A 112,293-nucleotide genomic window follows, 5' to 3' on the forward strand; every position below is an offset into this window, starting at 1 on the left:
TGCATGCAACTCGCGAACCGGCTGATTCTTCTTCAACCTGTTGATCGGCAACAACGACAGCCACGCCAAGAACCTTTCCCTCCTGTACACCGAAGCAGGGCCACGGCTGGCACCCTTCTATGACCTGATGAGCACCACGCTCTACCGCGGCTTGTCACGGCATTTCGCTTTCCAGGTCAACAGGGAGAACCGGCCTGGCAACATCGAGGCATCGCACCTCGAATCACTCGCCCGCTCGATGCGCTTCCATCCACGTTATTTCATCAAGCAAGGCACCGGGCTGGCCGAGCGAATGCTGGCCACTCTGGATGACACCCACGCCGACCTCGAGACGATCGCCCTCCCCGGCACAGAACAGACACTACTGGAGCGACTCCATCAACGAATAGCGAGCAACTGTCGCAGACTCCCCGCCCACTGGTCGACCGGCTGAGACCGCTCAACCTCGCAGCACTCACCGGCTCGGCCGGAGCCTCCGGAACCCCAAGGGCGGCTCAAAGGCATCACACCGCCTCTGATTCGACTTTGGCCTTTTGGTGAGTTTCTGCAAAGATGAGTAATGCAGGACTACAAAACAAAACACCACCAACTAATAACGCAGGGTGGCATCATGGAGCTTAGCGAGAAACTTTCTAGCATCGCCCGCCGCGGGGAAGATCAAATTGGCCACATCCAGAACGAGGAATCCACAAAGACGGCCTTGGTTCTCCCTTTCATAAGTGCATTAGGATACGACCCTTTCGACACACGAGAGGTCATCCCAGAATTTACCGCTGATGTCGGCACTAAGAAGGGTGAAAAAGTCGATTACGCCATTCGTGCGGATGGAAATCTTTCCATCCTCATGGAATGCAAACCATTGGAGACCAACTTATCCAACGTTCAGTATAGTCAATTGTATCGATACTTCGCCTGCACGGATGCTAAATTCGCCATCCTGACTAATGGCTTCGAGTACCGTTTCTATTCTGACCTTGACTCACAAAACAAACTCGACACCCAGCCATTTTTCACCTTCGATCTTAGTGATTTCAATGAGCAGGATATCGAAGAAATAAGGAAGTTTACCAAACCAAATTTCGATATTGATGCCATCCTCAGCACTGCCAACCGACTCAAATATACCAACCTGGCCAAACAGGAAATTTCTGGGGTCTTCCAAGACATTCCTGAAGAATTTGTCAAATTCATCGTCAGCAAGATCTATGAGGGTCGCCAGACTCGACAAGTCATCGAAGATTTCACACCCATCATCAAGGAAGCCGGTAAACTTTATATCAAGGAGCAGGTCGCGCAGCGCCTACGAGGTGCACTCGCCAACAACGACATCGACAGTCAGGCCATACCGGATCCAGAACCCGCTTCTGAGGCTTCCCAGCCGGATGACGACGGTATTATCACCACCCAGGAAGAAATCGATGCTTACAACATTGTTCGCTCGATCCTCGCCGAGGACGTTGATATCAGCCGAGTAGTCATGAGAGATGCCAAGTCCTACTGCGCTGTATTGCTAGATGATAACAATCGAAAACCCATCTGCCGATTCCACTTCAATGCAAAATCGATAAAGCGAGTTGGTTTCTTCAATGAAAAGAATGAGAGCCGTATCGAAATCCAGTCTGTCAGTGACTTATTTCAATACAGAGAACAGTTGAAAGCAACCATCGGAGAGTACATGGAATAGACCAAGAGCACTGTCGACCATTAGGCCGACAGTGCTCTTCAATCCGTCATTCGTCGACGACCGGCACCATTAATCGGAAGTAGTTGTGGTGGTATTGATGGACTCTGGCAACTTCTCCTTCACCCAGCGCGACCATTAGGCCGGTAGATCCACCACACCCCGCCCGTGACTTGGGCTTGTCATCACTAGGACGACCTACAGTGCTCCAGACACAGCGCCCCGAGAAGGACAATCCAAAGGCTGCTTGGAAGGGCTTAGAAAAGCCAAGCACTGACTATATGTAGCTCAAAGTGGGAAAGCTTCAAAAGAAAAAGCCGCCTCGACGGGCGGCTTGATCTGCTGTTCTGGCGGAGGGGGAGGGATTCGAACCCTCGAAGCCTTTCGACTTACACACTTTCCAGGCGTGCTCCTTCGACCACTCGGACACCCCTCCGCATTGTCATTCTCGAATTCGGCACTGCGGCGCGACGCCCGAGAATTGCGCCCTCTTTCTCTCAAGGACGGCGCGTATACTAGCGACTTAAGTCCGCGAATGCAAGCCGGTTTTCGGATTGTCGGGCGACGCCGGCGTCAGGCGCGCCGCTCGGGTAGCACGGCGTAGTCGCCCTGGGCCTCGAGGCAGAGAGTATCGCCACACCAGAGCCGCTGGACGAGGGCGATGCGTCCCTTGCCCCGGCGTTCCATGCGCTCGGCAAGGCGTACGCTGGCCTCCTCCGCCTGGGGTGTGCAGATCAGTCGATAGTCACCGGTCACAGGAGCAAGAAAGCGTTGCTGCGATTCGGCCACGACCACGTCACGGTCGTAACCGTGGCGACGCAGCCAGAGCGTGGCCCAGCACCAGCCCAACAGAGTGGTCTGGGCAGCCAGGGCGCCACCGAAGCCGGTGCCCTTGTCGTTCAGGCTGGGCGCCAGTGCCAGCTGCCAGGTCAGGGCATCACCATCGCGCTCCATGCCCTGTATACCCAGCCGGCCCGCCAGCGGTATTGCCTGGAAGAGCCAGTCGAGGAAGACGGCCGGGGCATCCTCCCCGCCCCGCTCAGGCAGCGGCAGACGTGGATGGGCGATACCGATGCTGCGCTCGCTCACGACCAGCGCTCCACGAAGTCCGAGGGATCGTGTTCGGGCAGAGGGCGATGTCGGCCACCCAGTTGGCCGAGGTAGATGAAACCGACCAGTTCGTCCTGCTCGTCGAGCCCGAGCCCCTTGCGCACGGTGGGATCGAAGGCGTATCGCCCGGTGCGCCACATGGCACCGAGCCCCTGGGCGTGGGCCGCCAGCAACAGGCCGTGAGCGGCACAACCGGCGGAGAGCACCTGCTCCACGCGCGGCACCTTGGGCTCGTCCGGCGTGACGCGAGCAATCACGGCGATGATCATCGGCGCGCGCAGCGGTTTCTTGCGCGCAGCATTCAGGGCCGCGTCATCGATATGCGGATTCTCGCGGAACTCGGCCTCGGCAAACAGTTCGCCGAGACGCTCGAGCCCGGCACCGGAGAATTCCACGAAGCGCCAGGGCCGCAGTTCCTTGTGATCCGGGGCGCGCAGCGCGGCCCGATACAAGGCGTCGAGCTGCTCGGCCGAGGGCGCCGGCCCCGTCAGCTTGCCCATGGAGCCACGTTCGTGCAGCAGCGTCATTGCATCCATCGCGCATTCCTTACGTAATCGAAAAAGCAGTCAGCAACGAGAAGAGCTCTCGACACTTTACCAGTTCGACTCGGCCCTTGTGTGCGCTCGATCACTGCCGGGCCAGGCGCAACGGCGATGGCGGCCATTCGCCCGGTGTAGCCCGCCAGGGACTGATATCGAGACCACCGCGGCGCACATAGCGTGCCAGCACCAGCAACCGCTCGGGCCTGGCCCTCGCCATCAGATCGGTGAAGATGTGCTCGACGCAGTGCTCATGGAAGTCCTGGTGCTGGCGATAGCCGACCAGATAACGCAGTAGCCCCTCGCGATCCAGCTTCGGGCCCCGATAGCGAATCATCACGCTGCCCCAGTCGGGCTGACCGGTCACCGGGCAATTCGACTTGAGCAGGTGCGAGTGCAGGGTCTCCTCGACGATCACCTCCCCCACCGTCAGATGCTCGGCGCTGGGGGTATAGTCGGCAATCTCGATATCCTGCTCGTCGATACTCTCTCCAGGCAGGGCGCGTGGTGTCAGCACCGGGTCATCGACACCGAAGACCTCGACCCCGACCGGGGCGCCGGCCGCCTCGGAAAGATCGTGTTCCAGGACCCGAACCACGCGCTCGGTCGAGGCGAAGCGGCTCTGGTTGAAACCATTGAGATAGAGCTTCCATGACTTGGACTCGATCAGTCGCGGCGAGGACGCCGGCAGCCGGAAGCGTGCCACGGCGACGATCGGCTTGCCTCTGGCATTGAGCCACGACAGCTCGAAGGCATGCCATTCATCCTCGCCGACGAACGGCAAGGCGTCCTCCTCGATGCCCAGCGGGGCACGATTGATGGCGCGCTCGATGGGATAGAGCAATCCGGCATCATACTGCTCGGGATAAGCGGACTCACGCCCCAGGGGCGCATCGGCCAGGGAGTCGGGACGGTCGTTCATCAGCTGCGGATCCCCTTGCCATTCTCCAGCATCCACAACGCCACGGCGAACAGCGCCACGATGAAGCCAAGGATGGCGGCCAGCGCCCAGCCCACCGGAATGTCGGAAACGCCAAGAAAGCCATAACGGAAGACGTTGACCATGTAGAGGATGGGGTTGAGCATCGAGGCGCCCTGCCAGAAGGCCGGCAGCAGCGAGATCGAGTAGAACACCCCGCCGAGGTAGGTCAGCGGCGTCAGCACGAAGGTCGGCACGATGGAGATGTCATCGAACTTCTTGCCCAGCAGGGCGTTGATGAAGCCGCCCGTGGCGAACAGCGCCGCGGTGAGCACCACCACGCCGACGGTCAGCAGCGGATGCGCCACCTCGATGCGCGTGAAGAACAACGACACGACGGTGACGATGATGCCGACACCGAGTCCCCGCGCCATGCCGCCCAGAATGAAGCCCGCGAGGATCACCCAGTTGGGCATCGGCGAGACCATCATCTCCTCCACGCTGCGCTGAAACTTGTTGGAGAAGAAGCTGGAGGCCACGTTGGAATAGCTGTTGGTGATCACCGACATCATGATCAAGCCGGGGACGATGAAATCCATGTAGGAGTAACCGTCCATCTCACCGATGCGCGAGCCGATCAGGTTGCCGAAGATGATGAAGTACATCGCCATGGTGATCGACGGCGGCAGCAGCGTCTGCGGCCAGATCCGCGTGAATCGCTTGATCTCCTTGATCACCAGGGTCCATAGCGCGATGGCGGTCTGTGTGGCATTCATCCGCGTACCTCCGTGTCCTGGTCAGTGGCGCCCTGGCCTTCTTCCACCATGGAGACGAACATCTCCTCCAGCCGGTTGGCCCGGTTGCGCATCGACATCACCTCGATGCCCTGCTCCCCCAGCGCCTCGAAGACGTCGTTGAGTCGCTGGCCGCGATGCACCATCACCGAGAGCTGGGCCTCGTCCACCTGACGGACCTCGAAGCCCTCGACATGCGGCGCCTGCTCGACCGGATGGGCCAGGTCGAACAGGAAGGTTTCGGTATTCAGCTCGGCGAGCAGATCACGCACGCTGGTGTCACGGACGATACGCCCATGGTTGATAATGCCGACATGGCGGCACAGGCTCTCGGCTTCTTCCAGATAGTGGGTGGTCAGGATGATGGTCGTCCCCTCCACCTCATTGATATACCGCATGTATTCCCACATGCTGCGCCGCAACTCGATATCCACGCCGGCCGTCGGCTCATCAAGGATCAGCAGCCTGGGGCGGTGCATCAAGGCACGAGCGATCATCAGGCGTCGCTTCATGCCGCCGGACAGCATGCGAGCACTGCCGTTGCGCTTGTCCCACAGGCCCAGGTCACGCAATAGCTGCTCGGCCCGTGGCAATGCCTCGCGTCGCGACATGCCATAATACCCGGCCTGGGCCAGGATGATGTCGATGACCTTCTCGAACTGATTGAAGTTGAATTCCTGGGGCACCACACCGAGGTGGTACTTGGCACGTGCGAAATCGGTATCGATGTCGATACCGAAGATCGACACCTTGCCGTCGGTCTTCTGTACCAGCGAGCAGACCACCCCCAGGGTGGTCGACTTGCCCGCGCCATTGGGGCCCAGCAGGGCATAGAAATCCCCCTGGGCAACGTCGAGGTCGATGCCCTTGAGGGCCTGGAATCCATTGCCGTAGACCTTGGTCAGACCACGGATGGACAGCGCCGGTTCGGCCATGAGCGATCCTTCGAAGCTGGGTGGATGTCACCGAAGCCCGATGACATGGGGGCATGTCATCATCGATTCAAGTAGCCCGCAAACAATACCGGTTGCATGCAACAGGTCGCACCGCGGCGGAATGCGGATGACGACGATGACGCGTCAGGCTTGACGATGGGATACCGAAGAAGAAAACGTGAACGCCGCAGCAGGAACGATTCGATCGAACCAGCCTACCAGATCGCGTCTCGAGCCCTGGCACCGCTTGCTTGATTCACTGAAACTGGGGCAACGAAATAATGGAGCGGGAAACGAGATTCGAACTCGCGACCCTCGCCTTGGCAAGGCGATGCTCTACCACTGAGCTATTCCCGCATATTGTGGTGTGTCGGCATTGCGAGGTGGCGTCCCATAGGGGGTTCGAACCCCTGTTACCGCCGTGAAAGGGCGGTGTCCTGGACCACTAGACGAATGGGACGCATCGGCTTTCATGTCGAAAACCTGGAGCGGGAAACGAGATTCGAACTCGCGACCCTCGCCTTGGCAAGGCGATGCTCTACCACTGAGCTATTCCCGCGCTTCGCACTGTCGAGCACCGGAAGGTGGCGTCCCATAGGGGGTTCGAACCCCTGTTACCGCCGTGAAAGGGCGGTGTCCTGGACCACTAGACGAATGGGACGCATCGGTTTCCATGTCGAAAACCTGGAGCGGGAAACGAGATTCGAACTCGCGACCCTCGCCTTGGCAAGGCGATGCTCTACCACTGAGCTATTCCCGCACTCCGGTACCTTGATGAGTCGAGTGGCGTCCCATAGGGGGTTCGAACCCCTGTTACCGCCGTGAAAGGGCGGTGTCCTAGACCACTAGACGAATGGGACGTGTCGCTCGCCTCGTCGAGGTGGCGCGTATATTACTCAGCGCCTCGAAAAGAGTCAACCCCGACACCCATCCCGTTGATTATCAACCCAACGTTGGCGATGCTGACTGGAAAAAAAGACCGACTTGAATGTCACAATAGACAGGCAGGCACGACGAGGAGACCGCCCATGCGCAAGAAAATCGAGAAGAGCGACGCCGAGTGGCGCGAGCAGCTCACCCCGGAGCAATACCACGTCACTCGCGAAAAGGGCACCGAACGTCCTTTCACGGGTGACTACCAGGTCACCGAGGAACATGGCATCTACCACTGTGTGTGTTGTCACGCTCCCCTGTTCGAGAATGAGCACAAGTTCGAGGCCGGCTGCGGCTGGCCAAGCTTCGACCGGCCACTCTCCTCGGAGTGTGTGGAGGAGCAGCCCGACAACAGCCACGGCATGCAACGCATCGAGGTAACCTGTGCACGCTGCAACGCCCATCTCGGCCACGTCTTTCCCGATGGCCCACCGGAGACCACCGGGCAGCGTTTCTGCATCAACTCAGTGGCCCTGAGCTTCCACTCCGGCGAATGAAGGCGGCCCCTGCGACGGCCGGTCATCTGCTATGATGGTCGGCCGTTTTCGCGTTTTCACCGCTACAAGGCAAGCAGGAGGGGCCGATGCTCGGCTGGTACCCGGGACACATGAACAAGGCGCGCCGCCAGATTCTCGAGGCGCTGCCGGAAATCGACGTCGTGATCGAAGTGCTCGACGCCCGCCTGCCCTACTCCAGCGCCAATCCCATGCTGGCGAGCCTGACCCGCCACAAGCCGGTGCTCAAGGTCCTCTCCCGGGCCGATCTCGCCGACCCCGAGCGCACCCGCGAATGGACGAACCACTTCGATGCCCAGCCCGAGGTTCGCGCGCTGGCCGTAACCACCACCCAGGCCCGGGAGCTCAAGCGCGTTCCCAAGCTGTGCCATGAACTGGCCGGTCAGGTCCGGGCCGACCGCGACGTGCGCGTCATGGTCATGGGCATTCCCAACGTCGGCAAGTCGACACTGATCAATGGCCTGGCCGGGCGTACCATCGCCAAGACCGGCAACGAACCGGCCGTCACCAAGCGCCAGCAGAAGGTCCGCATCGCCGGCCAGGTCGCCCTCATCGACACCCCGGGCGTGCTGTGGCCGAAGATCGAAGATCAGGCCAGCGCCTACCGACTGGCCGCCAGCGGCGCGATCCGCGACACTGCCATCGACTACGTGGATGTCGCGATCGTCACGGCGGCAGAGCTCGCCAGACGCTACCCCAATGCCCTCTCGAGTCGCTTCAAGCTCAAGGAGCTGCCGGTCTACCGGCCGAATCCCGAGGCCGAACGCATCGAGGCCGATGGTGCCCCCGGCCCCGACCTGCTGGCACAGGCCGGCTTCGACGGTCACGCCATCCTGGCGGCCATCGCCGGCAAGCGCGGCGGACTGCGTGCCGGCGGCGAAGTGGATCTTCATCGTGGGGCCGAAGTGCTGCTGCACGAGCTTCGCGACGGCAAGCTGGGGCGCCTGACCCTGGAGACACCCGCCGACATTCCGGCACCCGAAGAAGTAGAAGACGCCGACCCGGACGCGAGCGCCGAATAAGCGGCAAGCCTCGCCCTCAAGAGCCCGACATTCCGGCCATACCTGGACACCCCTGGAAGCACGACATGGATACTGCCCCGCTCAATAAATCGCACAAGCTCGACAGCGTCTGCTACGACATCCGCGGCCCGGTGCTCGAACATGCCAAGCGTCTGGAGGACGAAGGCCAGCGAGTCCTCAAGCTGAACATCGGCAACCCGGCGCCATTCGGCTTCGAAGCGCCCGAAGAAATCCTTCAGGACGTGATGCGCAACCTGCCCACCGCCCAGGGGTATTGCGACTCCAAGGGGCTCTACTCGGCACGCAAGGCGATCATGCAGGAGTGCCAGCGCAAGGAGATCCCCGGCGTCGGCATCGAGGATATCTACATTGGCAACGGCGTCTCCGAGTTGATCGTGATGGCGCTGCAGGCGCTGCTCAACGATGGCGACGAGCTGCTGATCCCGGCTCCCGACTATCCGCTGTGGACGGCGGCAGCCAACCTCTCCGGCGGCCGCGCCGTGCACTACCTGTGCGACGAGCAGTCCGACTGGGCGCCGGACATGGACGATATCCGCGCCAAGGTGACGAGCCATACCCGAGCCATCGTCATCATCAATCCCAACAACCCTACCGGAGCCGTCTATCCCCCGGAGGTCGTCAGCGAGCTGCTCGACATCGCCCGGGAACACGACCTGGTGGTGTTCTCCGACGAGATCTACGACAAGATCCTCTACGATGGGGTCGAGCATGTCGCCACCGGTGCCCTGGCCTCCGAGGACCAGCTGGTGGTGACCATGAACGGGCTCTCCAAGAGCTACCGCTGCGCCGGTTTTCGCAGCGGCTGGATGACGCTCTCGGGCACGCTGGCCAAGAAGCGTGCCGGCGACTTCATCCAGGGGCTGACCATGCTTGCCTCGATGCGTCTGTGTGCCAACGTCCCGGCCCAGCATGCCATCCAGACCGCCCTGGGCGGCTATCAGTCGATCAACGACCTGATCCTGCCTGGCGGCCGGCTGCTCGCCCAGCGCGACATCACCTTTGACAAGCTCAATGCCATTCCCGGGGTCAGCTGCACCAAACCCAAGGGCGCGCTCTACGCCTTCCCGCGCCTGGACCCCAAGGTCTTCAACATCCAGGACGACCAACAGATGGTGCTCGACCTGCTGCTCCAGGAGAAGATCCTGCTCGTCCAGGGCAGCGCCTTCAACTGGCCCGAACCCGATCATGTGCGCATCGTCACCCTGCCCTGGGTCGACCAGCTCGACGATGCCCTGGAGCGCTTCGCGCGCTTCCTGTCACGTTATCGCCAATAGTTGGACCTACGCTTGACGCCAGGCTTGAAACCCTTGGCGAAAGCCCGTATCTAATGCAAGGCTTTACCATCGCCGCGTCCGCCGATTCCCGGCCGGGCGCGACAATCTCGACGGGAGATATCCGGCAATGATGAGAATCCTGCTCTTTCTGGGCACCAACCTGGCCGTCATCCTGGTCGCCAGCATCACCCTGCGACTACTCGGCGTGGACGCCTATCTCTCCGAGAACGGCATGAACATGACCGGGCTGCTGATCTTCTGCTTCATCTTCGGCATGGCAGGGTCGATGGTCTCGCTGTTCATCTCCAAGTGGATGGCCAAGCGCTCCACCGGCACCGTGGTCATCGAGACGCCCTCCAACGCCACCGAGAAGTGGCTGCTCGATACCGTGGCCGAACTCGCGCGCGACGCCGGCATCAAGACCCCGGAGGTCGGTATCTTCCCGGCCCAGCAGTCCAACGCCTTCGCGACCGGCTGGAAGAAGGACGACGCCCTCGTGGCCGTTTCCGCCGGCCTGCTCAACCGCATGAAGCCCGAAGAGATTCGTGCCGTGCTGGCTCACGAGATCGGTCACGTGGCCAACGGCGACATGGTCACCCTGGCGTTGATCCAGGGCGTGCTCAATACCTTCGTGATGTTCTTCGCGCGCGTCGTCGCGCAACTGGTCGACAGCTTCCTGCGCAAGGACGACAACGGCGGGCTGGGCTTCTTCGGCTACTTCGCGGTGGTCATCGTCGCCGAGATCGTCTTCGGCCTGATCGCCTCGGCCATCGTCGCCTGGTTCTCGCGCTTCCGCGAATATCGCGCCGATGCCGCAGGTGCCAGCCTGGCCGGCAGCGGTGCCATGATCAACGCCCTGGCACGCCTCAAGGCCGAGACCCAGATGCCGGACCAGATGCCGGACACCCTGACCGCCTTTGCCATCACCACCGGCCAGTCACGCCGCCTGATGGAAAAACTCTTCGCCAGCCACCCACCGCTGGACGAGCGCATCCGCGCCCTGAAGGAAGCCGCCTATCGGCAGTAAAGACGCGCCGCTGGCAGGAATAGAAACGGCGCCGAGCGCCTTTGAGGAGGGAAGGCATGGACCTGGGGCGCCAGGGATGCCTTCCCTCTTTTCCTTCCGGTTTCATGCTTGGCGCTTCACGTTGTGACCCTGAACCCCGCCGCCGACAGCGGCTCGGCGAGGTGGGAAGCAGCCGCTTCGAGGACCACCTCGAGAGTCGAGAACTCACGACGCAGCGGGTAGTTCGCCCGACAAGCATCGAAACCTTCCTCCAGCCCCAGATGCCGGGCTCGCTGCCGGAGCGCATCGTGGTCACGACGCGGATCGTAGACGGCACGCATGCACACGCGTAGCGCTTCCTCGATCTCGAGCCCGGCATCCAGCACCAGACGTGGCACGGGCGGCGCCGGCATCAGCTCCGCCTCGCCCATCCGGGCAGGAAGCCCGACATGGCGCGCCAAGGCACGATATATCTGATGTGTGCCACGCAGCTTGCCATCCAGGCTGTAACCGGCCACGTGCGGCGTGGCGAGCTCGGCTTGGTCGCGCAGGGCCGCGTCGATGCCGGGTTCGTTCTCCCAGACATCCAGTATCGCCGCGATGTCTCCCCGCCCCGACAACCGGCCGCGCAGAGCCTGGCCATCCACGCAGTCGCCCCGGCCGGCGTTGAGCACCAGCGTGCCGGGCGTCAATTCGGCGATCCGGCAGGCATCGAGCAAGTGACGCGTGGCATGCGCCCCCTCCTGCACCAGCGGCGTATGCAGGCAGAGCACGTCGCAGCGATCCACCAGGGTGTCCAGGTCGGCAAAGTCCGTGCGACCTTCCCTCTCGGCACGCGGCGGATCACAGGCCAGGCAGTCGATGCCCAGTGCCTGCAGCCGCGCCAGCAGTCGTCCCCCGACATTGCCGACACCGATGACACCGATGCGACGCTCGGTGAGCCGAAAATCCTCTCGCTCGGCCAGGGTCGCCAGACTCGCCAGTACGTAATCGACCACGGCCTCGGCATTGCACCCCGGGGCGCTGGCGAACCCGATTCCGTGCCTGGACAATGCCCGCGTATCGACATGATCGGTGCCGATGGTGCAGGTACCGACGAAGCGTAGCCGAGAATCCCTCACCAGATCCTCATCGACCCGAGTGACCGAACGCACCACCAGGGCATCGGCATCGCGTACCGTCGCGGCATTGATCTCGCGTCCGGGCACGCTGACCACCTGGCCCAGCGCACCGAAACAGCGCTGGGCTTCGGGAACGTTGGCATCGACGATGATCCGCATGATGGTATCCTCCCGCGCCGGCCCGTCGGCTTTGAGCCCCGGGCACAAGGCCTTACAATATCGAGCATGTTACACGAGCGGTGCCGCCAGCGCCGCCACCACGCTACCAACACCGGAGCCACCGTGATCGTCCGCTGGGAAACCGACCATGACTATGTACTGATACATGTCCACCAGGACATGTTCGGCGACTGGATATTCAGTCGTGCCTGGGGGCAGATCGGCACCCAGTTCGGCGGCTTGAAGCACCAGCTTGCCGACGACCATGCCCAGGCGATGATGTGGCTCGACGACGAGGCGACCATCCAGGCCTCGCGAGGCTTCCACAAGGTTCTGGAGGCCGACGATCATAGCCCCGAAGGCCAGGATGCCGTGAAGCAACTCTCCTTGCTCGACTCCGCCTAGCTCTACAGTGTCATAAATCAGCTTGTTCCGATATTGGGACATTCTGTCTTAGGGGATGACGGTTGCAGCGGATGTCACGCTCTACGCTTCACGACGGTTTCGAGGCCTTCGAATTGGGGGCCATGCACGTTTTCAACGACAGCCAGGTGGTCACAGTGGACGACCAGTAAACCGGCTGGCGCGGCAAGGATACCTACGATACTGTATGTAAAGGGTCGGGGGTGTGCCTGCAAAATGGCGGGCGGCCAACCGGTGGTCATGCAATGAATCCAGGGAGTCGGGCGGCATGCAGGCAGGATATCGATACGCGGCGCTGGCCGTGATGCTACCGATGCTGGCGGTGGCAATACCCAGCCAGGCACAGGACAGCGGCTGGCAAGGAAGTCTGGGCGCGGGGGCGATTTACGCTCCCGATTATCTGGGAAGCGACGACTACGAGACGTCCATATGGCCATCGGTCAACCTGACCTATGGCGATAGCATATATATCAACCCACGCGATGGCGTGGGCTGGAATGTCATTCATCGGAATGGCTGGCGGGTATCGCCGTTTCTCGGTTACACCTTCGGACGCGACAACGACGACGATCTGCACCGCCTGGATGAGGTCGACGGAGGCGTCACGGCGGGATTGCGAGCCGAATACACCGAGGGACATTGGCAGTACAGCGCGGCCGTGGAAACGCCGCTGAGCGGGGACGTGGATGGCTACCATGCCAGCGCCAAGGCCCATTGGCGCTCGCGCTTGACCCAACGGCTCTCCGTTTCGCTAGGCCCGAACATTGCCTATGGGAGCGATGCTTGGACCGAGGACATGTTCGGCATTTCCGCGCAGGAGAGTCGGCGCTCTGGGCTGGAGGCGTACTCACCGAACGAAGGCTATTTCCGCATCGGTGCCAATGCCAGCGCCAGTTATTATCTCACGCGGACATGGTCCATCACAGGCATGGTCGGCGTGTCACGCCTGACCGGCGACGCCAAGGATAGCCCCATCGTCGACGAGATCGGTGATGCGACCCAGTCCTACGTGGGTGGATTCATCAACTACAACTTCTAGGTGCTCAGATGGGCTGCCTAGTCACCCGTGGCGATGGGTCTCGCCGGATCGCGAATCCACTCGCTCCAGGAGCCGACATAGAGCTTGGGCAGCGGCAAGCCGGCCACGGCGTGGGCCAGAATATTGTGGCAGGCGGTGACCCCGGAGCCACAGTAGCTGATGACATCACTCGCTTCCGGCAATGCCTCGCGCAGCGCGGTCGGCGACTTGAAGCACCCGCTCTCGCCCAGGTTGTCTGCGCTGGGCCGGCAGAACGCGCCGGGAATATGCCCCGCCAGCGCATCCACCGGCTCGTGCTCGCCGCGAAACCGCTCCCGGGAGCGCGCATCGAGCTTCAGCGCCCGGCTGGAGAAGACCTCGTCGGCCTCGACCCAGGTATCGTCATCAAAGGCGGGCGCCCAATCGCTCGCGGCGGCCGGCGCTTTTTCGCCCTCCTCCAGCGAACCGCCTGCCTTCTGCCAGGCCGGCAACCCGCCATCGAGCACCCGCACGTCCGGATGCCCCGCCCACCGAGCCAGCATCCACCAGGCACGCGCCGCGGCAAGCTGCCCGCCCGTGTCGTCATACACCACCACGGGGCGACCCGGTTCGACACCCAGCCGTCGCAGCGTCGCGGCAAAAGCAGCGGGAGCGGGAAGCGGGTGACGGCCTCGCACACCGGGCGACGAGGCCAGGTCTCGATCAAGGTCGAGATGACGGCTGGTGGGGACATGTCCCTCGCGCCACAGACGAGCGCCAGCCTCAGGCTCCCCGAGCCGTGCCCGACAATCCAGCACCACAGGGGTCTGCGGCTCGCTCAGCCAGTGGCGCAGTGCCTCGGCACCGATCAGAACATCGCTCATGCGTGCTCTCCTTCCAGCAGTTCGATAGGGGCTCGACTGGCGATCAGTCGCCGCCGTCCAGCCTGGAGGAAACGTACCTCGATTACCGGGTTGGCCGGGTCGCCCTCCACCACGCTGATCTCTCCTTCGCCGAACACTGCGTGATTCAGCCGCTGGCCGACCCGATAGTCAGCCCCACGCTCGGCGACACCCGAGCGCTCGGCGGCTTCGACCGGCAGGTCGATCGGCGAATCCGGCGACAGGGCCGCCAGGTAGCGGCGTACCAGGTCGGGCCGCGTCACCGCCAGGGGCGTCGTGTCATCCGGAGCCGCCAGGCGCTGCGCTACGCGCAGGCCATCCTCCCAGGCGGTTTCACCAAGGAAGCGGCTGGGCCGATGATCACCGCCGTCGTGCAGCATCACCAGCCGTTCCCGAGCCCGGGTAATGGCTACGTAGAACAGCCGTCGCTCTTCCTCGAGCCGCTGGGGATTCAACGGATTGTCCCGGGTATAGTGCGGAAAATCTTCCTCGTTGGCACCGGCCAGCACCACCAGCGGCCACTCCAACCCCTTGGCACCGTGCACGGTGTTGATCAAAACGCCATCGTCACGGTTCTCCACCGGGCGTCTCAACAGCTCAGTGAAGGCCCCCAGATCGCTCACCTCGCTGGCCTGCTCGATGAGCACATCCAGCAGGCGCACATCCTCCTCCCCCTTGTCACGGCGCGCGGCGGCACGCTTGAGCACCTTTTCCGCCTCCACCGCCTCGATCACATGCCCCAGCAGGCGAGCGGGCGACCACGCCGAGAGCTTGGGCAGCTCGCACAGCAGCGCCCAGCGGCGCTTGAGGGTGCGCCGCTGGTGGGGCTTGATGCCCTCCAGCAAGGGGTCGTGACGCTCGGGCCAGCGCTGGGTCTCGGCCAGACGCGCCGCCAGCGCCGCCAGGCGCTCGCGAGGCACGAAAGGCGTCGGCTGGGACAACAGCGTCAGCAAGTGGCCAGGGTCCTGCAGCAGGGAAGCATCCCGGGCCAGCATCAGATACCCTGCCAGCGCCTCAACCAGCGGCAGGCGGAACACGAAACGGTCCTCCCGAGCCAGCCGGAAAGGCACTCCGGCGCGCAGCAGCGCCAATTGCAGCGGGACCGACAAGGCCCAGCTGCGTACCAGCAGGCAAGCCTCCGAGAGGTCTCGGCCCTGGCGCTGCCAGGCGGCCAGCTCGTTCAGCAACGCCTGGCTGCCCTGGTTCACCGACAGTTGGGTCGCCGGATTGTCGGGCGCGGCCAGGCAGGTCTGGTCGGGGCGCCGCCGATTGGCATCGATGGCATGATTGGCCACCAGCGCTAGGGCATGGCCATGCCGGAAGGTCGTCGAAAGCGGATAGTCATGGGCGGCACCGAAGGTCGCGGTGAAGTTCTCGAGCATGGTGTCGGGATGGGCGCCACGCCATTCGTAGATGCATTGGTTGGCATCCCCTACCGCCATCACCGCCGCCTCGCGGCCCGCCAGGACGGCCAGCAAGCGCTGCTGGGCGACGTTGATGTCCTGATATTCATCGATGATGACGTGATCGAGAAACCCCTGAACGCGCGCGCGCAGGGTCGCGTCGGCTTCCAGTGCCAGCAGCGGACGATAGATCAGATCGGCGTAGGTCATCAGGCCGTGATCGGCGAGCAGGGTTTCGGCCTGCTCGAAGGCGCCCACGAAATGCTCGGTACCGTCGCCGAAATCGAGCCGCGCATACAGCTCGGCGGGGTCGGCCATTTCCGCCTTCACCAATCCGCAGAAGTGTGCCAGGGCTTCCAGCTTGTCGGCGTCAAGGGCGGTCTCGCGCGCGTCTGGCGCTCCTTCCAGGGCATTCAGCGAGGCCTGGCGCAGCAGGCGTTCCAGTTGCCAGTCAGCGGTCAGCAACTGACGCGGTGACAGCACACCCCAGCGGGTCAGGCTCTGACTGAGGCGATGGCCGAGAGAATGAAAGGTGCGCACGTCGGGCAACCGCTGCCCTGCCGGCGCCATGGCCGCCAGCCGTGCCTGAAAGTCCTCGCGGGCGGAACGATTGAACATCAGTACCAGCAGACGCGACGGGGCAATACCGCGCTCGAGCAGTTTCAGCACCCGCGCAACCATGGTGGTGGTCTTGCCGGCACCGGCCACCGCCGCGACCCGGGCATGACCCGCTTCATGGGCGATGACGGCACGCTGTTCCGACGTCAACCTCATGGCGCCGCGCCGTCCAGCCGACCCAACGGGTGCCAGGCGCCACCGCTGGTCAACCCCAGCCAGGGCACACCCTGCTCGTCGGTGCGCTCCTCGGCCTGCTCGATCAGTCGATAGAAGAGATTACGCCCGAGCCGCGCGGCCAGACCGAAGCGCACCGGCACTTCGGGGACCCATTCACCGCGGGGCGTGGCGGTGACGCTCAGGCGATGGGTGGCATCGAGCCGCACTTGGTCGCCCAGGTTGGTGACGACATGCCAGTCGCCCTGGTCGTCGCGCTCGGCATCGACGGCGATGAAGGCCAGGTCCTCGACCTGGACACGCTGCTTCTCGACGGGCGTCACCAGCCAGTGCGAGCCATCGCCTTCTCGCCGCAGGATCGTGGAGAGCAGACGCACCAGGCGTGGCCGGGCGATGACGCCCCCCTCGTGAATCCAGCGACCATCGGCGGCGATCAACAGATCCATCTCGCCGGCATGCTCGGGCGCCCAGCGATCCACCGGCGGAATCCCGCCCGAGGCATCGATGTCGTCCAGCAGTGAGTCCAGAGGCATGCGCGCTCCTTCCAGCAGCAATGGGCAGGCAAGACGCCAACGAGCAGGCTTGCCCGCAAGGCCGATGAACGAAGGCTAGACCAGGCCGGCCTTGGCCAGTGACTGACGCACTTCGCTCGAGGCTTCGGGCGCGGCCGCCTTGAACAGCCGATAGAAGTTGGCGGTAGTCTGCATGGCCACTTCCTCGACGCTGATCCCTCGCTCGGCAGCGATGCATTCGGCCACTTCCACCACCCAGGCCGGCTCGTTGGGCTTGCCGCGATGCGGCACCGGCGCCAGGTAAGGGCTGTCGGTCTCGATCAGCAGGCGATCAAGGGGCAGGCGTCGCGCCAGCTCGCGGACCGAACTGGCATTGCGGAAGGTGACGATGCCCGACAACGAGATATGAAATCCCTGGCCGACGGCCTCGCGGGCCATGTCCAGGTCTTCGGTGAAGCAGTGCAGCACACCGCCCACGTCGGGATCGACGTGCTCGCGTATCAGCGCCAGAGTATCTTCCCGGGCCTCACGGGTATGGATGATGACCGGCAGACCCAACTGGGTAGCCGCGATCAGGTGGCGACGAAAGCGCTCGTACTGCACCTCGCGTGGCACGCCATCGTAGTGATAATCGAGCCCGGTTTCACCGATGGCCACGGCGCCATGACCGTCGGCGGCCTCCATGATCGCTTCGACGCTCGGCTCTTCGGGCACCTCGTGTAGCGGATGCACACCGGCAGAAATCGCTACATCATCGTGCTCACGGGCAAGAGCGGCAAGGCCGGGCATGCCCTCGAGCGTGGTCGCAATCGCCAGGAACTGACGCACGCCACGAGCGCGGGCCGCCGCCAGGGCCGCTCCGACATCACCGTCATGGGTACGCGGGTCGAGACGATCGAGATGACAGTGGGAATCGACAAACATGCGCTAGCTTCACCGGTTTGAATAATGAAAGGAACACCGTCCGGTGTCGTGCCGTGGCTCAGGATCTCAACAAGGCCGCCCAGCGAACCAGCCAGGCTTCCAGCACCAACTGGGGGTTGGGGTTGCTCCCCTCGGCCAGCAGGCGTCGTTGTTCACGAGCATAGTCCAGCAGCCGGAACCAGTCGCGGACCCGGGCGTTCTTGACCGCCTGGCGGTACAACGGCAGCAGGTCGGGGTTGCGCAACTCGTCGCTGACACCGGACAGCCCGAGGCGAATCAGATCTTCGAGCCAGGCGATACCGTACCATAGGATGGCATCGATCGACTGCCGATCCAGTCGCGCGGCCTCGGCTACCGGCTCGGCGCCGCGCACCAGGGCATCGAAGGTTTCATGGAGCTGCTGCCGCAAGGCCCGGGATTGCGGATCGGCCAGTTCCAGGGCACGCAACGGCAGCCCACCCGAGGCGCGCCACCAGAAGCGCGCATCATCCTCACCGCCGAGCCGCTCGGCCAGCCAGGCCAGGCTTTGCATCTCGTCCGCCGCCGTCAGACTCCATTGCTGGCAGCGCGAACGGATGGTCGGCAGCAGGTGCGAGGGAATGTCGGACAGCAGCACGAACAAGGTCCTGCCGCCGGGCTCCTCCAGACTCTTTAGCAGGGCATTGGACGCCGCCACGTTCATGGCTTCCGCCGGCGCGATGACGATCACCCGATAGCCGCCCTGCTGGGCAGTCTGGGCAACGAAGGCATTGATGTCGCGCACCGGGCCGATGCGAATCTGGCGCTTGCCCTCCTCCGGCGACACTCGCATCAGGTCCGGATGATAACCGGCGGCCAGCATCTGGCAGGCGTGGCACTGGCCACAGGCGAATTCACCAGGTGCGGCACACAGGGTCCGGGCGATCAACGCCTCGGCCAGCGACTGCTTGCCGATGCCCTTCGGTCCAGCAAACAGCAGCGCGTGCGGCAGGCGTCCGGTGTCGGCGAGACGGGTGATTTCCTTCCAGCGCTCCGCCAGCCAGGGATAGGGACGCATGCTTTCCGTCATGCCCACGCCTCCAGGCAACCGTCGAGCAGCGCCTTCAATTCGTCCTGCACGGCGTCCAGCGGCTGGTCGGCATTCACCACGTAAACGCGCTCCGGCGCCTCGTCGGCCCGTCCCAGATAGGCTTGGCGCACAGCCTCGAAGAACTCGACACGTTCACGCTCGAAGCGGTCCCGCTCACCTCCATCGCGATCGAGGCGCCCCTCCAGGCGATGCTGGGCCGCTGCCATGGGCATGTCCAGCAGAAGGGTCAGGTCGGGCGTCAAGCCGCGCTGGACGAAAGTTTCCAGCTCGGCGATCCGCGCCGTGTCGATGCCTCGCCCGCCGCCCTGGTAGGCGAAGGTCGCATCGGTGAAGCGATCGCAGACCACCCAGGCGCCCCGTTCGAGCGCCGGCCGCACCACGCGCGCCAGATGCTGGGCGCGGGCCGCGAACACCAGCAACAGCTCGGCATCATCGTCGAGAGGCTCGTCGCCGGCGGGGTCGAGCAACAAGCCACGGATGGCCTCCGCCCGCGGGGTGCCGCCAGGCTCTCGGGTGCGGACCACCTCGAGGCCATGCGCCTCGAGATGATCGGCCACCAGTGCGAGGTTGGTGGACTTGCCCACTCCTTCGCCGCCTTCCAGGGTGATGAAGCGTCCTCGGCGTTGCATGGTGGCGCCTCCTGGCACTCAGCGGTTGCGAATGTAGCGATTGACGGCGTTATTGTGCTCGCGCAATGTGCGCGAGAAATGATGCGTGCCGTCGCCCCGGGACACGAAATACAGCGCCTCGCCCTCAGCAGGGTTCACCGCCGCCTCCAGCGAGGCGCGCCCCGGCAGGGCGATCGGCGTGGGCGGCAGGCCCTCGATCACGTAGGTGTTGTAGGGCGTGGCCTCGCGCAGGTCGGCTCGGGTGATGTTGCCATCGTAGTGCTCACCCATGCCATAGATCACGGTAGGGTCGGTCTGCAGGCGCATGCCCCGTTCCAGGCGGCGGACGAAGACGCCGGCGATGCGCCCCCGCTCTTCCGGCGCGCCGGTCTCGCGCTCCACCAGCGAGGCCAGGATCAGCGCCTCGTAGGGCGTCTCCAGGGGCAGGTCCTCGGCTCGCTCGGCCCAGGTCGCCTCGAGCACTTCATCCATCCGGACCATGGCCTGGCGAAGGATATCCAGGTCACTGACGCCCTTGCGGTAACGATAAGTATCGGGGAAAAAGCGCCCTTCGGGATGCTCGCCTTCGCGGCCCAGCCGCGCCATGACCTCGGCATCGCTCAACGCCTGCGTCTCGTGTTCGAGCTTTTCCGCCGCATTCAGAGCGGCGCGCATCTGCTCGAAGGTCCAGCCTTCCGGGATGGTCAGATCATAGCTGACCAACTCGTGACGACGCAGGCGCTCAAGCAGCGCCTGCCCGTCCATGCCCGGCTCGAGCCGGTATTCCCCCGGTCGGAGCGAAGGCACGGCATCGGGGTCGAGACGCGTCAGCAGGCGGAAGGCCCAGGCATCCTCGAGGATGCCGCGCTCGTCGAGCTCGGCGATGACCCGATGATAGCCGGCCCCTTCCGGCACTTCGTAGATGAGCGGTGCCTCGATCGACAGCGGTGTGTCGAGGCGCGTCTCCCAGTAACGGTATCCCCCACCGACGACCAGCGCGACCAGGATCACCAATGGCGGCAGGAACTTCAGCGCACGTTTCATGCCTCGTCTTCCTCGTCTCGTTCGCCCGCATCGTCGTCATGGCACGGATACCCCAGGAGCGCATGGGCCTCGGCCTGCAGCGCTCGGTGCAGCCTGCCGATACGCCAGTCCGCCAGCTTTTGCCCTTGGTCGTCATCGAGGCGCCGCACCGGCCAGAGTCCTTGCACGGCATTGCCAAGCCAGACCGCCTCGGCACTCTCGAGCGTTTCGGGGCCGGCATCCACTTCCTCGATACCGAGACGCCGGCACAAGGCGTCCCGCAGCGTGCCGGCCACGCCGCAGCGAGCCAGACCGGGCGTTTCCAGGCGCCCTGCCCGTTGCCAGAAGAGGTTCATGCTGGTCGCTTCGACCAGACGCCCCTCGCTGTCGCACAGCAGCCCCTCGGCAATCTCCGGGTCCTGCCACTCGGCACGGGCCATGACATTTTCCAGTCGGTTGAGATGCTTGAGACCGGCAAGGCGCGGCTGAATTCCCAACGCCAATCGGCAATGACGCACGCGAATCCCCTGCCACCAGCGTTCAGGGGACGGAGTGAAGGGGGTGACACGCCAGCGCAGGCGTGGCGCGGGCATGTCGGGAAGCCGATAGCCGCGCCCGCCGCTGCCACGAGTCAGGGTCAGCTTGAGCACCCAGAGGCCTGCGCCGGCTCGGGCCGGCAGAGCATCCAGGGCCGAGCGCGACGGCACCGGGATGCCCAGGCGTTCACCACCGCGCACGAGGCGCGCCATGTGGGCCTCCCACAGCGTCGCCACGCCATCCCGGACCAGAACGGTCTCGAACAGGCCATCACCGTAGGCCAGACCACGGTCATCGAAGGGCACGCCCTCTCCGTCCGCGATGTCCTCGGATGACAAGCTCACACCTTCGAGAAGACCAGGGTGCCGTTGGTGCCGCCGAAGCCGAAGGAGTTCGACAGGCTCACATCGATCTTCATCTCGCGGGCGGTATTGGGCACGTAGTCCAGGTTGCAGCCTTCCTGGAGATTGTCCAGGTTGATGGTCGGCGGCGCCACCTGGTCGCGAATCGCCAGCACGCTGAATACCGCCTCGACGGCACCGGCCGCACCGAGCAGATGGCCGATCATCGACTTGGTGGAGCTGACGGCGACCTCGCGAGACGCCTCGCCCAGCACCTGTTCCACCGCACGGCTCTCGGCGAGGTCGCCGGCCTGGGTCGAGGTGCCGTGGGCATTGATGTAATCGACGGCCGACGGCGCGATACCGGCGTCCTGGATGGCATTGCTCATCGACATCGCCGCGCCGCTGCCGTCTTCAGGGGGCGCGGTCATGTGGTGGGCGTCGTCGCTCATGCCGAATCCGCTCAGCTCGGCATAGATGGTCGCGCCCCGGGCGACGGCATGCTCGTACTCTTCCAGCACCATGACGCCAGCGCCGTCCGACAGCACGAAGCCGTCACGATCCCGATCCCAGGGCCGACTGGCCGCTTCGGGATCGTCATTGCGGGTGGAAAGCGCCCGCGCCGCGGAGAAGCCGCCCAGCCCCAGAGGCGTGGTCGCCATCTCGGCACCGCCGCAGATCATGACATCGGCATCGCCGTAGGCAATGGTCCGGGCGCTGTAGCCGATGTTATGGGTGCCGGTGGTACAGGCGGTGGTGATGGCGATGTTGGGGCCGCGAAAGCCGTGCTGAATCGCCAGGTTGCCGGAGATCATGTTGATGATCGAGCCCGGCACGAAGAACGGAGAAATGCGTCGCGCACCGCCCTTCTGCAAGGCCTTGTGGTTATGCTCGATCATCGGCAAGCCGCCGATGCCGGACCCGATGGCCACGCCGATGCGGTGAGCGTTGTCTTCGGTGCACTCGATGCCGGCATCTTCGATTGCCTGGCCACCAGCCGCCACCCCATACTGGATGAACAGGTCCATCTTCCTGGCATCCTTGGGATTGAGGTAGGGGCTGATATCGAAATTCTTCACTGAGCCACCGAAACGCGTATTGAAGCCGCTGGCATCGAAGTGCTCGATCGGGGCAATACCGCTCTTGCCGGCCACGATGTTCCGCCAGCTCTCGTCGACGGTGTTTCCCACAGGGGTAACCAGGCCCAGCCCGGTCACCACAACCCTTCTGCGAGCCATCAGCTTTCCTCCAGACATCTCAAGATAGTGCAGCCCATCCAGGGGCATTCATTGTTGGCATTATACCCGACTCATCGCTCGCTGTACGCCATGCAATGCCCCGGGAACCGGGGAAAGGCAACGCGCGAGTCCGGTACCGCTTCCATGCTCCCACATAGCATAAGAGCCGCCCTGCATGGCAGGACGGCTCTCTCCGGGCAATTCCCGGACCTTTCAGCAAGCGGGGTCGACCGCGCCCTTACTGGTGGGCGTTAACGTAGTCGATGGCTTCCTGAACGGTGGTGATCTTCTCGGCTTCCTCGTCGGGAATCTCGGTATCGAATTCCTCTTCGAGCGCCATCACCAGCTCGACGGTATCCAGGGAATCGGCACCGAGATCCTCGGTGAAGGAAGATGAGCTCTGGATATCCTCTTCCTTGACGTTCAGGCGCTCGGCCACAACCTTCTTCACGCGCTCTTCGATGGTGCTCATTATGACGTACTCCAGTCGTTCACGTTAGCCGTTCTGATGACCAGCCGGTTCAAATCCGCAAGCATAAGCTGCGGGGTAGTTTATAGACCGCTCTGGGTCGACGCAACCGCCGCATGCCGCGGCATCAACGCATGTTCATGCCGCCATTGACGTGCAGGGTTTCGCCAGTGATATAGCTTGCCGTCTCGCCGGTCAGAAAGCCCACTGCAGCGGCGATTTCTTCCGGCCGGCCAAGCCGCGAAAGCGGAATCTGGCCAAGCAGCGCTTCCTGCTGCGCCTCGGGCAGCGATTCGGTCATGTCGGTGGCGATGAAGCCCGGTGCCACGGCGTTGACCGTGATGTCGCGGGCTGCCACTTCGCGCGCCAGTGCCCGAGTGAAGCCCTCCATGCCGGCCTTGGCCGCCGCATAGTTGGCCTGCCCAAGGTTACCCATGGTGGCGACGACCGAACTGATGGAGACGATGCGGCCGAAGCGTGCCCGGGTCATGCCGCGCAGGCAGGCCTTGCTGACGCGATAGACCGACTTCAGGTTGGCATCCAGGACCGCGTCCCAGTCCTCTTCCTTCATGCGCATCAGCAGATTGTCGCGGGTGATGCCGGCATTGTTGACCAGGATGGTCGGCGCACCGAATTCCTCGCCGATGGACTTGACCAGGGCATCCACGCTCTGCTGGTCGGTGACATCCAGGCGCCGCCCGGCACCCTCGATGCCCTGTTCCTTGAGATCGGCGTTGATACGCTCGGCGCCGGCATCGCTGGTGGCGGTACCGATCACGATGCGTCCCTGGCGTCCCAGCTCGTAGGCGATGGCGCGGCCGATGCCGCGACTGGCCCCGGTGATCAGGGCGACTCTACGCTCGGTTGTCATGCTCTCTTCCATTCTCGTCCGGGAGAGGGAGTCAGCCGTTGGCCGACGGCGACTGGCCCACCGCTTCGCGGGCCAGTTCCAGGGCAGTGGTGAGGCTGTCCGGATCATTGACGGACAAGCCTCGGCTACCCCGGGCAATTCGCTTGTTGAGGCCGGTCAGCACCTTGCCGGGACCGCACTCGATGAACACTTCGGCCCCCAGCCCCGACAAGGCCTCGACGCAGGAGGTCCAGCGCACCGGCTGATAGAGCTGCTCGATCAGGCGAGTGCGCAGCGTCTCGACATCGGCATGTGCCTCGGCATCGACATTCTGGATCACGGTGTAACGCGGTGCACGCAACTCGATCGATGCCATTGCCTCGGCCAGCCGGTCAGCCGCCGGACGCATCAGGTCGCAATGCGAAGGCACCGATACCGGCAGCGGCATGGCACGCTTGGCACCCGCCTCCTGACAGGCCGCGATGGCGCGATCGACGGCCGCCTTGCTGCCGGCGATGACCACTTGTCCCGGCGCATTGTAGTTGACCGCCGCCACGACGTCGCCCTCGGCTGCCTGGGCACAGGCCGCCTCGACCGTATCGTCATCGAGACCGAGCACGGCCGCCATGGCGCCCTCGCCCATGGGAACGGCGTCCTGCATCGCCTCGCCACGCAACTTGACCAGACGCACGCCTTCGGCGAAAGGCAGCGCACCAGCACACACCATGGCACTGTATTCCCCCAGGCTGTGGCCGGCCATGGCGGTGGGCCGCGGCCCCTCCAGCTCCTGCCAGACCCGCCATATCGACACACTGGCGGTCAGCAATGCCGGCTGGGTGCAGGCTGTCGCGTTGAGCGCCTCGGCGGGCCCTTCCTGGACCACCTGCCAGAGATCATAGCCCAGCGCATCGGAGGCTTCCTCGAAAGTGGTGCCCACCACGCTGTAGCGTTCCGCCAGCTCGCGCAGCATGCCGATCTGCTGGGAGCCCTGCCCGGGAAAGATGAGGGCAAGGGGTTGAGTCATGTCGATCACCTTTGCTCTTGTTGACTTGTCTCGCCATCCGCCGCATCCGTGACAGCGGTGGCAAGCGTCCAGGATCCGCTGGCATCTCGACCGTCATCGACGGCCGAGGCGCCAGCAGACCGGCGCTGGCCGAGTTCTGCAGCCAGGCAGGCCGGCAGGTCATGGGCCACTTCCCGTGCCGCGCGCACCACAGCATAGTGGAAGCCGGCGGCATCGGCTCCACCGTGACTCTTGATGACGATGCCATCGAGCCCCAGCAGACTGGCCCCGTTGTAGCGCACCGGATCGAGCTCCCCTCGAAGTCGCGCCAGAGCGGGGCGTGCCAGCCACCCTACCAGCCGACTGGACCAGTGAGCCTCGAAGGTTGCCTGAACCCGACGCACCAGCATGCGCGCCAAGCCCTCGCTGGCCTTGAGCACAGCATTGCCGACGAACCCATCGCACACCACCACATCGACCTCGCCGGAAAAGATGGCATCGCCTTCGACGAATCCCTGGTAGTGCAATCCCGGCTCGCGCTTGAGCAGCTCATCGGCCCGCTGGACACTGGCCGTCCCCTTGGTGCCCTCGACACCGACGTTGAGCAGGCCGACTCGAGGATGCGCCAGGTCGTCGAGGCGTCGCGCCATGACGTCGCCCATCAGGGCGAAGTCCCTGAGTCGCTCGGCCTCGGCATCGACATTGGCCCCCAGGTCGAGCAGGTAGCAACGACCTTCGCGGCGTGTCGGTATCGCGGTGCTGATGGCCGGTCGAGGCATGCCGCCCACCATGCCGAGCGCACGACGCGCCAGTGCCATCAGGGCGCCAGTATTGCCGGCACTGACGCCGGCCTCGGCCTCGCCCCGCGCCAGGCACCCCAACATGCCCGACATGCTGGTGTCGTCATTGCCGCGCAGCACCTGAGCGGGGCGCTGGTCCTGCCTGACGACCCCGGGGGCATCCACGACGCATAAACGCGACGACGCCGCGGCGAGAGGCCGCGGCAGCCGAGAGATCTCGTCTTCCAGATGTCGGGCCGGACCGAACAACCGGATCTCGAGATCGGGGTCGGCCATGACAGCACTGGCGGCACCCGCCACGGCGGCGTGGGGCCCCAGGTCCCCTCCCATGGCGTCAACGGCAATCCGCATCTCAGTGGTCAAGCGTCATGGCGTAAAGATCGCCGTCTTCAGACGTCGACGACCTTGCGACCACGATAGTAGCCATCCGGAGCCACATGGTGGCGCAGATGGGTGGTGCCGGTTTCCTTGTCCTGGGACAGCGCCTTGCCGGTCAGGGCGTCGTGGCTGCGACGCATGCCGCGCTTGGAACGGGTCTTGCGGTTCTGTTGAACTGCCATGAGATATCACTCCAGAGTGAATCGATAAAATATCAGTGTTTGCCCTTGAGATGCTTGAGCACATCGAAGGGGCTCTTGGAGGGCGTGTCCGAACCGACGGTACCCGCCCCGCTGCTCAGCTGGTCGCGCGAGACCTTGCAATCGGCCTCGTCGTGGTAAACCACCTGGGGCAGACTGAGGATCAGTTCATCCTCTACCACCGACAGGAGGTTCAGCTGTTCGTTTTCCACCAGCACCGGCTCGTGGGTGCTCGGCAGATCCGCCGCCAGGGCATCGCTGGTCACCAGCCCCAGCAGGAAGTCGCTCTCGACCTCGCTTGCCATGGGCGACAGGCAACGTCGGCACGGCAACTGCAATTCGGCCTCGAGATGGCCTTCGATCGTCCGACGCCCCTGGGCATCGATGGTGAACGTCAGCCATACCTGAGCATCCCCGAGTTGCTCGCCGATTTCCTCGGCAAGCCGAGGCATATCGGCCAGTGCAGCAAGGCCCTCGAGGTGTTCGCCGTGAGCGGCGAGCTTGTAGGGCTCGACCCGGCTCGGAAGTCGTGAGGTCAACATAGGCGCGCAATGATAGGCACTCCCCCAGCCCCTGTCAAAGCCGCCATCGTCTCGGGTTACAATGTGTTGCGAGAGCTTCGCCATCCCGTCTCATTTCGCCAGGAGATCCCATGTCACGACTGGTCCTCGCCTCCGGATCACGCTTTCGTCGCCAACTGCTCGATCGCCTGGAGATTCCCTATGCCTGGGCGAGCCCGGACATCGACGAGACACCGCGCGATGGCGAGTCGCCACAATCCCTGGTGCACCGCCTGTCGCTATCCAAGGCGGAGCGGCTGGCGGCGGACTGGCCGGACCACCTGATCATCGGCTCCGACCAGGTCGCGGTATTCGATGGCCGCCCGCTCGGCAAGCCCGCCGACGAAGCCGCAGCACGCCAGCAACTGGCCGTTTTCTCCGGAAACCGCGTACGCTTCCTGACCGGCCTGGCCCTGATCGATACCCGCCACGGCAGTCACCGGGTATGCCACGAACACTACGACGTTGTCTTCCGCCGTCTGACGAGCGACGAGATCGCCCGCTACGTCGAGCGGGAACGCCCACTGGACAGCGCCGGCAGCTTCCGCATGGAAGGCCTTGGCATCACGTTGTTCGAACGCCTCGAAGGTGACGACCCCAACACCCTGATTGGCCTGCCGCTCATCCGCCTCTGCGAGATGCTCCGCGACGCCGGACTCGATCCCCTGACGAGCCGTAAGCCGTAAGCCGTAAGCCGTAAGCCGTAAGCCGTAAGCCGGATGCTACTACCAAGCAGGCCAACGGAAAGGGGTTCTTAAAACTTACAGCTTAACGCTTACAACTCTCGCTCCCTTCAGGGAGCGAGCTGATAACGCACCGGCGTCTCGGCGCTCGACAGCCCCAGCACCGACGCCACGACACGCCCGAAACGCCGAGACAGCCGCTCGAAGGGGTCGAGACGCGGCGTGTAATTCTGGAGACGCACGTCTTCCAGATGACGCCGGGCCACACCGTCGAGGCTGTCCAGCCGGTCTACCAGCCCGAGCTCCAGCGCCTGCTCGCCGGACCAGATCAGCCCGCTGAACAGGCGCTCGTCATCGGCCAGACGATCGCCGCGCCCGGCCTTGACGTCATCGATGAACTGCTGGTGCGTGGTGGCCAGCACGTCTTGCCAGAAGCGTCGCTGGGCGGGCTCGACATCCGCGAAGGGATCGAGAAAGTCCTTGTTCTCGCCGGCCGTGAAGACCCGGCGCTCGATGCCCAGCCGCTGGATGGCCTGCTCGAAGCCGAAGCCGGCGTGGATCACCCCGATGGAGCCCACCAGGCTGGCCGGCGCGGCGACGATCTCGTCCGCCGCCGCGGCGATATAGTAGGCGCCACTGGCACCGATGTCCTCGACGACCGCGATGATCGGCTTGTCGCCGCTCTCGCGCAGCCGCATCACGGCGTCGTAAATCCGCTGCGACTGCACCGGACTGCCGCCCGGGCTGTCGATATGCAGCACCACCGCCTTGGCCCCCGGCGCTTCCCAGGCGCGCTCGATACCCTCGATGACACGCGAGGCACTCGCCGGCGACTCGCGATCGATCACGCCCTCCACCTTGACCACGCCAAGATGCGGCCCTTCGGCCTCCATCGTTCCCTGGGCGGCGAAGAGACCGTAGAAGGTCAGCGTCAGGGAGGCCAGAATCAGGAAGGCGAAGACGAAACGGAAGAACAATTTCCAGCGCCGCGTGCGTCGCTGCTCGACGAGCACGCCGTCGATCCAGCGATCGAGCATGGCCTGCTCGGCAAGACGGCGGCGCTCGCGCAGCGTCTCGGCATCCTCACCCTCGGCCCGCTCGGGCTCGCCCTGCCTCCGAGCCTGCCGACGTCGTTGCGCCTCCTCCGCCGAAAGCTCCGGCCCTTCGGTCCAGTCGTCGCTGTTTTCGCTCATCGTGACCTCGTCTCCCAGACGCTTGCGCAAACGTGCTTAACCGTGCAGCCAGTCGATCAGTTCGGGAAAGCTCCCGGCCGTGAAGGTCGGTCGACTGGCGGCGAGGCGATCCGGCTCATGAACCCCGTAAGTCACCGCGATGCGGTCCATGCCCAGGGCCCGGGCCATTTCCATGTCATATTCGGTGTCGCCGATCATCACGGCCTCCTCGGCCGCCACGCCGAGCTCGCCGAGCAGTTCCTCGAGCATCTGCGGATGCGGCTTGGAACGGGTTTCATCGGCCGTGCGGCTGGCATGGAACCAGGCGCCGCTGCCGCTCTCGCGAAAGACGCGGTCCAGTCCCCGCCGGCTCTTGCCGGTGGCCACGGCCAGGCGCGAGCGATCGTCGGCCCTCAGACGCGCCATCCCCTCGGTCACGCCGGGGTAGAACGGCATCGGCGTCGCGTCGCCCTCGACGAAGTAATGCGCATAGCGCTGCTTGAGCGCCTCGGCTCGCTCGGCATCGATGCCCGGGCACAACTTGGCGATGGCCTCGGGCAAGCCCAGCCCAATGATATCCCGCACGCGATCGTCCGGCAGCTCTCCCCAGCCGATGTCCCGGCCGGCGGCCTGCATGCTGGCGACGATCCGAGCCACGGAGTCCATCAAGGTGCCATCCCAGTCGAAGATCATCAGTCGGTAACGCATGGTATCTCCACGTCATCGTGCCTGGCGGGCACGTTCGAGAACGGCATCGAGCGAGGCGCCGAGTGGTGCGCGAATCTGCACCGGCTTGCCGCTGGTCGGCTCGGGAAAGGTCAGCGAGGAAGCATGCAAAAAGAGCCTGGAGAGCTCCCATCGAGCCGCGAGGCGCTGCCCCTCACGGGAACCGTACTTGTCGTCGCCCAGCAGCGGATGCCCGGCATGGGCCGCATGCACGCGAATCTGGTGGGTACGGCCGGTGACCGGCTCCGCTTCCATCAGGGTCGCACCAGCAAAGGTCTCGCGCACGGCAAAGCGCGTGCGTGCCACCTTGCCATTGGCATCGACCCGCACGCGCCGCTCGCCGTTACCGGCATCGAAGCGATCCAGCCGGGCGCTGACGAAATCGCGGCGTGCCGGCCAGCGCCCGGCCACCAACGCCAGATAGCGCTTGGTCATCTCGTGACGCTTGAGCGCGGCATTGAGCGTCAGCAGCGCCGGCCGTGACTTGGCCAGCAGCAGGCAACCCGAGGTGTCGCGATCCAGGCGATGCACCAGCTCGAGAAAGTCCAGATCCTCGCGCACCTGGCGCAACGCCTCGATCAGGCCGATCTTGACCCCGCTGCCACCGTGCACGGCCAGCCCCGAGGGCTTGTTGATCACCAGCCAGTCGCGCCCCTCGAGCAGCACGCTGCCGGCCAGCAGGTTGCGCAGGTTGTCGCTGACCTCGCGGACCGCCTCGCGGGGCGCCAGCTTGAGCGGTGGAATACGCACCACATCGCCTGTCGCCAGGCGCGAGTCAGCCTTGACGCGCTTCTTGTTCACCCGCACCTCGCCTTTGCGCACGATGCGGTAGATCAGCGAGCGCGGCGCGCCCTTGAGGCGCGTCATCAGAAAATTGTCGACTCGCTGACCCGCCTGGCCCTCGGTCACTTCCACCCATTGTACGTCGCGGCCATCGGCCATGCCGGCTCACTCCACTGGCTATCTGCGGAAAGGTGGCATTCTACCGTAGTGAGGCCAATCCTGCGCCAATTGCTGGGCACCCCCTTTACTGTTATATTGCCGACTCGTTCCAATGGGCTGAAATGCCCGTGAAGCGCGCCTGCACGACGCACACGCAGGCCGGAACGAAAAGATCAGGCCGCGACGACTCTCGCCAATCCGAGGTCCCGCCGCCGAAGTGAAAGCGATACAACGCCACGCCCGCCCGATCGCGCCCGAAATGACGCGATAGGAGATCACGGGATACGTACAACATCGTGCCGGAGGCCGGCGTTGGCGAATCGATGAATGCCAGGTGTTGGCGGTGACCGCAGGGCCGGATGGGCGAAGTCCCGCCGAGACATGTCCTGCCTCCGCCCCGTACTCAACATGATCATGCCGTGCCGGCCAGGCCAAGCAATCGCCACCGACACGGCCGGGCGCAGTTCCGCATCCGCGACATGCGCTGAGCACAAGCACGCAGCACCCAGCGGTTCGCCTTCGTCGATGCACGGAAGCCCACGGGCTTGATGGTCGTCGCGAGAGGCACGGGTTTCGAGACATGGTGGGCGGCCCAGCGCGTCATCACAAGTGGCGCCGACACGGGATCGCCCGGCACCTGGCCGAAATACCGAGCTCGACGCCGCCCGACATCAGGTTCATGGAGCTATCCGGGCGCTCCCGGCGCGTCCATTTTGCGAGACGCCATGAAACGGATGCTCATCAATGCGACCCAGCCCGAAGAGCTGCGCGTCGCTCTGGTCGATGGACAACGCCTCTACGACCTGGACATCGAATCCGGTGCCCGGGAACAGAAAAAAGCCAACATCTATCGCGGCAAGATCACCCGCGTCGAACCTTCGCTGGAAGCCGCCTTTGTCGACTTCGGCGCCGAACGCCACGGTTTTCTCCCCCTCAAGGAAGTCTCCCGCGACTACTTCATCAAGGAGCCCTCGGGACGTCCCAGCATCAAGGAAGTCCTCAAGGAGGGCCAGGAAGTCATCGTCCAGGTCGACAAGGAGGAACGCGGCAACAAGGGCGCGGCCCTGACCACCTTCATCAGCCTGGCCGGCCGCTTCCTGGTCCTGATGCCCAACAATCCTCGTGCCGGCGGCATCTCGCGTCGCATCGAGGGTGAGGAACGCGCCCAGCTCAAGGAAGCCATGGGCCAGTTGACCGTGCCCGACAAGATGGGCCTGATCGTGCGCACCGCCGGCATCGGTCGCTCTCCCGAGGAACTGCAGTGGGACCTGGACTATCTGGTGCAGGTATGGGAGTCGATCACCGGCGAGGCCGGCAAGCGCCCCGCGCCCTTCCTCATCTACCGCGAGTCCAACGTCATCATTCGCGCCATGCGCGATTATCTTCGCCAGGACATCGGCGAAGTGCTGATCGACAGCGAGGACGTTCACCAGGAAGCCCTCACCTTCATTCGCCAGGTGATGCCGTCCTACCAGCAGAAGATCAAGCGCTACGCCGACGAGGTGCCGCTGTTCTCCCGCTTCCAGATCGAATCGCAGATCGAGACCGCCTACGAGCGCGAGGTCAAGCTACCCTCCGGTGGCTCCATCGTCATCGACCATACCGAGGCCCTGGTCTCGATCGACATCAATTCGGCGCGCGCCACCCGCGGCAGTGACATCGAGGAAACCGCGCTCCAGACCAACCTCGAGGCCGCCGACGAGATCGCTCGTCAGTTGCGCCTGCGCGATATCGGCGGCCTGGTGGTCATCGACTTCATCGACATGAGTCCGGCGCGCAATCAGCGCGAGGTCGAGAACCGCGTGCGTGACGCCCTCAAGATCGATCGCGCCCGGGTACAGATCGGCCGCATCTCGCGCTTCGGCCTGATGGAAATGTCCCGTCAGCGCCTGCGCCCGTCACTCGGCGAAACCAGCGGCGTGGTCTGCCCGCGCTGCGACGGCCAGGGCACCATCCGCGACGTTCGCTCCATCTCGCTGTCGATCATGCGCCTGATCGAGGAAGAGGCCATGAAGGAGCGCAGCGCCCAGATTCGCGCCATCCTGCCCGTGCCGGTGGCCACCTACCTGCTCAACGAGAAGCGCAGCGTGCTGGCCGACATCGAAAAACGCCAGGATGTGCGTGTGGTGCTACTGCCCCACCCCGACATGGACACGCCGCATTACGACGTGCAGCGCCTGCGCGACGACCACGTCGACGAGGAAGGCGGCATCCAGTCCAGCTTCGAGATCTCCACCGACACCGAGGTCGGTCGCGAACCCGAAGCGGCATTCGGCAAGCCCGTCAAGCGTGACGAAGCCGCCGTGAAGACCGTCGTGCACCACGAGCCTGCCCCGGCTTCCTTGCAGCAGGACACGCCGAGCCAGCAACCCGCAGCCAAGACGCCGTCCGCACCGGTACCGGCTCAACGCGAAGGCGTGCTGGGCCGACTGGTCAAGGGCTTCGCTCGACTGCTCAACGGCGAGGAAGAGGCCAGCAGCGGTCAGGCCGGCGCCCAGGCGAGCCGGTCGGGAAGCGAGCCCCAGAAGTCCAACGCCGACAAGCACCAGACCAAAGGTGATCAAGGCGGAAGTTCCGCGTCCAGTAGCGGAAGCGGCCGCCAACGCAACCGGCGCCAACGCTCGGACCGAGCCGAGGGCTCCCGCCATGACAACCGCAGCTCCAGCAACGCCAAGGGCCAGTCTCAAGGAGACGACAAGTCGACCTCATCCGACAATCAGGGGCGCGGCAACCGTGGCGGACGTAGTCGTCGACAGGACGATGGCCGCAACAATGCTCAGGAGACCCGCGGCGCTTCTTCCTCTCGGGACACGCGCAAGAGTCAGGATGCCCAGAACAAGGGCCAGGACAGCCAGAAGGGCCAGGACAGCCAGAAGGGCCAGGACAATCGCGCCAAGTCTCAGGACAATCGCAAGCCCAGCGACAACGAGCGCCAGAAGGGAAGCGCCGACACCGCCAAGACGGAGCGCAAGAACGACGACGCCAAGTCGACAACTCCTGACAAGCCCAAGCGTACCCGCAACAACCCGCGCCAGCGCAGCCGCCAGCATGCCTTGAACCCCAAGGCGGAAGCCGAGCAGAAGCGCTTGCAGGAAGAAGCGGTAAAGCAGGAGGCAGCAACCGAGGGCAGCGACGAGACGACCGAAGCCTCGGCCCAGCAGGACTCCACGGCCAAGTCTGAGGCGTCCCAGCAGGCACCAAAGTCGACATCGACTGAAGTCCAGGCGAAGTCCCAGGCCAAGGATGAAGCGCCGCAAACCAAGGCACCGAAGACCAAGCCGACTCCGCAGCCGGAAAAGGTTCAGGCGCCAGCCGAGGCCAAGGCCGCTGAGACCACCGAGTCCAAGGACAAGGCGCCGCAAACCAAGGCACCGAAGACCGAGCCGACTCCGCAGTCGGAAAAGGTTCAGGCGTCAGCCGAGGCCAAGGCCGCTGAGACCACCGAGTCCAGGGACGAGGCGTCGCAGGCCCAGGCACCGAAGGCCGAGCCGACTCCGCAGCCGGAGCAGCCCCAGGCACCGGTCGAAGCCAAGGCCGCTGAGACCACCGAGTCCAGGGACGAGGTGTCGCAGGCCCAGGCACCGAAGGCCGAGCCGACACCGCAGTCGGAGCAGCCCCAGGCACCGGTCGAAGCCAAGGCCGATAAGGCCACCGATTCCAAGGACGAAGCGTCGCAGGCCCAGGCACCGAAGGCCGAGCCGACTCCGCAGCCGGAGCAGCCCCAGGCACCGGTCGAAGCCAAGGCCGATAAGGCCACCGAGCCCAAGGACAAGGCGTCGCAGGCCCAGCCACCGAAGGCCGAGCCGGCGTCACAACCGGAACAGGTTCAGGCATCAGCCAAGGCCGATAAGGCCGCCGAGTCCAAGGACGAGGTGTCGCAGGCCCAGGCACCGAAGGCCGAGCCGACTCCGCAGCCGGAGCAGCCCCAGGCACCGGTCGAAGCCAAGGCCGATAAGGCCGCCGAGTCCAAGGACGAGGCGTCGCAGGCCCAGCCACCGAAGGCCGAGCCGGCGCCACAACCGGAACAGGTTCAGGCATCGGCCAAGGCCGATGAGGCCGCCGAGCCTCAGGGTAAGGACGAGTCTTCCAGCACATCGTCGTCCCGGCGTCGCCGCCGTCGGGCACATAACGATCCTCGGGAAATTCGTCGGCGCGAGCAGGAAGCCAAGCGCCAGGAAGGTGGCCAGGGCTGACGCCTGGCCTGCATGACGAAAAGCGCCCGTGACCGCATGGTCACGGGCGTTTTTCATTCAAGGCGCGAACGCATGATGAAAACCTTCGCCATGGCACGCCCCTTGCCATACCGGCGCGCCCTCCCCACCCGAATCGGATGACGGCGGCCGAGCACGGCTCATCGAAACATCCATTTCGCCACGAGGCGCACGACCCGAGGCATGACGACATAGACGACAAGGCCGACGATCGTGGCGGCGAACAGGCCATTGCGGACTCCCCAGATATCGAGCTGGGGAAGCAACGTCAGGATTGGTTGCCAAAGAATGGGCACGATCATGGTGAGCGGCCAGATCACCGCCGTGGTGACCAGCCACTGCTTCCATCGCACGGGCTGCTGGCTCTTCGACTCGGGCGCGGTGAACCAGTAGTCGATACCACTATGAATCTCGAGGGTTTCATTCTGCTGCAAGGCAGGCTGGATGTCGTCGACGAGCCGACGGCGTTCTTCGGAGTGTCTCCAGCGCTCGGCATCGCCTTCCGAAGCAAAGCGCAAGGCGATTTCATAGTCGTGATGGCCGGGCGGGGGCCGCATCACATGCACGCCCTGATGACCGCAATAGCGACCGGCCACCTCGATGATATGGCGTAGCCAGTCTTCATAACGCTCGATGGCATCGGGATTCACCCGATGCTGGATGCGAATGGTGACACTGTTCTGCGAGGGAGCGGAGGTCGAAGATGACATCATGGACATGGTCGTCACTCGATGATGAGGAGAAATGGCGTAACGGGATCACGACGCCCAGGGCAACGGCGGCGGCATCAGCCTCGGACCATCATGGCCTTCGATGACCCCGAAACGTTCGCTGCCCTCTTCCCAGTCGCGCTGGGCCTGAACGATCTCCTCTCTGCTATGGCCGACGAAGTTCCACCAGATCAGGATCTCCTCGCCCAACGGCTCTCCCCCGACCAGAATGGCATGTCCTCCGGCAGGCAGCGACAGCGTGACTGAAGCGCGTCCACGCCCCAGATACGCCAGTTCGTTCGCCGCGAAGGCATCCCCCTCGATATCCAGCTCCCCTTCCAGTGACAGTACGCCGTACTCGAAATCTTCCCTCAACGGCAGCGTCAAGGTAGCGCCTTGCCGACTGGTCAGGTCGAGGCCGACAAGCGCCGAAAAGGCCAGCGTCGGCGCCAGGTGCTCCGCAAACTCGCCTGTCAGCAGGGTGTGCTCGACACCTTGTGACGCCCAGCGGGGCAGATCGGGATAATGATCGAAACGCGGCTCCGTCTGCCGGTGCGCATCGGGCAAGGCGATCCACAACTGCGCGGCATGCAGGTGCGTCTCGCCGGGCACCGAGTCCTCGGTATGACTGATGCCCCGCCCTGCCGTCATCAGGTTGACCTGCCCAGGCCGAATGATCTGCTCGTTGCCCAGGCTATCGCGATGCAGCACCTTGCCCTCGAGCATCCAGGTGAAGGTCTGAAGACCAATGTGTGGATGGGGACCGACGCGCAAGCCCTCGGCCTCTCCCTTGAAAACGGCCGGGCCGGCGTGATCGAGAAAACACCAGGCCCCGATCAGGCGACGCTGGCGCGAAGGCAACACTCGGTTCACCTCGATACCGCCGACATCGGCGGTCCGAGGAGACACGTGCTGCGTCTGGCGCTTGCCATCGATGACAGGACAGTCCATCGAGGATGCCATCTCACGATCTTCCACCAATGTGCTCATGCTCCCCTCCTCTACGGCACGCGAAAAAAGGCTCGACCCGAAGGGCCGAGCCTGACGCTTCAGGATGATGCCTGTTGAGCATAGCTCTGCATGAGGTTGGAGTAGGCCGGCAGGTGGCTCGCCAGGAGCCCCCCAAACCCTTCGATATCGTTACGCCAGTCGCGATGCAGCTCGCCACCGACGGCAAACCAGGTCATCAACTGGGCACCGGCCTGGGACATGCGGTCCCAGGCTGCGTCCCGAGTCGTCTGATTGAAGGTGCCCGACGCATCCGTGACCACGAAGACTTCATAGCCTTCCTCCAGCGCGGAGAGTACCGGGAAGGCCACGCAGACTTCGGTCACGACGCCGGCAATGAGCAACTGCTTCTTGCCAGTGGCCTTGATGGCATCGACGAAGTCCTGATTGTCCCAGGCATTGATCTGCCCCGGCCGGGCGATGTAGGGCGCGTTCGGGAAGGCCTCCTTGAGTTCCGGCACCATGGGCCCATTGGGGCCGTCCTCGAAGCTGGTGGTCAGAATGGTCGGGATGTCGAAGAACTTGGCGATGTCGGCAAGCGCCAGCACATTGTTCTTGAAATCGTCCGGGCTGAAATCGCGCGCCAAGGACAGCAGGCCAGCCTGATGATCCACCATCAACAGTGCCACGTCGTCCTTGTTCAGTCGCTGATAGGTAAAGGACATGCTCATTCTCCTCTTGCGGTTGGAAGACCCGGCCATCCCGACGGGATGACCGGGTGACGCACCAGCGGTTACGCCGCTAGTCAATCAGGACGCCATACTGACCATCCTGAAATTCGATGAACGCTTGGTGAATTTCCTCCGCGGAGGTCATGACGAAGGGCCCCTGCCCCACGACGGGCTCGTCGATGGGCTCACCACTCAGCAACAGCAGTTTAGCCTCGTTATTGGCCTCGAGGTGCAACTCATCGCCACGACGGTCAAAGACCACCACGGCTTCGTCGCGCACGACCGTGTCGCCATTGACGAGTACCGTCCCGTCCAGCACTACCAGCAGGGTAGTATGGCCATCGGGCACATGCAGGATTGCCTCTCCACCGGATGCAAGGCGTATGTCCCACAGATTGATGGGAGTGAAGGTCCTCGCTGGCCCCAGGTTCCCTGCGTAATCACCGGCCACGACACGCACTTCGCCGCTCCCTTCCCCCAGCGGCACTCGTGGAATATCCGCCTCGAGAAGGGTTTGATAAGCTGGTGGCGTGTTCTTGTCCCGAGCAGGCAAGTTGACCCATAGCTGAACCATCTCGAGCGGGCCGCCGCTTTCGGTAAAGGCCTGCGAATGGAATTCCTCATGAACGATGCCGGCACCGGCCGTCATCCATTGGACATCACCCTGGCCGATACGACCGCCGGCGCCCGAGGAATCCCGGTGTTCGAGCTCTCCGGCGTAGACGAGCGTGACCGTCTCGAAGCCGCGATGGGGATGCGCCCCCACTCCGCGCGGCCTGGTCGCTGGCTGGAAGCGGTAAGGCCCCGCATGATCAAGCAACAGAAAGGGACTGAGATGCTTTGCCCCCATGCGGTCGTAGGTGAACAAGGAACGTACGGGGAACCCATCTCCGACCCAGTGACCGCGCGGGGCACCATATATAGCCTGGATCTTCTTCATCGCTGTCAGACTCCTGCGTGGTAATGGAGGCACAAGGCCTCGATGCCCAGAAGGCTAATTTATGAACGAAGACCCAGGTAGATAGCGTTTCCGGGACTGACCGTCCCAATTATAGGACGATAGTATGCAAGACCTCAACGATCTCTATTACTTTGTCCAGGTCGTGGATCACGGCGGCTTCGCCCCCGCCGGTCGCGCGCTCGGCATCCCCAAATCGAAACTCAGCCGACGCATCATCCAGCTCGAGGAGCGCCTGGCGACCCGGCTGATCAACCGCTCGACACGACGCTTTTCCGTCACCGATCTCGGCCAGGCCTATTACCAGCATTGCGTCGCGATGCTGGTGGAAGCCGAAGCCGCCGAGGAACTGATCGAACGCAATCAGGCGCAGCCACGAGGCACCGTGCGGCTCAGTTGTTCGCCCAGCGTGCTGCACTACCTGATCACCCCGCTGCTGGTTCGTTTCATGAGCCATTGCCCGCACGTCAACGTGCAGGTGGAGGCCACCAGTCGACGCGTCGATGTCATAAAGGAAGGATTCGATCTGGCGATCAGGGTACGGTTTCCCCCACTGGAGGACAGTGACCTGACCATGAAGGTCCTGGCCCGCAGCCCCCAACGTTTGATGGCGGCTCCCGGTCTTTTCGAGCATTATCCGCTGCCGGAAACGCCCGCCGACCTCGGTGAGTTACCCAGCCTGGATTTCGCACAATACGACAAGCAACATGTCTGGGACTTGACTGGACCGGAAGGAGCAACGGCCCAGATTCCTCATCGGCCTCGCCTGGTCACGGACAGCGCCGAGACGCTCCACCAGGCCGCCTTGGCGGGACACGGCGTCGTCAAGCTGGCCATGCTGGTCGGCTATTCCGACCTTGTGCAGCAAAACCTGGTCGACGTCCTGCCCGGCTGGGAACCCCGAAGCGGCATTCTCCACGCGGTATTTCCCTCACGCCGGGGGCTATTGCCGGCCGTGCGCGCCTTCCTGGATTTCCTGGATGAACATATCGAGGAGGAGGACTTCCTGACCTTCCAGAACAGGGAAGGAACGCGAAAGGAAGGAGAAGGAAAAGAAGAAGACAGTCGATGACTCACCATGAGGGAGGCGAAGGACGAACACGCTAGCGTGCCGTCACCCCGCGTCGTCCGCCTCGCCGAACAAGCGCGGCTCCCGCTCGAGCACGACCTCGAAGGTGTCACGGACCCTCTCGGCTACCTCGGTGGCCATCTCCAGCAATTCCCCGGCACTACCACCGCCATGATGCACCAGCACCAGGGCCTGACGATCATGGACGCCGAAGTGCCCTCGGCGCCATCCTTTCAGGCCGCAGCGGTCGATCAGCCACCCCGCCGCCAGCTTGACGCCAGCCGCCTGGGAAAATTGCGGCATATCGGGATATTCGGCGCGCAACGCCTCGGCGTGTCCGAGTGACACGACGGGGTTCTTGAAGAAGCTCCCGGCGTTACCGAGCCGAGCCGGGTCCGGCAGCTTTTCGCGGCGCACGGCGCTGACGGCCTCGGCCACTTCCTGTGGCGTGGGATGCGCGGAAACACGACGCGACAGATCGCCATATGCCAGACGCGGCTCGGCATGACGGGAAAGCCGCAGGACCAGTCCCGTGATCGCCACCCGCCCCGCCAGTTCACGCTTGAAGATACTGTCGCGATAGCCGAAGGCGCACTCATCGGGCGTCATTGTCGTCTCGCGCCCATCTTCCAGCGATATCACGCGTACCGCCTCCAGCACCTCGTGAAGCTCCACGCCATAAGCGCCAATGTTCTGGATGGGAGCCGCACCGCAATGCCCGGGGATCAATGCCAGGTTTTCGACACCCCAAAGCCCCCGGCGCGCCAGTGCCATCACCAGGTCATGCCATACCACGCCGGCATCGACATGGGCCAGCACCTCCGTCCCCCGCTCTTCCAGCCACCAATCTGACATCGCCGGCTGGATGACCAGGCCCGATAGCGACGCCGGCAGGATCACGTTGCTGCCCCCACCGAGCAGCAATGGCGCGCGCCGCTCGAACTCGGCCAGTGCCAACGCCTCTGTCAGTTGCGCGGCAGATGACGGTGCCACGAAGCGTTCGGCACGACACGGCAACCCCAGGGTATTGAAGCCGGAAAGGTCGTGATCGACCCGCACCTCCAGGCTCAAGACGATGCCTCCAGTCGCTCACGCACACTTTCCAGCAAGCCCCGGGACGCAGCTTCCAGCAAATCCATCATCTCCTCGAAGCCCTGCTCTCCCCCGAAGTAGGGATCGGGCACCGGCGTGTCGGGCAGGCCGGCGAATGCCAGGAACAAGCCGATATGCGCCCGGCAGTCGGGCGGGCACTGAGCCTGCAATGCAGCAAGGTTGTCCTCGTCCATGGCCAGCAGATAATCGAAGCGCTCGAAATCGGCTGCCTCGAGCTGTCGGCCACGCAATCCGCTGATATCCAGCCCACGACGCGACGCCGCCTTGCGGGCTCGTGGGTCGGGGGGCTCGCCCACATGCCAGGGACCGACCCCGCAGGAATCGATCTCGACGCGATCGGCCAAGCCGGCCTCATCGAGCATGCGGCGAAACATGCCTTCGGCAGTGGGCGAGCGACAGATATTGCCGAGACAGACGAAAAGTACGCGAATCATGTCTCTTCTCCTTCGGCACGCAACCATTGGCGAACGCGTTCGAGGTCGTCTTCGGTGTCCACGCCGGGAGGATTGGGCTCCCGGGCCAGCCCGACCTGAATGGCGTGACCATGGTGCAGGGCACGCAACTGCTCGAGTTGCTCGAGCTGTTCCAGTGGCGACGGCGCCCAGTCGCGATATTCGGCGAGAAAGCCTGCTCGATAGGCATAGAGGCCGATATGTCTCAACCAGGCATCGGTCTGAAGCAGCTCGGGACGCTCGGCAAAGGCGTCTCTGTCCCAGGGGATGGGCGCCCGCGAGAAGTAGAGCGCCCTGCCCGAGGCTTCACGCACTACCTTCACGGCATTGGGATCAAACAGTGTCTCGACCTCGGTGATCGGCTCGGCGAGGGTCGAGATGGAAGCACCGGGATCATCGAACAGCCGCATGGCCACCTGATCGATCAGGGCCGGCGGAATCAAGGGTTCGTCGCCCTGGACATTGACCAGGACGGCATCGTCGGGCAGCGCCAGCCGCTCGGCCACCTCGGCCAGCCGATCGGTGCCCGAGGGATGATCGTCCCGGGTCATCACCACTTCGGCATCCAGGCCATCGAAGGCGGTACGGATGCGCTCGTCATCGGTGGCTACCACCACCCGAGCGGCGGCACTGCCCAAGGCCCGACGCCAGACGTGCGCGACCATCGGCTCTCCGGCAATCTCTCGTAACGGCTTGCCCGGCAGACGCGTGGAGGCAAAGCGCGACGGAATCACGACAATGAAATCCTGCATCCCCATCCCTCAGGCCTCGCCACTGTGTCCGGGGGACGCCGGCAGTTTCTCGTCGACATCCATCTGCCGGGCCTCATCGGGGAGCATCACCGGGATACCGTCACGCACGGGATAGGCCAGGCCATCGTAACGGCACAACAGCTCGCCGGCCTCGCGGTCGTATTTCAGTTTGCCCTTGCACAGCGGGCACACCAGCATTGCCAGCAGTTCCTTGTCCATGTCATCGCCTCCCATGAGCGATTTCGTCGGCCATTCCCGAGGATGGCACGAGGGTTCATAACATCGCCAGGCGCGCGTCCAGCCAGTCGACGAAGGCCGGTTCGGGCGCCGCTTCCACATCCAGGCTCCAGGCCGTGCCGGTCAGGTCGCGGCACTTGACCGCATCCTTGGCAGTCATCACCACCGGTCGGTCATCGTCGAAGGTCAGGTCGGCGGCGGTGAAATGATGATGATCATCGAAGGCATGAGCCTCGAACTCGACACCGAGCTCCCGTAGCGTCTCGAAGAAGCGTGCCGGCCGCCCGATGCCGGCCAGGGCGTGCACCGGTCCATCGAAGGGCAGCGGCGACAACGCCCGCTGCCGACCGTCGCCCAGCGAGCGCCAGGCCACGGGCGTCAAGCGCATGGCATGGCCACAAGCCGGTATATCCCGGCACAGCCGACCATTGATCATCACCGCATCCACCGTGTCGAGGCGCTCGACAGGCTCGCGCAAGGGCCCGGCCGGCAGGCAGTGTCCATTCCCCAGGCCACGATGCCCATCGACCACGACGATTTCCAGGTCACGGCCCAGCGCCAGGTGCTGCAAGCCGTCGTCGCTGATCAGGATGTCGCAGCCCGCTTCCAGCAGTCGACGACCGCCTCGAGGTCGATCCGGGTCGACCACCACCGGGCAGTCGGTCTGGTCGGCCAGCATGCGCGGCTCGTCGCCGCTCTCCGTGACCGGGGTGTCCGCCTCGAGATACAGCGGATATCGCTCGGAACGACCACCATAGCCTCGCGACAGGATCCCCGGCGTCCAGCCCGCCTCTCCGAGATGACGCGCCAGCCAAGCGACCAACGGTGACTTGCCGGTTCCGCCGAGCGTGATATTGCCCACCACGACCACCGGTACCGGCGCGCGCCAGACCGCCCGGCGCCCATCGACGTAGGCTTGCGTTCGGCGACGCATCACACCGCGATAGAGCACCTCCAGGGGACGCAGCGCCATCAGCCAACGCTCACCGCTATAGGCCGCTTCCAGCCAACGCTCGGCGAGCGAGGTCATACCGGTTCGTTCTCCCGGAACTGCAACCGATGCAGAGCCGCATAGGCACCATCCCGGGCCAGAAGCTCGTCATGGCTGCCCTGCTCGACGATCTCGCCGGCTTCCATCACCAGGATGCGGTCGGCGCGCTCGATGGTCGACAACCGATGGGCAATGACGAAGGTGGTACGGTCGCGACACACCTCTTCCAGGGCCGCCTGGATATAACGCTCCGACTCGGTATCCAGCGCCGAGGTCGCCTCGTCCAGCACCAGTAGCGGCGCATCCTTGAAGATCGCCCGGGCAATGGCCAGGCGCTGACGCTGCCCCCCCGAGAGCATGACACCGTTCTCCCCGACCACGGTGTCATAACCCTCCGGCAGCTTCTCGATGAACTCGTGCGCATGAGCAGCCCGGGCAGCCGCCTCGATGGCGGCCGGGTCGGCCTGCTCTACACCGTAGGCGATGTTGGCGGCGATACTGGCGTTGAACAGCGTGACCTGCTGCGACACCAGGGCAATGCAGCGGCGCAGCGGCGCCAGTCGATACGACTCGAGGGGCACGTCATCGATCAGAATACGCCCTGCCGTGGGATGGTAGAAGCGTGGCAGCAACCCCACCAGGGTCGACTTGCCGCTGCCCGACCGACCGACGATGGCAATCATCTCGCCCGGGGAAACCTCCAGGTCGATGCCCTTGAGCACTTCGGGCTGGTCCTCGCCATAGGCGAAGCGCACGCCCTCGAAACGCACCCGCCCCTCGAGGCGGCCCGGCTCCCGATCTCCTTCATCCTCCTCGGGCTCCTCTTCGAGCAGGCCGAACAGCTCGGCCGCCGCGGCGATGCCTTTCTGCACGGTGGCATTGATCTCGGTGAGCTGGCGTACCGGCTTGGCCATCAGGGATGCCGCCGTGATGAAGGCCACGAACTCGCCGGGCGTCATGTCGGCCATCAGCGCCGGCGACATGGCGAGCCACACCAGTACCGCCAGGGCAAGCGCCACCAGCAATTGAATGACCGGCGTGCTGGTGGCCTTGGTCAACGCCTCCTTCATGCTCTGGCGACGATTGACCTCGCTGGCCTCGGCAAAGCGTGCCTTCTCGTAGGCCTCGGCGCCGTGGGTACGCACCACCCGGTAGCCGGAGAGCGCCTCGGACGCCACATGGGTCACATCGCCCATGGAGCGCTGGATACGCCGCGAAATGCGCCGGAACCGCTTGCTGGCGTAACTGACCACACCGCCGATCAATGGCGTCACGGCCAGAAACAGCAGCGTCAGCATCCAGTTGGTCCACAGCAGATAGACGACCAACCCGATCACGAAAAGTCCTTCGCGCAGCAGGATGGTGATCGCCTTGGTGGCGGCACCGGTCACCTGCTCCACATGATAGGTGACCCGCGAGATCAGATGCCCTGAGGAATGCGCGTCGAAGAAACGTCCGGGGAGGTGCAGCATGTGGTTGAAGACGTCGCAACGCAGGGCATGCACCAGGTTGCGTGCTACATGGCTCATGAAGAAGGTGCCGAGAAAGGTCCCCAGCCCTCGGAAGGCAAACATGCCCACCACGAACAGAGGTAGCCACAACCGAAAGGCAGCATCCGGATCCTGGATGCCGTCGATCAGCCGCTTCATCATCTCGGCCAGCGCCGTGCTCGAGGCCGCATAGAGCAAATAACCCACGATCGCCAGGGCGAAGGCCTGCCAATGAGGCCGCACGTAACCCAGCAGACGCTTGTAGAGGACCCAGCCGGAATGTTCGATCACGGAGTCTCCGCTTCGGTGGATGAAGGCACGGGCAAGCCCGGCATGATTGCAGGCGATTCTAACGCAAGGCAGTCCTGCCCGACACCGCCAGGCCGCCAGGAGAGCGGCCGCGCCGCAGCGATACGCGGATCGTCGCGCCCACCCAGCGTCAGGGTCAATGCACCATCCTGGGCGGTGCTCCACAGACAGGTCCCCGCTCGTCGAAAACGGCGCACCACCTCGGCGGCGGGGTGCCCGAAGCGACTGTCGCGTGCCGCGCTGAAGATGACCGCACCGGGCGAGAGTCTATCCACCAGCGACGGCCCGGAACTGGTACGGCTGCCATGATGCCCCGCCACCAGCACTTCGACCGATCCCGACAGCATCGACAGGAAGCTTCTCTCCACCCGGCGGCCCACATCACCGGGTATCAGCAGGCGATGCGCCCCGGCGGTGACCAGCAGGACGCAGGAGCGGTCGTTGGCGGATAACCCCTCGACCCGCGGCGGCGGCCACAGGAAGCGAAACTCGACGCCATCGCGTCGCCAGACGCGCCCCGCTCGACACGAGGAAGCCGCAACCGGCAATGCCTCGCCCGGCGGCGCCAGATAGCGTTCGACATCATGCTCGGCGCTCAGGGCGGCCAGACCGCCGGCATGATCCTGATCACCATGACTGACGATCACGTCATCGAACGCCTGGCCGGGCGCCCATAGCGTCTCGAGCGGCATGAAGCCAGACCCGAAGCGCGGCCCGGTATCCACCAGCGCACGATAGCGGGCAGTGCGCAGTTCCACCAGTTGTCCCTGGCCGACATCATACACCCTGACCCACAGGGTGCCCCGGGCCGGTGCCGCGACCGATAGCCAGATGCCGCCAAGCGCCAGCAACAGCGTGCCGAGCATTCGCCAACGCCGATCCAGGCCCGGCAAGGCCCAGAGCACCCCGACGAGCCCCAGGCCGATGGCCAGTGGCAAGCGGTGTGCCGACACTGGCTCCCAGAGCGGCAGCACCGCCACGGCGCGCTCCAGGACCACCGCCAGAAGATGCGTCAGGTTCGCAAACAGACTCCAGCAGGCCGCCGAGAGCGGCGGTATCCAGGCCAGCAACCAGCCCAGCAGCCCCAGGGGCACCATCAAGCTGCTGACCAGGGGAACCGCGACCAGGTTGATCAAGGGTGCGGCCGGCGCGAGTCGTCCGAAAGCCAGCAGCACGGCCGCCGCCATGACCGGCGCCAACAGACACTGGGTACGCACCAGGGCCAGGCACCAGCCACGCACGCCCTTCGGTCTCGCGCGTCCCTGCCAGATCAGGATCAACAGCGCCACGGCAATAAAGGAAAGCCACAACCCGGGGCGCCAGGCGGACAAGGGATCGAGCAGCAGGACCAGCGCCAGTGCCAGCCACCATGCCTGCCAGGTACCCGGCGCATGGCGACCGCTGGCCACCCAGAGCCCGACCAGGGTCATGATCAGGGCACGCAGTGCCGGTGCTTCCAGTCCTGCCAGCAACGCATAGCCGGTAGCGGCCAGGCCCGCGCACCACCAGGGCCAGATTGCCATGCGCCAGCCGCCCGGTACCAGGCAGCGCGCCAACAGGCGCGACACGCCCAGCGCAAAGGCGGCCACCAGGCCGATGTGCAATCCCGAGATCACCACCAGGTGGGTGGTGCCACTGGCATTGAGCAATTCCCAGTCCTGCGTCTCGAGCCGCTGGTCCGCACCGAGGGTCAGCGCCGCCAGCCAGCGCATCGGACGGGGCGCCAGCTCATGTTCATCGAGATGCGCCAGAGCCAGCCGGTGTACCGAGATACCGGCCTCGGCCAACCGATGCGGCGCTGGTGACTGGCGCAGATAGCCTGTGGCCTGGATGCCCTCGCGCCAGAGCCAGCCGCGATAGTCGAAGGTACCGGGATTGGCGAACCCCGACGGCGGGCGCAGACGGGCCGTCAGCCGCCAGCGCTCTCCCGCCCGCATGTCAGGCCCCTGGTAGACGCTCAGTCGCACCCGGGACAGACGATCGCAAGCAGGCAACCCGGCGGCCAGCGGCCGGCAATCTTCGACCGCCAGTTCGAGACGCGTCATCCCGACTTGGCGCGACACCTCCATCACGCGCGCCTCGAGGCGCACATCCTGGCGACTCAGTCCCGGCGCCAGTTCACCGCCTGTCACCATCAAGACCCGTACGGCCACGAGCATCACCACCGCCATCAACAGACCTTCACGCCAGCGACGCCATGCCAGGCACCAAAGGCCGATGGCCCCCAGCCCCTGCAATGCCGCCGTCGTGGCGAAGGCCCCGAGCGATGCGCCCGCCAGGGCAGCAAGCGCCAACGGCATGGCCCATCCCTGTCTCATCCCATCATCCCTGAACGGCCCAGGACATCCGTAAAAACCGACCGCTCACCCGAACGGCGTGGCGAGCTGCACGGCTTGTATGGATAATAGCTCCAGTTTCGAAGCCGCGAGCCTCCTGTCATGCCGCGCCGACTCCTGCAGCGCTACCTGCCACATCCCGATACGCTCAGGCGCCAACGCTCGCTGCGCTTCATGGGCCAATTGATCGGCAATCCGTCACTGTGGATGCTGTCCCGGCGCAGCGTTGCCAACGCCTTCTTCGTGGGGCTCTTCTGTGCCCTGCTGCCGATTCCTGGGCAAATGGCCCTGGCCGCCCTGGGCGCCTGGTTCCTGCGCGCCAACCTGCCCCTGTCCGTGGGGCTGGTATGGATCACCAACCCCCTGACCATGCCACTGATCTTCTACGGCAATTATCGACTCGGCGCCTGGTTGCTGGACGGCCCGGTGCGTGCAGCACCCGAGCAGCTCTCGACCCGGTGGGTCGCCGAGCAGATGCTCGACATCCTCCCGGCACTGGCACTCGGCTCGCTGGTGGCAGCGGTGGTTTGCGGCATTGCCGGCAGTCTGATCATTCGGCTGCTATGGCGATGGCAGGTCGTGCGCAGCTGGAAGCGCCGCGCCGCACGGCGGCGGCACCTCCGGCAGATGGACCGGCCAACGGGCGGGCCGGTCCTGAAGGGTGAGGTCAGTCGCGAGACGCTTCGTCGGTCAGGCGACCGCCATCCAGACGCAGGACACGATCCTGGTGCGCGGCCAGACCCGGATCGTGGGTCACGATGACGAAGGCGCACGCCGCCGTCTCGGACAGCTCATCCATCAATGCCAGGATGCTCGCCGCTGTCGACTGATCGAGATTGCCGGTGGGCTCATCCATCAACACCAGGCTCGGATCGGTGACCAGGGCCCTGGCGATGGCCACGCGCTGACGTTCGCCACCCGACAGTTCCCCAGGCTTGTGGGCGGCCCGCTCGCGCATGCCGACCCGCGCCAGGATTTCCATGGCGCGAGACTCGGCCTCGCGCTTGCGCTGACCGCGCACGATCAGCGGCAAGGCCGCATTCTCCAGCGCGGTGAATTCGGCGAGCAGATGGTGAAACTGGTAGACGAAGCCGATATGGCGATTGCGAAAACGCCCCAGAGCCGCATCGCCCATGGTGTGCAGCACCTCGCCGGCAACACGTACCTCGCCTTGGCTGGGGCGATCCAGGCCGCCCAGCAGGTTGAGCAGGGTCGTCTTGCCCGACCCTGAACTGCCCACCACGGCGACCCGCTCGCCGGCTCGTACCTGCATTTCCAGAGCATCCAGCACGGTGAGGTCGCGCGGACCCTCGCGATAGACCCGCGTCAGTTCGCGGCATTCCAGCATCACCTCGGCGGCTGCCGTGTCTCGAGTCATGGCCGTGTCACTCATAGCGCAGCACCTCCGCAGGTTGGACCCTGGCGGCGCGCCAGGCCGGATAAAGCGTCGACAGGAACGTCAGGCCGAAGGCCGCCGCAACGATCCTGCCCACGTCGGACCAGAGCAATTGCGAGGGCAGCTCGCTGATGAAATAGACCCCGGCGTCGAGGAAGTGAATGCCGAAGGTCGACTCGACGAAGGCGATGATGTCGGACACCGTCAAGGCCAGCAGAACGCCGAGCCCCACGCCGATCAGGATACCGATCACGCCGATCGCCAGTCCCTGGACCATGAAGATGCCCATGATCGAGCGTGGCGTGGCGCCGATGGTGCGCAGGATGGCGATATCGGCATGCTTGTCGGTGACCACCATCACCAGGGTGGAGACGATGTTGAAGGCGGCCACCGCGATGATCACGGTGAGCAGCAGCGCAATCATGCGCTTCTCCATCTGGATCGCCTGGAAGAGGTTGCCCCGCGTGTAGGTCCAGTCGAGGCCCCGATAGCCCGGCCCCAGTTCATCGATGATCGACCGGGTCACGCTGCCGGCCTTGAACAGATCGTCGAGCTCCAGACGCAGGCCACCCACGTCGTCGCCCATCCGCGCCAGGGTCTGCATGTCCTCGATGTTGGCATAGGCGAGGTTGGCATCCAGGTCGGCACCGACACTGAAGATGCCGCTGACCGTGAAGCGCTTGAGCCTGGGGAAGACGCCAGCCGGGGTGATCGAGGCCTCGGGCACCAGCAGCGTCACGCTGTCGCCCACGCCGACCCCGAGCTGGCGCGCCAGGATCTCGCCCAGCACGACGTTCCATTCTCCCGGCACCAGGTCGTCGAGACTGCCCTGTGACATGTGCTCGTCGATGATCGAGACATCACGCTCCCAGTCGGGGTCGATGCCGTTGACCATGGCGCCATGATTGCGTCCGCCTACCGCGAACATGCCTTGCTGCTCGACATAGGGCGCAGCACCGATGACATGTTCGCGCTGCGTCAAGCGCTCGGCGAGCGATTGCCACTCGGTCATGCCCGAGGGCTTCTCGATCTGGGTATGGGGTACCATGCCCAGTATTCGGGTCCGCAATTCCCGGTCGAAGCCGTTCATCACGGAAAGCACGAGAATCAGCACCGCCACGCCGAGCGTCAGGCCCAGCATGGAGGTCAGGGAAATGAAGGAGATGAAGTGGTTGCGCCGCTTGGCGCGAACATAGCGCAACCCGATCAATAGTGGCAGACGATCCAGCATATCAGCGTTCCTTGTCGGCGGGCGCTCATGGTACGGCTTTTTGGTTCTGGGTGCATCGCCCTGCCCCTGCATTTGCGCGATCCTTGCATCATCGGTTTCGCCGGCCTACATTCGCGCTTTCCGTCCCCCTCATGAGGCCCGCTCCATGGCCAATCGCCTGCTGCCCGAATGGGCGCCCCAGGACGCCGTGCAACTGACCTGGCCCGGTCCCGACAGCGACTGGCGCCCCCTTTTCGAGCGCATCGAAGCGACGCTCGAGCGCCTGGTGACGGCCATTGCCCGCTACCAGGCCGTGCTGATCGCCGTGCCGAACGCCATGGTCCGTGATCGGCTGGCCGAGCGTTTCGCTTGGCTCGGCGTTCCCGACGACCGCCTACACCTGATAGTGGCCGAGGCTGACGATACCTGGACCCGCGATCACGGCCCCTTGACGGTCGAGCGAGATGGCAGCCCACTGCTGCTGGACTACGTGTTCACCGGCTGGGGCGGCAAGTTCGAAGCCGCGCGCGACAACGATCTGACCCGGCGCTTGCATGCCGCCGGCGCCTACGCCTGTCCGCTGCAGTCGCGCGAGCTGATCCTGGAAGGCGGCGCCATCGATACCGACGGGGAAGGCTCCCTGTTGACCACCGAGGCCTGCCTGCTCAACGACAATCGCAATGCCGGCCTCGCGCGACGGGACATCGAGGCACGCCTGGCCGCGGATCTCGGTATCGAGCGGGTACTCTGGCTGCGCCATGGCCACCTGGAAGGCGACGACACCGACAGCCACGTGGACACCCTGGCACGCTTCTGCGACCCCGCCACCATCGCCTACATGCGCTGCGACGATCCCGACGACCCCCACTACCCCGAGCTCGCGGCCATGGAGACCGAGCTGCGCGCCTTGCGCCGTGCCGACGGCTCGCCCTACCGCCTGATCGCGCTACCCTGGCCAAGCCCCTGCTTCGATCCCGAGGACGGCCACCGCCTGCCTGCCACCTACGCCAACTTCCTGATCATCAACGGCGCGGTCCTGGTTCCGATCTACGGCGATGCCGCCGATACGCTCGCCCTGGCCACGCTCGGCGAGGCGTTTCCGGACCGCGACATCGTGCCCATCGACGCCTCCACGATGATCCGCCAACATGGCAGTCTGCACTGTCTGACCATGCAACTGCCACGCGGCACCCTCGACCGCCACCGCGAAGGAGATGGCTCATGACACGCACCCTCAAGGCCGGCCTGGTCCAGCAGCCCGCCTGGCCCGACAAGTCACGCAGCCTCGCCGAAAGCGAAGCCGGCATACGCGAGCTCGCTGGGGCCGGCGCCGAATTGGTGGTGCTCCAGGAACTGCACGCCACTCACTATTTCTGTCAGTACGAGGATCCCGAGCTGTTCGACCTGGCCGAGCCGCTGGACGGCCCCACCGGGCAACGCCTGGCAGCCTTGGCGGCAGAGCTCGGTATCGTGCTGATCGGCTCGGTGTTCGAGCGTCGCGCGCCGGGCGTCTACCACAACACTGCCGTGGTCTATGACCGCGAGCAGGGCCGGGTCGGCCAGTATCGCAAGATGCATATTCCCGACGATCCGGGCTTTTACGAAAAATTCTATTTCACGCCCGGGGATCACGACGCGGCTCGCGGCCAGGGTTTCACTCCCATCGACACCTCGGTGGGACGGCTCGGCGTGCTGGTCTGCTGGGATCAGTGGTATCCAGAGGCCGCCCGCCTGATGGCCATGGCCGGCGCCGAGCTGCTGCTTTACCCCACCGCCATTGGCTGGCACCCGCCCGACGACGATGACGAGAAGGCCCGCCAGAAGGACGCCTGGACACTGATCCAGCGCAGCCATGCCGTGGCCAATGGCCTGCCGGTGATCGTCGCCAACCGCGTCGGCCACGAAGCGGACCTTTCCGGCATCGGCCCAGGCATCGACTTCTGGGGCGGTAGCTTCATCTGCGGCCCCCAGGGGGAAATGCTGGCCCACGGTGGCGAACAGGCCGAACGCCTGCTGGTGACGCTGGATCTGGCACGTGGCGAGCAGACCCGCCGCATCTGGCCCTTCCTGCGCGACCGGCGCATCGACGCCTATGGTGATCTGTCTCGACGCTACCGGGACTAGGAACTGTGCAAAAAGTGTCTGAACTCGATGCTACAGCGTTGATATCGGCCTCGAGATGCTCATCGACGCCTTCGACGTTCCTTCCCCAGAAACATCAAACCCTCCGCGGCATCGCCGGGAGGGTTTTTCTTACAGCTTATAGCTTAGCTCCGGCAAAACCGGTCACTTCCAGAAGTCGCGAATCGAGGCGATACCCTGGGCGCCGACGGCACGGGCGTGGTTGGCATCGTGGCGCGTCATGCCGCCCAGCGCGAAGACCGGCATGCCGGCATGCTCCACGAGCTGCTGGAAATCGTGCCAGCCGATCGGCGCCACCTCGGGGTGCGACGGTGTGGTGCGCAACGGCGAGAGGGTGACGAAATCGCAGCCGATCCGATGCGCCTGATCCAGTTGCTCGCGATCATGAGTCGACGCCGCGAGCCATTTCTCCTCGCTGATCGGGCGGCGCTCCAGGCTCATCAGCCGCTCGCTGGTCAGGTGGATGCCATCGGCATCCACCCGCTCCAGCAGCGTCGGCTCCCCGTTGAGCATCAGGCGTGCCTCGAAACGCCGGCACAAGGCCAGCGCCTTCTCGGCCCGGGCCACGTAGGCGTCTTCATCCAGCGTCTTGGCGCGCAGTTGTACCAGGCGCACGCCATCCTCGCGCATCGCGCGTTCCAGACGCTCCAGGAATACGTCCTCGTCGTCTTCCTCGGCACTGATCAGATACTCGGTGGGCAGCATCACCGCACGCAGGATCGGCAGGTTGGCCGCGGGGAACGGATAGCCATGCAGCTCTTCCATGGGCACCCAACGTACCGCCTGTCCCTCACGGCCGAAAGGCTCGCCGGCGAAATCATGCACTTGCCAGACGTCGAGCAGCACGTGCTTGTCAGCGTATTCATGATGGATACGGATCAATGGCTGGGCACGACGAATCTCCACGCCCAACTCCTCGTGCAGTTCGCGTTTCAGCGCCTCCAGCCCCGTCTCGTAGGGTGCCAGCTTGCCCCCGGGAAACTCCCAGAGGCCGCCTTGATCCACATTGGACGGCCGCCGGGCGAGCAAGACCTCACGACCATCGGCGCTGATGATGGCGGCAGCCGCCACATGCACCCTTCTTTTCACCATTGTGTTCATTCACCTTTCCAACGTTTCCGCCGCGTGCGGCGGGGATTGCTATGGGGCTCATCGATTCGCGAACGCTGTCGCCCGCCGGTTCAGCTACGGTAATCGGCGTTGATGGCGACGTATTCCCGCGTCAGGTCCGTGGTCCATACGGTGGCACCGCGATCCCCACGTCCCAGATCGATGCGAATGCCGATCTCTTCCTGGGCCATGGCCTCGCTGCCAGCTTCCTCGGTATAGCCCGGGGCACGCCCGCCCTGCTCGACCAGTCGCACGCCACCGAGGTCGATGGTCACCCTGGAGACATCGAAATCGGCCACCGGGGCCCGCCCCACGGCGGCAAGAATCCGCCCCCAGTTGGCATCGCTGGCGGCCAGTGCCGTCTTGACCAGCGGAGAATGCGCCACCGTGAAGGCGACATCCAGCGCCTCGTCGCGGGTCACCGCACCATCCACTTGAAGGGTGACGAACTTGGTCGCCCCCTCACCGTCACGCACGATGGCCTGTGCCAGTTCATTCATCACCCGCTGCAGTCCGTCGCGGAACGCGGCCAGGCGATGTTCATCGTTCACCGCCGCACCGCGCCCCGTGGCGATCAGCATGCAGGCATCATTGGTGGAGGTGTCGCCATCCACGGTGATGCAATTGAAGGAATGCGCCACCGCTTCGCGCAGCACGTCATCCAGCACGGCCGGCGCAATGGCCGCGTCGGTGGCCACGAAGCCCAACATGGTCGCCATGTTGGGCTTGATCATGCCCGAGCCCTTGCTGATGCCATTGATGGTGATGGTCTCGTCACCCAAGGGCACCACGACGCTGGCTCCCTTGGCCCGGGTATCGGTGGTGAGGATGCCCTCACCCGCCGCCGCCCAGCCCTCGGGGCCATCATCCAGGGCACGCAACGCCTCGGGCAGGCCCGCCAGCAAGCGGTCCATGGGCAGCGTCTCGCCGATCACGCCGGTGGAGAACGGCAGTACCGAGGTGGCCTCCACATCGACGAGTCCGGCCAGCTCCGTACAAGTGGTCCGGGCGTCGCGCAGGCCAATCTCGCCGGTGCCGGCATTGGCGTTTCCAGTGTTGATCACCAGATAGCGTGGCGCCGTGCCGCGGGTGGCACAGGCCGCCAGGTGCTCACGCGCTACCGTCACCGGCGCGGCGCAAAAGGCATTGCGCGTGAAGGTGCCGGACACGGAGGCGCCTTCCGGCACCTCGATCACCACCAGGTCACGACGGTTCGCTGTCTTGATGCCCGACATCGCCGTGCCCAGCCGCAGCCCCTCGATCCTGGGCATTGCCGGGAAATGTGATTCACCCACCGCCATGGCGAATACTCCTCAATGAGTCAGGACAATAACACTACCAAGCGAGATGCCGCGCAGGCATTGTATTCAGCTCAGCTTGCCGCAGCACTGCTTGAATTTCTTCCCTGAACCACAGGGGCAAGGATCGTTACGCCCAACCTTGGGCCCTTCACGACGGGCCGGACGGCCATCGTTGCCAAGCGCAGGTTCCGGAGACTCCGGCGCCTCGTCTGCGACATCCTCCCGCCGATTGGCAGACGCGGCCTGTTCCCGCTCCAGAGACTCGCGACGCTGACGCTCCAGTTCCTCCACTTCCTCGGGTTGACGCACCTTGACGTGACTGAGGATCCGCGTGACATCGGACTTGATGTTGGTGAGCAGCAACTGGAAGAGCTCGAAGGACTCGCGCTTGTATTCCTGCTTGGGGTTCTTCTGTGCATAACCGCGCAGGTGAATGCCCCGACGCAAGTGGTCCATGGACTGCAGATGTTCCTTCCAGCGAGTATCCAGCACCTGCAGCATGACCTGCTTCTCGAAGCGCCGCATCAGCTCGGGGCCGGCGACCTCGACCTTCTCTTCGTAGGCCTCGCGATGCATGGTCTGGAGACGCTCGCGGAGTTGCTCCTCATGGAAGCGCTCGTCGTTCTCGTACCATTCCACCACGGGCGCATCGAGGTTGAACTCGTTCTTGAGATGCGCCTCGAGCCCCGTCAGATCCCACTGCTCCGGCAGGCTCTGGGGTGGCACGAAGCTGGTGATGGCCTCATCCAGCACCTCTTCGCGGATCCCCAGGACATTCGCGGAAACGTCCTCGGCCCCGAGGATGTCGTTGCGCTGCTCGTAGATCACGCGGCGCTGATCGTTGGCCACGTCGTCATACTCGAGCAGTTGCTTGCGGATATCGAAGTTGCGTCCCTCGACCTTCTTCTGGGCTCGCTCGACGGCGTTGGAGACCATCTTGTGCTCGATGGCCTCGCCTTTTTCCAGCCCCATGGCCTGCATGAGCCGCTGCACGCGATCGGAGCCGAACAGACGCATCAGGTTGTCTTCCAAGGACAGGAAGAAGCGGGTCGACCCCGGATCACCCTGCCGGCCGGAACGACCGCGCAGCTGATTGTCGATACGCCGTGACTCGTGGCGCTCGGAGCCGATCACATGCAGACCGCCGGCGGCCAGCACCGCCTCGTGGCGCGCCTGCCATTCTTCCTTGATACGCTCGATCTGCGTCTCGTCGGGAGAGTCCAGCTTGGCGACCTCGGCTTCCCAGTTGCCCCCCAGCACGATGTCGGTACCACGCCCGGCCATGTTGGTGGCGATGGTGATCGCACCCGGACGCCCCGCCTGGGCAATGATCTCGGCCTCGCTCTGGTGCTGCTTGGCGTTGAGCACGTTGAAATCGAGCCCCGCCTTGCGCATCAACTCGGCCAGGTATTCGGAGGTCTCGATGGAAGCCGTCCCCACCAGGACCGGGCGCCCCTTTTCGGTCTGCTCCTTGACGTCCTCGATGATGGCGTTGAACTTCTCCTCGGCGCTCAGATAGACCAGATCGTTCTGGTCCTTGCGGATCAGCGGGCGGTTGGTCGGGATCACCACCACATCGAGCCCGTAGATCTGGCGAAACTCGAAGGCTTCGGTATCGGCGGTGCCGGTCATCCCGGACAGCTTGTCGTAGAGGCGGAAATAGTTCTGGAAGGTCGTCGAGGCCAGCGTCTGGCTCTCGCGTTGCACGGTCACGCCTTCCTTGGCCTCCACGGCCTGGTGCAGCCCTTCCGACCAGCGGCGGCCCGGCATGCTGCGCCCGGTGTGCTCATCGACGATCACCACCTGCCCTTCGTGGACGATATAGTCCACATCACGGTGATACAGGTGGCGGGCACGCAGGGCCGAGTGCATGTGCTGGAGCAGGTTGAGGTTCTGGGCCGCATAGAGCGAGTCCTCGGCGCCGAGCAGGCCCTCGGCGCGCATCAACTCCTCGACCTTGTTGTGCCCGCCCTCGGTGAGTTCCACCTGCTTTTGCTTCTCGTCCAGCGTGAAATCACCGCTCTCCGGATCTTCCTCGTCACTGCACGGCGTCAGGCCCGTGGCCAGTCGGTCAACGATCCGATAGAGCTCGGTGTTCTCGTCCACGGCCCCGGAAATGATCAAGGGCGTACGCGCTTCGTCGATCAGGATCGAGTCCACCTCGTCGACGATGGCAAAGTGCAGGTCGCGCTGAACCTTGTCCTCCAGGGAGAAGGCCATGTTGTCGCGCAGATAGTCGAAACCGAACTCGTTGTTGGTTCCGTAGGTGATGTCGCAACCGTAGGCACGGCGCTTCGCTTCCGGGCTCTGACCGGCATAGATGGTCCCAACCGTCAGCCCGAGGCTCTCGTACAGCGGACGCATCCAGTCCGCATCACGGCAGGCCAGATAGTCGTTCACCGTCACCACGTGCACGCCCTTGGCGGGCAGCGCATTGAGATAGACCGCCAGGGTCGCCACCAGGGTCTTGCCCTCGCCGGTCTTCATCTCGGCGATGCGGCCATTGTGCAGGGTGATACCACCGACCATCTGCACATCGAAATGGCGCATGCCCATGACGCGCTTGCTGGCTTCGCGAACCGTGGCAAACGCCTCCGGCAGCAGGGCATCCAGTGTCTCGCCATTGCTCAGCCGCTCGCGAAAGACTTCGGTCCGCGCCTTGAGGGTCGCGTCATCGAGACCCTCGTATTCCGATTCCAGCGCATTGACACGCGTTACGATACGGTTCATGCGCTTGATTTCACGGTCGTTCTTGGAACCGACGACCTTACGTAGCAGGGTGTTGATCATGAAGGGTCCTGTCACTGCATGTGGCATCCGGCCGGCTCTCGGGTCCGGCCGCTTCGTCGCTCATCCCGACAGGAGGGATGGCGGGCCACGGCGCGTCAGGACATCATGGGCCGCGACGGCCCGCAGCGGCTCACGGCATACCACTGGAAGGGGCTGCCCGACCGGACGACAAGGCGCCATCCGGGACAGCCAGCGGCGCCGCGAGCGGCGCCTTGCCTGGAGTTGCCGGGAGCTGGCACGGATCAGGGCCGGCGCCAGGATGCACATCTGCACGACACGTTCGACAGGACGCCACTCAGCCTGGGCCAGACCCGCCGGCAACAGGCAGCCCACCAGCAACCCGGCCAGCCACCAGCGCGCCGGCGCGCCTCGAGGGCGTCGCGACGGCGCCGAAGGGGCGCGAATGTCCGTGGAAAGAGAGGCCATGCTGTCGAGAAACTCCCGTGCGTGCTAGGCTCTGGCTGTCGTAAGGTCGTCGACATCCGCCCAAGGCGGCGCGGCGACCGAGAATCACGTCAGGGGGATGCCCCGAGAATCAAGCTGATGAGTATAAAGGTTAAGCGGTTCCGAGCACAGCCCATGTCGAGGCTCCTGGAAGGCCGGGGTGAGCTGGGATCATTGATGCGGACGGCACGCTTGATCGAGCGTGCCCAGGAACATCTTCGCGCCCACCTCCCTGCCGAACTCGGAGAGCACCTTTATGTCGGCGGCTTCCGCCAGGGCCGATTGACCTTGATCACGGACCGCGCCACCTGGCTGACGAGACTCCGCTATGAACAGCCGCGACTGTTGAAACGACTCCACGAGCTTGCCGGCTTCGAGGCGGTCAGCGGCTTCGACCTCAAGGTTCGCCCGGTGCGCCCGCCCAAGGCACCGGTACGCCAGACACGCCATCTCCCCGCCCGTGCTGCCGATGAGCTGTCCAGTTGCGCCGCCGACGTCGACGACCCCCGCTTGAAACGCGCCTTGGAGCGCCTCGCCTCACACGCGGAAACCTGACTCCGCCGACATCGTACCGCCATACGAAACCGCCGCCCGGCAAGGGCGGCGGTCAAGGACTGCGCTGCAACGAAACACCGAGACGATGTCAGGCCATGGCGGGCGCCGCATAGGAGATCGGCGCCTTCTGGGCATCGTCTTCGAAAGTGACGATCTCCCAGGCCTGGGGATTGGCGACCAGCGCGCGACACAGCTGATTGTTCAGCGCATGACCAGACTTCACGCCACGGAATTCGCCGATCAGGCTGTGCCCCAGCTGGTAGAGATCACCGATGGCATCCAGAACCTTGTGCTTGACGAACTCATCGTCATAACGCAGCCCGCCTTCGTTCACGATTCGATAATCATCGACCACGATGGCGTTGTCGAGACTGCCACCGAGCGCCAGATTGTTCGAGCGCAGGTGTTCGAGATCGCGCATGAAACCGAAGGTACGAGCGCGGGATACCTCCTTGACGAAGGAGGTCGTGGAGAAGTCGACCGTGGCGGTCTGCTTCTGATCCTCGAACACCGGGTGGTCGAAGTCGATGGCGAAGGAGACCTTGAACCCCTGGTGGGGCAGGAAGATCGCTTCCTTGTCGCCCTCGCGGACCATCACTTCGCGCTTGATGCGGATGAATTTCTTCGGCGCCTCCTGCTCGGCGATGCCCGCCGACTGGATGAGGAACACGAAGGGACCGGCGCTACCATCCATGATCGGCACCTCAGGGGCACTCACATCGACATAGGCATTGTCGATGCCGAGGCCGGCAAGGGCGGACATCAGGTGCTCGACGGTCGCCACCTTGACACCATCCTGCGACAGGGCAGTACACAGGGTCGTGTCCGTGACGTTCTCGGCACGCGCCTGGATCTGGACTTCGGGCTCCAGGTCGGTGCGCACGAAGACTATGCCAGTGTCGACGGGTGCGGGGCGCAGGGTCAGGTAGACCTTCTTGCCGGAATGCAGGCCGACGCCAGTGGCGCGAATGACGTTCTTGAGCGTGCGTTGTCTAATCATGGGCGTTCGCCAGGCAGTCGTTGATTATCAAACACCGTTCACTATAACACCGAACGCACGTTTCAACAAAAATAACATCATCGACCACTGCCTATGCGAACAATAAATCGCGTCAATCGGCCTGGCGCCGCAGGAAGGCCGGAATGTCCAGATAGTCATCCAGCTCCTGAGACTTGCGCGAATCCGACTGCGGCTGCGAGCGCGGAGATTCCTGCGGCTCCGGCTTGGACGCAGCGGCGGTACGGTTCTGATGCGCGCGACTGGCAGCCGCCTGTTGCCGCACGGCAGCCGCATCGCTGCGACGCGTTGCCTCGCGATTCGCCGTCGAAGTCTGACGCTGCTGGCCATCCAGGCCGGCCGCCACCACGGTAACGCGCAGCTCGTCGCTCATCTCCATGTCGATGGAAGTACCGACGACGATGGTCGCATCCTGGGACGCAAATTCCTGAACCGTGGCACCCACGTCGTTGAACTCCCCGATGGAGAGATCCGGACCGGCGGTGATGTTGACCAGAATGCCCCGGGCACCGTGCAGATCGATGTCTTCGAGCAAGGGACTGCGGATGGCCTTCTCGGCCGCCTCGCGAGCGCGGTTCTCGCCAGTCGCGCCCCCCGTGCCCATCATTGCCATGCCCATCTCGGACATCACGGTGCGCACGTCGGCGAAGTCGACGTTGATGATGCCAGGGCTGGTGATCAGCTCGGCGATGCCCTGAACGGCACCGAGCAGGACGTCGTTGGCGGCGCTGAAGGCAGTCAGCAGGCTGGCGCTCTTGCCCAGCACCGACAGCAGCTTCTCGTTGGGAATGGTGATCAGCGAGTCGACATGCTCGGAGAGTTCCTTCATGCCCTCCTCGGCGGCCCGCATCCGCTTGGGCCCTTCGAAGGGGAAGGGACGCGTCACCACCGCAACGGTGAGGATGCCGAGTTCCTTGGCAACCTGCGCTACCACCGGTGCACCACCGGTTCCGGTTCCTCCGCCCATGCCGGCGGTGATGAAGACCATGTCGGCACCACCCAGCAGCTCGGCGATGCGCTCGCGATCCTCCATGGCCGCCTGACGGCCGACCTCGGGGCTGGCACCAGCTCCCAGGCCCTTGGTGATCTCGCTACCGAGCTGGAGAACGGTCTTGGCCGACACGCTCTTCAGTGCTTGAGCATCGGTATTGGCACAGATGAACTCCACGCCTTCGATGCTGCTCTCGACCATGTGGTTGACGGCGTTGCCACCACCGCCACCGACACCGATCACCTTGATAACCGCACTGCTAGAAGGTGCGCTATCCACGAGTTCGAACATTAGCCCCGTCTCCTGGACCGCTCGGGCGGCCCTGTCAGAAATTTCCTTTGAACCAGCTCTTGAGCCTTACCAGCGCCGGAATCCCTTCCTCTGGTCCACGCCGGGAGACGTCTTCCCGTCTCGGTTGCGCCGAGAAGCCACCATCGCGCTCCGGATGGCCGAGTCCCTGACGGGTCTCATTCAGAGCGTAATGTAGCAAACCGACCCCCGTCGAATAAATCGGGTTACGCACCACATCGGCCAGCCCGCGGACATTCTGCGGGCAAGCGATGCGCACCGGCATGTGGAAGATCTCTTCGGCCAACTCGACGACGCCTTCCATGCGTGCCGTGCCTCCGGTCAATACCACACCGGCAGCCACCAGATCCTCGTAACCGCTGCGCCGCAATTCGTCACGCACCAGGGTGAAAAGTTCCTCGTAACGAGGCTCCACCACCTCGGCCAGCGACTGCCGCGACAGATCGCGAGCCGCCCGATCGCCGACGCTGGGCACCTTGATCATTTCGTCGCTAGAAGCCATCTGCGTCAGTGCGCAGGCATACTTGACCTTGATTTCCTCGGCATGCTGGGTCGGCGTGCGCAGCGCCATGGCGATATCGTTGGTCACCTGATCCCCGGCGATGGGAATCACCGCCGTATGACGGATGGCGCCTTCGGTGAATACGGCGATATCGGTCGTTCCCCCTCCGATATCCACCACGCATACGCCGAGCTCACGCTCATCCTCGGTCAGCACGGCATGGCTGGACGCCAGTTGCTCGAGGATGATGGCGTCCACGTCGAGCCCGCAGCGGCGCACGCACTTCTCAATGTTCTGTACCGCGTTGAGCGCCGCGGTGACCAGATGCACCCGCGCCTCGAGACGTACCCCGGACATGCCCAGGGGCTCGCGAATACCGCCCTGGGTATCGATGGCAAACTCCTGGGGCAGCACGTGCAAGACGCGCTGCCCCTCGGAAATGGCCCGCGCACGGGCCGAATCGATGACGCGATCGATGTCGGAAGAGGCGACTTCTCGCTCCTTGATCGCCACCACACCGTCGGAATTCATCGAGCTGATATGGCTCCCGGCGATTCCCACGTACACGGAATGAATATCGCAACCGGCCATGAGCTCGGCCTCTTCCACGGCGCGCTGAATCGACTGCACCGTGGACTCGATGTTGATCACCACCCCTTTCTTCATTCCTCGAGAGGGGTGGGAGCCGATACCGGCGATTTCAATTCCGCCATCGTCCGTGGGCTGCCCCACGATCGCCACGACCTTGGATGTTCCGATATCCAGCCCGACTACCATATTGGACACATTGGAAGGACCTGCCATGAGCCGGGAATTCTCCTCGAGCCAGACCCGCTAGGGGAAATGCATGTTTGTCACGAAAAATCTGGACTAATTATAGGAACAACTTACGCCGTTCCACCAGCCCGTAACCGAAAAACGTGTCTTAACGATACGGTTATTTTCGCATTAAAGGAATCCCCCCAGGCCACGTCGGGCGGACAATTCGGCAATTCGATCGGTTAGCCTTCCGCTTTCGAATCGCTTTCGACGGGTTCCGTTTCACCATGCCAGGCAACGGCGACACCATTGGGATAACGAAGATCGATGTAGCGAATGTGCGACGCCCATTCACCTAGCTCTCGACGCCAGGCAGCCTCGAAGCGTTCCAGGCGCCCAGAGCGATGATTACGTCCCAGCATCACCCAGACACCGTCATCCAACTGGAAGCGCCAGGCCCCCCTCGCCTCAAGCCGCAACTGGCGTACGTCGAGCCCTTGGTCGGCAAAACGCGACACCAGTTGATCATGATAAGCCAGCACCTCAGGGCCGCTGCCTTCAGGGCCGGACAGATCCGGCAATCCCTCCGGCGGCGTCACGGGGGCGAAGGAGAAAGGTTCGCCTTGCGCATTCAGCAACCGATCATCGTTCCAGCGCGCTACCGGCACCTGCTCTTCCAGTTCGAAACGCAGGGCATTGGGCCACTCGCGATGCACCCTCACCTCGTGCAACCAACCAATATCCCTGGCTCGCTCCCGCAAGGTATCGATATCCACCGACAACCAGGTCTGTCCCTGGACGAGCGGCGCCAGGCGATCCCGCAGGTAATCGGCACTGACATGGTGCAACTCGCCTCCGATGGAGACGCGCTCGATGGGACGATCCAGCCAGAGCCAAAGGGCTCGCCCTCCGGCGCCGAGCAAGAGCATCAGCAGCACAATACCGATGAGGGAGGAACGACGCGCCATATCAGTCGCACCGACCAGCGGTATCGAGGATACGCAAGACCAGCGCATCGAAGTCAATGCCGGCGTGAGCCGCGGCCTGGGGCACCAGGCTGTGATCCGTCATGCCCGGCACGGTATTGACCTCGAGCAACCAGAAACGCCCTTGCTCGTCGCGCATGACATCGACGCGCCCCCAGCCCTGGCAGCCAATGGCCTCGAAGGCCGCACGACAGAGCTCGGCCAGCCTTCGCTCTTCCGTTTCGGACAGACCGCACGGCAAGTGGTAAAGCGTTTCGTCGGACAGGTATTTGGCTTCGTAATCATAGAAGCCACCCGGCACTTCCACGCGGATCGCCGGCAATTCCTCGTCGCCGATCAGCGACACCGTATATTCCTCGCCTTGAATGAAACGCTCGGCCATGACCCGCGTGTCATAACGCGCCGCATCCCGGTAGGCCGACGCCAGGGTTTCGGCGCTATCGACAATGGTGATGCCCAGGGTCGAGCCTTCGTGTACGGGCTTGACGATCAGCGGCAACCCGAGACGTTCCACCACGGCCTGCCAATCGGCGTCGGCCTTCAGCATCACGCATTCTGGGGTCGGCAGCCCCAAGGCCTGCCAGATCAGCTTGGTGCGCTGCTTGTCCATACCCAGCGCCGATGCCAGCACGCCGCTGCCAGTATAGGGAATGCCCAGCAATTCCAGGGCGCCCTGCAGCGTTCCGTCCTCACCGCCCCGACCATGCAAGGCAATGAACACCCGATCCGGCGCCAGCGCCTCGAGTCCCGTCAATCCTCCTTCGGCCGGATCAAAGCCGATCGGCGCCACGCCGCTGCGCTCGAGCGCTCCCAGCACCGCCTCGCCGCTTTTCAGTGACACCTCACGTTCGGCGGAATCCCCACCGTAGAGCACCACCACCCGTCCATGGTCGACTGTCATAGATTCACCTCGTCAAGTACCAGCCTGGCATCGGAAAGCTGCTGGGAGATCCCGCCCACATCACCGGCGCCCTGGGTGATCAGGATATCACCGGGGCACAATACCTTGGCCAGCAGCTCCGGCAGCTCGCTCTTGTCCTGCACGAAGATCGGATCGACCTCGCCGCGCTGCCGAATGGAGCCTGCCAGGGTACGGCCATCGGCTCCCGGCAGCGGCGACTCGCCGGCACTGTAGACATCCAGCAGCAGCAGCGTATCGACTCCCGCCAGCACGCGCACGAAATCCTCGAACAGGTCACGGGTGCGCGAATAGCGATGCGGCTGATAGACCATCACCAGACGACGCTCGGGCCAACCGTCGCGGACCGCCTTGATCACCATCTCCACTTCCCGGGGATGATGGCCATAATCGTCCACCAGCATGACCTCGCCCTCGCCTCGTGGCGCAGCGAAATGGCCATGCACCTGGAAACGACGCCCGACGCCGGCAAAGCTCTCCAGGCCGCGCAGAATGGCCGCATCATCGACTCCCGCGTCACTGGCCACCGCGATGGCGGCCAGGGCGTTCAGGGCGTTGTGCTCGCCGGGCATGGCCAGGCGTACCGCAAGCGGCGCCAGGCCATCGGGACGGCGTGCGGTGAAGCTCACCTCGCCCCCATTCTGCTTGAAATCCTCGAGCCGATAATCGGCATCCTCGCTGAACCCGTAGGTGACGAACTGGCGATTGACCCGCTCGATCAACCCGCGCACGTTGGCATCATCGATGCAAAGTACCGCCAGCCCATAGAAGGGCAAGTTGTGCAGGAACTCGATGAAGGTTTGCTTGAGTCGCTCGAAATCACCGCCGTAGGTCGCCATATGGTCGGCATCGATGTTGGTGACGATGGCGACCATGGGTTGCAGGTGCAGGAAGGAGGCATCCGATTCGTCGGCTTCGGCCACCAGGTAGTCGCCCTCGCCCAGGCGCGCATTGACACCGGCGCTGGTCAGGCGACCGCCGATCACGAAGGTCGGATCGAGTCCGCCTTCACCGAGCAGGGTCGCGGTCAGGCTGGTCGTGGTCGTCTTGCCATGGGTACCGGCCACGGCGATACCATGGCGAAAGCGCATCAACTCGGCGAGCATCTCGGCCCGACGCACCACCGGTATGCGATTCTCCTGTGCCCAGCGAATCTCGGGGTTGGTGTCGTCGACCGCTGTCGAGACCACCACCACATCGGCCTCCCGGGCGTTTTCCTCGGCATGGCCGATGGCAACCGCAATGCCGCATTCTCGCAGGCGTGCCACCACCGGCGAGAGCTTGAGGTCACTGCCACTGACCGCATATCCCTGATTGGCCAGCACTTCGGCGATGCCGCACATGCCGGCTCCGCCGATACCGACAAAGTGAATACGCCGGATGCGGCGCATCCCCAACCCTCGACCATGACGGGGCAGGGTCGACTGACCGGGGACCGGCCCTAGGCTGTCATCACTCAAAACCTGTCTCCATGCAGCCGGCCGCCAGGCGTTCCATGGCATCGAGGCGTGCGCAGCGCCGAGCCTGTGACGCCATGGCGGCCAATGTATCGGGATCCAGCAGCGTCGCCAGCCGTTCGGCCAGCGCCGCCGCACTCATTTCATCCTGGGGCATCAGCGAGGCAGCCCCCTCCTCCACCAGTGCCGACGCATTGGCCGTCTGATGATCATCCACCGCATGCGGATACGGTACGAACAATGCCGGCTTGGCAGCCGCCGCCAGCTCCGCCACCGTCAGGGCGCCGGCACGACACACCACCAGATCGGCCCAATCGTAGGCCTGTGCCATGTCGTCGATGAAGTCCGACACCCGCGCCTCGATGGCATACTCGGCATAGCCTGCTCGGGTCGGTTCATCCTTGTCACGGCCCGCCTGGTGATACACCTCGGGGCGACGCTCGGCCGAGAGCTGCGACAGAGCCTCGGGAAGCCGCTCGTTCAGCGCCTTGGCCCCCAGCGACCCTCCCACCACCAGCAGGCGCAAAGGGCGTTCGCGCATCGCGGCGGCCTCTCGTGGCTGCTCGCCGAGTGCCGCGATGTCGTTCCTGACCGGATTGCCGACCACCTCGCCACGCCCAGGAAAGGCTTGGGGAAAGGCCGCGAAGGTCCGTCTGGCCAGGCGCGACAGCACACGGTTGGTCAAGCCGGCGACCGCATTCTGCTCATGAATCACCAGAGGGCGACGGCCGAGCCAGGCGGCCAACCCACCCGGACCACTGGCAAAGCCACCAAGGCCCACCACCAGTTGCGGGTCGAAATCCCGCATGACCTGACGGGCCTGGCAGATCGCCCTCGCCAGCCGCCAGGGCGCGGCCAACCACCCGGTCACGCCATTGCCCCGCAAGCCGCTCACGGCAATGCGGTGCAGGGGAATGCCGGCCTCCGGCACCAGACGGTTCTCGATCCCCTTCGGGCTGCCCAGCCACTGAACCTCGACGCCCCGCTCGCCGAGTGCACGAGCCAGCGACAGGGCGGGTATCACATGCCCGCCGGTGCCTCCGGCCATGATCAACACTCGGCGGGTCTGGTCGTCACTCATGATCGGGCCTCGCTCGTCCTCGGTGCGGTGGGCTGCTCGCGACGTCTGGCCTGCCGCGTTTCAATGTCCGTTCGCAGCAGCATGCCGACCATCACCGCACTGATGACCAGGCTGGATCCCCCATAGCTGAGCAGCGGTAACGTCAATCCCTTGGTCGGCAGCATGCCGGTGCTCACCGCAATGTTGATGAACGCCTGAGCGCCTATCACCAGGGCAATGCCATAGCAGAGATAGGCGGCAAAGGGGCGCTTGGCCAGTTCGGCACGACGCCCCACCGCCATGGCACGCCACACCAGCAAGGCGAACAGGCCGATCACGGCGATGGCCCCCACCATGCCCAGCTCCTCGGCCAGCACGGCGAACACGAAGTCTGTGTGAGCCTCGGGAAGATAGAAGAGCTTCTGCACACTGTTGCCGAGCCCGGTACCGAACCATTCTCCTCGACCGAAGGCGATCAACGCCTGGGTGAGCTGATAACCACTGGCAAACTGGTCGGCCCAAGGATCAACGAAGCTGGTCAGGCGTGCCATGCGATAGGGTTCGGCGATGGCCAACACGGTACCCAGCGCTGCCACCAGCAGCATCAACAGCAGGAAACGCCCCCAGGGCGCCCCTGCCATCAGCAACATGCCCATGACGCAGCCTGTCATGACCACCACCGCGCCATAATCCGGCTCGAGGATCAGCAGAATCCCGATGACCGCCATCACCATCAGCGGCCGCAGGAAAGCCCCCCACTGACGACGTACCTGGGGCAGAAAGCGCTCCAGATACCCCGCCAGGTAGACGATCAAGCAGAGTTTGGCGATTTCGGAGGCCTGCAGGTTCAGGGGGATGCCGGGCACCGATAGCCAACGCCGGCTGCCATTGACCTCGCGGCCCACCACCAGCACCAGGGCCAGCATGGCCAGGCCGACGAGCAGCAGCAAGGGGCCATTGGCCTTCCACCAGGCAAGCGGTATGCGCAGGACCACCAGCGCGATCCCCATGGACACGAGCACAAAGACGCCATGCCGGATGCTGAAATACCAAGGGTTGCCGGTAAGGCTGGTAGCGACCTCCGTGGACGCGGAGGTGACCATGACCCAGCCGATCAGCAACAGCGACAAGGTGGCCACCAGCAACCAGCCATCGCAGATATGATCCCGGGTCGACAGTTCTTCACGCAAACGGGAAAGACGCCTCATGTTGCCTCCTTGCTCAAGCGTCGCTCGACGGCCTGCCGGAAAGCCTCGCCACGTGCCTGGTAACCCGGAAATTGGTCGAGACTGGCGCAGGCCGGCGAGAGCAGCACGCAATCGCCGGGCGCCGCGATCTCGCGGGCCCGCTCCATGGCAGCCGCCAGGTCCTCGACCCGCTGCAAGGGCAGAGCTTCCTCGAGCGCGGCCTCGAGCTGATCCGCATCGCGCCCGAAGAGGATCGCCGCTCGCCCGTATCGACGAAGAGGATCGGCCAGCGGCGTGAAATCGGCCCCCTTGCCGACACCGCCTGCCAGCAGGATCACGCGCCCTTCCAGAGTCGGCCCGATGCCGGCGATGGCGGCCAGGGTCGCTCCGACATTGGTACCTTTGGAATCATTGATCCAGCGCACGCCATCGACATCAGCGATCCATTCGCAACGATGCGGCAACCCACCGAAGCGTTCCAGCACCCTGACCATGTCGGCCATCGGCAGCCCGAGACGATGCCCCATGGCCAGGGCCGCCAAGGCATTGGCCTGATGATGAAGCCCTTGCAGCCGCAAGGCATCGGCAGGCATCAGGGGCATGTCGCCATGCATCAGCCAGGTACGCGATCCATTGCCGTCATCGTGAGGCGCGATTCCCCATTCCCCGGGGCCGGGCGCATGGGTAGAAAAACGATCGAGTGCCGGCAGCGGGTTCGCCGGCCAGGTCTGCGGATCTTCGGCATTGACCACACCATGCGCGGCACCGCGAAAGATACCGAGCTTGGCGGCGCGGTAGCCAGCCATGTCGCCATGGCGGTCCAGATGATCCTCCGAGAGATTGAGAAAGGCTGCCGTTGCAGCGCCGAGCCGGGGGGTGGTCTCGAGCTGGAAGCTCGACAGCTCCAGCACATAGAGCTCGGCATCGGGAACCTCGGCCAGCAGATCCAGAGCGGCGGTACCCAGATTGCCACCTACCGCCACTCGCCAGCCCGCCTCGGCCGCCATCTCGCCCAACAAGGTCGTGACCGTGGACTTTGCATTGGCACCGGTAATGGCCGCGACGGGGGAACGACAGGCACGCGTGAACAGGGCCATCTCCCCTACCACCATTGGGTCACCGGATTCACCGGCCAGCCCTTTCAGCGCCTCCAGCTCGGGCAGATGCGGATCCACCCCGGGGCTGACCACCACCTCCCGAGCCTCGCGCATGTCGAGATCGGCCAGCGAGCCGCAATGCACCTCGATGTTCGGATGCGCTTCCCTGAAGGCATCGAGCCCCGGCGGTGCATCGCGGGTATCGGCCACCATGCAGGGCCGGCCCAGGCGCTCCAGGTGACGACAGATGGCGCGCCCCGATATACCGAGCCCGACCACCAGCGTGACTCCCTTGGGCACCTTGACCATGAACGGCTCCTCGCATGGACGACGACTTCCGGTTCCGCGCGGGAACCTCAACGAATCTTCAGCGTGGCCAGCCCCAGCAGCACCAGCACGACCGTGATGATCCAGAAACGCACGATGACTCGTGGTTCCGGCCATCCCTTCAGCTCATAGTGGTGGTGCAGCGGCGCCATGCGGAAGATGCGACGGCCGGTCAGCTTGTAGGACCCAACCTGCAGGATCACCGACACGGTTTCCATGACGAAGATACCGCCCATGATGAACAGCACGATCTCCTGGCGCACGATGACCGCCACGACACCGAGTGCCGCGCCCAGCGCCAGGGCCCCCACATCGCCCATGAAGACCTGGGCCGGATAGGTGTTGAACCACAGAAAGCCCAGGCCAGCGCCGGCAATAGTGGCGCAGAACACCGCCAGCTCGCCCGCCCCGGGGATCATCGGGATCTGGAGATACTCGGCGAACACCGCGTTGCCGCTGGCATAGGCGAACACCGCAAGCCCCATGGCCACCAGCACGGTAGGCATGATCGCCAGCCCATCGAGGCCGTCGGTGAGGTTCACGGCATTGGAGCTGCCGACGATCACCAGATAGCTGAGCAGAATGTAGAAGATGCCCAGCGGGAACACGAACTCCTTGAACAGCGGCACGATCAGGCTCGTTTCCACCGGCGAGGCGGCGGTGACATAGAGGATGAACGCGGCTGCCAGGCCGATCACCGACTGCCAGAAGTACTTCCAACGGGCCGGCAGGCCACGCGGGTTCTTCTCCACCACCTTGCGGTAGTCGTCGACCCAGCCGATGGCCCCGAAGCCCAGGGTCACCGCCAGCACGACCCAGACATAGTGGTTGGTGAGATCGCCCCACAGCAGGGTGCTGACGGCGATGGCCATGAGGATCATGGCCCCGCCCATGGTTGGCGTCCCGGCCTTGGATAGATGGGACTGCGGGCCGTCATCGCGCACGGCCTGGCCGATCTGGCGCTCCACCAGCCGGCGAATGACCACCGGCCCCAACCAGAGGCAAAGGATCAGGGCCGTCAGAGTCCCCAGGATCATCCGCAGGGTCAGATAGTTGAATACGTTGAAGGCGCTCTGAAATTGCGCCAGAAAGTCAGCCAGAAAAAGCAGCATGTAATGCGTTACCTTGATGCATCCGAGCGCAGCGCGGTCACCACGTGTTCCATTCCGGCACTGCGCGATCCCTTGACCAGTACGCTGGCCCCTGGCGGCAGATGGTGGAGAACATGGCGCGTCAGCGCCTCTCTGTCGTCAAAATGGCACCCTCCTTCACCGAAGGCACGGCTGGCCGGCCGCGCCGCCTCACCGAGAGTGCCGAGAAAATCGATGCCCAATGCCCGCGCGTGGCGTCCGACTTCAGCGTGCCAATGCGCGGACATTTCGCCAAGCTCACCCATGGCGCCCAGCAGACACCAACGGGGCGCCGGCAGCGTCACCAGGGTATCCAGCGCCGCCTTCACGGCACCAGGATTGGCATTGTAGGTGTCATCCAGCAGGCGTGCGCCATCGCGTCCGGCGAACACACCGAGCCGGCCGGCCACCGGTTCGACCTCTTCCAGCCCGGCCAGCACCTCCGCCGGGTCGGCTCGCAGGGCCAGGGCCGCTGCCGCCGCTGCCAGGGCGTTGGCCACATTGTGGCGCCCCATCAGCGACAATTGTATCCGTCCCAGCTCGCGGCCATCGAAAGATAGCGTGAAAGCATAGCGCCCGAACTCATCGCAGACCAGTGTCTCGGCACGCAGACGCCCCGCTCCCTCCAGTCCGAAGTCGAGCACCTCGCGTGGTGCCGCCTGGCTTGCCCAGAACCGGAAGTAGCGGTCATCACGATTGAGCACCGCCACGCCGTCCGCCGACAATCCGCTCAGAATCTCGCCCTTGGCCTGGGCAATGCGGCCCATGCCGCCGAACTCGCCGACATGGGCGCCGGTCACGTTGGTGATCACCGCGACGTCGGGCATCGCCAGCGAAGCCGTCCAGGCGATCTCCCCCAGATGGTTGGCGCCCAGCTCCACCACGGCCTGGCGGTGCTCGTCAGCCAACTCGAGCAGCGTCATGGGCGCACCGAAATCGTTGTTGAGATTGCCGCGGGTGGCCAGGGTCGCTCCGGATCGCGACAGGATGGTCGCCAGCATCTGCTTGACGGTGGTCTTGCCGCTGTTGCCGGTCACGGCCACCAGCGGGCCGCCCCAGGCGCGACGGCGCTCGCGTCCCAGAAGCCCGAGCGCCAACCGGGTATCGGCAACTTCAAGTTGCGGCAGTGGATCATCCTGACGCCGCTCCACCAGCGCCGCCGCCGCCCCGGCCTCGCGCGCCTGAGCAATGAAGTCATGGGCATCGAAACGCTCGCCGATGAGTGCCACGAACAGGCCGCCCGGCCCCAGCCGGCGCGTATCGGTCGTGATCGCCGTCAGCTCGACATCGTTTTCCGGCGGCCGCTCACCCAAGGCTCGAGCCACCGCGCCGAGAGAAGCCAAACCAACGCCGCTCACGGGCCACCCTCCCCATGTCGCGCGGCCAGGGCGGCCCGAGCCTCGTCGAGATCGGAGAAGGGATGACGCACGCCCTCGATTTCCTGATAGGTCTCATGGCCTTTGCCGGCAATCAGGATCACATCCTCGACATCAGCCTCGGCGATCGTCGCACGGATGGCCGCCGCGCGACCGGCTTCGATACGAGCCGACCGGCGCGCCGGCTCGCTCAGGCCGGCAAGAATCTGCTCACGGATAGCGGCCGCCGGCTCGCTTCGCGGGTTGTCGTCGGTAATCACCGGCACGTCCGCATGCCGCTCGGCGGCGGCAGCCATCAAGGGCCGCTTGCCGGCGTCCCGATCGCCGCCACAGCCGAACAGGCACCACAGGCGGCCTTGCTCCGGCAAGTGCGCCCTCAACCCCTGAAGGGCATTTTCCAGTGCATCCGGCGTATGGGCATAGTCGACCACCACCGTCGGCCCTCGGGTATCCTCGATCACCTGCATCCGCCCCGGCACCGGTGACAGATCGGCGGCAGCGCTGAACAGTGCCTCGAGATCCTCGCCCAGCCCGTACAGGGTCGCGATGGCCAGCAGCACATTGGTGAGGTTGAAAACGCCCATGAGGGGGATTTCCAGCACCCGTTCGCCATCCGGCGTGGCGATGACGGCGCGCTGCCCTTGCGACAGGGGCTCGATGCCCACTACCCGCAGCGTGACCGCCTCGTCATCGCCAACCGCCAGGACGCGCACGCCTTCGGGCAAGCCGGCCAGCATCAAGCGAGTCAGGGGATCATCGCCATTGACCACCGCCAGCCGCAACTCGGGACGCTGGAACAGGCGGGCCTTGGCCGCCGCATAGGCCGCCATGCCACCGTGGTAGTCGAGATGATCGCGGCTCAGGTTGGTAAAGACAGCCGCCGCCACTCGGCATCCCGACAGGCGATCTTGCTCCAAGGCATGAGATGAAGCCTCCATGGCCACACGCTCGACACCGTCGGACGCCAGCTCACCGAGCGCCGATTGCAGGGCCAGCGGCCCCGGCGTGGTCAACCGACCTTCGCGAAGCGCACCGGGCCGCCCATGCCCCAGGGTACCGACCATGCCCGCATCGCGCCCCAAAAGCCGACTCAGTTCAGCGATGTAGTGCGTCACTGAGCTCTTGCCGTTGGTACCGGTTACCCCGATCAGTTCCAGTGATGCCGGTACCTCGAACAGCGACCGCCCCAGCTCGCCGAGCCCTCCTGCCAGCCCCTCCAGCTGGATCACTCGGGCATCGGAGGACGGTGACGCATCTAGTTCGGCATGTGCCAGTACCGCTGCGGCACCCGTCGCCAGAGCCTGGTCGATGAAATCGCGGCCATCGACGCTTACCCCGGGCACTGCCACGAACACATCGCCCTCGGCCAGCTCCCGGCTATCCAGACAAAGCGCGACGTTACCGGCAAGCTGCAACGCCTCGAGCGCGGCGGCACCTTCCGGCCACTGGCGAGCTAATGCGGTCATCAGTCGCGATGCATTCACGTGCATGCCAGCCTCTCGTGGGTCGGGATGGAAGAATCAAGCATCATCGTCCTGGCTCGGTCGGTCGGGGGGAACATCCAGCATGCGCAGGGCGCTACCCGCTACACGGGAAAAGACCGGCGCGGCGATGGCCCCACCATAATAGGAATCCCCGCGCGGATGGTCGATCATCACCACGGCGATGATACGCGGGTCGGAGACCGGCGCGATGCCGACGAACAAGGAGCGATAGGCGCTCTGCTGATAGCCCCCGCTGCCGGTCTTGCGCACCGTGCCCGTCTTGCCCGCCACACTGTAGCCCGGGACCAGCGCACGACGCGCCCCGGTACCGGGCGCCACCACCTCGTCCATCATGCCGAGCACGCGATCGGCAACAGCGGGATCGATGACCGGCTCGCCCTCGGGCACCTTGGACAGGCGCAACAATGACGGGGGCAACCGTCGACCATTGTTGGCGATGGCCGTATAGGCACTGGCCAGTTGCAACGCCGACACCGACAAGCCATAGCCATAGGAAAGCGCCGCCCATTGGCTGCTGGACCAGACCTGAGGTGACGGCACACTGCCCGTGGCCTCGCCGGGGAAGCCGGTTCCCGGGGCACGATCAAAGCCAAGCGCCCGATAACGCTGGGGCACCACCGGCTCGTCGAGCTGCAGGGTCAACTTTGACATGCCGATATTGGAAGACTTGCGCAGAATACCTGCCAGGCTCAACTTGCCGTTGTTGGAGACGTCCCGGATGGTGTAGCCATCGATCACCAGCCAGCCCGGCGAGGTATCGATGACGGTATCGGGCGGAAACTTGCCGGTTTCCAGCAACGCCGACATGGCCAGCGGCTTCATCACCGATCCCGGTTCGAAGACATCGACGATGGCCTGATTGCGCAAGCCCTCCGGATCGAGCCCGGCACGATTGTTCGGGTTGTAGGACGGCTGGTTGGCCATCGCCAGCACTTCACCGGTGTCAGCATCCAGCATCACCAGGGTGCCACCGTCGGCATCGTTCTCGTCGACTGCCGCCTTGAGTTCCCGATAGGCCATGTACTGCAGGCTCTGGTCGATGGACAACGTCAGATCGCCCCCTGGCTGGGCCTCTTTGAGCACTTCCAGATCACGCACCAGGCGACCACGCCGATCCTTGAGCACCCGTCGCTTGCCCGGCACCCCGGCAAGATAGGGCTGGTAGGCCAGTTCGAGGCCTTCCTGGCCGTGATCGTCGATATTGGTCACGCCGAGCAGCTGGGCCGTCACCTCGCCGGCCGGATAATAACGCTTGTACTCCCGTCGCGCGTGCACGCCGGGAACATGGAGGTCGAGCACCTTCTGGGCCTCGCCCGGCGTCATGCGGCGACGCAGGTACATGAATTCTCGATCGGCGTAGCGCTCGATGCGCGCATCGAGCGCATCGAGATCCTGGCCGAGGGCCTGGGCAAGCCTCAGGCGCTGAATACCGTCGTCGGGCAAGTCCTGCGGATTGGCCCACAGGGTCACGACGGGCGTCGAGATGGCCAGCGGGTCACCGTGGCGGTCGGTGATCATGCCGCGGTGCGCGGGAATTTCGTCGACGCGCAGGGTCCGGGCATCGCCCTGGCCCTGCAGGAAGGAGTGATCGAACACATGCAGATCGACGATGCGCCCCACCAGCAACCCCAGCCCGACGAGCACCAGCGTCATCATCACGATATAGCGAGCCCGCCCCATCGGCGCCATGGGGGAAGGACGGCGCGGCGTGACACCGTTCGACGCGTCTCGGCTCATGGACGGATCACCTCCACTTCATCGACATCCGGCAGGCGCATCTCCAGACGCTCCGAGGCTAGCCGCTCGATTCGCGACGGCGAGGACCAGGCGCTCTCCTCGAGCAACAACTGCCCCCACTCGGTCTGCAGCTGTTGCTGCTCGCTCTCGAGTTGCTGCAGGCGCACGTAGCGTTCGCGGATCTCGTGGCTGGTGGCGATCACTGCCAATGCCGACACCAGGCATAACCCCACCAGCACTCCGTTGAGCAACAGCTTGAAGGTCGGGCGCGGGCGGGGCACCGGCCAGCCGAAGCCCGGCGTCGTGGTCTTGGAGGCATTGCGTCCCTGTGCCATGTCACTCCTTTCAATAGCGTTTGCGTGCCGCGCGCATCACGGCGCTACGGGCACGGGGATTGTCCTCGACCTCTTCACGGGCAGGACGTCGCGCCTTGCCGAGCGCCTCCAGACGACGCTGGATCTGGTCATCGCGCAGCGGGATCCCGCGCGGCAAGTGAGTATCGCCGCGGACGTGGTCGCGGATGAAGCGCTTGACACGGCGATCCTCCAACGAATGGAAACTGATCACCACCAGATGACCGCCCGGCGCCAAGGCTTCAAGCGCCGCCTCCAGAGCCAGGTCGAGCTGTTCGAGCTCGCCATTGACCTGGATGCGCAATGCCTGGAAGGCGCGGGTCGCCGGATGCTTGCCTTTCTCCCAGGCAGGATGCGCGGCCTTGATCACCTCAGCGAGATCCGCGGTGCGAGTGAAGGCACGCTCGCCCCGTCGCGCCACGATGGCCCGCGCCAGGCGACGCGCGAAACGCTCCTCGCCGTATGTCTTGAACACCCGGGCGATCTCGTCCTCGGCAGCGCGGGCAATCCAGTCCGCGGCACTCTCGCCGTGCTCGGGGTCCATGCGCATGTCCAGCGGGCCATCACGCAGGAAGCTGAAGCCTCGTTTCGGGTCATCGAGCTGCGGCGAGGAAACGCCGACATCGAGCAGGATGCCATCGAGCTTGCCATGCAGGCCATGCGCCTCGGCATAGGTCCCGAGACGGGCGAAATCGCCGCGCTCGATCGAAAACCGCGAATCCTCGATGGCGGCGGCCTCCTCGATGGCCTGAGGATCCCGATCGATGGCGAGCAGGCGGCCCTGCGGTGAAAGCCGCTCCAGGATGGCGCGGGAGTGACCGCCCCGCCCGAAGGTGCCATCCAGGTAGCACCCCGACGGGTCGTGAATCAGGGTCTCGACCGCGCCATCGAGCAACACGCTGGCATGGCGAAATCCGCGAGGGGGCTGTTCGGAGGCGGGTGACGACATGCGGCTCTCGTGGCAACTTGGGAGGGACCGTGCGCGACGGCTTCATCATGAACGATAGCGGAATTCGGGGGAGTCGGCCGATAAGCCGGGTTCTGTCGGGGACAGTCATTCGTCTAGGAACGTCGTCACCGCCGTTCTCAAGCAACCTACCCGAACCCAGCGCGGGCCACGCCATCGGGTTCCTATTTGGTCTTGCTCCGAGTGGGGTTTACCGTGCCACGCACTGTTGCCAGGCGCGCGGTGCGCTCTTACCGCACCCTTTCACCCTTACCGGTCTCTCGAAAGAGACGTAGGCGGTCTACTCTCTGCTGCACTTTCCGTCGGCTCGCGCCGCCCAGGCGTTACCTGGCACTCTGCCCTGTGGAGCCCGGACTTTCCTCCCCCGACCGCCGAAACGGCGACCGGCGGCGACTGTCTGGCCAACTCCCGAGCGCAAGCATACCAGTGCCACGACACCCCCTCAATCCCCGTCCTTGAGCCGCTGTGCCCGGGCATACCAGCTTTTCCTGGCACCACCCAGCAAGCGCGCGGCCACACCGGCCGCCTGCTTGACGCCGACCCCTTCGGACAACAACGACGTCAACAGCGCATCGGCCTCGACCGAGACCACCTCGCCGACCGAGCGTGGCGCGGCACCTTCCACCATCACCACGAATTCACCGCGCGCCTGATCGGGATCCGCCTCCAATCGAGCCATCAAGGTAGCGGCACTGCCATCAAGGAAGGTTTCGAACGTCTTGGTCAATTCCCGGGCCAGTACCAGGCGACGCTCGCCGAAGACCGTCGCGAGATCGGCAAGCGTGGCACCGATACGGTGCGGCGATTCATAGAACACCAGGCTTTCCTCATGCTCGACCAATGCCTCCAGGCGGGCCCGACGGGCGCCCCCCTTGGCCGGTAAGAAGCCGTTGAACAGGAAGCGATCGGTGGCCAGGCCGGCCGCCGAGAGCGCCGCCACCAAAGCGCACGCTCCCGGCACCGGCACCACGCGACGCCCACGAGCCCGCAACTCCCGCACCAGCACGAACCCCGGATCGCTGATCAGAGGCGTACCGGCATCGCTGACCAGGGCAACGTCCTCACCGGTGGCCAGGCGTGCATCGATATACTCGACCCGGGCTGACTCGTTATGCTCGTGCAAGGACACCAGGGCCGGCGCAATGCCCAGATGCCGCAAGAGACGTGACGTATGCCGGGTATCTTCCGCGGCCACCAGTCCCACCTCCCCCAACAGTCGGGCGGCACGAGGGCTGAGGTCCTCCAGATTCCCAATCGGCGTGGCGACCACGTACAATGAACCTGCAATCGCGTCTGACATTTCGGCCCCCTGGGATGCTTTCCGGAACAATGGGACAAGGAAGGATCGATGAAGATTTCGTCTCGCGGCCCCCTGGCCGCCGCGCTTCTGGCGCTACTCCTGGCCGGCTGCGGCATGCAGCCGAGCATGACCCAACGCCAACCGGCAGAAGACCCGGACAAGCTGCTACAGGCAGCCGAGCAGCAAGAACCGGCACAAGCCGCTCGCTCCCGACTGGAGGCCGCGGACATCCTAGCACGCCAGGGGCGCGGCCCCCAGGCACTGGAAATCGCCAGCAATCTCGATGACCGGCAACTGCCGGTCGAGCAGCGACGCCGTTGGGCCTTGCTGCTTTCCGAGCTGGGCGAGTCCCAGGGAGACCCGCGCGCCGTGGTGCAGGCCGGCCAGCTGCTCAAGGACGATACGCCGCCCCGCGAGCAGGCCGACCTGCTGCTGGAACGGCTCGGCCGCGCCCTGGGTGAACTCGACAAGCCGCTGCCTGCCGCCGCCGCTTTGCTGCGCCTGCAGGCCGCCAACGACAGTGAAGAGCTCAATGATCCGATCTGGGCCCAGCTCTCCCGCCTGCCCGCCGGCGCCCTCGGCAAGCTGCGCAGCAGCCAGGAGCCCGATACCCGGGCCTGGCTGGCGCTGACCGATCTGGTTCGCGACAATAGCGGTGACATCGAGCGCCTGTTCCAGCGACTCGACGACTGGCGCAACCAGCATCCGGAGCATCCCGCCGCACGCCGCCTGCCATCCAAGGTTCTGGCGCTGCGGGATCTGCGCGGCCGCGAGATTCGTCATGTCGCCGTCTTCCTGCCCGAGGGCGGGCCGCTGGCCGGCGTGGCCGATGCCATCAAGCAGGGCATGCGCGCCCACCACCTCAACGAAGTCAACGACGGAGCCAGCGGTTCCCGACTGAGTTTCATCGACTCCACCGAGGGCGATCTCGACGCGCTCTACCGTGAAGCGCGCAACCGTGGCGCCCAGGCCGTGATCGGCCCGCTCGACAAGGACCTGGTCAGTCGCCTCGAGCAACGCGAGCAGGTCCCATTGCCCACCCTGGCCCTCAACTACGGCACCGCCGCGCACAACCAGGCCGAAGGCCTCTTCCAGTACGGGCTTTCCGCCGAGAACGAAGCACGCCAGGTGGCCCGCCGCGGCCGGGTGGACGGCCTGCGCCGCGCCGCCGTGATGGTCCCCGACAACGATTGGGGACGCCGGGTCGGCGAGGCCTTCCGGGACACCTGGCTCGCCAATGGCGGCGAGATCACCCGCACCGAGCGCTACAACCCGGGGCGTCCGGCCACCGAGAGTACCCGCCGGGCCGTCAGCTCCCCTCGGCCGGACATGCTCTTTTTGCTGGCACTTCCGGAATACGCGCGCCAGGTTCCGCCTACCCTTGACTATTATTCCGCCTCGGAGCTGCCGGTCTACGCCACCTCCCATCTCTACGAGGGGCGTCCCCAGCCGCGCCTGGACAAGGACCTCGATGGCGTTCGCTTCGTCGACATCCCCTGGCAGATTCCGGATGCCGCCGTGGGCGGCGAGGATGCCCTGCCTTTCCTCGACAGCTATCACCAGCTCCGCGAGGAATCCGATCCCTCGCTGTTCCGGCTGATGGCCATGGGCGTGGATGCCTACGAGCTGACCCGACGCCTGCCTCAATTCCAGGCCATTCCGGGCAGCGAACTGTTCGGCGCCACCGGTACCCTGAACGTGGCCGATGATGGCCGCATCCAGCGCCAATTGCCCTGGGCACGCTTCAGCGACGGCGTTCCCCAGCCGGTGATCGCGCCGATACGCCTCGACAATGCCTTGCCCTGACGCCCGCGCCCGGGGCGCTCATGTCGAGCGCCTCGCCGCCGACTGGCTGGTGGCCCGGGGGCTCGTCCTCGAGGCCACCAACCAGCATGCCAAGGGCGGCGAGCTCGACCTGATCATGCGCGATGGCGATACCCTGGTATTCGTGGAGGTTCGACATCGCGCCGACACCCGTCACGGCCATCCGCTGGAAACCATCACCACTACCAAGCGTCGCAGACTGATAAAGGCGGCGCGTTTTTATCTCCAGCGCAACCGGCTATCATGTGCTTGCCGCTTCGATGTGCTGGCCGTGACCGGCACGCCCCCCGAACTCGAGTTCGAATGGGTGGCAGGCGCCTTCGAAGCGTTTTGACCCAAGGACCAGGAAGCCAAGATGGATTTCCAGACCCGCATTCTCGGACACTTCAACGCCAGCATCGACACCAAGACCTACGCCAGCGAGGTGCTGCCGCCCTTCATCGAGGTCGCCAGCCAGATGATGGTTCAGGCCTTGGTCAACGAAGGGAAGATTCTGGCCTGCGGCAACGGCGGTAGCGCCGGCGACAGCCAGCACTTCTCGTCGGAGCTGCTCAATCGCTTCGAACGGGAGCGCCCCAGCCTGCCCGCCCTGGCCTTGACCACCGACACGTCGACCCTGACTTCCATCGCCAACGATTACAGCTACAACGATGTCTACTCCAAGCAGGTACGCGCACTGGGGCAGCCCGGCGATGTACTGCTGGCCATTTCCACCAGCGGCAACTCCGGCAATGTCATCCAGGCCATCCAGGCCGCCCACGATCGCGAAATGACAGTGGTGGCGCTGACCGGTCGCGATGGCGGCAACATGGCTTCCTTGCTGGGCCAGGATGACTGCGAGATACGTGTCCCGGCCACTTCCACCGCACGCATCCAGGAGGTTCACCTGCTGGTGATCCACTGCCTGTGCGACCTGATCGATGAACAACTCTTTGGCGCAAGCGAGTGACCCCATGCCCTACAAGTCTCTGTGTACTGCCCTGACCCTCATCTTCCTGCTCGTCCTGTCAGGCTGCTCCAGCATGACCTCCGGCCCCGTCAACGAGCATTACGGTCAACGCACCGAAGGCACCAAGGTCGAGGACTCGAACATCGAGGACAAGATCTACCGCAACCTCGGCGCCACCGACGCGCGGCTCGACGACGCCCGGATCAATGTCAACGCCTTCAACGGCGTCGTCCTGCTGACCGGCCAGGTCCCCAGCCAGGAACTCAAGGACATGGCGGAGCAAGTGGCCGGACAGGTGCGCAATGTACGCAAGGTGCACAATGAGCTCACCATCGCGGCCAACCTGCCCTCCAGCCAACGACTCGCCGACACCTGGATCACCACCAAGGTCCGCACGTCCCTGGCGACCAACGAGAACATCGACGCCAGCCGGCTGCTCGTCGTCACCGAGAACGCCACCGTCTATCTAATGGGCATCGTCAGCCGTGCCGAGGCCGACCGCATCGTATCGGCCGTCTCGAATACCGGCGGCATGCAACGCATCGTCAAGGCCTTCGATTACCTCGACTGAGATTGCCCGGACAGGCACCACGCATACGCGAACGGCAGGCCAGTAGGCCTGCCGTTCGCGTTCTTCACTCGCTCCCGGCATCGAGACGCCGGACGACGAGCCTACTTGACGACCCGCAGGGAGGGACGCCCCTTCTTGGGCGCCTCGCCCTCCTGCTCCGAATCCGTCGTCTTGCGCTCTTCGGACTCGTCGACACTGGCCAGCGTCGGCCCTGACGTTTCGTCTTCCTGCACGGCCTCGGTCTCGTCATGGCCGGTATCGGGCATCACCGGCTCATGGCCGAAGACCATGCCGACGCCGTTCTCGCGGGCATAGATGGCGATCAGCGCCTCCATGGGCACCATGAGCTGCATCGGCTCGCCACCGAAACGAGCAGAAAAGGCGATCGCCTCGTTCTCCATGGACAGGTCGCGAATCGCGGTGACCCCCATGTTGAGCACGATCTGGCCATTCTGGACGAATTGCCTGGGCACCTCGACGCCCTCCTGCTCGGCATCGACCACGATATATGGCGTCAATTCGTTGTCCAGCAACCACTGATAAAGGGCCCGGGCAATATAGGGACGGCTTGAATGCATCGTTCGGCCCTCCTGAGTCGGTACTTCGAACGGGAATGAAAATTCAGGGACGCATTTCGCGCTCGGCTTCACTCAGCGCAGTCTTGAAGCCTTCGCGTTCGAAGACGCGCTCCATGTACCCCATAAGCGGCTGAACCTGTTTTTCGGGCAATTCGATGCCCAGCGACGGCAGGCGCCACAGGATCGGTGCCAGGCAACAATCGACGAGGGTGAACTCCTCGCTCATGAAGAACGGCATGTCTTCGAAGATCGGCGAAATCCCGACCAGACTCTCGCGCAGCTCCTTGCGCGCCTTGTCGGCCTCCTTCTTCGACCCGTTCCGAATCTGTTCGACCAGCGGGCACCACTCGCGTTCGATGCGGTGCATCCACAATCGACTCTGGGCACGGGCCACCGGATAGACCGGCAACAAGGGCGGATGCGGGAAGCGTTCGTCCAGATACTCCATCATCACCTTGGATTCGTAGAGCACCAGATCGCGGTCGAGCAGCGTGGGGACACTGTTGTACGGATTGAGATCGGCGAGCTCCTCGGGATGCTTATCCTCGGTTACCTCGACGATATCAACAGCCACACCCTTCTCGGCGAGCACAATACGCACGCGATGACTGTAATGATCATCGCCCCCGGAATAGAAGATCATCGATGACCGCTTGGCCACTACACCCATGAAACAATCCTCGCATCAGTTCGTGCCGGAATGATAACACGACGCACCCCGGTCGGGGGCGTCGTGACATGCCACATCGACGAATCGAAACGACTCAGTGAACGTCGCGCCAGTACTCACGCTTGAGCAGATAGGCCACGATGGCAAAGACGAAGAGGAAGATCAGAACCTTGGGAGCCAACGCCTCGGCCTTCAGCCGGGATGGCTCGCCGACATAAGCCAGGAAGTTGGTCAGATCGAACATGGCACGCTCGAACTCGTCAGGCGACATGGAGCCCTCGCGGACGAGCTCGAGATGGCACTCCGAGCCTCCTTCATGCTCCGCGTCGCTGCACACCTGCCGCTGCACGCCCTGGAGTGGCTCCAGCACGTTGGGCATGGCCACCAGCGGGAACACGGTATTGTTCACGCCCGTGGGGCGCTGCGGATCACGATAGAAGCCGAGAAGATAGGAATAGACCCAATCGACACCACGCAACCGGGTCACCAGGGTCAAATCCGGCGGTGCTGCGCCGAACCAGGCCGCGCCCTCCTCGCTGTTCATGGCATTGCTCATCTGGTCATTGAAGGCATGGTCATCGGCGAAGATCAGGTGCTCCTCGACCAACTCCCGGGGAATCTCCAGATCCTCGGCAGCCCGTGAGAAGCGCTGATGCTCCAGGGAGTGACAGCCCATGCAGTAGTTGACGAAGAGCTTCATGCCATTCTGCAACGACGCCTTGTCGTGCAGGTCCGGCGTCATGTCCCGCAGATGGGCATCACCGCCGCCGGCAGCGAGACCGGTTACCGGCAACAAGGCAAGGCACAGTGCAAACAGTGATTTTCTCATCAGTCGGTCACCCTTTCCGGCACGGGCCTGGTCTTTTCCAGACGGGTGTAGAACGGCATCAGCAGGAAGTAGGCGAAATACCCCAGCGTGCACACCTGAGCGATTGTCGTGCGCGTTTCCGTGGACGGCAGCACACCGAGCACGCCGAGCACGCTGAAACAGACCACGAACAGCCCCAGCATCACACGGGAGATCCACCCCTTGTAGCGCATCGAGCGCACCGGACTGCGATCCAGCCAGGGCAGCACGAACAGCAACCCGATCGCCAGCCCCATGCAGACGACACCAAGGAACTTGGCCTCCAGCCCGAATATCGAGAAGGTGACGCCACGCAGGATCGCGTAGAAGGGCGTGAAGTACCACACCGGCGCGATATGATCCGGTGTCTGCAAGGGGTCGGCCGGCTCGAAGTTGGGCTTCTCGATGAAATAACCGCCCCCTTCGGGGAAATAGAAGACGACCACGCAGAACACGAACAGGAACACGGCCACGCCGACCAGGTCCTTGACCGTGTAATACGGGTGGAAGGGAATGCCATCCAGCGGTTTGCCATCGGCGTCGGTCTTGTCCTTGATCTCGATGCCGTCGGGATTGTTGGACCCGACCTCGTGCAACGCCACGATATGCAGCACCACCAGCGCCAGAATCACGATCGGCAGGGCCACCACATGCAGGGCGAAGAAACGGTTCAGGGTGATGCCCGTGACCAGGTAGTCGCCACGAATCCATTCGGCGAGCCCCGGGCCGATGGCGGGAATGGCGGAAAACAGCGAGGTGATCACCTGGGCTCCCCAGTAAGACATCTGTCCCCAGGGCAACAGATACCCCATGAAGGCCTCGGCCATGAGCGCCAGATAGATGGCCATGCCGAAGACCCAGACCAGCTCCCTAGGCGCCTTGTAGGAGCCATACAGCAGGCCGCGGAACATGTGCAGATAGATCACCACGAAGAACGCCGACGCACCGGTGGTGTGCAAGTAGCGGATCAACCACCCCCACTCCACGTCACGCATGATGTACTCGACGGAGGCGAAAGCATCTTCCGCCGTCGGGGTGTAGCTCATCGTCAGCCAGATGCCGGTGAGGATCTGGTTGACGAGCACCAGCAGGGCCAGCGAACCGAAGAAGTACCAGAAATTGAAATTCCTGGGAGCGTAATAACGAGACACGTGATCCTGCCACAGCTGCGTGGCCGGAAAGCGTTCATCGACCCAACGCATCACGCCGCGCTGCGCCTTGGGCTTGTTGGGGTTTCCCATCAGGCAGCCTCCTCGTCTTCACTGGCACCGACAACGATCACCGCATCGCTCTCGAAGTAATAAGGGGGAACCTCGAGGTTGAGCGGCGCGGGCACGTTGCGGAACACCCGCCCCGCCAGATCGAAGCGCGAACCGTGGCACGGACAAAAGAAGCCACCAGGCCAGTCATCGACGCCCACACCTTCGGCATTGGGCTCGGGCCTGAACAGCGGAGAGCAGCCAAGGTGGGTACAGATGCCAATGAACACGCCGATCTCTGGCCGGATGGAACGTAGCGGCCCCTGCGCATAGTCGGGTTGCTGTGGCTTGCTGGAATCGGGATCGGCCAATCGGTCGGCGCTCAGCGCTTTCGTCCGCTGGATCATTTCCGTGGAGCGATCGAGAATCCAGACGGGCCGGCCGCGCCACTCGACCACCATGCGCTGGCCGGGCTCGAGCTTGGAAATGTCTGCCTTGACGGGGGCTCCCGCCGCCCTCGCCCTGGCACTGGGCTGCCAGGAAGACAGGAAGGGCACCGCCACGCTGACCGCCCCCACCGCTCCGATGACGGTGGTCGCAGCCACCAGGAAACGGCGTCGTCCCTTGTTCACGCCATCGTCTGCCATGTACTGGTTTCTCCGTCGGCTTATCCGTTCGGAGAGCGCTGACAAGCCACGACACGGCTGGACCACGGGCTGGCATGCTGTGCTCATGCGCCTTGCGCGATGTCGTGCGACGTAAAGCTCAGCGTCTCCTTGTTGTTGTCTTCGTCCCGCCTGGACGCCACGCGATCACGGATCTCGCAGATAGCTAACATAGCAAGAAAAACGGCTACCTCGCACGATAATGCTTTCCACGCGACCAAAACGTCATACCCAATACCCATACAAAAACGCCCGGGTCGAAAGACCCGGGCGTCGAGATCGGCCAGCGTGTGATTTAACGCTTGGAGAACTGCGGGCGACGACGCGCCTTGCGCAGACCGATCTTCTTGCGCTCGACCTCGCGGGCGTCACGCGTCACGTAACCGGCCTCGCGCAGCGGACGACGGAAGTCCTCGTTGTATTCCATCAGGGCACGAGTGATGCCGTGGCGGATGGCGCCGGCCTGGGCCGAACCACCGCCGCCCTTGACGGTGACGTAGACGTCGAACTGATCGAGAGTCTCGGTCAGTTCGAGGGGCTGACGCACGACCATGTGGCCGGTAACACGACCGAAGTAATCGTTCAGCTCACGATTGTTGACCGTGATCTTGCCGGTTCCCGCTTTCAGGAACACGCGGGCGGTAGAGGTCTTGCGGCGACCGGTGCCGTAATACTGCTGTGTCATGGCGAAGACTCCCTCAGATGTTCAGTTCTTGCGGCTGCTGGGCGGCGTGGGGATGCTCGGTGCCGGCATAGACCTTGAGCTTGGAATGCATGGCACGACCCAGCGGACCCTTCGGGAGCATGCCCTTGACCGCGAACTCGATGACCCGCTCAGGAGCGTAATCGATCATCTGTTCGAAATTCATGGAACGCAGACCACCCGGATAACCGGTGTGGCGATAGTAGTTCTTGGCCGTGGCCTTGTTGCCGGAGACCTTCACCTTCTCGGCATTGATCACGACGATGTAATCGCCGGTATCGACATGCGGGGTGTATTCCGGCTTGTGCTTGCCACGCAGGCGGCGAGCGATTTCCGTGGCCAGGCGACCAAGCGTCTTGTCCGCAGCGTCGACGACGTACCAGTCGCGTTCGACGGACTGCGGTTTGGCAGTGAACGTCTTCATGGGTGAATCACCAAATTGATGCGTTGGGTCCGACCGGCGAGCCGGTGAAGGACCATCCCTATTTTTCTTGGTTGTCGCCTCGCCCGTCAGGCCGAGCGACAACTTTCGAGCGAGCGCGCATTCTACACGACGCCCTACAGCCATGGCAATCGCAAAGCTGGAAGGCAGCATGCCCCCTACGGCCTGGGGTCAAGGTTTTCACTTCCCTCTTCAAGCTTCCAGCCGCGAAGCGGCGCTCTTCGAGCTTCAAGCTCCCGGCCCGGCTCCGCCGGGCCGGGTCAGGGCTTGTGCGGCAGCGCCAGGTAATCGTAGGACTGCATTTCCTGAAGCCTCGACAGGGTACGCTGGAACTCGAATTCCAGCTTGCCGTTGCGATACAGCTGCTCCGCCGGTGCCTCGGCGGACATCAACAGCTTGACGCCACGATCATAGAACTCGTCGACCATGTTAATGAAACGCCGCGCCCTGTCATCGGTGGAGCCGTCCATGCAGGTGACATTGGACACCAGCACGCTGTGATACTCGCGCGCCAGCTCGATGTAATCGTTCTGGCTCCGTGGCCCGTCGCACAGCTCGGCGAACTCGAACCACACCACGTCCTCGTGAAGCCGGCGCGTCTGCAGCACGCGATGATTGATCTCGACGGCAACGTCCCGCTCCCCTTCGCTACCGGCCAGCGAACGGAAACTGCGCTCCAGCTCGCTCTCGGCATCCTCGTCCAGCGGCGAATGGAAGATCTCGGCCTGCTCCAGGGCACGCAGCCGATAATCGATGCCGGAATCCACGTTGACCACCTCACAGTGGCGCTCGAGCAGATCGATGGCCGGCAGGAAGCGGGCTCGCTGCAAGCCATCCTTGTAGAGATCGGCCGGCACGATGTTGGACGTCGCCACCAGCACCACGCCTCGGGCGAACAACGCCTCGAGCAGGTTGGCCAGGATCATGGCATCGGTGATGTCCTTGACGAAGAACTCATCGAAGCAGATGACCCGTGCCTCCTCGGCGAACTTGTCGGCGACCAGCGTCAAGGGGTTGCGCTGCCCCTTGTAATGCTCGAGTTCGCTGTGCACCCGCTGCATGAAGCGATGGAAGTGGGTGCGGATCTTTTCGGGAAAAGGCAGGGATTCGAAGAAGGCATCCACCAGATAAGTCTTGCCACGCCCCACACCGCCCCAGAAATAGAGCCCCGAGACCGCCGGCATGGCCGGCTCGTCCGGCGCCTCGCGCTTGCCGAACCAGCCCGACATGCGCGCCTTCAGCCCCTTGGCCGCGGATGCCGGGGCACTGGGGCGAGAGCGCGGCGTCTTCAGCAATTCATCGTAAAGGCGTTGCAGATGCTCGACGGCCCGCTCCTGAGCCGGGTCGTACTGAAAGTCATCGCGCTCGAGATCGGCACGGTAACGCGCCAGTGGCGAGCCCGCTCGCGGTGCGTCGAGAGTCCTGTCGCTATCGCTCATGGACATTCCTGGCGATCCATCCTGGCATGACATCGAAAGAGGAGCATTATACGCGTCGCAGGCAGGCTTGGCACCGTCGCCGAGGGCCGTTGACCCCGGCGCTCACCCAGGCTCTATAATGGGGCGCCGTGCGGTTTCATCGGGAGAAGCCGCCGCCAGGCCGAACGACAGCTCAGGGAGAAGGACGTGGAACAAGGCAATATCAATTGGATACTGGCCATCGCTTGCTTGCTGGCCGGCGTGGGTATCGGCGCCCTGGGCTATCACCTGCTCAACGGTGGCGCCAGGAACGCACAGAAGCTACGGCAGCGCCTCGCCGAGCGAGACCGCGAACTCAGCGAGCTACGCACTGGACTGGGCGAACATTTCGACCGCGCGAACGGGTTGCTCGACGCCCTGCTCGCCAACGGGCAGAACCTGCAACAGGAAATGCAGGACAGTGCCGCCCAGCTCGGTTCCTCGCAGCCACGCAAGCCCGACTTCCAACAGGCCGACGAGACGAGCGACGATGTCAATGCCCCACGCGACTACGCCGATGGCAACCGTGGCACCCTCTCCGAGGACTTTGGCCTGAAATCCGACAACGATACTCCCGCCCAGCCACCGCGCTACTGATTAAGCGGCGCACTCGCCAGCGCCGGGGCACAGCGAGTGCGCCTCTCAGGTTCAAGCCGGGTTGTCGATATCCACGAAGCGATGCTCGACGCCAAAGCGTTCGACCAGCCAGGCGCCGAGCGCCTGAACACCGTAGCGCTCGGTGGCATGATGCCCCGCCGCCAGATAGTGAATGCCCATCTCGCGCGCCAGATGGGTGGTACGCTCCGAGATCTCGCCGGAAATGAAGGCATCGGCCCCGGCCTCAGCGGCCTGGATGATCATGTCCTGGGCACCGCCCGTGCACCAGGCGACACGCCGCACCTCACCTGCCACCGGCGACTCGACCAGCAGCGGCGAGCGCGCCAGGCATTCGCCGACATGCTCGGCCAGTTGCCGCGGCGCCATGGGCTCGTCGGGCGCGCCATGCCAGATGAGGCCTTCGCCAAGGACGCCATCGACGCATCCCTCGACACGAAAGCCCAGGCGCTCGGCCAGGGTTGCGTTGTTGCCGAGCGTGGCATGCGCATCCAAGGGCAGGTGGTAGGCAAGCAGGTTGATATCGTGGTTCATCAAGGTGGCCAAGCGCCGCCGCTTCATGCCGACGATGTTGACCGGCTCGTTCTTCCAGAAATAGCCGTGATGCACCAGCACCAGATCAGCCTGCCAGGCGACCGCCTCGTCGAGCAGCGCCTGGCAGGCCGTGACCCCACTCATGACCCGCTGGATGCGCTCACGGCCGCCCACCTGCAGGCCGTTGACGGTGTAATCCTTGAAACGTGCAGGGGCCAGCAGCTGATCGCAGGCCGCCACCAGTTCGTCGCATGTCGTCATGACCCCTCCGGGCGTGGTGCGAGATGAAATGTTACAATCGCCACATTGTAACGAGTGCCTACTCCCCCCGCGACCACGCAGAAGGAACCTCACCGCATGCGACGCGCCCTCCCCTACCTCTGGCCTGTCCTGATCGGTGTACTGGCGGCCATCGTGCTGCTCAATGCCTTTCCGCAGCTACTGGGGCGCCAGGATAGCGATGGCGGTTCCGGCACGCTCATCCAGGCACGCCAGGATGGCAGCACGCCGGCCAGTACCGATCGCTCGGCCCCTGACATCCGCCAGGCAGCTCCGATGTCGCGCGACCAAGGGCCGGTGAGCTACGCCGAGGCGGTGGAGCGTGCCGCACCCGCCGTGGTCAACATCTACTCGTCACGGGTGGTCGAACGCGACTCGCACCCCTTGATGTCGGATCCCTTCTTCCGCCAGTTTTTCGGTGACAATGCCCCAAGCCGCCAACGCATGCTCTCGAGCCTCGGCTCCGGCGTCATCGTCAGCGAAGAAGGCTATGTGCTCACCAACCACCATGTGATCAACGGCGCCGACCAGATTCGGGTGGCATTGCGCGACGGCCGCGAGACCCTCGCCGAGGTGGTGGGCACCGATCCAGAGAGCGACCTGGCGGTACTGCGCATCGACCTGGAAGACCCTCCGGTGATCGAGCTCACCGACTCACAGGAAGTCGCCGTGGGAGACGTGTCGCTGGCCATCGGCAATCCCTTCGGCGTCGGACAGACCGTCACCATGGGAATCATCAGCGCGACCGGACGCAGCCACCTGGGACTCAGCGCCTACGAGGACTTCATCCAGACCGACGCCGCCATCAACCCAGGCAACTCGGGGGGCGCCCTGATCAACCCCGAAGGGGCCCTGGTCGGCATCAATACCGCCATCTTCTCGCGCTCGGGCGGCTCTCAGGGCATCGGCTTCGCCATTCCCGCCAACCTGGCACGCAACATCCTCGACGAACTGGTCACCAGAGGACGCGTGGTCCGTGGCTGGCTGGGAATAGAGGCCCAGGAACTCAACACAGAACTGGCCGCCTCCTTCGGTCTCGAGGCTCCCAGCGGCGTGGTGATCGCCGGCGTCGTGCCGAACGGTCCGGCCGCCGCGGCCGGGCTGCAGCCCGGCGATGTGCTGCTCGAAGTCGATGGCGAACCGATCGTCGATCCCCGCCAGACCATGGGCGATATCGCGGCAGTGACGCCAGGCACCGAACTGCCGGTCACGATCGTGCGTGGCGGCGAGACCCTGGAGGTCGACATCGAGGTCGGAGAACGCCCCACACCGAGCCGCCCTTTCCCGTCCGAACCTCAGGACACATCGGCCTCCCAGGCGCCTTCCGCGTCACAAGACGCCCCATGAAAGACGCCCCGCAGAGCGGGGCGTCAAGGCAGTCAGCGGAGGTGTACTTGCACTCTTGCTTGCCGATGCATCTCGCCAAGACCGGCCTAGACCCGATGCCTGTCGCGAAGGGCCAGTCGCCAAGGGTCAGTCGCGAATGCGGTACTCGGCACTGCGCGCATGAGCCGTCAACGACTCGCCTCGCGCCAGCACCGAGGCGGTCGGCCCCAGGCTGGACGCTCCCTTCGCCGAGCAGTGAATCAAGGAGGAGCGCTTCTGGAAGTCGTAGACCCCCAGGGGTGACGAAAATCGCGCCGTGCCGGATGTCGGCAGGACATGGTTCGGCCCGGCACAATAATCCCCGAGTGCCTCGGCGGTATGCCGACCCATGAAGATGGCGCCGGCATGCCGCACCTCGGGCAACCAGGTCTCGGGCGTGCCCACCGAGAGCTCGAGATGCTCGGGCGCGATGCGATTGATCAGTTCCAACGCCTCGTTGCGATCGCGGCACTGGATCAGGGCCCCACGGGCGGCCAGCGACGCACGCACGATCTCCTCGCGCTCCAGGGTCGGCAACTGGCGTGCCATGGCCTCGGCCACCGTATCCAGGTGCGCTTCGTCCCAACTCACCAAGATCGCCTGGGCATCTTCATCGTGTTCGGCCTGGGAGAAGAGATCCATGGCCAGCCAGTCGGGATCGGTCTCGCCATCGGACACCACCAGGATCTCCGAGGGGCCGGCGATCATGTCGATGCCAACCTGCCCGAACACCGCCCGCTTGGCGGTCGCCACGTAGATATTGCCGGGGCCGACGATCTTGTCCACCCGCGGCACGCTCTCGGTGCCGTAGGCCAGAGCCGCCACCGCCTGGGCGCCACCGATGGTGAACACATGATCGACACCGGCGAGATGGGCGGCGGCCAGTACCAGGTCGTTGAGCACGCCGTCTGGCGTCGGCACCACCATGACGATCTCGCCGACGCCGGCCACATGCGCCGGCAGGGCGTTCATCAGCACGGAGGAGGGATAGGCCGCCTTGCCGCCGGGCACGTAGATGCCGGCCCGATCCAGCGGCGTCACCTGCTGCCCCAGCACGGTGCCGTCCTCCTCGGTGTACTGCCAGGACTGCGGCTTCTGGCGCTCGTGGTAACGGCGGATCCGTTCGGCCGCATCGGCCAGGGCCTGTTGCTGTATCGAAGGCAGATTGTCATAGGCCTGGCGAAGCCGATCGGCCCCCAGGGTCAATTCCGCCATGCTCTCGACGGCCAGGCGATCGAAGCGATTGCTGTATTCCACCAGGGCGGCATCGCCACGCCGCTTCACCGCCGCCAGGATCTCATCGACGCGCTGCTGCACCTCGGTATCGGAAACACCTTCCCAGGCCAGCAAGGCATCGAGGCGCGCCTCGAAATCGGCATCCTTGGTGGTCAGACGCGCAATGTCCAGGCCACCTGCAGGAGATTCGCTCATGACGGTTCCGTCCTTTTGCAACGGTTGAGACAGATAGGGCTCAGGCGGATGCCTGCTCACGGCGACGCGCAACCGCCTCCTGGAGACGCCGCACCAGTGGCTTGATACGATCGTGTTTCATCGTCATGGCCGCCTTGTTGACCACCAGCCGTGTACTGATCGGCGCGATCAACTCGCGAGGCTCCATGCCGTTGGCACGCAGGGTATTGCCGGTATCGACGATATCGACGATCTCGTCGGCCAGATTCATCAACGGCGCCAGTTCCATGGCACCGTACAGCTTGATGACCTCGGCCTGGATGCCCTGCTCCGCATAATAGCGGCGAGCCACCTCGGTAAACTTGGTCGCCACCCGGCGCCGGGCCCGTTGCGGTTCGGCCCCCGTGACACCGGCCGTCATCAGCTTGCAGTGGGCGATCTCCAGGTCCAGCGGCTCGTAGAGTCCTTCGGCGCCATGCTCCAGCAACACATCCTTGCCGGCCACGCCGACATCGGCGGCCCCGAGCTGTACATAGGTCGGCACATCGGTGGCACGAATCACCACCAGCTTGACGTCCGGCAAGTTGGTGTCGAATAACAGCTTGCGACTGGCCGACAGATCCTCGGCCGGCACAATGCCGGCATCGGCCAGTAGCGGCAGCGTCTCGTCGAGAATACGGCCCTTGGAAAGGGCCAGAATCAGTTGCTTGTTCATGGTATTGCCCGTTGTCGGCTTGGGCGCTGTCTGAAAAGTCGACGAGCCTAGGCAGTGGCCAGACAATGCCTAGCCCGGCACGCGTCGAATCTTCGCCCCCAGCAGTTGCAGTTTCTCCTCGATGCACTCGTAGCCGCGGTCGATATGATAGATACGATCCACCAGGGTCTCGCCCACCGCCATCATCGCTGCCACGACCAGCGAGGCCGAAGCACGCAGGTCGGTCGCCATCACCGGGGCGCCAGACAGGCTCTCGACACCGGTGATCACGGCGGTATTGCCCTCCAGGGCAATGTCGGCCCCCATCCGGTTGAGTTCCTGGACATGCATGAAACGATTCTCGAAGATCGTCTCGACGACACGCGCGGTCCCCTCGGCCACCGCATTCAAGGCCACGAACTGGGCCTGCATGTCGGTAGGAAAGGCCGGATAGGGCGCGGTGCGCACGCTGACCGCCCTGGGGCGCTGGCCATGCATGTCCAGCGCGATCCAGCCGTCTCCGGAAGTGATCTCGGCACCGGCTTCTTCCAGCTTGGCCAGCACCGCCTCGAGGAGATCGGCACGGGTGTTGCGCACCCGGACCCGCCCCCGTGACAGCGCCGCCGCAACCAGGAAGGTCCCCGTTTCGATGCGGTCGGGCATGACATCGTGGGCCGCTCCATGCAGGCGCTCAACACCCTCGATGACGATGGTGTCGGAACCATGCCCGCGGATGTCGGCCCCCATCTTGATCAGGCATTCGGCCAGGTCGACCACTTCGGGCTCGCGAGCGGCATTCTCGAGCACCGTGGTGCCCTCGGCCAGCGTGGCGGCCATCAGCAGGTTTTCGGTACCGGTGACCGTCACGGTATCGAAGAAGATGGTCGCCCCCTTCAGGCGTCCATCGACCCGGGCGCGGATGTAGCCGCCTTCGACCCGAATGTCGGCGCCCATGGCCTCCAGGCCCCGGATGTGCAGGTCGACTGGCCGCGACCCGATGGCACAACCACCGGGCAGCGACACATCGGCCTTACCGAAATGCGCCAGCAAGGGCCCCAGCACCAGAATGGAGGCACGCATCTTCTTGACCAGCTCGTAAGGCGCGTGACAGTCGTGCACCTGGGAACCATCGAGCTGGATGCTCATGCGCTCGCCCATTACCGGCTGCACGCCCATGTGGCCGAGCAGTTCCAGGGTCGTGGTGATATCCTGCAGGTGCGGCAGGTTACCGATGGTCACCGGTTCCTCGGCCAGCAGGGTCGCACAGAGTATCGGCAAGGCGGCATTCTTGGCACCGCTCGCCCAGACCTCGCCATCGACGGGGCCGTTACCGGTAATGATCAGCTTGTCCATGATTGGGTCGACCCTCAGGCCCCCTTGTTCTCGGCGGCATCTTGCCACTGTTGCGGAGTGTAGGTGCGGATGGTGATCGCATGCAGCGCACCGGAGGCGATCTCCTCCGACAAGGCGCCATAGATCAATTGCTGACGCTTGACACGCGACAGCCCTTCGAAGACCTCGCCCACGGCGACCACCTGAAAATCGCAGCCCTCGCCCTGGATATGAAATTCGCAGCCGTCGAGTCGGCTCTCGAGCAGCGCCTTGACGTCACTGGGATGCATCGAATCCTCGCTCGTCTGTATCGTCGGTGAATGCGCCACTCAGTGGCAGCGCTGGCAGACCCGACATGGTAAAGAAAAGCGTGGCGCTTGGCGATGCCAGGCGAGAAAGGCTCAGACGCTGGCCGCGGCCGGCGAGGCCGCCGGCAGCAAGCTATCCAGTTCGGCGACCTCGGTCAGGCTCGCCAGGGGAGCCGAAAGCCGCACATCGACCACCTCGACACTCGCCTGGCGTGCCTGGCGCAACCACTCGAGCAGCACGCTGATGGCGGCACTGCTGACACGGTCGACGCCCTGCAGATCGAAGGCCACCCGCTCGCCGTGCCCCCGGCCCTCGAGCCAGTGACGGCCGGCCTCGGCCAGGGCCGCAGCTCCCTCGAAGTCGACGCTGCCGACCACTGTCAAGGTGTCGTCGGCCGCCTCGAGGCGATTGGCCCCATCCTCGAGCAGAACGCTCACTCACCCTCCTCCAGATCTTCCACGTCGAGCTGTGGCGACCAGCCATTGATCACCGCGTCATAGTCACGATTGTGATCTCGCATGGCCTGATCGAACTGATTGCGGAAGGTCAGGCCGAGGTTGATGCCATTGACGATCACGTTGACGACCTTCCACTGACCATCGTCGAGACGCATCGTGTAACTGACCGGATAGACGGTGCCATCGACCCCGACGACCTCCATGGACACGCTGGCCTGATCATCGTAGCGCGAAGCCTGCTGTGCCTCCGGTACGCGGATCTCGCGGTAGTCGAAGGTGACCAGGCCCTTGGCATAGGTATCGATCAGGGACTGGCGGAAGGTCTCGACGAAGCGCGAACGCTGCTGGGGCGTTGCATTGCCGAAATAGCGCCCCATCACGCTGGCGCCGATATAGCGGAAATCGGCCACATCGGCCAGATTGTCCTCGACGACGGCCTCGAGCTCATCGGGATGCTGGGCGAAGTAGTCCCTGCGCCCCTCGATCTGGGACATCAGCGCCTCGATGCTGTCGCGTATCAGCGCCTCGGGATGCTCGGCATCCTGCGCCTGGGCCGGCAGCGATGCCACCAGCAGGATGAGAAGCATCAGGGTGGCGTGCAGCCGAACCAACGAAAAAACCGGTTTCATCATCGTCACTCCTTGGCCATGTTGGACACGAATTGCTGGATGAGCTCCTCCAGCACCAGGGCGGACTGGGTATCGCGAATGCGGTCACCATCCCCCAGAGTCTCGGGAGCGCCGCCCACCGAGAGTCCGATGTATTGCTCGCCGAGAAGCCCGGAGGTCAGGATCGCGGCCGTCGTATCCTCGGGGAGTGTGTCCTCGAGGCTGCCGTCGAGTTCCATGACCACATGGGCATCGTACCAGTCGGTATCCAGCTCGATGCTCTGCACCCGCCCCACCGTGACACCGGCCATCGTGACCCGAGCACGAGGCTTCAAGCCACCGATGTTGGCGAAGTTGGCTTCCAGCTCGAAGCTGCTTGCGGGACGCTCGAGACTGAGACCGCTGACCCTCAACCCCAGGAATACCAGCCCGAGAATGCCGGCCAGCATGAACAGCCCGACTCCCAACTCCATCACCTTGCTACGCTTCATTGCGTGTCTCCGAACATCAGGACAGCCCTCCGAACATTACTGCGGTCAGCACGAAATCCAGACCGAGCACCGCCAAGGACGCATATACCACCGTACGCGTCGTGGCCCGGGAAATCCCCTCCGAGGTCGGCACCAGGGCATATCCCTGATACACCGCGATCCAGGTCACCACCAGGGCAAAGACCAGACTCTTGAGCAGGCCATTGCCCACATCCGCGACGAAATCGACACTGGCCTGCATGTTGCCCCAGTAGGATCCTTCGAAGACGCCGAGCCATTGCACACCCACCAACTGGCCACCCCATACGCCGACCACCCCGAAGCCGATGGTCAACAGGGGCAAGGCAACGAAGCCGGCCCAGAGGCGCGGCGCCACCACGCGACGCAACGGATCGACACCGATCATCTCCATGCTGGTCAGCTGTTCGGTGGCCTTCATCAAGCCGATCTCGGCGGTCAGCGCCGATCCGGCCCGGCCGGCGAACAGCAAGGCCGCGACCACCGGCGCCAGCTCGCGCAGCAATGACAGGGCCACCATCTGGCCCAGGGCATCCTCGGCACCGAAGTCGACCAGGATGGTGTATCCCTGGAGCGCCAGCACCATGCCGATGAAAAGGCCCGACACCAGCACGATGGCCAGCGACATCACGCCCACGAAGTGCATCTGGCGCAGCCATAACCGAACGCCCTCGGCGGAGGGCACGCCGGACATCGACTGGGCCAGGAAGATCCCCGCATCCCCGAGACGCTCCAGGGTCTCGCACCCCCAGCGTCCCAGTCGCACGATGTGGTCGATCATTTCGGCCCTCCCGCACCTAGCAGATCGGCATAGAAGTCTCGAGCCGGGTAATGGAACGGCACCGGCCCATCGGGCTCGCCATGGACGAACTGTCGGACCCTGGGGTCACGATCCACGTCGAGGTCGGCCGGCGCTCCCCGGGCCATGACCTGACCGTCGGCGATCACATAGACATAGTCGGCGATGGACAGTGTCTCCTTGATGTCGTGGGAAACCACTACCGCGGTCAAGCCGAGGGCATCGTTGAGCCGACGAATCAACTGCACCAGCACCCCCATGGAAATCGGGTCCTGACCGACGAAGGGCTCATCATAGAGGATCAGCTCCGGGTCCAGGGCAATGGCACGTGCAAGTGCCACCCGGCGCGCCATGCCACCGGACAGCTCGGCAGGCATCAACTGGCGCGCGCCACGCAGCCCGACCGCCTGCAACTTCAACAGGACCAGATCACGAATCATCGATTCGGGCAGATCGGTGTGCACGCGCAGCGGAAAGGCCACGTTCTCGTACACGTCGAGATCCGAGAACAGGGCACCGCTCTGGAACAGCATGCCCATGCGCCGGCGCAGCCTGAACAATGCCTTGCGCGACAAGGCATGCACATCCTCGCCGGCAATGCGCACCCGCCCGGCATCCGGTGTGAGCTGCCCCCCGATCAGCTTGAGCAGGGTCGTCTTGCCGGTACCGCTGGGGCCCATGATGGCAGTGATCCGCCCGCGCGGTATCGCCATGTCGACGCCACGGAAGATCGACGTCTCGCCGCGGGAATAATGCAGGCCTTCCACTTCAACGAAAGGGGAGTCGGTCATCCGTTCGCCTTCTCAACCAGGATTATCGAACATCGTATCCTAACTGGAACTCGACGCGCCAGCACAGCAGCCACCGGCTTGCACCGGCATGACGCAGCATGTTCAATAGGCCACCTTTCCGCCACGGATTTCCCGCTACCCATGCTGATTCCCGTCCTTCTCGTGCTGCTCGGTCTCGTCGGCCTGCTATGGAGTGCCGACCGCTTCGTCGGCGCCGCCGCCGCCACGGCCTGTCGTGCCGGCATGAGCACCATGCTGGTCGGCATGACCATCGTCTCCATCGGCACCTCGGCGCCCGAGATCGTCGTCTCCATCATGGCCTCGCTGGACGGCGCGCCCAACCTCGCTACCGGCAACGCCCTGGGCTCGAACATCGCCAATATCGGTCTGGTGCTGGGCGTTACCGCCATGGTCGTGCCGATCCCCGTACGCTTTTCCATCGTGCGCAAGGAGTTGCCGCTGCTGCTTGGCGCCACGGGACTGGCCGGTTATGCCCTGGCCAACAGCCAGCTCGATCGCCCCGATGGCCTGTTGCTGGTTCTCATGCTGATCTTCAGCCTCTGGTGGCTGTTTCGCGCCGACACGCCAGGCGTGGCGGATGCCGACGCCGACATCCCCGACATGCCCCTGCTGCGCGCCCTGTTCTGGCTCACTCTGACCCTGATCGTGATGGTGGCAAGCTCACGCGCCCTCGTCTGGGGAGCCAGCGAACTGGCCCGTGACTTCGGCGTCAGCGAGCTCGTGATCGGCCTGACCATCGTCGCCATCGGCACCAGCCTGCCCGAACTCGCAGCCTGCGTGGCCAGCGCCTTGAAGCGCCACCACGATCTGGCCATCGGCAATGTCATCGGCTCGAATCTATTCAACATGCTCGCCGTGCTCCCCGTGCCGGCGCTGATGCATCCGGGGGCCACCGATCCTGCCGCCGCCGGCCGCGACTACCCGGTGATGCTGCTGCTGACCCTGGCGCTGGGCATGCTGCTGCTGTGGCAGCGACACGGACACATCAAGCGCCTGCCGGGTGCCCTGCTGGCATTGTCCTACACCGCCTACCTGATCTGGCTGAGTAGCGGCCAGGCCACCGCCGGCGCCTGACACTTGAGTGAAACCCCATGACGGGCAACAATCTCTTCTATGACTGACGCTACCTCTCCCTCCGCCCAGTTACGTGCCAGCGCCATCCGCACCCTGACACTGGAACAGCAGGCCATCGGCGCCTTGATCGAACACCTCGACGATGACTTCGAGCGTGCCTGCGAGCTCATCCTGGCCTGCCCGGGCCGGGTCGTGGTCACCGGCATGGGCAAGTCCGGACATATCGGCGGCAAGATCGCCGCCACCCTGGCCAGCACCGGCACTCCAGCCTTCTTCGTGCATCCCGGCGAAGCCAGCCACGGCGATCTGGGCATGATCACGCCGGGTGACGTGGTCCTGGCACTGTCACACTCGGGAGAGACTGCCGAAGTCACCGCCCTGCTGCCACTGCTCAAGCGGCTGGGCACCCCCTTGATCAGCATGACGGGGCGCCCTGCCTCCACCCTGGGGCGTCACGCCGACGCCCATCTCTACGCCGGCGTCGAACGCGAGGCCTGTCCGCTCGATCTTGCTCCCACGTCCTCGACCACCGCCGCCCTGGCGCTGGGCGATGCCCTGGCCGTGGCACTGCTCGAATCACGAGGCTTCACCGCCGAGGACTTCGCCCTCTCGCACCCTGGCGGCAGCCTGGGCAAGCGACTGCTGCTGCGCGTCTCCGATCTCATGCACCAGGGCTCCCGCCTGCCCAGGGTGGCTTCCGGCAGCCCGCTGCGCGATGCTCTGCTGGAAATCACCCGCCAGGGACTGGGCTTCACCTGCGTCGTCGATCCCGACGACCGGCTGGTCGGCGTCTACACCGACGGCGACCTGCGACGCACCCTCGACCAGCATGCCGACCTGAGCGGACTCAAGGTCGACGACGTCATGACCGTGCCGGGCAAGCGCACCTCGCCCGACACCCTGGCCGCCGAAGCCGTGCGCCTCATGGAAGACAATCGCATCACCGCCCTGGCCGTGGTGGATGACGACGGCCACCCCGTCGGCGCCCTGCACATGCACGACCTGCTCGCCAGCGGCGTGATCTGACCCCAAGGAGTTGTCATGCGTCACGAATCCCCTTCGCTCGCCCCCCACCTGCTCGACCGCTTGCGGCGAGTACGCCTGCTGGCACTGGATGTGGACGGCGTGCTCAGCGACGGACGGCTCTACTTTCACGCTGACGGCAACGAAATCAAGGCCTTCCACACCCTGGATGGCCACGGCATCAAACTGATACGCAACGCCGGCATCGAGGTCGCGCTGATCACGGGGCGCGACTCGCCGATGGTCAGTCGCCGCGCCGCCGCACTCGGCATCTCCCATCTTCATCAAGGGATCGCGCGCAAGCTTCCCGTATTGCACCAGCTCTGCGAGCAGCTCGACATCACCCTCGACCAGGTCGCCTACTGCGGTGACGACATGCCCGACCTGGCCCCCATCTTCCAGGCCGGCGTCGGCATCAGCGTCCCCGGCGCGCCAAGCTACATCCGCCAGCACGCCGACTGGGTCACCGAGCGCCCTGGCGGACACGGCGCGGTGCGCGAGATCTGCGATGCCCTGCTCCAGGCCCAAGGGCAATGGGATGCCATGCTCGACGCCTATCTGAATGATCGGGCCTGATCCCATGCGACTGCCCCGCCCCGGTTTTCGTACTTGGCTCTTCCTGCTGCTGCTGGCCCTCGGCGGCGGGCTGGCCCTGCTCGATTCTCGCGACGACGACTCGCCCGGGCCGGTGCCCCGGGACGCCGCCGGCGAGCCGGACTACTACCTGGAAGACGTCGAAGCCACACGCTTCGATGCCGAAGGCACCCCCCACCAGCGGCTCGTCACCCCGCGCCTCGTGCACACCCCCATCGACGATGTCACGCGTCTGGAAAACCCCGAGGTCAGGCTCCACGCCGATGATGGCCGGCTCTGGACCGCCCGCGCCGAGCAAGGCCGGCTGGAAGCCGGTGGCAATCCCCTGAGGCTCAGCGGCGATGTCCGCCTCGAGGCCCCCGCGGAACGCTGGCGCCTGACCACTCAGAGGCTGCACTACGATGCCGACACCGGCCATGCCTGGAGCGAGACGCCCGCCACGCTCAGCCAGCCTCCCCAATCCATGCGGGGCGAGCATTTCGACGCCTGGATTCATGACAATCGTGCGCGACTGACCGACAATGTTCGCGGTCATCACCCGCCGGCAACCGATGAGGACCCCGAGCCATGACGCGAACCACCTCCCCCTTTCTGCTGGGCCTGTCACTGGTCATCCTGAGCCTCGCCGTCTCCCAGGCACAGGCACTGGAGGGAGACGCCAGCGCCCCGATCCAGGTCGAGGCCGACCGCCTGGACCTCGATGACCGTGCCGGCACCGCCGTCTACCAGGGCAACGTGAACATTCAGCAGGGCAGCATGCGCCTGACCGGCTCACGAGTGGAAATCCGCCGCAACGACGCCGGCGAGCTGAGCCAGGCCATCGCCACCGGCGATCGCGCCTATATCGAACAGCAGCCCGCTCCCGACGAATCAGTGGTACGCGGCTGGGGGCAGCGCATCGTCTACCACGTGGCCGAACGCCGCATGGAACTCATCGACCAGGCCGAACTGCACCGGGGCGGTGACACCTTCGATGGCGGCTACCTGGAGTACTTTCTCGATCGCCGCGTGGTCCAGGCGCGTTCCTCCGCGGAAGGCGTCGAAGGCAACCAGCGAGTACGCATGACCCTGGAACCCGAGCAGCAGGATTCGCAATGAAGACGCTCCACGCCCGCCACCTGGCCAAGAGCTACAAACGCCGACGCGTGGTCCATGACATCAGCCTGGAGATCGGCCAGGGCCACATCACCGGCCTGCTGGGCCCCAACGGGGCCGGCAAGACCACCTCCTTCTACATGATCGTGGGCCTGGTGCGTGCCGATGCCGGCCAGGTCGCCATCGACGATCTCGACTTGTCCGATGCCGCCATGCACGAGCGCGCCCACGCCGGTATCGGTTATCTGCCCCAGGAAGCCTCGATCTTCCGCAAGCTCAGCGTGGCCGACAACATCATGGCCATTCTCGAGACCCGCAAGGATCTCGACCGCGCCGGCCGTCGCGACCGCCTGGAATCGCTGCTGGAAGACTTCCACATCACCCACATCCGCCACAACATCGGCATGAGCCTGTCCGGGGGTGAGCGCCGACGGGTGGAAATCGCACGCGCTCTGGCCACCGAGCCTGACTTCATCCTGCTTGACGAACCCTTCGCTGGCGTGGACCCGATTTCCGTCGGCGAGATCAAGGGCATCATCCGCCAGCTCAAGACACGCGGCATCGGTGTACTGATCACCGACCACAACGTCCGCGAGACCCTCGACATCTGCGACGGCGCCTACATTGTCGGCGACGGCCAGATCATCGCCGAAGGCGACGCCGAGGCGATCCTCGCCAACCAGCGAGTGCGCGACGTCTACCTAGGCCAAGACTTCCGCCTCTGAGCCCACGGCTTGCCGCCCCTCAGCGCCATGTCACCGCAACAAGCTGATATAATGAACACTTTATCACCAAGGCACGAAATTTGCCGATGGCATGATAATTGCTTTATCGAAGACTTGCATGCCGTGATGCAACGCACTAGGGTGGAGGTTTCTCGCACGTTGAGCGGTTCTCTTTTCCTATGGCCATGAAGGCTTCCCTCCAACTTCGGCTCGGCACCCAGCTGACCATGACGCCCCAATTGCAGCAGGCCATCGCCCTGTTGCAGCTTTCCACTCTCGACCTGCGTCAGGAGGTCCAGCAGGCCCTGGAATCCAACCCCATGCTGGAGCTCGACGAGGACTTCGGCGAACTGGCCGTCGGCGAGGCGCCCGAAGATGACTGGGCCAGCGAGATTCCCGAGGATCTGACCGTCGACAGCGACTGGTCCGATACCTATCAGGATGCCGGATTGGGCAGTCTGAGCGGCACGGGCAGCGGCGAGGCCCCCGACTTCGAGCGTCAGGCAGCGGGCCAAAGCCTGCAGGGGCACCTGGCCTGGCAACTGGCCATGAGCGGCCTGGATGAGCGCTCCTCGCGTATCGCCGAGAGCCTGATCGACGCGGTCAACGAGGATGGCTACCTGGACCAGCCACTGGACGCGATCCGCGATGGCCTGCGCGCCCAGGGCCTGGAAGGGCTCTCCAGCCGCGAGGTCGAAGCCGTGTTGCTGCAGGTGCAGCAGTTCGAGCCCACCGGCGTCTTCGCCCGCGACCTGCGGGAATGCCTGATGCTGCAGCTCGCCGCCCTGCCCCAGGAAACACCTCGACTGCCGCAGGCCCGGCGCCTGGCCCGTCAGTTCCTCGAGGCCCTGGCCGGCGATGATCGACGCCTGCTCAAGCGCCGCCTCGGCCTGGACGACGCGGCGCTCGACGAGGTGATCGCCCTGATCCGAGGACTCGACCCACGCCCGGGCAGCGCGTTCGCCAGCGGCGGCAACGACTACGTCATCCCCGACCTGGTCGCCCGGCGCGACGAACAAGGCTGGCAGATCGAGCTCAACCCCGAGGCCATGCCACGCGTGCGCATCCAGCCCGACTACGCCGCCTTGATCCGACGCGCCGACAAGAGCCAGGACAACCAGTTCCTCAAGGATCACCTGCAGGAGGCTCGCTGGCTGCTCAAGAGTCTGGCCAGTCGCAACGACACTCTGCTGCGCGTCGGTCGCGAGATCATGGCCCGCCAGCTGGACTTCCTCGAGCACGGCGAGGAAGCCATGAAACCCTTGATCCTGGCCGACATCGCCCAGGCCGTCGAGATGCACGAATCGACCATCTCGCGGGTGACGACCCAGAAATACATCCACACGCCACGCGGTGTGTTCGAGCTCAAGTACTTCTTCTCCAGCCATGTCGGCGACGGCGACGACGCCCACTCCAGCACCGCCATACGGGCCCGGATCCGCAAGCTCATCCATGAGGAACCGGCACGCAAGCCGCTCTCCGACAACAAGCTTGTCACCCTGCTCGCCGAGGAAGGCATCGATGTCGCACGGCGAACCGTGGCCAAGTATCGCGAAGCCATGAACATCCCCTCCTCGAGCCAGCGCAAGCGCCTTCGCTGAGCGTTTTCGAGCGAGCCTGGCAACAGCGTTTCACAGGGGGTTTGCACGACTCCAAAAAGGGTTACAATCGAGGCACAACCCAAGGAGCAAGGAGCGTGTCATGCAAGTCAACCTCACCGGCCATCATGTGGAATTGACCGACGCACTGCGTGACTATGTCCAAGAGAAGCTCGCGCGACTCGAACGTCACTACGACAACATCACCACCGTGCAAGTCACGCTCTCCGTGGAGAAAGAACGTCAACAGGCTGCCTGTACCCTGCATGCCGCCGGTGCTGACCTGCATGCCGAAGCGATGGACGGGGACATGTACGCCGCCATCGACGCCCTTGCCGACAAGCTCGATCGCCAGTTGGTGAAACACAAGGAAAAATCCCAGGCGCGCGCCCAGGGCGCCGCCGGCGTACGCTGATCCATCATGACTCTGGAAACCATCCTTCCCCCCGAGCGCACGCTCTTCGACGTGCCCGGGGGGAGCAAAAAGCGCGTACTGGAATTCTTCAGCACCTTCATCGCCCAGAACACACCGAGTCTGGACAGCCAGGAGGTCTTCAGCCGCCTGATCGGTCGCGAGCGCCTGGGCAGCACGGGCATCGGGCACGGGGTCGCCATTCCCCACTCCCGCAACCCGCACTGTAAGGCGCCCATTGCCGGCTTTCTGAAGCTCGCCGAGCCGATCGACTTCGACGCCGTCGACGGCGACCCTGTCGACCTGGTGTTCGTGCTGCTGGTTCCCGAGCAGGCCGACGACGCCCATCTGGCCTTGCTCGGCCAGGTCGCCGCCGTAATGAACGACGCCGACACCCGTAACGCTCTGCGTCGTGCCGATAGCCAGCACGCCTTGCACGAACGACTCATCGAGGCGATACGCCGACAGGCACCGGCCGAGAACGACTGACGGCACAACGGCCAGCCACTCGACCAGGAGACCCTGCCATGCAGATCGTGATCATCAGCGGCCGTTCAGGCTCGGGCAAGTCGATCGCCCTGCAGGCACTGGAAGATCTCGGTTTCTATGCCATCGACAACCTTCCGGCCACGCTGCTCGGCTCGCTGGTGGACGAATTGCGCGACGGTCAGGCACGTTCCATCGCCGTCAGCATCGACGCCCGCAACCTGCCGCATGCCCTGCAGCGCTTCCCGACGCTGCTCCATGACTTGCGTCACCGGAAGGTCCAGTGCCAGGTGGTCTACCTCACTACCGATGCCCGCATCCTGCTCGAGCGCTATTCGGCCACTCGGCGCCGCCATCCATTGACCCGCAACAACCGGATGACGCTTGCTGAAGCCATCGATCAGGAGGAAGCATCCCTGGCAGAGATCCGTGATCTCGCCGATCTGGTGATCGACACCTCGCGGCTCTCGGTGCATGAGCTGCGTGGACGCATCGCCGACCAGGTGGCCGAGCGCGGGCAGGAAGCCCTCGCCTTGACCATCGAGTCCTTCGGCTTCAAGCGCGGCGTCCCGCTCGACGCCGATATTGTCTTCGACGCACGCTGCCTGCCGAATCCCTACTGGGACCCTTCACTGCGTGATGCCACCGGACGCGACGACAGCGTCATCACCTTTCTCGAGACCTATCCGATGGTCGACGAGATGCGCCGGGACATCCTCGCCTGGGTGGAACGCTGGCTGCCCCGCTACCTGGCCAGCCAGCGCAGCTACCTGACCGTGGCCATCGGCTGCACCGGGGGGCAGCATCGCTCGGTCTACCTGGCCGAGCGCCTGGCTCACGACCTCGCCGCCCAGCATCCCAGCGTTCGCCTGCGTCACCGAGAATTGGGCATACACCTCAGCCGCCTCCCCTCGGAAACGCCACCCACCCAGGAACAAGACGATCACGACCACGAAAAGGAATCCTGAGTCCGTGCCGAGTCGCAAGCTCACCTTGACCAACAAGCGCGGTCTGCACGCCCGCGCCGCCACCCGCCTGGTCCAGTGCTGCCAACCCTATGATGCCAGCGTTACCGTTTCCCATGGCGGTCGGACAGCCAACGCCGACAACATCATGTCGCTGCTGATGCTCGCCGCCCCCTGCGGCACCGAACTCCTCCTGGAAGCCGAGGGCGAGGACGACGAGGCAGTCCTCGATGCCCTCGAGGAGCTGTTCGAGGCCCGGTTCGACGAGGAGGCCTGACAGCTGGAAGCTGGAAGCTGGAAGCTGGAAGCTGGAAGGCAGCATGAACACCGACGCACGGGATCAAGATTTTTCTTCAAGCTTCCAGCTTAAGCTCGCGAAGCGGGCGTTCTTCCAGCTCCGGGCGAAGCCCGGCTTTTCGAGCGGCGCAGCCGCGTCCCGGGCGCTACGCGCCCGCGACCGTCATCTCGTCGATCAGCCAGCTACCGGTATGTATGCTGCCCCGGGTGTCGATATCGTCACCGATTCCCACCAGCCCCTGGAACATCGTCTCGAGATTGCCGGCAATGGTGAACTCTTCGACCGGATGCTGGATCCTGCCATTCTCCACCCAGAAGCCGGCGGCGCCACGTGAGTAGTCGCCGGTCACGCCGTTGACGCCCTGGCCCATCAGCTCGGTCACCAGCACACCGCGATCCATGCGCGCCAGGAGCGATTCCTGCGATTCGAGCGGTGCCGTGATGCGCAGGTTGCGGGCGCCACCGGCGTTGCCGGTGGTCGACATGCCCAGGCGTCGCGCGCTGTAGGCGGAGAGCAGGTAGCTGGCCAGGCGCCCCTGGTCGATGAAGACATTGTCCCGAGTCTGGACGCCATCGGCGTCGAAGGGGCTGCTGGCCATGGCGCCCACTTCCATGGGACGTTCGCCCAGGGAGAACCAGTCGGGGAACAGCATGGTATTCAGTCGTTCGCACAGGAAGGACGACTGGCGATACAACGCACCACCGGCGATGGCCCCCATCAGGTGCCCGACCAGCCCGGAGGCGAGCGACGGATCGAACAGCACCGGCATGCGACCGGTAGCCGGCCGCACGGCGCCCAGGCGCTGCAGCGTGCGTCGTGCCGCGCTCTCGCCCACCGCAGCAGGATCCCGCAGGGCGCGCGGGTCACGCGACGTGGTGTAGTCATAGTCCCGCTGCATGCCCGAGGCATCCTCGGCGATCAGCAGGCATGACAACGAATGTCGGCTACCGCGCTGCCCACCCAGGAAACCGTGACTGTTGGCATAGACATGAACGCCCTCGCCGCTGGACAAGCTGGCGCCCTCGGAGCTGCGAATCCCCTCGACACCACGCCCGGCGCTCTCGCAGGTCAGAGCCAGTTCGATGGCCTCCTCGGTGGAGAGCGGCCAGGGATGATGTACATCGAGGTCCGGAAAGCGAGTGGCCATCAGCTCGGCATCCGCCAGACCGGCGGCGGGATCCTCGCCCGTATAGCGTGCGATGGCCAGCGCCTTCTCGACCACGTCGCGCACCGACGCCTCGCTGGCATCGGAGGACGAGGCACTTCCCTTGCGCTGGCCGACGTAGACAGTCACCGCAATGCCCTGATCCCGCGACAACTCAACGGTTTCCACATCCCCTTCGCGCACGCTGACGCCGATGCCCTGATCGACGCTGGCTCCCACCTCGCAGGCATCGGCCCCCAACCGGCGCGCCAGCGCCAGAGCCGCTTCGGCACGAGTTTCCAGCAGTGCCTGCTGATCGGCGGCATCGAAAGCCTGTGTCATCGATCTGTCTCCTCACTCGGCCGGCCCCGGGGCCGGCACTTCACAATATCGCGGTTGTCCAGCCCGTGACGGCGGGCTGGTATACTGGGTCCATGCGCCACGCCCCGATGCTTACCTTTCAAGCCTCATAACCTCAGGATACGGCATGACCCAGGATGATTCCCTTCCGGCCGATGAGCGGCCCAGCAAGTCCCAGCTCAAGCGCGAGATGCATGCGCTCCAGGCACTCGGCGAGCGACTCATCGCCATGAACGAGGCCGAGCGGGCCCGCTTTCCCCTCTCCGACGAACTCCTGGCCGCCATCGAGGAGACCGGCCGCATTCGCGCCCGAGAAGCCCGCCGGCGCCACATGCAATACGTCGGCAAGCTGATGCGCCGCGAGGACCTCGACGGCATTCGCGCCGTATTCGACGAACTCGACCGCGAACAACTGCAACGTGACCATGCCTTCCACCGGCTCGAGAAATGGCGGGACCGCTTGATCGATGAAGGCGACGACGCCGTCGAAGCCTTCGTCGATGCCTTTCCTGATACCGACCGGCAGGCACTGCGTCAGTTGATCCGCAACGCCCGCCGCGAACGTGACCAGGGCAAGCCTCCCACCAACGCCCGCCGGCTGTTCAAACTGATTCGCGACACCGCCGGGCTCTAACGGCCGCGCCTGGAACAGGGCAGAACACGACTGCCGCGCTCTGCCCTGTCCACTAGGACTGCGTTCCTCCCACCGTCAACTCGTCCAGCTTGAGCGTGGGCTGGCCCACCCCGACCGGCACGCCCTGACCTTCCTTGCCGCAGACGCCGATACCGGTATCCAGCTCCAGGTCATGGCCGATCATTGATACCCGGCCCATCGCCTCGGGACCATTGCCGATCAGGGTCGCGCCCTTCACCGGTGCGGTGATGCGACCGCCCTCGATCAGATAGGCTTCGCTGGCCGAGAACACGAACTTGCCAGAGGTGATGTCCACCTGGCCGCCGCCGAAACTCACGGCATAGATGCCGCGATCGACACTGCCGATGATATCGGCGGGATCATCCTGCCCTGCCTGCATGTAGGTATTGGTCATGCGCGGCATCGGCAGGTGGGCGAAGGATTCCCGACGCGCATTGCCGGTAGGTGCCATGCCCATCAGGCGAGCGTTGAGCTTGTCCTGCATGTAGCCGGTAAGGATGCCGTCCTCGATCAGGGTCGTGCACTGCCCCGGCGTGCCTTCGTCGTCGACACTCATGGAGCCGCGACGATCGGCCAGGGTCGCATCATCGACCACTGTCACGCCCGGCGAGGCCACGCGCTCGCCCATGCGTCCGGCGAAGGCAGAGCTGCCCTTGCGGTTGAAATCGCCTTCGAGACCATGTCCCACCGCCTCGTGAAGCAGGATGCCCGGCCAGCCGGCCCCCAGCACCACCGGCATCTGCCCGGCCGGCGCGTCGACCGCTTCCAGGTTGACCAGCGCCTGTCGCACGGCCTCCTTGGCGAACCGTTCGGCAACATTGTCATCGCGCAGCCGGGACATGGGATAACGCCCGCCGCCACCGGCACTGCCACGTTCGCGACGTCCATTGCGAACCACGATGACGCTGACGTTGAAGCGAACCAGGGGGCGGATATCCACCGCCTGAGTCCCATCGCTGGCCCGCACCAGCACCACTTCGTGCACACCGGTCAGCGAGGCACTGACCTGTTCCACGGCCGGGTCCGCCGCACGGGCCACGCGATCGGCCAGCTTGAGCATGGCGATCTTGTCCTCGGCAGACAGACCGGTTAGCGGATCGATCCCGGCATAACGCGCCTCGGCGCCCACCTGGATGCAGGTGGCTGCCGTCAGGCGCTTGCCGCTTCTGACGATGCCGGACGCAGTACGACCGGTCTCGGCCAGGGCATCGGCGGTGATCTGGTTGGAATAAGCAAAACCGGTCTTCTCGCCGGCCATGGCGCGTACGCCGACGCCACCATCGATGCTGTAGCTGGCGTCCTTGACCTCGCCATCCTCGAGTGACCAGCCCTCGTGCCAGCTACGCTGGAAATAGAGGTCGGCATAGTCGATGCCGGGCCCCAGGGCATGACCGAGCCCGACCTCCAGGGCATCAAGGTCGAGACCACCGGGCGCGAGCAGTATCTCGCCTGCCTGATCGAGCATGGAAGACGTCTGTGATGTCATTCGGCACTTTCCAGAGAGATGCGCGGCGAGGTCCATGGGCCCCGCACGCGATAGTGAATTCGGGTCACGCGGTCGATGACATCGCCGAAGATCTTGTCGGCGACGAATAGCGCGCCACCCACCACCGGGGCGCCGGCGATGACCGCCGCCAGGGGCAAGTTGTTGCTCACGGGTACTGTGACGCCAAGCCGTTGGTCGAGTTCCCGACGCGCCAGGTCGACACTGCCCTCCAGCGTGAATTGAGTGGCGGCGCCATCGATCGTCACCGGGCCACGTGTTTCCAATACCCCACCATACAGGGTTGCGTCGCCGCTGACACTGTCGAAGGCGGTGCCACGACCGGTGACATCCGAAAAATCCAGCCTCAAGCGGCGCAACAGGTTGTCCACGTTCAACAGGCCGACCAGCCGAGCCGAGGGAGATTCCAGGTTGGCAAAGCGTCCGTCGCGCAATTCGATACCCAGGTTGCCCCGGGAGCGCGCCAGAGCGAACTGCCAGGGTGCCCCGGGCCAGGCGAGCTGGCTAGCGACCCGGGTTTCGGCACTGTTCACCGCTACCGGCTGGTCCAGGGCGTGCAGTGCCGTGCCGATGTCGCCACCTTCCAGCGAAAGACGTGAGCGAGTCAGGCTGGCATCGGAACCGGAGGCTTCCCAGGTCAGATTGCCCCGGGCATCGACCTCGCCGAGACTCAGCTCCACGGGGTCCAGGATCAACTGGTCGGAGGTGGTCCGCCAGCCAGCGCTGAAAGGACCGAAGCGCTGCGACCGCCAGTGTACCGACTCGATACTGAGTCGCCCTGACGGAACCTTTCCGATGCCATCGAGCATCGGTACCGGCGTCGGCGGCACATCGAGCTCCTGGAACAGCTGTCCGGCATCCTGCGAGGCAGGCTCGGCGGTGCCGTCTGGCAACAGGTCGTCCAGGCGCAGGCGATCCAGGGCGATATCCAGGGGAGCATGTCGGTGCGGCCGATACGCGAGACGCCCCGACAGCAGGCTGCCATCCAGGGCCAGTCGCCAACCGTCACCCGACGGGCTGCCATCGGCGATCAGCGAGCCCAGGCAACGCTCGCCGACGCTGAGGCAGTCGGTGTCCAGGGTCACCCGCGACACGTTGGCGGCGGCATCACCACCGCCACCGGCACCACTACCGACCAGTGGCGACAAGGCCTCCCCCCAGGCCGCCGGCGACAAGCGAGGCAGGTAGGCCTGCACCGACCAGCCGGGCTCGGCTGGCCAATCGGGCGGCGCATCGCGACCGAGCCAGACCTGCCCTCGGCCGGCCGGGCCTCCTCGCCAACGCAAGCCAATGTCGTCGCCCAGCCGCCCCGACAATCGCATCCGGTCGGCCATCGATATCTCGAGATGCAAGGGGCGAGGCTCGGATGGCGCCTTGCCGAGCGGGTCGGGCAAGGCAATTCCCAGACCGCGCAACTCACTGTTCAGCGTCAGGGTGGGGCTTGGTCCATCGAGGCTCAACCGACCCTGCCAGGGTGTCTCGCCACGTATCAGCGACGCCGTGCCCGGCGGCGCACCGAGGCCAATGAGCGCATCAGCGGTGGCGGTTCCCGACATGACGACCCCCTCGCCGGCAGTATCGACATCAGCCTCGAAAGCTCCGCCCAGCAGCCGTCCCGTCAACCGGCCGCTCAGTCCGCCTTCCTCGCCACGTTGCCGCCAGGCCAGAGGCCCGGAAAGCGACTCGAAGGTCAGCGAGGTCGGCGCATGGGTCAAGGTCGACATCGTGGCCTGTCCATCGATGTCGAGCGCCAGAGCCTCGGGGTTGGACAGCGGCAGCGTCATGTCCAGCTCCCCGGTGACCTCGCCCTCGCCGCGCCAGTCGCCGATGGCCTCCATGCCGTCTGCGGGGATGGCGGCGAGATAGCGTGACAAGCTCGCCGCCTTGGCGGAAAGCGGCCCTCGAATCCGCAGCACCTCGTCCGCCATTTCCACGCGCGCCCCCTCCGTCAGGACGCCCAGGCTTTCGGCATGCTCGATCTCGGCCTCGAGCGAGTCGCCGTTCACGCTCAGATGCCCGCTCACCGCCTCGAGCGCCGGCCATTCCGGGTCGAAGGGCAGATGCCCTTGCGCAATGTCGAGCTCGAGCTGCAGTGTCGCTTCGTCACTCGTCTCGGCTTCTGTCGTCTCGGCAATCGGCACATGCAGGCTCAGCGCGCCTTGCGGCACCCTTCCCGCCAGGCCACTGGCCAGCCAGTCGGCGAGATCGGCATCGACTTCTTCGCGCAGTACCGGCATGGGCAGCCAGTCGGTCAGGGGTCGGTTCAGCGCATCGACGTTGCGAAAATCCAACTGCAAGCCGAAACCGCCAGGCTCATCCCCGCCGGTGGCCAGACCGAAAGCCCCCTCGACACTGGCACCATTCCACTCGACCGCCAGGTCACGCCCACTGACGAAACTCCGCGCCCCCGCGTAGGACCACACCACCTCGCCGCTGGCACTGTCGAGCGACATCGGGGCGGCAAAGACTTCGGGGAAGGCAAGCTCGGCCCCGCCACTGTCCACGAAACGCACCTTGCCCTCAGTACCGTCGGCTTCCAGCCAGATATCCAGCGGCCCGCCCCCCGGCGCATCCTCCCAGGGCGACACCGATACGTCCGTGGCACTGACGCGAGCCTGCCATTGGCCATCGCGCCGCCCCAGGCCCAGGGCATTGACTTGGCCTCGGGGCGACAGCGCCTGCACGGTGCGAGCCAGTCCTTCGGGCAGGGGCAGTCGATCACGCCAGGCGGATAGCGCACCGAGCTCGAAACCGCTTCCGGTAATGCGCCAGTCTCCCCCCTCGCCGCGCGCATGCCAGAAGCGGGGCAATGGAGGCCCGTCAGAGTGCTCATAGGGCGAATCGACGCTACGCGCATCGCCCGCAAACCAGGCCTCCCACCCTTCGCCCTCGGCGTCGCGTAGCCATTGCCCTCGCAGGCTCATGTCATCGAGCACGATACCCGGCTGCTCTTCCCCGGCAGGCAGGTCCCGATTCAAGGCCAGGCGCGGTGATGATACGTCGAGGCGCACATCGGCCAGTCGTCCATCCTGCCAACGCCCCCAAAGGCGCGCCTCACCGCTCGCATCGTCGAGGCGCAGCTTGTCATCGAAGCCGAGCAGGGCCGACAAGCCAATCAGGCTCTCGAGCTGCATGTCCGCCTGCAGGAGGGCATCGAATCCTGCGCCGCTCTCTGCCTCGTGCGTCAACTCCATGACTGCCTGAAAGGCCGTACCCGGGCGTCCCTGCAGGCGCACTTCGCCTTCCAGATGGGCCCGCTGCTCGTCGCCGGTCATCAGCAGACGCGGCGCATGCAGTACGGCCACACGCTTGCGGCCATGCAAGACCACACGCATGTCGTCGGCCCAGGCACGCTGACGTAGCAGAACACCGATCCAGAAATCCAGGCGCGACAGGTCGAACTCCCCGGCAGGCACCAGCTCCGGCGGCACATCGGCCGGGGCCGGCCATTGCCAGCTCAGATCCTCGTCCTGATAAAGATGCAGGGTGACGCCCGCGAGCCGCGATCTCTCGAGCACCGGCATGCCTCGCCGCAGGCTGGCCGCCGTATCGAGCCGCAGCGTTGCCTGCTCGATCTCCAGCAGGGGCACATCGCCCAGACCTTTCCTGGAACGGAAATCCAGGTCCGCGATCTCGAACCAGGGGTCGAGGCCGTCCACGCCGCCCCGCGCTTCGTTCAGCGACACCTCGGCGGAAAAGCGCGAAGCCAGCATCGATTCCAGATGGGGTGCCAGGCGGTCGACCTGACCCAACAGCAGACGCAGGACGATCAACAGGATCGCCGCCAGCGTCAGGGCCAGGGCCAGCAGCGTCAACGACCAGCGGATGACCAGACGGCTCGGCGACATGGCTTACATCAGTACGATATCGTACTGCTCCTGCGAATAATGGGATTCCACCTGAAAGCGAATGGTC

Annotated in this window: 112 protein-coding genes, 7 tRNA genes and 1 other RNA gene (1 of these 120 cut by a window edge); 33 read left to right on the forward strand and 87 right to left on the reverse strand. The window is 64.6% G+C overall.

Annotation, left to right across the window (positions count from 1 at the left end; genetic code table 11):
• The first annotated feature begins 40 nt into the window (after positions 1-40).
• Positions 41-433 carry a HipA domain-containing protein gene (locus HSDC_RS04530; RefSeq protein ID WP_064698759.1) on the forward strand — a complete coding sequence of 131 codons (393 nt, stop codon included), beginning with the start codon at positions 41-43 and terminating at the stop codon, positions 431-433.
• 126 nt (positions 434-559) lie between these two features.
• Positions 560-1,684 (forward strand): type I restriction endonuclease, encoded by a 1,125-nt coding sequence (locus HSDC_RS04535; RefSeq protein ID WP_211612814.1) that lies wholly within the window; start codon positions 560-562, stop codon positions 1,682-1,684.
• Between the two features lie 345 nt (positions 1,685-2,029).
• Here the strand turns inward: HSDC_RS04535 and HSDC_RS04540 are convergent.
• The 12 genes from HSDC_RS04540 to HSDC_RS04595 form a co-directional block, all read right to left on the reverse strand.
• Positions 2,030-2,117, reverse strand: a tRNA-Ser gene (locus HSDC_RS04540).
• A 137-nt stretch (positions 2,118-2,254) separates the two neighbouring features.
• A complete protein-coding gene (locus HSDC_RS04545) occupies positions 2,255-2,770 on the reverse strand; it encodes a YiiD C-terminal domain-containing protein (RefSeq protein ID WP_064698760.1) in 516 nt (171 codons plus the stop codon).
• Positions 2,767-3,327: a nitroreductase family protein gene (locus HSDC_RS04550; protein ID WP_064698761.1), complete on the reverse strand. Its 561-nt coding sequence runs from the start codon at positions 3,325-3,327 to the stop codon at positions 2,767-2,769. The genes HSDC_RS04545 and HSDC_RS04550 overlap by 4 nt, the downstream gene beginning before the upstream one ends.
• 91 nt (positions 3,328-3,418) lie before the next feature.
• Positions 3,419-4,252: an NADPH-dependent 7-cyano-7-deazaguanine reductase QueF gene (gene queF, locus HSDC_RS04555; protein WP_064698762.1), complete on the reverse strand. Its 834-nt coding sequence runs from the start codon at positions 4,250-4,252 to the stop codon at positions 3,419-3,421.
• On the reverse strand, positions 4,252-5,025 hold the full coding sequence (locus HSDC_RS04560) for an ABC transporter permease (RefSeq protein WP_064698763.1): 774 nt from the start codon (positions 5,023-5,025) through the stop codon (positions 4,252-4,254). Before HSDC_RS04560 ends, queF begins: the two co-directional genes overlap by 1 nt.
• Positions 5,022-5,978 carry an ABC transporter ATP-binding protein gene (locus HSDC_RS04565; RefSeq protein ID WP_064698764.1) on the reverse strand — a complete coding sequence of 319 codons (957 nt, stop codon included), beginning with the start codon at positions 5,976-5,978 and terminating at the stop codon, positions 5,022-5,024. The genes HSDC_RS04560 and HSDC_RS04565 overlap by 4 nt, the downstream gene beginning before the upstream one ends.
• A 282-nt stretch (positions 5,979-6,260) precedes the next feature.
• Positions 6,261-6,335: transfer RNA gene (locus HSDC_RS04570), tRNA-Gly, on the reverse strand.
• Positions 6,336-6,362: 27 nt separating this feature from the next.
• Positions 6,363-6,438 (reverse strand) — tRNA-Glu (locus tag HSDC_RS04575).
• 24 nt (positions 6,439-6,462) lie between these two features.
• Positions 6,463-6,537 (reverse strand) — tRNA-Gly (locus HSDC_RS04580).
• Positions 6,538-6,563: 26 nt separating this feature from the next.
• Positions 6,564-6,639, reverse strand: a tRNA-Glu gene (locus HSDC_RS04585).
• Between the two features lie 24 nt (positions 6,640-6,663).
• A tRNA-Gly gene (locus HSDC_RS04590) sits at positions 6,664-6,738 on the reverse strand.
• A gap of 24 nt (positions 6,739-6,762) precedes the next feature.
• Positions 6,763-6,838, reverse strand: a tRNA-Glu gene (locus HSDC_RS04595).
• A 168-nt stretch (positions 6,839-7,006) separates the two neighbouring features.
• On the opposite strand from HSDC_RS04595, the gene msrB reads away from it, so the two are divergent.
• From msrB to htpX, 4 genes are all read left to right on the forward strand, one after another.
• Positions 7,007-7,408, forward strand: a complete 402-nt coding sequence (gene msrB, locus HSDC_RS04600) for a peptide-methionine (R)-S-oxide reductase MsrB (RefSeq protein ID WP_064698765.1) — start codon at positions 7,007-7,009, stop codon at positions 7,406-7,408.
• A gap of 86 nt (positions 7,409-7,494) precedes the next feature.
• Positions 7,495-8,448: a ribosome biogenesis GTPase YlqF gene (gene ylqF, locus HSDC_RS04605; protein WP_064698766.1), complete on the forward strand. Its 954-nt coding sequence runs from the start codon at positions 7,495-7,497 to the stop codon at positions 8,446-8,448.
• A gap of 65 nt (positions 8,449-8,513) precedes the next feature.
• The gene (locus HSDC_RS04610) at positions 8,514-9,743 is read left to right on the forward strand and encodes a pyridoxal phosphate-dependent aminotransferase (protein WP_064698767.1); all 1,230 of its coding nucleotides are present in this window, start codon (positions 8,514-8,516) and stop codon (positions 9,741-9,743) included.
• Positions 9,744-9,870: 127 nt separating this feature from the next.
• Entirely contained in the window at positions 9,871-10,770 is a 900-nt protein-coding gene (htpX, locus tag HSDC_RS04615; RefSeq protein ID WP_064698768.1) for a protease HtpX, read from the forward strand.
• 116 nt (positions 10,771-10,886) lie between these two features.
• On the opposite strand, the gene pdxB is transcribed toward htpX, so the two are convergent.
• On the reverse strand, positions 10,887-12,029 hold the full coding sequence (pdxB, locus tag HSDC_RS04620) for a 4-phosphoerythronate dehydrogenase PdxB (RefSeq protein WP_064698769.1): 1,143 nt from the start codon (positions 12,027-12,029) through the stop codon (positions 10,887-10,889).
• Positions 12,030-12,152: 123 nt separating this feature from the next.
• Between pdxB and HSDC_RS04625 the strand changes: the two genes are divergently transcribed.
• Together HSDC_RS04625 and HSDC_RS04630 are read left to right on the forward strand one after the other, a co-directional pair.
• Positions 12,153-12,434 (forward strand): hypothetical protein, encoded by a 282-nt coding sequence (locus tag HSDC_RS04625; protein ID WP_064698770.1) that lies wholly within the window; start codon positions 12,153-12,155, stop codon positions 12,432-12,434.
• Positions 12,435-12,720: 286 nt separating this feature from the next.
• Positions 12,721-13,491: a MipA/OmpV family protein gene (locus HSDC_RS04630; protein ID WP_064698771.1), complete on the forward strand. Its 771-nt coding sequence runs from the start codon at positions 12,721-12,723 to the stop codon at positions 13,489-13,491.
• 17 nt (positions 13,492-13,508) lie between these two features.
• Here the strand turns inward: HSDC_RS04630 and HSDC_RS04635 are convergent, their stop codons facing one another.
• The 15 genes from HSDC_RS04635 to HSDC_RS04705 all read right to left on the reverse strand — a co-directional run bounded on the left by HSDC_RS04635 (position 13,509) and on the right by HSDC_RS04705 (position 27,040).
• Entirely contained in the window at positions 13,509-14,333 is an 825-nt protein-coding gene (locus HSDC_RS04635) for a sulfurtransferase (RefSeq protein WP_064698772.1), read from the reverse strand.
• The gene (locus tag HSDC_RS04640; protein ID WP_064698773.1) at positions 14,330-16,528 is read right to left on the reverse strand and encodes an ATP-dependent helicase; all 2,199 of its coding nucleotides are present in this window, start codon (positions 16,526-16,528) and stop codon (positions 14,330-14,332) included. The genes HSDC_RS04635 and HSDC_RS04640 overlap by 4 nt, the downstream gene beginning before the upstream one ends.
• Entirely contained in the window at positions 16,525-17,079 is a 555-nt protein-coding gene (locus tag HSDC_RS04645) for a DUF1285 domain-containing protein (RefSeq protein WP_064698774.1), read from the reverse strand. Before HSDC_RS04645 ends, HSDC_RS04640 begins: the two co-directional genes overlap by 4 nt.
• 75 nt (positions 17,080-17,154) lie before the next feature.
• Positions 17,155-17,982 carry a TatD family hydrolase gene (locus tag HSDC_RS04650; protein WP_064698775.1) on the reverse strand — a complete coding sequence of 276 codons (828 nt, stop codon included), beginning with the start codon at positions 17,980-17,982 and terminating at the stop codon, positions 17,155-17,157.
• A gap of 58 nt (positions 17,983-18,040) precedes the next feature.
• Positions 18,041-19,030 (reverse strand): DNA polymerase III subunit delta', encoded by a 990-nt coding sequence (locus HSDC_RS04655; RefSeq protein ID WP_170825717.1) that lies wholly within the window; start codon positions 19,028-19,030, stop codon positions 18,041-18,043.
• Complete coding sequence (tmk, locus tag HSDC_RS04660; RefSeq protein WP_064698776.1) at positions 19,027-19,680, reverse strand: dTMP kinase; 654 nt, start codon at positions 19,678-19,680, stop codon at positions 19,027-19,029. The genes HSDC_RS04655 and tmk overlap by 4 nt, the downstream gene beginning before the upstream one ends.
• A gap of 18 nt (positions 19,681-19,698) precedes the next feature.
• Complete coding sequence (gene mltG / locus HSDC_RS04665; RefSeq protein ID WP_064698777.1) at positions 19,699-20,703, reverse strand: endolytic transglycosylase MltG; 1,005 nt, start codon at positions 20,701-20,703, stop codon at positions 19,699-19,701.
• Positions 20,700-21,557: an aminodeoxychorismate lyase gene (gene pabC / locus HSDC_RS04670; protein ID WP_244534485.1), complete on the reverse strand. Its 858-nt coding sequence runs from the start codon at positions 21,555-21,557 to the stop codon at positions 20,700-20,702. The genes mltG and pabC overlap by 4 nt, the downstream gene beginning before the upstream one ends.
• Before the next feature lie 2 nt (positions 21,558-21,559).
• Positions 21,560-22,798, reverse strand: coding sequence for a beta-ketoacyl-ACP synthase II (gene fabF / locus HSDC_RS04675; RefSeq protein ID WP_064698778.1), 1,239 nt, complete (start codon positions 22,796-22,798; stop codon positions 21,560-21,562).
• A 238-nt stretch (positions 22,799-23,036) separates the two neighbouring features.
• A complete protein-coding gene (acpP, locus tag HSDC_RS04680; protein WP_013331755.1) occupies positions 23,037-23,270 on the reverse strand; it encodes an acyl carrier protein in 234 nt (77 codons plus the stop codon).
• A gap of 124 nt (positions 23,271-23,394) precedes the next feature.
• Complete coding sequence (gene fabG, locus HSDC_RS04685; protein WP_064698779.1) at positions 23,395-24,138, reverse strand: 3-oxoacyl-ACP reductase FabG; 744 nt, start codon at positions 24,136-24,138, stop codon at positions 23,395-23,397.
• A gap of 31 nt (positions 24,139-24,169) precedes the next feature.
• On the reverse strand, positions 24,170-25,141 hold the full coding sequence (fabD, locus tag HSDC_RS04690) for an ACP S-malonyltransferase (protein WP_064698881.1): 972 nt from the start codon (positions 25,139-25,141) through the stop codon (positions 24,170-24,172).
• A gap of 5 nt (positions 25,142-25,146) precedes the next feature.
• Entirely contained in the window at positions 25,147-26,271 is a 1,125-nt protein-coding gene (plsX, locus tag HSDC_RS04695) for a phosphate acyltransferase PlsX (RefSeq protein WP_064698780.1), read from the reverse strand.
• A 38-nt stretch (positions 26,272-26,309) separates the two neighbouring features.
• On the reverse strand, positions 26,310-26,480 hold the full coding sequence (gene rpmF / locus HSDC_RS04700) for a 50S ribosomal protein L32 (RefSeq protein ID WP_064698781.1): 171 nt from the start codon (positions 26,478-26,480) through the stop codon (positions 26,310-26,312).
• Positions 26,481-26,512: 32 nt separating this feature from the next.
• On the reverse strand, positions 26,513-27,040 hold the full coding sequence (locus tag HSDC_RS04705) for a YceD family protein (protein ID WP_064698782.1): 528 nt from the start codon (positions 27,038-27,040) through the stop codon (positions 26,513-26,515).
• 110 nt (positions 27,041-27,150) lie between these two features.
• Here HSDC_RS04705 and HSDC_RS04710 point away from each other — a divergent pair, with 110 nt between their 5' ends.
• A complete protein-coding gene (locus HSDC_RS04710; RefSeq protein WP_064698783.1) occupies positions 27,151-27,744 on the forward strand; it encodes a Maf family protein in 594 nt (197 codons plus the stop codon).
• Between the two features lie 107 nt (positions 27,745-27,851).
• On the opposite strand, the gene sppA is transcribed toward HSDC_RS04710, so the two are convergent.
• From sppA to HSDC_RS04725, 3 genes are read right to left on the reverse strand one after another with little or no spacing between them, the layout of a single operon-like run.
• A complete protein-coding gene (sppA, locus tag HSDC_RS04715; RefSeq protein WP_064698784.1) occupies positions 27,852-28,934 on the reverse strand; it encodes a signal peptide peptidase SppA in 1,083 nt (360 codons plus the stop codon).
• Positions 28,935-28,970: 36 nt separating this feature from the next.
• Positions 28,971-29,621, reverse strand: a complete 651-nt coding sequence (locus tag HSDC_RS04720; RefSeq protein WP_064698785.1) for an HAD family hydrolase — start codon at positions 29,619-29,621, stop codon at positions 28,971-28,973.
• A 12-nt stretch (positions 29,622-29,633) separates the two neighbouring features.
• Positions 29,634-30,581, reverse strand: a complete 948-nt coding sequence (locus tag HSDC_RS04725; protein ID WP_064698786.1) for an RluA family pseudouridine synthase — start codon at positions 30,579-30,581, stop codon at positions 29,634-29,636.
• 725 nt (positions 30,582-31,306) lie between these two features.
• Between HSDC_RS04725 and rne the strand changes: the two genes are divergently transcribed.
• Positions 31,307-34,774: a ribonuclease E gene (rne, locus tag HSDC_RS04730; RefSeq protein ID WP_064698787.1), complete on the forward strand. Its 3,468-nt coding sequence runs from the start codon at positions 31,307-31,309 to the stop codon at positions 34,772-34,774.
• A 158-nt stretch (positions 34,775-34,932) separates the two neighbouring features.
• Here rne and HSDC_RS04735 read toward each other — a convergent pair whose 3' ends face one another.
• The 4 genes from HSDC_RS04735 to HSDC_RS04750 all read right to left on the reverse strand — a co-directional run bounded on the left by HSDC_RS04735 (position 34,933) and on the right by HSDC_RS04750 (position 38,121).
• Positions 34,933-35,505: an antibiotic biosynthesis monooxygenase gene (locus HSDC_RS04735; RefSeq protein ID WP_064698882.1), complete on the reverse strand. Its 573-nt coding sequence runs from the start codon at positions 35,503-35,505 to the stop codon at positions 34,933-34,935.
• A gap of 45 nt (positions 35,506-35,550) precedes the next feature.
• The gene (locus HSDC_RS04740; RefSeq protein WP_064698788.1) at positions 35,551-36,492 is read right to left on the reverse strand and encodes a pirin family protein; all 942 of its coding nucleotides are present in this window, start codon (positions 36,490-36,492) and stop codon (positions 35,551-35,553) included.
• A 59-nt stretch (positions 36,493-36,551) separates the two neighbouring features.
• Positions 36,552-37,175, reverse strand: a complete 624-nt coding sequence (gene ycaC, locus HSDC_RS04745) for an isochorismate family cysteine hydrolase YcaC (RefSeq protein WP_064698789.1) — start codon at positions 37,173-37,175, stop codon at positions 36,552-36,554.
• Between the two features lie 76 nt (positions 37,176-37,251).
• Positions 37,252-38,121, reverse strand: coding sequence for a pirin family protein (locus tag HSDC_RS04750; RefSeq protein ID WP_064698790.1), 870 nt, complete (start codon positions 38,119-38,121; stop codon positions 37,252-37,254).
• Positions 38,122-38,245: 124 nt separating this feature from the next.
• Here HSDC_RS04750 and HSDC_RS04755 point away from each other — a divergent pair, with 124 nt between their 5' ends.
• Entirely contained in the window at positions 38,246-39,211 is a 966-nt protein-coding gene (locus HSDC_RS04755) for a LysR substrate-binding domain-containing protein (RefSeq protein WP_064698791.1), read from the forward strand.
• Between the two features lie 42 nt (positions 39,212-39,253).
• Here the strand turns inward: HSDC_RS04755 and murB are convergent, their stop codons facing one another.
• Genes murB through HSDC_RS04790 form a run of 7 tightly spaced genes read right to left on the reverse strand, consistent with a single transcriptional unit; the run spans position 39,254 to position 46,870 of the window.
• A complete protein-coding gene (murB, locus tag HSDC_RS04760; RefSeq protein ID WP_064698792.1) occupies positions 39,254-40,279 on the reverse strand; it encodes a UDP-N-acetylmuramate dehydrogenase in 1,026 nt (341 codons plus the stop codon).
• A complete protein-coding gene (locus tag HSDC_RS04765; RefSeq protein WP_064698883.1) occupies positions 40,276-40,752 on the reverse strand; it encodes a low molecular weight protein-tyrosine-phosphatase in 477 nt (158 codons plus the stop codon). Before HSDC_RS04765 ends, murB begins: the two co-directional genes overlap by 4 nt.
• A complete protein-coding gene (gene kdsB, locus HSDC_RS04770; RefSeq protein WP_064698793.1) occupies positions 40,752-41,525 on the reverse strand; it encodes a 3-deoxy-manno-octulosonate cytidylyltransferase in 774 nt (257 codons plus the stop codon). The genes HSDC_RS04765 and kdsB overlap by 1 nt, the downstream gene beginning before the upstream one ends.
• Before the next feature lie 9 nt (positions 41,526-41,534).
• Entirely contained in the window at positions 41,535-41,744 is a 210-nt protein-coding gene (locus HSDC_RS04775) for a Trm112 family protein (protein WP_064698884.1), read from the reverse strand.
• Positions 41,745-41,799: 55 nt separating this feature from the next.
• Positions 41,800-42,792: a tetraacyldisaccharide 4'-kinase gene (gene lpxK, locus HSDC_RS04780; RefSeq protein ID WP_064698794.1), complete on the reverse strand. Its 993-nt coding sequence runs from the start codon at positions 42,790-42,792 to the stop codon at positions 41,800-41,802.
• On the reverse strand, positions 42,789-44,531 hold the full coding sequence (gene msbA, locus HSDC_RS04785; RefSeq protein ID WP_064698885.1) for a lipid A export permease/ATP-binding protein MsbA: 1,743 nt from the start codon (positions 44,529-44,531) through the stop codon (positions 42,789-42,791). The genes lpxK and msbA overlap by 4 nt, the downstream gene beginning before the upstream one ends.
• Entirely contained in the window at positions 44,531-46,870 is a 2,340-nt protein-coding gene (locus tag HSDC_RS04790) for a DNA internalization-related competence protein ComEC/Rec2 (RefSeq protein WP_064698795.1), read from the reverse strand. The genes msbA and HSDC_RS04790 overlap by 1 nt, the downstream gene beginning before the upstream one ends.
• A gap of 120 nt (positions 46,871-46,990) precedes the next feature.
• On the opposite strand from HSDC_RS04790, the gene HSDC_RS04795 reads away from it, so the two are divergent.
• A complete protein-coding gene (locus HSDC_RS04795) occupies positions 46,991-47,650 on the forward strand; it encodes a DUF2062 domain-containing protein (protein WP_064698796.1) in 660 nt (219 codons plus the stop codon).
• Here the strand turns inward: HSDC_RS04795 and HSDC_RS04800 are convergent.
• Both HSDC_RS04800 and HSDC_RS04805 read right to left on the reverse strand, forming a co-directional pair.
• Entirely contained in the window at positions 47,556-48,281 is a 726-nt protein-coding gene (locus HSDC_RS04800) for an ABC transporter ATP-binding protein (protein ID WP_064698797.1), read from the reverse strand. The two genes, HSDC_RS04795 and HSDC_RS04800, sit on opposite strands and share 95 nt — an antisense overlap.
• Entirely contained in the window at positions 48,274-49,515 is a 1,242-nt protein-coding gene (locus HSDC_RS04805) for a lipoprotein-releasing ABC transporter permease subunit (RefSeq protein WP_064698798.1), read from the reverse strand. Before HSDC_RS04805 ends, HSDC_RS04800 begins: the two co-directional genes overlap by 8 nt.
• A 145-nt stretch (positions 49,516-49,660) precedes the next feature.
• Here HSDC_RS04805 and HSDC_RS04810 point away from each other — a divergent pair, with 145 nt between their 5' ends.
• Together HSDC_RS04810 and HSDC_RS04815 are read left to right on the forward strand one after the other, a co-directional pair.
• Positions 49,661-50,719 (forward strand): agmatine deiminase family protein, encoded by a 1,059-nt coding sequence (locus tag HSDC_RS04810; protein ID WP_064698799.1) that lies wholly within the window; start codon positions 49,661-49,663, stop codon positions 50,717-50,719.
• On the forward strand, positions 50,716-51,618 hold the full coding sequence (locus HSDC_RS04815; protein WP_064698800.1) for a carbon-nitrogen hydrolase: 903 nt from the start codon (positions 50,716-50,718) through the stop codon (positions 51,616-51,618). Before HSDC_RS04810 ends, HSDC_RS04815 begins: the two co-directional genes overlap by 4 nt.
• Positions 51,619-51,780: 162 nt before the next feature.
• On the opposite strand, the gene HSDC_RS04820 is transcribed toward HSDC_RS04815, so the two are convergent.
• The 4 genes from HSDC_RS04820 to HSDC_RS04835 form a co-directional block, all read right to left on the reverse strand.
• Positions 51,781-52,728, reverse strand: coding sequence for a Nudix family hydrolase (locus tag HSDC_RS04820; RefSeq protein WP_064698801.1), 948 nt, complete (start codon positions 52,726-52,728; stop codon positions 51,781-51,783).
• 89 nt (positions 52,729-52,817) lie between these two features.
• Positions 52,818-54,047 carry a bifunctional glutamate N-acetyltransferase/amino-acid acetyltransferase ArgJ gene (gene argJ / locus HSDC_RS04825; protein WP_064698802.1) on the reverse strand — a complete coding sequence of 410 codons (1,230 nt, stop codon included), beginning with the start codon at positions 54,045-54,047 and terminating at the stop codon, positions 52,818-52,820.
• A gap of 66 nt (positions 54,048-54,113) precedes the next feature.
• On the reverse strand, positions 54,114-56,837 hold the full coding sequence (secA, locus tag HSDC_RS04830; protein ID WP_064698803.1) for a preprotein translocase subunit SecA: 2,724 nt from the start codon (positions 56,835-56,837) through the stop codon (positions 54,114-54,116).
• Positions 56,838-56,897: 60 nt separating this feature from the next.
• A complete protein-coding gene (locus HSDC_RS04835) occupies positions 56,898-57,263 on the reverse strand; it encodes a hypothetical protein (protein WP_064698804.1) in 366 nt (121 codons plus the stop codon).
• Positions 57,264-57,416: 153 nt separating this feature from the next.
• Between HSDC_RS04835 and HSDC_RS04840 the strand changes: the two genes are divergently transcribed.
• Positions 57,417-57,836, forward strand: coding sequence for a DUF721 domain-containing protein (locus HSDC_RS04840; RefSeq protein ID WP_082919948.1), 420 nt, complete (start codon positions 57,417-57,419; stop codon positions 57,834-57,836).
• Positions 57,837-57,924: 88 nt separating this feature from the next.
• On the opposite strand, the gene lpxC is transcribed toward HSDC_RS04840, so the two are convergent.
• The 17 genes from lpxC to rsmI form a co-directional block, all read right to left on the reverse strand.
• Positions 57,925-58,836 (reverse strand): UDP-3-O-acyl-N-acetylglucosamine deacetylase, encoded by a 912-nt coding sequence (gene lpxC, locus HSDC_RS04845; protein WP_064698806.1) that lies wholly within the window; start codon positions 58,834-58,836, stop codon positions 57,925-57,927.
• 112 nt (positions 58,837-58,948) lie between these two features.
• A complete protein-coding gene (ftsZ, locus tag HSDC_RS04850) occupies positions 58,949-60,136 on the reverse strand; it encodes a cell division protein FtsZ (protein ID WP_064698807.1) in 1,188 nt (395 codons plus the stop codon).
• Between the two features lie 34 nt (positions 60,137-60,170).
• Entirely contained in the window at positions 60,171-61,460 is a 1,290-nt protein-coding gene (ftsA, locus tag HSDC_RS04855; protein WP_064698808.1) for a cell division protein FtsA, read from the reverse strand.
• Between the two features lie 197 nt (positions 61,461-61,657).
• Positions 61,658-62,383, reverse strand: coding sequence for a cell division protein FtsQ/DivIB (locus tag HSDC_RS04860; protein WP_064698809.1), 726 nt, complete (start codon positions 62,381-62,383; stop codon positions 61,658-61,660).
• Position 62,384: 1 nt separating this feature from the next.
• On the reverse strand, positions 62,385-63,302 hold the full coding sequence (locus HSDC_RS04865) for a D-alanine--D-alanine ligase (protein ID WP_064698810.1): 918 nt from the start codon (positions 63,300-63,302) through the stop codon (positions 62,385-62,387).
• A complete protein-coding gene (gene murC / locus HSDC_RS04870; RefSeq protein WP_064698811.1) occupies positions 63,299-64,711 on the reverse strand; it encodes a UDP-N-acetylmuramate--L-alanine ligase in 1,413 nt (470 codons plus the stop codon). The genes HSDC_RS04865 and murC overlap by 4 nt, the downstream gene beginning before the upstream one ends.
• A 61-nt stretch (positions 64,712-64,772) precedes the next feature.
• The gene (gene murG / locus HSDC_RS04875; protein WP_064698812.1) at positions 64,773-65,858 is read right to left on the reverse strand and encodes an undecaprenyldiphospho-muramoylpentapeptide beta-N-acetylglucosaminyltransferase; all 1,086 of its coding nucleotides are present in this window, start codon (positions 65,856-65,858) and stop codon (positions 64,773-64,775) included.
• The gene (gene ftsW / locus HSDC_RS04880) at positions 65,855-67,045 is read right to left on the reverse strand and encodes a putative lipid II flippase FtsW (protein ID WP_064698813.1); all 1,191 of its coding nucleotides are present in this window, start codon (positions 67,043-67,045) and stop codon (positions 65,855-65,857) included. The genes murG and ftsW overlap by 4 nt, the downstream gene beginning before the upstream one ends.
• Positions 67,042-68,430 carry a UDP-N-acetylmuramoyl-L-alanine--D-glutamate ligase gene (gene murD / locus HSDC_RS04885; RefSeq protein ID WP_064698814.1) on the reverse strand — a complete coding sequence of 463 codons (1,389 nt, stop codon included), beginning with the start codon at positions 68,428-68,430 and terminating at the stop codon, positions 67,042-67,044. Before murD ends, ftsW begins: the two co-directional genes overlap by 4 nt.
• Positions 68,431-68,477: 47 nt before the next feature.
• Positions 68,478-69,560: a phospho-N-acetylmuramoyl-pentapeptide-transferase gene (gene mraY, locus HSDC_RS04890; protein ID WP_064698815.1), complete on the reverse strand. Its 1,083-nt coding sequence runs from the start codon at positions 69,558-69,560 to the stop codon at positions 68,478-68,480.
• Between the two features lie 8 nt (positions 69,561-69,568).
• Positions 69,569-70,936 carry a UDP-N-acetylmuramoyl-tripeptide--D-alanyl-D-alanine ligase gene (locus HSDC_RS04895; protein ID WP_064698816.1) on the reverse strand — a complete coding sequence of 456 codons (1,368 nt, stop codon included), beginning with the start codon at positions 70,934-70,936 and terminating at the stop codon, positions 69,569-69,571.
• Positions 70,933-72,444, reverse strand: coding sequence for a UDP-N-acetylmuramoyl-L-alanyl-D-glutamate--2,6-diaminopimelate ligase (locus HSDC_RS04900; protein ID WP_064698817.1), 1,512 nt, complete (start codon positions 72,442-72,444; stop codon positions 70,933-70,935). Before HSDC_RS04900 ends, HSDC_RS04895 begins: the two co-directional genes overlap by 4 nt.
• Positions 72,445-72,474: 30 nt before the next feature.
• Positions 72,475-74,196, reverse strand: a complete 1,722-nt coding sequence (locus HSDC_RS04905) for a peptidoglycan D,D-transpeptidase FtsI family protein (RefSeq protein WP_064698818.1) — start codon at positions 74,194-74,196, stop codon at positions 72,475-72,477.
• Positions 74,193-74,531 (reverse strand): cell division protein FtsL, encoded by a 339-nt coding sequence (gene ftsL, locus HSDC_RS04910; RefSeq protein ID WP_064698819.1) that lies wholly within the window; start codon positions 74,529-74,531, stop codon positions 74,193-74,195. The genes HSDC_RS04905 and ftsL overlap by 4 nt, the downstream gene beginning before the upstream one ends.
• A 10-nt stretch (positions 74,532-74,541) precedes the next feature.
• Positions 74,542-75,498 (reverse strand): 16S rRNA (cytosine(1402)-N(4))-methyltransferase RsmH, encoded by a 957-nt coding sequence (rsmH, locus tag HSDC_RS04915; RefSeq protein WP_064698820.1) that lies wholly within the window; start codon positions 75,496-75,498, stop codon positions 74,542-74,544.
• Between the two features lie 65 nt (positions 75,499-75,563).
• Positions 75,564-75,925: RNase P RNA component class A (gene rnpB / locus HSDC_RS04920), an RNA gene on the reverse strand.
• Between the two features lie 33 nt (positions 75,926-75,958).
• On the reverse strand, positions 75,959-76,816 hold the full coding sequence (rsmI, locus tag HSDC_RS04925) for a 16S rRNA (cytidine(1402)-2'-O)-methyltransferase (protein WP_064698821.1): 858 nt from the start codon (positions 76,814-76,816) through the stop codon (positions 75,959-75,961).
• A 48-nt stretch (positions 76,817-76,864) separates the two neighbouring features.
• Here rsmI and HSDC_RS04930 point away from each other — a divergent pair, with 48 nt between their 5' ends.
• From HSDC_RS04930 to HSDC_RS04945, 4 genes are read left to right on the forward strand one after another with little or no spacing between them, the layout of a single operon-like run.
• Positions 76,865-78,622, forward strand: a complete 1,758-nt coding sequence (locus HSDC_RS04930) for a penicillin-binding protein activator (protein WP_064698822.1) — start codon at positions 76,865-76,867, stop codon at positions 78,620-78,622.
• Positions 78,609-78,974 (forward strand): YraN family protein, encoded by a 366-nt coding sequence (locus HSDC_RS04935; protein ID WP_064698823.1) that lies wholly within the window; start codon positions 78,609-78,611, stop codon positions 78,972-78,974. The genes HSDC_RS04930 and HSDC_RS04935 overlap by 14 nt, the downstream gene beginning before the upstream one ends.
• A 21-nt stretch (positions 78,975-78,995) precedes the next feature.
• Positions 78,996-79,589, forward strand: a complete 594-nt coding sequence (locus HSDC_RS04940) for a phosphoheptose isomerase (RefSeq protein ID WP_013331705.1) — start codon at positions 78,996-78,998, stop codon at positions 79,587-79,589.
• A gap of 4 nt (positions 79,590-79,593) precedes the next feature.
• Positions 79,594-80,160, forward strand: a complete 567-nt coding sequence (locus HSDC_RS04945; RefSeq protein ID WP_064698824.1) for a BON domain-containing protein — start codon at positions 79,594-79,596, stop codon at positions 80,158-80,160.
• A gap of 101 nt (positions 80,161-80,261) precedes the next feature.
• On the opposite strand, the gene HSDC_RS04950 is transcribed toward HSDC_RS04945, so the two are convergent.
• From HSDC_RS04950 to zapE, 8 genes are all read right to left on the reverse strand, one after another.
• Complete coding sequence (locus tag HSDC_RS04950) at positions 80,262-80,738, reverse strand: ClpXP protease specificity-enhancing factor (protein WP_064698825.1); 477 nt, start codon at positions 80,736-80,738, stop codon at positions 80,262-80,264.
• A 43-nt stretch (positions 80,739-80,781) separates the two neighbouring features.
• Positions 80,782-81,408 carry a stringent starvation protein SspA gene (gene sspA / locus HSDC_RS04955; protein WP_064698826.1) on the reverse strand — a complete coding sequence of 209 codons (627 nt, stop codon included), beginning with the start codon at positions 81,406-81,408 and terminating at the stop codon, positions 80,782-80,784.
• A 94-nt stretch (positions 81,409-81,502) separates the two neighbouring features.
• Positions 81,503-82,237 carry a cytochrome c1 gene (locus HSDC_RS04960; RefSeq protein WP_064698827.1) on the reverse strand — a complete coding sequence of 245 codons (735 nt, stop codon included), beginning with the start codon at positions 82,235-82,237 and terminating at the stop codon, positions 81,503-81,505.
• A complete protein-coding gene (locus HSDC_RS04965; protein ID WP_064698828.1) occupies positions 82,237-83,496 on the reverse strand; it encodes a cytochrome b in 1,260 nt (419 codons plus the stop codon). Before HSDC_RS04965 ends, HSDC_RS04960 begins: the two co-directional genes overlap by 1 nt.
• Entirely contained in the window at positions 83,496-84,101 is a 606-nt protein-coding gene (petA, locus tag HSDC_RS04970; RefSeq protein WP_064698829.1) for a ubiquinol-cytochrome c reductase iron-sulfur subunit, read from the reverse strand. Before petA ends, HSDC_RS04965 begins: the two co-directional genes overlap by 1 nt.
• A 313-nt stretch (positions 84,102-84,414) precedes the next feature.
• The gene (gene rpsI, locus HSDC_RS04975; RefSeq protein ID WP_064698830.1) at positions 84,415-84,804 is read right to left on the reverse strand and encodes a 30S ribosomal protein S9; all 390 of its coding nucleotides are present in this window, start codon (positions 84,802-84,804) and stop codon (positions 84,415-84,417) included.
• Between the two features lie 13 nt (positions 84,805-84,817).
• Positions 84,818-85,246 carry a 50S ribosomal protein L13 gene (rplM, locus tag HSDC_RS04980; protein ID WP_064698831.1) on the reverse strand — a complete coding sequence of 143 codons (429 nt, stop codon included), beginning with the start codon at positions 85,244-85,246 and terminating at the stop codon, positions 84,818-84,820.
• Positions 85,247-85,524: 278 nt separating this feature from the next.
• Positions 85,525-86,703, reverse strand: coding sequence for a cell division protein ZapE (zapE, locus tag HSDC_RS04985; protein ID WP_064698832.1), 1,179 nt, complete (start codon positions 86,701-86,703; stop codon positions 85,525-85,527).
• Between the two features lie 186 nt (positions 86,704-86,889).
• On the opposite strand from zapE, the gene HSDC_RS04990 reads away from it, so the two are divergent.
• Positions 86,890-87,318, forward strand: a complete 429-nt coding sequence (locus HSDC_RS04990) for a Z-ring associated ZapG family protein (protein ID WP_064698833.1) — start codon at positions 86,890-86,892, stop codon at positions 87,316-87,318.
• 51 nt (positions 87,319-87,369) lie between these two features.
• Here HSDC_RS04990 and HSDC_RS04995 read toward each other — a convergent pair whose 3' ends face one another.
• A complete protein-coding gene (locus tag HSDC_RS04995; protein WP_064698834.1) occupies positions 87,370-88,131 on the reverse strand; it encodes a Nif3-like dinuclear metal center hexameric protein in 762 nt (253 codons plus the stop codon).
• A gap of 96 nt (positions 88,132-88,227) precedes the next feature.
• Between HSDC_RS04995 and HSDC_RS05000 the strand changes: the two genes are divergently transcribed.
• A complete protein-coding gene (locus HSDC_RS05000) occupies positions 88,228-89,496 on the forward strand; it encodes a Do family serine endopeptidase (RefSeq protein ID WP_064698835.1) in 1,269 nt (422 codons plus the stop codon).
• 126 nt (positions 89,497-89,622) lie between these two features.
• On the opposite strand, the gene hisD is transcribed toward HSDC_RS05000, so the two are convergent.
• The 9 genes from hisD to HSDC_RS05045 form a co-directional block, all read right to left on the reverse strand.
• Positions 89,623-90,945 carry a histidinol dehydrogenase gene (gene hisD, locus HSDC_RS05005; RefSeq protein WP_064698836.1) on the reverse strand — a complete coding sequence of 441 codons (1,323 nt, stop codon included), beginning with the start codon at positions 90,943-90,945 and terminating at the stop codon, positions 89,623-89,625.
• Between the two features lie 40 nt (positions 90,946-90,985).
• Positions 90,986-91,639, reverse strand: coding sequence for an ATP phosphoribosyltransferase (hisG, locus tag HSDC_RS05010; RefSeq protein WP_064698837.1), 654 nt, complete (start codon positions 91,637-91,639; stop codon positions 90,986-90,988).
• 69 nt (positions 91,640-91,708) lie between these two features.
• Positions 91,709-92,971: a UDP-N-acetylglucosamine 1-carboxyvinyltransferase gene (murA, locus tag HSDC_RS05015; protein WP_064698838.1), complete on the reverse strand. Its 1,263-nt coding sequence runs from the start codon at positions 92,969-92,971 to the stop codon at positions 91,709-91,711.
• 14 nt (positions 92,972-92,985) lie between these two features.
• Complete coding sequence (locus HSDC_RS05020; RefSeq protein WP_064698839.1) at positions 92,986-93,240, reverse strand: BolA family protein; 255 nt, start codon at positions 93,238-93,240, stop codon at positions 92,986-92,988.
• Positions 93,241-93,351: 111 nt separating this feature from the next.
• Positions 93,352-93,696, reverse strand: coding sequence for an STAS domain-containing protein (locus HSDC_RS05025; RefSeq protein WP_064698840.1), 345 nt, complete (start codon positions 93,694-93,696; stop codon positions 93,352-93,354).
• The gene (locus HSDC_RS05030; protein WP_064698841.1) at positions 93,693-94,349 is read right to left on the reverse strand and encodes an MlaC/ttg2D family ABC transporter substrate-binding protein; all 657 of its coding nucleotides are present in this window, start codon (positions 94,347-94,349) and stop codon (positions 93,693-93,695) included. The genes HSDC_RS05025 and HSDC_RS05030 overlap by 4 nt, the downstream gene beginning before the upstream one ends.
• A gap of 2 nt (positions 94,350-94,351) precedes the next feature.
• Positions 94,352-94,816 carry an outer membrane lipid asymmetry maintenance protein MlaD gene (gene mlaD, locus HSDC_RS05035; RefSeq protein WP_064698842.1) on the reverse strand — a complete coding sequence of 155 codons (465 nt, stop codon included), beginning with the start codon at positions 94,814-94,816 and terminating at the stop codon, positions 94,352-94,354.
• Positions 94,817-94,832: 16 nt separating this feature from the next.
• Complete coding sequence (mlaE, locus tag HSDC_RS05040; protein WP_064698843.1) at positions 94,833-95,615, reverse strand: lipid asymmetry maintenance ABC transporter permease subunit MlaE; 783 nt, start codon at positions 95,613-95,615, stop codon at positions 94,833-94,835.
• Positions 95,612-96,424 carry an ABC transporter ATP-binding protein gene (locus HSDC_RS05045; RefSeq protein ID WP_064698844.1) on the reverse strand — a complete coding sequence of 271 codons (813 nt, stop codon included), beginning with the start codon at positions 96,422-96,424 and terminating at the stop codon, positions 95,612-95,614. Before HSDC_RS05045 ends, mlaE begins: the two co-directional genes overlap by 4 nt.
• Positions 96,425-96,565: 141 nt before the next feature.
• Here HSDC_RS05045 and HSDC_RS05050 point away from each other — a divergent pair, with 141 nt between their 5' ends.
• The 11 genes from HSDC_RS05050 to HSDC_RS05100 all read left to right on the forward strand — a co-directional run bounded on the left by HSDC_RS05050 (position 96,566) and on the right by HSDC_RS05100 (position 104,694).
• Positions 96,566-97,519: a calcium/sodium antiporter gene (locus HSDC_RS05050; RefSeq protein ID WP_064698845.1), complete on the forward strand. Its 954-nt coding sequence runs from the start codon at positions 96,566-96,568 to the stop codon at positions 97,517-97,519.
• A gap of 39 nt (positions 97,520-97,558) precedes the next feature.
• On the forward strand, positions 97,559-98,545 hold the full coding sequence (locus tag HSDC_RS05055) for a KpsF/GutQ family sugar-phosphate isomerase (RefSeq protein WP_064698846.1): 987 nt from the start codon (positions 97,559-97,561) through the stop codon (positions 98,543-98,545).
• A gap of 15 nt (positions 98,546-98,560) precedes the next feature.
• Positions 98,561-99,118, forward strand: coding sequence for a KdsC family phosphatase (locus HSDC_RS05060; protein ID WP_064698847.1), 558 nt, complete (start codon positions 98,561-98,563; stop codon positions 99,116-99,118).
• A 4-nt stretch (positions 99,119-99,122) separates the two neighbouring features.
• Positions 99,123-99,707 (forward strand): LPS export ABC transporter periplasmic protein LptC, encoded by a 585-nt coding sequence (gene lptC / locus HSDC_RS05065; RefSeq protein WP_064698848.1) that lies wholly within the window; start codon positions 99,123-99,125, stop codon positions 99,705-99,707.
• Positions 99,704-100,234, forward strand: a complete 531-nt coding sequence (lptA, locus tag HSDC_RS05070) for a lipopolysaccharide transport periplasmic protein LptA (RefSeq protein WP_064698849.1) — start codon at positions 99,704-99,706, stop codon at positions 100,232-100,234. The genes lptC and lptA overlap by 4 nt, the downstream gene beginning before the upstream one ends.
• Positions 100,231-100,956, forward strand: coding sequence for an LPS export ABC transporter ATP-binding protein (gene lptB, locus HSDC_RS05075; protein ID WP_064698850.1), 726 nt, complete (start codon positions 100,231-100,233; stop codon positions 100,954-100,956). Before lptA ends, lptB begins: the two co-directional genes overlap by 4 nt.
• A 179-nt stretch (positions 100,957-101,135) precedes the next feature.
• Positions 101,136-102,557: an RNA polymerase factor sigma-54 gene (locus HSDC_RS05080; protein ID WP_064698851.1), complete on the forward strand. Its 1,422-nt coding sequence runs from the start codon at positions 101,136-101,138 to the stop codon at positions 102,555-102,557.
• A 100-nt stretch (positions 102,558-102,657) separates the two neighbouring features.
• Entirely contained in the window at positions 102,658-102,969 is a 312-nt protein-coding gene (gene hpf, locus HSDC_RS05085; protein ID WP_064698852.1) for a ribosome hibernation-promoting factor, HPF/YfiA family, read from the forward strand.
• Between the two features lie 6 nt (positions 102,970-102,975).
• Positions 102,976-103,455 (forward strand): PTS sugar transporter subunit IIA, encoded by a 480-nt coding sequence (locus tag HSDC_RS05090; RefSeq protein WP_064698853.1) that lies wholly within the window; start codon positions 102,976-102,978, stop codon positions 103,453-103,455.
• Positions 103,456-103,493: 38 nt separating this feature from the next.
• Positions 103,494-104,420 (forward strand): RNase adapter RapZ, encoded by a 927-nt coding sequence (gene rapZ / locus HSDC_RS05095; protein WP_064698854.1) that lies wholly within the window; start codon positions 103,494-103,496, stop codon positions 104,418-104,420.
• Positions 104,421-104,424: 4 nt separating this feature from the next.
• Complete coding sequence (locus HSDC_RS05100) at positions 104,425-104,694, forward strand: HPr family phosphocarrier protein (RefSeq protein ID WP_064698855.1); 270 nt, start codon at positions 104,425-104,427, stop codon at positions 104,692-104,694.
• Positions 104,695-104,860: 166 nt separating this feature from the next.
• Here the strand turns inward: HSDC_RS05100 and pmbA are convergent, their stop codons facing one another.
• Positions 104,861-106,201 (reverse strand): metalloprotease PmbA, encoded by a 1,341-nt coding sequence (gene pmbA / locus HSDC_RS05105; protein ID WP_064698856.1) that lies wholly within the window; start codon positions 106,199-106,201, stop codon positions 104,861-104,863.
• Positions 106,202-106,346: 145 nt separating this feature from the next.
• Here pmbA and yjgA point away from each other — a divergent pair, with 145 nt between their 5' ends.
• A complete protein-coding gene (gene yjgA, locus HSDC_RS05110; RefSeq protein ID WP_064698857.1) occupies positions 106,347-106,853 on the forward strand; it encodes a ribosome biogenesis factor YjgA in 507 nt (168 codons plus the stop codon).
• A 52-nt stretch (positions 106,854-106,905) separates the two neighbouring features.
• Here the strand turns inward: yjgA and tldD are convergent, their stop codons facing one another.
• The 3 genes in view from tldD to rng are tightly spaced (at most 3 nt apart) and all read right to left on the reverse strand, a layout consistent with a single transcriptional unit that may run on beyond the window.
• Positions 106,906-108,360: a metalloprotease TldD gene (tldD, locus tag HSDC_RS05115; protein WP_064698858.1), complete on the reverse strand. Its 1,455-nt coding sequence runs from the start codon at positions 108,358-108,360 to the stop codon at positions 106,906-106,908.
• The gene (locus HSDC_RS05120) at positions 108,357-112,226 is read right to left on the reverse strand and encodes a YhdP family phospholipid transporter (RefSeq protein WP_064698859.1); all 3,870 of its coding nucleotides are present in this window, start codon (positions 112,224-112,226) and stop codon (positions 108,357-108,359) included. Before HSDC_RS05120 ends, tldD begins: the two co-directional genes overlap by 4 nt.
• A gap of 3 nt (positions 112,227-112,229) precedes the next feature.
• Positions 112,230-112,293 carry the final stretch of a ribonuclease G gene (rng, locus tag HSDC_RS05125; RefSeq protein WP_064698860.1) on the reverse strand. 1,400 nt of this gene lie beyond the right edge of the window, so 64 of the gene's 1,464 nt are visible here — the last part of the coding sequence; its start codon lies beyond the right edge, outside the window — the gene reads right to left on this strand; it ends in the stop codon at positions 112,230-112,232.

Source organism: Halomonas caseinilytica (assembly GCF_001662285.1).
GTDB lineage: Bacteria > Pseudomonadota > Gammaproteobacteria > Pseudomonadales > Halomonadaceae > Halomonas > Halomonas caseinilytica.

Bases quoted from the DNA above. Each gene is read 5' to 3' on its own strand.
- HSDC_RS04610 (WP_064698767.1), top strand. From the start codon at position 8,514: ATGGATACTGCCCCGCTCAATAAATCGCACAAGCTCGACAGCGTCTGC.
- murD (WP_064698814.1), bottom strand. From the start codon at position 68,430: ATGGTCAAGGTGCCCAAGGGAGTCACGCTGGTGGTCGGGCTCGGTATA.
- queF (WP_064698762.1), bottom strand. From the start codon at position 4,252: ATGAACGACCGTCCCGACTCCCTGGCCGATGCGCCCCTGGGGCGTGAG.
- HSDC_RS04805 (WP_064698798.1), bottom strand. From the start codon at position 49,515: ATGCTGGATCGTCTGCCACTATTGATCGGGTTGCGCTATGTTCGCGCC.
- mraY (WP_064698815.1), bottom strand. From the start codon at position 69,560: ATGCTGCTTTTTCTGGCTGACTTTCTGGCGCAATTTCAGAGCGCCTTC.
- ylqF (WP_064698766.1), top strand. From the start codon at position 7,495: ATGCTCGGCTGGTACCCGGGACACATGAACAAGGCGCGCCGCCAGATT.
- mlaE (WP_064698843.1), bottom strand. From the start codon at position 95,615: ATGATCGACCACATCGTGCGACTGGGACGCTGGGGGTGCGAGACCCTG.
- lptB (WP_064698850.1), top strand. From the start codon at position 100,231: ATGAAGACGCTCCACGCCCGCCACCTGGCCAAGAGCTACAAACGCCGA.
- rsmH (WP_064698820.1), bottom strand. From the start codon at position 75,498: ATGTCGTCACCCGCCTCCGAACAGCCCCCTCGCGGATTTCGCCATGCC.
- HSDC_RS04535 (WP_211612814.1), top strand. From the start codon at position 560: ATGCAGGACTACAAAACAAAACACCACCAACTAATAACGCAGGGTGGC.
- acpP (WP_013331755.1), bottom strand. From the start codon at position 23,270: ATGAGCACCATCGAAGAGCGCGTGAAGAAGGTTGTGGCCGAGCGCCTG.
- tldD (WP_064698858.1), bottom strand. From the start codon at position 108,360: ATGACATCACAGACGTCTTCCATGCTCGATCAGGCAGGCGAGATACTG.
- murA (WP_064698838.1), bottom strand. From the start codon at position 92,971: ATGGACAAGCTGATCATTACCGGTAACGGCCCCGTCGATGGCGAGGTC.
- rpmF (WP_064698781.1), bottom strand. From the start codon at position 26,480: ATGGCAGTTCAACAGAACCGCAAGACCCGTTCCAAGCGCGGCATGCGT.
- ftsL (WP_064698819.1), bottom strand. From the start codon at position 74,531: ATGGCACAGGGACGCAATGCCTCCAAGACCACGACGCCGGGCTTCGGC.
- HSDC_RS04775 (WP_064698884.1), bottom strand. From the start codon at position 41,744: ATGGACAAGGAACTGCTGGCAATGCTGGTGTGCCCGCTGTGCAAGGGC.
- murC (WP_064698811.1), bottom strand. From the start codon at position 64,711: ATGCGCCGCATCCGGCGTATTCACTTTGTCGGTATCGGCGGAGCCGGC.
- zapE (WP_064698832.1), bottom strand. From the start codon at position 86,703: ATGAGCGATAGCGACAGGACTCTCGACGCACCGCGAGCGGGCTCGCCA.
- murG (WP_064698812.1), bottom strand. From the start codon at position 65,858: ATGAGTGACGACCAGACCCGCCGAGTGTTGATCATGGCCGGAGGCACC.
- ftsZ (WP_064698807.1), bottom strand. From the start codon at position 60,136: ATGTTCGAACTCGTGGATAGCGCACCTTCTAGCAGTGCGGTTATCAAG.
- pdxB (WP_064698769.1), bottom strand. From the start codon at position 12,029: ATGCGGATCATCGTCGATGCCAACGTTCCCGAAGCCCAGCGCTGTTTC.
- HSDC_RS04795 (WP_064698796.1), top strand. From the start codon at position 46,991: ATGCCGCGCCGACTCCTGCAGCGCTACCTGCCACATCCCGATACGCTC.
- HSDC_RS04565 (WP_064698764.1), bottom strand. From the start codon at position 5,978: ATGGCCGAACCGGCGCTGTCCATCCGTGGTCTGACCAAGGTCTACGGC.
- sspA (WP_064698826.1), bottom strand. From the start codon at position 81,408: ATGGGTGTAGTGGCCAAGCGGTCATCGATGATCTTCTATTCCGGGGGC.
- HSDC_RS04810 (WP_064698799.1), top strand. From the start codon at position 49,661: ATGGCCAATCGCCTGCTGCCCGAATGGGCGCCCCAGGACGCCGTGCAA.
- HSDC_RS04750 (WP_064698790.1), bottom strand. From the start codon at position 38,121: ATGAAGAAGATCCAGGCTATATATGGTGCCCCGCGCGGTCACTGGGTC.
- HSDC_RS04735 (WP_064698882.1), bottom strand. From the start codon at position 35,505: ATGATGTCATCTTCGACCTCCGCTCCCTCGCAGAACAGTGTCACCATT.
- pmbA (WP_064698856.1), bottom strand. From the start codon at position 106,201: ATGACACAGGCTTTCGATGCCGCCGATCAGCAGGCACTGCTGGAAACT.
- HSDC_RS05030 (WP_064698841.1), bottom strand. From the start codon at position 94,349: ATGATGAAACCGGTTTTTTCGTTGGTTCGGCTGCACGCCACCCTGATG.
- hisD (WP_064698836.1), bottom strand. From the start codon at position 90,945: ATGAGCGAATCTCCTGCAGGTGGCCTGGACATTGCGCGTCTGACCACC.
- HSDC_RS05080 (WP_064698851.1), top strand. From the start codon at position 101,136: ATGGCCATGAAGGCTTCCCTCCAACTTCGGCTCGGCACCCAGCTGACC.
- HSDC_RS05050 (WP_064698845.1), top strand. From the start codon at position 96,566: ATGCTGATTCCCGTCCTTCTCGTGCTGCTCGGTCTCGTCGGCCTGCTA.
- HSDC_RS04950 (WP_064698825.1), bottom strand. From the start codon at position 80,738: ATGCATTCAAGCCGTCCCTATATTGCCCGGGCCCTTTATCAGTGGTTG.
- HSDC_RS04995 (WP_064698834.1), bottom strand. From the start codon at position 88,131: ATGACGACATGCGACGAACTGGTGGCGGCCTGCGATCAGCTGCTGGCC.
- HSDC_RS04655 (WP_170825717.1), bottom strand. From the start codon at position 19,030: ATGACGGAAAGCATGCGTCCCTATCCCTGGCTGGCGGAGCGCTGGAAG.
- rsmI (WP_064698821.1), bottom strand. From the start codon at position 76,816: ATGTCAGACGCGATTGCAGGTTCATTGTACGTGGTCGCCACGCCGATT.
- yjgA (WP_064698857.1), top strand. From the start codon at position 106,347: ATGACCCAGGATGATTCCCTTCCGGCCGATGAGCGGCCCAGCAAGTCC.
- fabD (WP_064698881.1), bottom strand. From the start codon at position 25,141: ATGACTCAACCCCTTGCCCTCATCTTTCCCGGGCAGGGCTCCCAGCAG.
- HSDC_RS04560 (WP_064698763.1), bottom strand. From the start codon at position 5,025: ATGAATGCCACACAGACCGCCATCGCGCTATGGACCCTGGTGATCAAG.
- secA (WP_064698803.1), bottom strand. From the start codon at position 56,837: ATGATCAACACCCTGCTACGTAAGGTCGTCGGTTCCAAGAACGACCGT.
- msrB (WP_064698765.1), top strand. From the start codon at position 7,007: ATGCGCAAGAAAATCGAGAAGAGCGACGCCGAGTGGCGCGAGCAGCTC.
- HSDC_RS04960 (WP_064698827.1), bottom strand. From the start codon at position 82,237: ATGAGAAAATCACTGTTTGCACTGTGCCTTGCCTTGTTGCCGGTAACC.
- kdsB (WP_064698793.1), bottom strand. From the start codon at position 41,525: ATGCAGGATTTCATTGTCGTGATTCCGTCGCGCTTTGCCTCCACGCGT.
- HSDC_RS04815 (WP_064698800.1), top strand. From the start codon at position 50,716: ATGACACGCACCCTCAAGGCCGGCCTGGTCCAGCAGCCCGCCTGGCCC.
- HSDC_RS05055 (WP_064698846.1), top strand. From the start codon at position 97,559: ATGACTGACGCTACCTCTCCCTCCGCCCAGTTACGTGCCAGCGCCATC.
- HSDC_RS04905 (WP_064698818.1), bottom strand. From the start codon at position 74,196: ATGAGCCGAGACGCGTCGAACGGTGTCACGCCGCGCCGTCCTTCCCCC.
- HSDC_RS04755 (WP_064698791.1), top strand. From the start codon at position 38,246: ATGCAAGACCTCAACGATCTCTATTACTTTGTCCAGGTCGTGGATCAC.
- lpxK (WP_064698794.1), bottom strand. From the start codon at position 42,792: ATGACCTCGCTCGCCGAGCGTTGGCTGGAAGCGGCCTATAGCGGTGAG.
- HSDC_RS04835 (WP_064698804.1), bottom strand. From the start codon at position 57,263: ATGGCCTCTCTTTCCACGGACATTCGCGCCCCTTCGGCGCCGTCGCGA.
- HSDC_RS04820 (WP_064698801.1), bottom strand. From the start codon at position 52,728: ATGGTGAAAAGAAGGGTGCATGTGGCGGCTGCCGCCATCATCAGCGCC.
- plsX (WP_064698780.1), bottom strand. From the start codon at position 26,271: ATGCGGATTGCCGTTGACGCCATGGGAGGGGACCTGGGGCCCCACGCC.
- HSDC_RS05045 (WP_064698844.1), bottom strand. From the start codon at position 96,424: ATGACCGACTCCCCTTTCGTTGAAGTGGAAGGCCTGCATTATTCCCGC.
- lpxC (WP_064698806.1), bottom strand. From the start codon at position 58,836: ATGATTAGACAACGCACGCTCAAGAACGTCATTCGCGCCACTGGCGTC.
- HSDC_RS04630 (WP_064698771.1), top strand. From the start codon at position 12,721: ATGCAGGCAGGATATCGATACGCGGCGCTGGCCGTGATGCTACCGATG.
- HSDC_RS05020 (WP_064698839.1), bottom strand. From the start codon at position 93,240: ATGCATCCCAGTGACGTCAAGGCGCTGCTCGAGAGCCGACTCGACGGC.
- mlaD (WP_064698842.1), bottom strand. From the start codon at position 94,816: ATGAAGCGTAGCAAGGTGATGGAGTTGGGAGTCGGGCTGTTCATGCTG.
- HSDC_RS05090 (WP_064698853.1), top strand. From the start codon at position 102,976: ATGACTCTGGAAACCATCCTTCCCCCCGAGCGCACGCTCTTCGACGTG.
- htpX (WP_064698768.1), top strand. From the start codon at position 9,871: ATGATGAGAATCCTGCTCTTTCTGGGCACCAACCTGGCCGTCATCCTG.
- HSDC_RS04935 (WP_064698823.1), top strand. From the start codon at position 78,609: ATGCCTTGCCCTGACGCCCGCGCCCGGGGCGCTCATGTCGAGCGCCTC.
- HSDC_RS04650 (WP_064698775.1), bottom strand. From the start codon at position 17,982: ATGTTTGTCGATTCCCACTGTCATCTCGATCGTCTCGACCCGCGTACC.
- hpf (WP_064698852.1), top strand. From the start codon at position 102,658: ATGCAAGTCAACCTCACCGGCCATCATGTGGAATTGACCGACGCACTG.
- HSDC_RS04930 (WP_064698822.1), top strand. From the start codon at position 76,865: ATGAAGATTTCGTCTCGCGGCCCCCTGGCCGCCGCGCTTCTGGCGCTA.
- HSDC_RS04945 (WP_064698824.1), top strand. From the start codon at position 79,594: ATGCCCTACAAGTCTCTGTGTACTGCCCTGACCCTCATCTTCCTGCTC.
- lptA (WP_064698849.1), top strand. From the start codon at position 99,704: ATGACGCGAACCACCTCCCCCTTTCTGCTGGGCCTGTCACTGGTCATC.
- HSDC_RS05000 (WP_064698835.1), top strand. From the start codon at position 88,228: ATGCGACGCGCCCTCCCCTACCTCTGGCCTGTCCTGATCGGTGTACTG.
- sppA (WP_064698784.1), bottom strand. From the start codon at position 28,934: ATGAGCGAAAACAGCGACGACTGGACCGAAGGGCCGGAGCTTTCGGCG.
- ftsA (WP_064698808.1), bottom strand. From the start codon at position 61,460: ATGGCAGGTCCTTCCAATGTGTCCAATATGGTAGTCGGGCTGGATATC.
- fabG (WP_064698779.1), bottom strand. From the start codon at position 24,138: ATGACAACCGAGCGTAGAGTCGCCCTGATCACCGGGGCCAGTCGCGGC.
- ftsW (WP_064698813.1), bottom strand. From the start codon at position 67,045: ATGAGGCGTCTTTCCCGTTTGCGTGAAGAACTGTCGACCCGGGATCAT.
- HSDC_RS04640 (WP_064698773.1), bottom strand. From the start codon at position 16,528: ATGAGGTTGACGTCGGAACAGCGTGCCGTCATCGCCCATGAAGCGGGT.
- mltG (WP_064698777.1), bottom strand. From the start codon at position 20,703: ATGAAACGTGCGCTGAAGTTCCTGCCGCCATTGGTGATCCTGGTCGCG.
- HSDC_RS04900 (WP_064698817.1), bottom strand. From the start codon at position 72,444: ATGCACGTGAATGCATCGCGACTGATGACCGCATTAGCTCGCCAGTGG.
- HSDC_RS04725 (WP_064698786.1), bottom strand. From the start codon at position 30,581: ATGGCCGATGGCCGCGACGTACAATGGGTGGAAGTGACCGAGGGCCAG.
- rapZ (WP_064698854.1), top strand. From the start codon at position 103,494: ATGCAGATCGTGATCATCAGCGGCCGTTCAGGCTCGGGCAAGTCGATC.
- HSDC_RS04645 (WP_064698774.1), bottom strand. From the start codon at position 17,079: ATGCCTCTGGACTCACTGCTGGACGACATCGATGCCTCGGGCGGGATT.
- fabF (WP_064698778.1), bottom strand. From the start codon at position 22,798: ATGGCTCGCAGAAGGGTTGTGGTGACCGGGCTGGGCCTGGTTACCCCT.
- HSDC_RS04740 (WP_064698788.1), bottom strand. From the start codon at position 36,492: ATGAGCACATTGGTGGAAGATCGTGAGATGGCATCCTCGATGGACTGT.
- rne (WP_064698787.1), top strand. From the start codon at position 31,307: ATGAAACGGATGCTCATCAATGCGACCCAGCCCGAAGAGCTGCGCGTC.
- HSDC_RS04720 (WP_064698785.1), bottom strand. From the start codon at position 29,621: ATGCGTTACCGACTGATGATCTTCGACTGGGATGGCACCTTGATGGAC.
- HSDC_RS04860 (WP_064698809.1), bottom strand. From the start codon at position 62,383: ATGGCGCGTCGTTCCTCCCTCATCGGTATTGTGCTGCTGATGCTCTTG.
- argJ (WP_064698802.1), bottom strand. From the start codon at position 54,047: ATGGCGGTGGGTGAATCACATTTCCCGGCAATGCCCAGGATCGAGGGG.
- rpsI (WP_064698830.1), bottom strand. From the start codon at position 84,804: ATGACACAGCAGTATTACGGCACCGGTCGCCGCAAGACCTCTACCGCC.
- HSDC_RS04940 (WP_013331705.1), top strand. From the start codon at position 78,996: ATGGATTTCCAGACCCGCATTCTCGGACACTTCAACGCCAGCATCGAC.
- HSDC_RS04800 (WP_064698797.1), bottom strand. From the start codon at position 48,281: ATGAGTGACACGGCCATGACTCGAGACACGGCAGCCGCCGAGGTGATG.
- rplM (WP_064698831.1), bottom strand. From the start codon at position 85,246: ATGAAGACGTTCACTGCCAAACCGCAGTCCGTCGAACGCGACTGGTAC.
- HSDC_RS05060 (WP_064698847.1), top strand. From the start codon at position 98,561: ATGCGTCACGAATCCCCTTCGCTCGCCCCCCACCTGCTCGACCGCTTG.
- lptC (WP_064698848.1), top strand. From the start codon at position 99,123: ATGCGACTGCCCCGCCCCGGTTTTCGTACTTGGCTCTTCCTGCTGCTG.
- ycaC (WP_064698789.1), bottom strand. From the start codon at position 37,175: ATGTCCTTTACCTATCAGCGACTGAACAAGGACGACGTGGCACTGTTG.
- tmk (WP_064698776.1), bottom strand. From the start codon at position 19,680: ATGCAACGCCGAGGACGCTTCATCACCCTGGAAGGCGGCGAAGGAGTG.
- HSDC_RS05120 (WP_064698859.1), bottom strand. From the start codon at position 112,226: ATGTCGCCGAGCCGTCTGGTCATCCGCTGGTCGTTGACGCTGCTGGCC.
- HSDC_RS04790 (WP_064698795.1), bottom strand. From the start codon at position 46,870: ATGAGACAGGGATGGGCCATGCCGTTGGCGCTTGCTGCCCTGGCGGGC.
- HSDC_RS04965 (WP_064698828.1), bottom strand. From the start codon at position 83,496: ATGGGAAACCCCAACAAGCCCAAGGCGCAGCGCGGCGTGATGCGTTGG.
- HSDC_RS04705 (WP_064698782.1), bottom strand. From the start codon at position 27,040: ATGTTGACCTCACGACTTCCGAGCCGGGTCGAGCCCTACAAGCTCGCC.
- HSDC_RS04840 (WP_082919948.1), top strand. From the start codon at position 57,417: ATGTCGAGGCTCCTGGAAGGCCGGGGTGAGCTGGGATCATTGATGCGG.
- HSDC_RS04635 (WP_064698772.1), bottom strand. From the start codon at position 14,333: ATGAGCGATGTTCTGATCGGTGCCGAGGCACTGCGCCACTGGCTGAGC.
- HSDC_RS04550 (WP_064698761.1), bottom strand. From the start codon at position 3,327: ATGGATGCAATGACGCTGCTGCACGAACGTGGCTCCATGGGCAAGCTG.
- hisG (WP_064698837.1), bottom strand. From the start codon at position 91,639: ATGAACAAGCAACTGATTCTGGCCCTTTCCAAGGGCCGTATTCTCGAC.
- HSDC_RS04865 (WP_064698810.1), bottom strand. From the start codon at position 63,302: ATGACAGTCGACCATGGACGGGTGGTGGTGCTCTACGGTGGGGATTCC.
- petA (WP_064698829.1), bottom strand. From the start codon at position 84,101: ATGGCAGACGATGGCGTGAACAAGGGACGACGCCGTTTCCTGGTGGCT.
- HSDC_RS04710 (WP_064698783.1), top strand. From the start codon at position 27,151: ATGTCACGACTGGTCCTCGCCTCCGGATCACGCTTTCGTCGCCAACTG.